The organism is Paenibacillus castaneae, from assembly GCF_002884445.1.
Taxonomy (GTDB): domain Bacteria; phylum Bacillota; class Bacilli; order Paenibacillales; family Paenibacillaceae; genus Pristimantibacillus; species Pristimantibacillus castaneae.
In genome coordinates this window covers 3,671,794-3,787,136 of record NZ_KZ614144.1, presented here as the reverse complement: position 1 = coordinate 3,787,136, position 115,343 = coordinate 3,671,794, and the positions used below count along the sequence as shown (strand labels likewise).

The 115,343-nt window shown below is 46.7% G+C and carries 121 protein-coding genes, 1 pseudogene and 1 riboswitch (2 of these 123 only partly in view); of the genes and pseudogenes, 98 read left to right on the top strand and 24 right to left on the bottom strand.

Annotated features, from left to right (window positions below):
- Positions 1–261 carry the 5' portion of a YugN family protein gene (locus tag CEF13_RS17265; protein ID WP_102712358.1) on the bottom strand. Its footprint begins 84 nt before the window's first position, so only the first 261 of its 345 coding nucleotides appear in the window; the start codon lies at positions 259–261; its stop codon lies off the left edge, out of view.
- A 290-nt stretch (positions 262–551) separates the two neighbouring features.
- On the opposite strand from CEF13_RS17265, the gene CEF13_RS17260 reads away from it, so the two are divergent.
- Positions 552–1,754 carry an amidohydrolase gene (locus CEF13_RS17260; protein ID WP_341806246.1) on the top strand — a complete coding sequence of 401 codons (1,203 nt, stop codon included), beginning with the start codon at positions 552–554 and terminating at the stop codon, positions 1,752–1,754.
- Positions 1,755–1,817: 63 nt separating this feature from the next.
- Here CEF13_RS17260 and CEF13_RS17255 read toward each other — a convergent pair whose 3' ends face one another.
- Positions 1,818–2,657, bottom strand: a complete 840-nt coding sequence (locus tag CEF13_RS17255; RefSeq protein ID WP_102712356.1) for a thermonuclease family protein — start codon at positions 2,655–2,657, stop codon at positions 1,818–1,820.
- A 181-nt stretch (positions 2,658–2,838) separates the two neighbouring features.
- Between CEF13_RS17255 and CEF13_RS17250 the strand changes: the two genes are divergently transcribed.
- From CEF13_RS17250 to CEF13_RS17215, 8 genes are all read left to right on the top strand, one after another.
- Positions 2,839–4,557, top strand: a complete 1,719-nt coding sequence (locus CEF13_RS17250; RefSeq protein WP_341806245.1) for a DNA repair helicase XPB — start codon at positions 2,839–2,841, stop codon at positions 4,555–4,557.
- Positions 4,554–6,608, top strand: coding sequence for a helicase-associated domain-containing protein (locus CEF13_RS17245; RefSeq protein ID WP_166742722.1), 2,055 nt, complete (start codon positions 4,554–4,556; stop codon positions 6,606–6,608). The genes CEF13_RS17250 and CEF13_RS17245 overlap by 4 nt, the downstream gene beginning before the upstream one ends.
- 69 nt (positions 6,609–6,677) lie before the next feature.
- Positions 6,678–7,169, top strand: a complete 492-nt coding sequence (locus CEF13_RS17240; RefSeq protein WP_102712352.1) for a YlbF/YmcA family competence regulator — start codon at positions 6,678–6,680, stop codon at positions 7,167–7,169.
- 96 nt (positions 7,170–7,265) lie between these two features.
- A complete protein-coding gene (locus CEF13_RS17235) occupies positions 7,266–7,529 on the top strand; it encodes a YlbG family protein (protein WP_102712350.1) in 264 nt (87 codons plus the stop codon).
- Positions 7,530–7,800: 271 nt separating this feature from the next.
- Positions 7,801–8,238, top strand: coding sequence for a hypothetical protein (locus tag CEF13_RS17230; RefSeq protein WP_102712348.1), 438 nt, complete (start codon positions 7,801–7,803; stop codon positions 8,236–8,238).
- Between the two features lie 130 nt (positions 8,239–8,368).
- Complete coding sequence (locus CEF13_RS17225; RefSeq protein ID WP_102712346.1) at positions 8,369–9,280, top strand: selenium metabolism-associated LysR family transcriptional regulator; 912 nt, start codon at positions 8,369–8,371, stop codon at positions 9,278–9,280.
- On the top strand, positions 9,271–10,152 hold the full coding sequence (locus CEF13_RS17220) for a PHP domain-containing protein (RefSeq protein ID WP_208414361.1): 882 nt from the start codon (positions 9,271–9,273) through the stop codon (positions 10,150–10,152). The genes CEF13_RS17225 and CEF13_RS17220 overlap by 10 nt, the downstream gene beginning before the upstream one ends.
- Positions 10,149–11,123, top strand: coding sequence for a MerR family transcriptional regulator (locus CEF13_RS17215; RefSeq protein WP_102712344.1), 975 nt, complete (start codon positions 10,149–10,151; stop codon positions 11,121–11,123). Before CEF13_RS17220 ends, CEF13_RS17215 begins: the two co-directional genes overlap by 4 nt.
- Before the next feature lie 29 nt (positions 11,124–11,152).
- Here the strand turns inward: CEF13_RS17215 and CEF13_RS17210 are convergent, their stop codons facing one another.
- Positions 11,153–12,886, bottom strand: coding sequence for an Rqc2 family fibronectin-binding protein (locus CEF13_RS17210; protein ID WP_102712342.1), 1,734 nt, complete (start codon positions 12,884–12,886; stop codon positions 11,153–11,155).
- 178 nt (positions 12,887–13,064) lie between these two features.
- Between CEF13_RS17210 and CEF13_RS17205 the strand changes: the two genes are divergently transcribed.
- The 20 genes from CEF13_RS17205 to spoVM all read left to right on the top strand — a co-directional run bounded on the left by CEF13_RS17205 (position 13,065) and on the right by spoVM (position 34,417).
- Positions 13,065–15,848 carry a calcium-translocating P-type ATPase, SERCA-type gene (locus CEF13_RS17205; RefSeq protein ID WP_102712340.1) on the top strand — a complete coding sequence of 928 codons (2,784 nt, stop codon included), beginning with the start codon at positions 13,065–13,067 and terminating at the stop codon, positions 15,846–15,848.
- 121 nt (positions 15,849–15,969) lie between these two features.
- On the top strand, positions 15,970–16,815 hold the full coding sequence (gene dapF / locus CEF13_RS17200; protein ID WP_102712338.1) for a diaminopimelate epimerase: 846 nt from the start codon (positions 15,970–15,972) through the stop codon (positions 16,813–16,815).
- A complete protein-coding gene (locus CEF13_RS17195; protein ID WP_102712336.1) occupies positions 16,812–18,704 on the top strand; it encodes a bifunctional homocysteine S-methyltransferase/methylenetetrahydrofolate reductase in 1,893 nt (630 codons plus the stop codon). The genes dapF and CEF13_RS17195 overlap by 4 nt, the downstream gene beginning before the upstream one ends.
- A gap of 430 nt (positions 18,705–19,134) precedes the next feature.
- The gene (gene remA / locus CEF13_RS17190) at positions 19,135–19,395 is read left to right on the top strand and encodes an extracellular matrix/biofilm regulator RemA (protein ID WP_005548256.1); all 261 of its coding nucleotides are present in this window, start codon (positions 19,135–19,137) and stop codon (positions 19,393–19,395) included.
- 13 nt (positions 19,396–19,408) lie between these two features.
- The gene (gene gmk, locus CEF13_RS17185) at positions 19,409–20,026 is read left to right on the top strand and encodes a guanylate kinase (RefSeq protein WP_102712334.1); all 618 of its coding nucleotides are present in this window, start codon (positions 19,409–19,411) and stop codon (positions 20,024–20,026) included.
- 16 nt (positions 20,027–20,042) lie between these two features.
- On the top strand, positions 20,043–20,252 hold the full coding sequence (gene rpoZ / locus CEF13_RS17180; RefSeq protein WP_102712332.1) for a DNA-directed RNA polymerase subunit omega: 210 nt from the start codon (positions 20,043–20,045) through the stop codon (positions 20,250–20,252).
- Positions 20,253–20,398: 146 nt separating this feature from the next.
- A complete protein-coding gene (locus tag CEF13_RS17175) occupies positions 20,399–20,932 on the top strand; it encodes an NUDIX hydrolase (protein ID WP_102712330.1) in 534 nt (177 codons plus the stop codon).
- 103 nt (positions 20,933–21,035) lie between these two features.
- The gene (locus tag CEF13_RS17170; protein ID WP_102712328.1) at positions 21,036–21,560 is read left to right on the top strand and encodes a YfiT family bacillithiol transferase; all 525 of its coding nucleotides are present in this window, start codon (positions 21,036–21,038) and stop codon (positions 21,558–21,560) included.
- Positions 21,561–21,624: 64 nt separating this feature from the next.
- Positions 21,625–22,845, top strand: coding sequence for a bifunctional phosphopantothenoylcysteine decarboxylase/phosphopantothenate--cysteine ligase CoaBC (gene coaBC, locus CEF13_RS17165; protein ID WP_102712326.1), 1,221 nt, complete (start codon positions 21,625–21,627; stop codon positions 22,843–22,845).
- The gene (priA, locus tag CEF13_RS17160; RefSeq protein WP_102712324.1) at positions 22,835–25,327 is read left to right on the top strand and encodes a primosomal protein N'; all 2,493 of its coding nucleotides are present in this window, start codon (positions 22,835–22,837) and stop codon (positions 25,325–25,327) included. Before coaBC ends, priA begins: the two co-directional genes overlap by 11 nt.
- Before the next feature lie 42 nt (positions 25,328–25,369).
- Entirely contained in the window at positions 25,370–25,855 is a 486-nt protein-coding gene (gene def, locus CEF13_RS17155; RefSeq protein WP_208414360.1) for a peptide deformylase, read from the top strand.
- A 4-nt stretch (positions 25,856–25,859) separates the two neighbouring features.
- On the top strand, positions 25,860–26,816 hold the full coding sequence (gene fmt / locus CEF13_RS17150) for a methionyl-tRNA formyltransferase (RefSeq protein WP_102712320.1): 957 nt from the start codon (positions 25,860–25,862) through the stop codon (positions 26,814–26,816).
- A complete protein-coding gene (gene rsmB, locus CEF13_RS17145) occupies positions 26,813–28,330 on the top strand; it encodes a 16S rRNA (cytosine(967)-C(5))-methyltransferase RsmB (RefSeq protein ID WP_102712319.1) in 1,518 nt (505 codons plus the stop codon). Before fmt ends, rsmB begins: the two co-directional genes overlap by 4 nt.
- Before the next feature lie 100 nt (positions 28,331–28,430).
- Positions 28,431–29,477, top strand: coding sequence for a dual-specificity RNA methyltransferase RlmN (gene rlmN / locus CEF13_RS17140; protein WP_102712317.1), 1,047 nt, complete (start codon positions 28,431–28,433; stop codon positions 29,475–29,477).
- A gap of 7 nt (positions 29,478–29,484) precedes the next feature.
- Positions 29,485–30,246, top strand: coding sequence for a Stp1/IreP family PP2C-type Ser/Thr phosphatase (locus tag CEF13_RS17135; RefSeq protein ID WP_102712315.1), 762 nt, complete (start codon positions 29,485–29,487; stop codon positions 30,244–30,246).
- A gap of 5 nt (positions 30,247–30,251) precedes the next feature.
- On the top strand, positions 30,252–32,354 hold the full coding sequence (gene pknB, locus CEF13_RS17130; protein WP_102712313.1) for a Stk1 family PASTA domain-containing Ser/Thr kinase: 2,103 nt from the start codon (positions 30,252–30,254) through the stop codon (positions 32,352–32,354).
- Positions 32,311–33,279 (top strand): ribosome small subunit-dependent GTPase A, encoded by a 969-nt coding sequence (rsgA, locus tag CEF13_RS17125; RefSeq protein ID WP_102712311.1) that lies wholly within the window; start codon positions 32,311–32,313, stop codon positions 33,277–33,279. Before pknB ends, rsgA begins: the two co-directional genes overlap by 44 nt.
- 5 nt (positions 33,280–33,284) lie before the next feature.
- Positions 33,285–33,929 carry a ribulose-phosphate 3-epimerase gene (gene rpe, locus CEF13_RS17120; protein ID WP_102712309.1) on the top strand — a complete coding sequence of 215 codons (645 nt, stop codon included), beginning with the start codon at positions 33,285–33,287 and terminating at the stop codon, positions 33,927–33,929.
- 11 nt (positions 33,930–33,940) lie between these two features.
- On the top strand, positions 33,941–34,216 hold the full coding sequence (locus tag CEF13_RS17115; protein ID WP_102712307.1) for a hypothetical protein: 276 nt from the start codon (positions 33,941–33,943) through the stop codon (positions 34,214–34,216).
- Positions 34,217–34,336: 120 nt separating this feature from the next.
- Positions 34,337–34,417 carry a stage V sporulation protein SpoVM gene (spoVM, locus tag CEF13_RS17110; RefSeq protein WP_010345573.1) on the top strand — a complete coding sequence of 27 codons (81 nt, stop codon included), beginning with the start codon at positions 34,337–34,339 and terminating at the stop codon, positions 34,415–34,417.
- A 98-nt stretch (positions 34,418–34,515) separates the two neighbouring features.
- On the opposite strand, the gene rpmB is transcribed toward spoVM, so the two are convergent.
- The gene (gene rpmB / locus CEF13_RS17105) at positions 34,516–34,704 is read right to left on the bottom strand and encodes a 50S ribosomal protein L28 (protein ID WP_102712305.1); all 189 of its coding nucleotides are present in this window, start codon (positions 34,702–34,704) and stop codon (positions 34,516–34,518) included.
- 292 nt (positions 34,705–34,996) lie between these two features.
- Between rpmB and CEF13_RS17100 the strand changes: the two genes are divergently transcribed.
- The 5 genes from CEF13_RS17100 (at position 34,997) to CEF13_RS17080 (ending at position 40,447) form a co-directional block, all read left to right on the top strand.
- Positions 34,997–35,356 (top strand): Asp23/Gls24 family envelope stress response protein, encoded by a 360-nt coding sequence (locus tag CEF13_RS17100; protein WP_102712303.1) that lies wholly within the window; start codon positions 34,997–34,999, stop codon positions 35,354–35,356.
- A 56-nt stretch (positions 35,357–35,412) separates the two neighbouring features.
- Entirely contained in the window at positions 35,413–37,146 is a 1,734-nt protein-coding gene (locus CEF13_RS17095; RefSeq protein WP_102716421.1) for a DAK2 domain-containing protein, read from the top strand.
- A gap of 34 nt (positions 37,147–37,180) precedes the next feature.
- Positions 37,181–38,035, top strand: a complete 855-nt coding sequence (locus CEF13_RS17090; protein WP_102716420.1) for a DegV family protein — start codon at positions 37,181–37,183, stop codon at positions 38,033–38,035.
- 4 nt (positions 38,036–38,039) lie between these two features.
- Positions 38,040–40,094, top strand: a complete 2,055-nt coding sequence (recG, locus tag CEF13_RS17085) for an ATP-dependent DNA helicase RecG (protein ID WP_166742721.1) — start codon at positions 38,040–38,042, stop codon at positions 40,092–40,094.
- A 65-nt stretch (positions 40,095–40,159) separates the two neighbouring features.
- Positions 40,160–40,447, top strand: a complete 288-nt coding sequence (locus CEF13_RS17080; RefSeq protein WP_102712301.1) for a stage VI sporulation protein F — start codon at positions 40,160–40,162, stop codon at positions 40,445–40,447.
- A 60-nt stretch (positions 40,448–40,507) separates the two neighbouring features.
- Here CEF13_RS17080 and CEF13_RS17075 read toward each other — a convergent pair whose 3' ends face one another.
- Entirely contained in the window at positions 40,508–41,203 is a 696-nt protein-coding gene (locus tag CEF13_RS17075) for an SOS response-associated peptidase (protein ID WP_102712299.1), read from the bottom strand.
- 171 nt (positions 41,204–41,374) lie between these two features.
- Here CEF13_RS17075 and CEF13_RS17070 point away from each other — a divergent pair, with 171 nt between their 5' ends.
- On the top strand, positions 41,375–42,679 hold the full coding sequence (locus tag CEF13_RS17070; RefSeq protein ID WP_208414358.1) for a DUF2515 domain-containing protein: 1,305 nt from the start codon (positions 41,375–41,377) through the stop codon (positions 42,677–42,679).
- 18 nt (positions 42,680–42,697) lie between these two features.
- Here the strand turns inward: CEF13_RS17070 and CEF13_RS17065 are convergent, their stop codons facing one another.
- From CEF13_RS17065 to CEF13_RS17055, 3 genes are read right to left on the bottom strand one after another with little or no spacing between them, the layout of a single operon-like run.
- Positions 42,698–43,024, bottom strand: a complete 327-nt coding sequence (locus CEF13_RS17065; RefSeq protein ID WP_102712297.1) for a YolD-like family protein — start codon at positions 43,022–43,024, stop codon at positions 42,698–42,700.
- Positions 43,021–44,286, bottom strand: a complete 1,266-nt coding sequence (locus CEF13_RS17060) for a DNA polymerase IV (RefSeq protein ID WP_102712295.1) — start codon at positions 44,284–44,286, stop codon at positions 43,021–43,023. The genes CEF13_RS17065 and CEF13_RS17060 overlap by 4 nt, the downstream gene beginning before the upstream one ends.
- Positions 44,276–44,485 carry a hypothetical protein gene (locus CEF13_RS17055; RefSeq protein ID WP_102712293.1) on the bottom strand — a complete coding sequence of 70 codons (210 nt, stop codon included), beginning with the start codon at positions 44,483–44,485 and terminating at the stop codon, positions 44,276–44,278. The genes CEF13_RS17060 and CEF13_RS17055 overlap by 11 nt, the downstream gene beginning before the upstream one ends.
- 518 nt (positions 44,486–45,003) lie before the next feature.
- Between CEF13_RS17055 and CEF13_RS17050 the strand changes: the two genes are divergently transcribed.
- The 9 genes from CEF13_RS17050 to CEF13_RS17010 all read left to right on the top strand — a co-directional run bounded on the left by CEF13_RS17050 (position 45,004) and on the right by CEF13_RS17010 (position 52,370).
- Positions 45,004–45,501, top strand: coding sequence for an 8-oxo-dGTP diphosphatase (locus tag CEF13_RS17050; RefSeq protein WP_102712291.1), 498 nt, complete (start codon positions 45,004–45,006; stop codon positions 45,499–45,501).
- A 12-nt stretch (positions 45,502–45,513) separates the two neighbouring features.
- Complete coding sequence (locus tag CEF13_RS17045; protein ID WP_102712289.1) at positions 45,514–46,125, top strand: FMN-binding negative transcriptional regulator; 612 nt, start codon at positions 45,514–45,516, stop codon at positions 46,123–46,125.
- A gap of 112 nt (positions 46,126–46,237) precedes the next feature.
- The gene (gene cysK, locus CEF13_RS17040; RefSeq protein ID WP_102712287.1) at positions 46,238–47,173 is read left to right on the top strand and encodes a cysteine synthase A; all 936 of its coding nucleotides are present in this window, start codon (positions 46,238–46,240) and stop codon (positions 47,171–47,173) included.
- Between the two features lie 70 nt (positions 47,174–47,243).
- Positions 47,244–47,356: riboswitch (TPP riboswitch) on the top strand.
- Between the two features lie 182 nt (positions 47,357–47,538).
- A complete protein-coding gene (locus CEF13_RS17035; RefSeq protein ID WP_243864343.1) occupies positions 47,539–48,576 on the top strand; it encodes an ABC transporter substrate-binding protein in 1,038 nt (345 codons plus the stop codon).
- 35 nt (positions 48,577–48,611) lie between these two features.
- Entirely contained in the window at positions 48,612–48,914 is a 303-nt protein-coding gene (locus CEF13_RS17030) for a thiamine-binding protein (protein ID WP_102712285.1), read from the top strand.
- Positions 48,904–49,683 carry an ABC transporter permease gene (locus tag CEF13_RS17025; RefSeq protein WP_102712283.1) on the top strand — a complete coding sequence of 260 codons (780 nt, stop codon included), beginning with the start codon at positions 48,904–48,906 and terminating at the stop codon, positions 49,681–49,683. Before CEF13_RS17030 ends, CEF13_RS17025 begins: the two co-directional genes overlap by 11 nt.
- A gap of 73 nt (positions 49,684–49,756) precedes the next feature.
- Positions 49,757–50,554: an ABC transporter ATP-binding protein gene (locus tag CEF13_RS17020; RefSeq protein ID WP_244917089.1), complete on the top strand. Its 798-nt coding sequence runs from the start codon at positions 49,757–49,759 to the stop codon at positions 50,552–50,554.
- Between the two features lie 4 nt (positions 50,555–50,558).
- The gene (locus CEF13_RS17015) at positions 50,559–51,368 is read left to right on the top strand and encodes a TatD family hydrolase (RefSeq protein WP_102712281.1); all 810 of its coding nucleotides are present in this window, start codon (positions 50,559–50,561) and stop codon (positions 51,366–51,368) included.
- A 222-nt stretch (positions 51,369–51,590) separates the two neighbouring features.
- A complete protein-coding gene (locus CEF13_RS17010; protein ID WP_102712279.1) occupies positions 51,591–52,370 on the top strand; it encodes a glucosaminidase domain-containing protein in 780 nt (259 codons plus the stop codon).
- A 28-nt stretch (positions 52,371–52,398) separates the two neighbouring features.
- On the opposite strand, the gene CEF13_RS17005 is transcribed toward CEF13_RS17010, so the two are convergent.
- Both CEF13_RS17005 and CEF13_RS28845 read right to left on the bottom strand, forming a co-directional pair.
- Positions 52,399–53,010: a nucleotidyltransferase family protein gene (locus CEF13_RS17005; protein WP_102712277.1), complete on the bottom strand. Its 612-nt coding sequence runs from the start codon at positions 53,008–53,010 to the stop codon at positions 52,399–52,401.
- 88 nt (positions 53,011–53,098) lie between these two features.
- On the bottom strand, positions 53,099–53,266 hold the full coding sequence (locus CEF13_RS28845) for a hypothetical protein (protein ID WP_166742705.1): 168 nt from the start codon (positions 53,264–53,266) through the stop codon (positions 53,099–53,101).
- A gap of 556 nt (positions 53,267–53,822) precedes the next feature.
- Between CEF13_RS28845 and CEF13_RS16995 the strand changes: the two genes are divergently transcribed.
- A complete protein-coding gene (locus CEF13_RS16995; RefSeq protein WP_102712273.1) occupies positions 53,823–54,731 on the top strand; it encodes an SDR family oxidoreductase in 909 nt (302 codons plus the stop codon).
- A gap of 16 nt (positions 54,732–54,747) precedes the next feature.
- On the opposite strand, the gene CEF13_RS29295 is transcribed toward CEF13_RS16995, so the two are convergent.
- Positions 54,748–54,888 (bottom strand): excalibur calcium-binding domain-containing protein, encoded by a 141-nt coding sequence (locus tag CEF13_RS29295; RefSeq protein WP_244917164.1) that lies wholly within the window; start codon positions 54,886–54,888, stop codon positions 54,748–54,750.
- A gap of 78 nt (positions 54,889–54,966) precedes the next feature.
- A pseudogene (locus CEF13_RS16990) lies at positions 54,967–55,389 on the bottom strand (NucA/NucB deoxyribonuclease domain-containing protein); the annotation flags it as partial.
- A gap of 366 nt (positions 55,390–55,755) precedes the next feature.
- Here CEF13_RS16990 and CEF13_RS16985 point away from each other — a divergent pair.
- Together CEF13_RS16985 and CEF13_RS16980 are read left to right on the top strand one after the other, a co-directional pair.
- A complete protein-coding gene (locus CEF13_RS16985) occupies positions 55,756–56,190 on the top strand; it encodes an NUDIX hydrolase (protein ID WP_102712269.1) in 435 nt (144 codons plus the stop codon).
- Between the two features lie 18 nt (positions 56,191–56,208).
- On the top strand, positions 56,209–56,721 hold the full coding sequence (locus CEF13_RS16980; protein WP_243864342.1) for a GNAT family N-acetyltransferase: 513 nt from the start codon (positions 56,209–56,211) through the stop codon (positions 56,719–56,721).
- Between the two features lie 84 nt (positions 56,722–56,805).
- Here CEF13_RS16980 and CEF13_RS16975 read toward each other — a convergent pair whose 3' ends face one another.
- Positions 56,806–57,759: an ATP-dependent DNA ligase gene (locus tag CEF13_RS16975; protein ID WP_102712267.1), complete on the bottom strand. Its 954-nt coding sequence runs from the start codon at positions 57,757–57,759 to the stop codon at positions 56,806–56,808.
- A gap of 70 nt (positions 57,760–57,829) precedes the next feature.
- Here CEF13_RS16975 and CEF13_RS16970 point away from each other — a divergent pair, with 70 nt between their 5' ends.
- The gene (locus tag CEF13_RS16970) at positions 57,830–58,723 is read left to right on the top strand and encodes a carbon-nitrogen hydrolase family protein (RefSeq protein ID WP_102712265.1); all 894 of its coding nucleotides are present in this window, start codon (positions 57,830–57,832) and stop codon (positions 58,721–58,723) included.
- Between the two features lie 119 nt (positions 58,724–58,842).
- Positions 58,843–59,676, top strand: a complete 834-nt coding sequence (locus CEF13_RS16965) for a deoxyribonuclease IV (protein ID WP_102712263.1) — start codon at positions 58,843–58,845, stop codon at positions 59,674–59,676.
- 150 nt (positions 59,677–59,826) lie between these two features.
- On the opposite strand, the gene ku is transcribed toward CEF13_RS16965, so the two are convergent.
- Both ku and CEF13_RS16955 read right to left on the bottom strand, forming a co-directional pair.
- On the bottom strand, positions 59,827–60,669 hold the full coding sequence (ku, locus tag CEF13_RS16960) for a non-homologous end joining protein Ku (protein ID WP_102712262.1): 843 nt from the start codon (positions 60,667–60,669) through the stop codon (positions 59,827–59,829).
- 89 nt (positions 60,670–60,758) lie between these two features.
- Entirely contained in the window at positions 60,759–61,937 is a 1,179-nt protein-coding gene (locus CEF13_RS16955; RefSeq protein WP_102712260.1) for an acyltransferase family protein, read from the bottom strand.
- A 210-nt stretch (positions 61,938–62,147) separates the two neighbouring features.
- Here CEF13_RS16955 and CEF13_RS29500 point away from each other — a divergent pair, with 210 nt between their 5' ends.
- The 3 genes from CEF13_RS29500 to CEF13_RS16945 are packed head-to-tail and all read left to right on the top strand — an operon-like array spanning position 62,148 to position 63,144.
- A complete protein-coding gene (locus CEF13_RS29500) occupies positions 62,148–62,276 on the top strand; it encodes a hypothetical protein (RefSeq protein ID WP_279588842.1) in 129 nt (42 codons plus the stop codon).
- The gene (locus tag CEF13_RS29495) at positions 62,222–62,380 is read left to right on the top strand and encodes a topoisomerase DNA-binding C4 zinc finger domain-containing protein (protein WP_208414356.1); all 159 of its coding nucleotides are present in this window, start codon (positions 62,222–62,224) and stop codon (positions 62,378–62,380) included. The genes CEF13_RS29500 and CEF13_RS29495 overlap by 55 nt, the downstream gene beginning before the upstream one ends.
- Before the next feature lie 41 nt (positions 62,381–62,421).
- Entirely contained in the window at positions 62,422–63,144 is a 723-nt protein-coding gene (locus CEF13_RS16945; RefSeq protein ID WP_102712256.1) for a copper amine oxidase N-terminal domain-containing protein, read from the top strand.
- A 578-nt stretch (positions 63,145–63,722) separates the two neighbouring features.
- On the opposite strand, the gene CEF13_RS16940 is transcribed toward CEF13_RS16945, so the two are convergent.
- From CEF13_RS16940 to yjcZ, 5 genes are all read right to left on the bottom strand, one after another.
- Positions 63,723–64,868, bottom strand: coding sequence for an MFS transporter (locus CEF13_RS16940; RefSeq protein ID WP_102712254.1), 1,146 nt, complete (start codon positions 64,866–64,868; stop codon positions 63,723–63,725).
- Positions 64,869–65,064: 196 nt separating this feature from the next.
- Positions 65,065–65,295, bottom strand: coding sequence for a PLDc N-terminal domain-containing protein (locus tag CEF13_RS16935; protein ID WP_102712252.1), 231 nt, complete (start codon positions 65,293–65,295; stop codon positions 65,065–65,067).
- A 182-nt stretch (positions 65,296–65,477) separates the two neighbouring features.
- Positions 65,478–65,741 (bottom strand): DUF2642 domain-containing protein, encoded by a 264-nt coding sequence (locus CEF13_RS16930; protein ID WP_243864341.1) that lies wholly within the window; start codon positions 65,739–65,741, stop codon positions 65,478–65,480.
- A gap of 206 nt (positions 65,742–65,947) precedes the next feature.
- Positions 65,948–66,064, bottom strand: a complete 117-nt coding sequence (locus tag CEF13_RS16925; protein ID WP_102712250.1) for a sporulation protein YjcZ — start codon at positions 66,062–66,064, stop codon at positions 65,948–65,950.
- A gap of 145 nt (positions 66,065–66,209) precedes the next feature.
- Positions 66,210–66,386 carry a sporulation protein YjcZ gene (gene yjcZ / locus CEF13_RS28545; protein WP_146022726.1) on the bottom strand — a complete coding sequence of 59 codons (177 nt, stop codon included), beginning with the start codon at positions 66,384–66,386 and terminating at the stop codon, positions 66,210–66,212.
- 289 nt (positions 66,387–66,675) lie between these two features.
- On the opposite strand from yjcZ, the gene CEF13_RS16920 reads away from it, so the two are divergent.
- The 3 genes from CEF13_RS16920 (at position 66,676) to coaD (ending at position 68,381) form a co-directional block, all read left to right on the top strand.
- A complete protein-coding gene (locus CEF13_RS16920; protein WP_102712248.1) occupies positions 66,676–66,951 on the top strand; it encodes a hypothetical protein in 276 nt (91 codons plus the stop codon).
- 346 nt (positions 66,952–67,297) lie between these two features.
- A complete protein-coding gene (gene rsmD / locus CEF13_RS16915; RefSeq protein WP_102712246.1) occupies positions 67,298–67,891 on the top strand; it encodes a 16S rRNA (guanine(966)-N(2))-methyltransferase RsmD in 594 nt (197 codons plus the stop codon).
- The gene (coaD, locus tag CEF13_RS16910; RefSeq protein WP_102712244.1) at positions 67,878–68,381 is read left to right on the top strand and encodes a pantetheine-phosphate adenylyltransferase; all 504 of its coding nucleotides are present in this window, start codon (positions 67,878–67,880) and stop codon (positions 68,379–68,381) included. Before rsmD ends, coaD begins: the two co-directional genes overlap by 14 nt.
- Before the next feature lie 23 nt (positions 68,382–68,404).
- Here coaD and CEF13_RS16905 read toward each other — a convergent pair whose 3' ends face one another.
- Positions 68,405–69,634 (bottom strand): nucleoside recognition domain-containing protein, encoded by a 1,230-nt coding sequence (locus CEF13_RS16905; protein WP_102712242.1) that lies wholly within the window; start codon positions 69,632–69,634, stop codon positions 68,405–68,407.
- A 137-nt stretch (positions 69,635–69,771) separates the two neighbouring features.
- On the opposite strand from CEF13_RS16905, the gene CEF13_RS16900 reads away from it, so the two are divergent.
- The gene (locus CEF13_RS16900; protein WP_102712240.1) at positions 69,772–70,821 is read left to right on the top strand and encodes a YlbL family protein; all 1,050 of its coding nucleotides are present in this window, start codon (positions 69,772–69,774) and stop codon (positions 70,819–70,821) included.
- Between the two features lie 30 nt (positions 70,822–70,851).
- On the opposite strand, the gene CEF13_RS16895 is transcribed toward CEF13_RS16900, so the two are convergent.
- Positions 70,852–72,102 (bottom strand): nucleotidyltransferase, encoded by a 1,251-nt coding sequence (locus CEF13_RS16895; protein WP_102712238.1) that lies wholly within the window; start codon positions 72,100–72,102, stop codon positions 70,852–70,854.
- Between the two features lie 160 nt (positions 72,103–72,262).
- On the opposite strand from CEF13_RS16895, the gene CEF13_RS16890 reads away from it, so the two are divergent.
- The 18 genes from CEF13_RS16890 to trmD all read left to right on the top strand — a co-directional run bounded on the left by CEF13_RS16890 (position 72,263) and on the right by trmD (position 88,647).
- Positions 72,263–72,787 carry a YceD family protein gene (locus tag CEF13_RS16890; protein ID WP_102712236.1) on the top strand — a complete coding sequence of 175 codons (525 nt, stop codon included), beginning with the start codon at positions 72,263–72,265 and terminating at the stop codon, positions 72,785–72,787.
- Between the two features lie 38 nt (positions 72,788–72,825).
- The gene (rpmF, locus tag CEF13_RS16885) at positions 72,826–72,999 is read left to right on the top strand and encodes a 50S ribosomal protein L32 (RefSeq protein ID WP_102712234.1); all 174 of its coding nucleotides are present in this window, start codon (positions 72,826–72,828) and stop codon (positions 72,997–72,999) included.
- 268 nt (positions 73,000–73,267) lie between these two features.
- Positions 73,268–73,864, top strand: a complete 597-nt coding sequence (fapR, locus tag CEF13_RS16880) for a transcription factor FapR (RefSeq protein ID WP_208414352.1) — start codon at positions 73,268–73,270, stop codon at positions 73,862–73,864.
- Complete coding sequence (gene plsX, locus CEF13_RS16875) at positions 73,848–74,837, top strand: phosphate acyltransferase PlsX (protein ID WP_102712230.1); 990 nt, start codon at positions 73,848–73,850, stop codon at positions 74,835–74,837. The genes fapR and plsX overlap by 17 nt, the downstream gene beginning before the upstream one ends.
- Positions 74,838–74,852: 15 nt before the next feature.
- Entirely contained in the window at positions 74,853–75,839 is a 987-nt protein-coding gene (locus tag CEF13_RS16870) for a beta-ketoacyl-ACP synthase III (RefSeq protein ID WP_102712228.1), read from the top strand.
- Positions 75,840–75,908: 69 nt separating this feature from the next.
- On the top strand, positions 75,909–76,847 hold the full coding sequence (gene fabD / locus CEF13_RS16865) for an ACP S-malonyltransferase (protein WP_102712226.1): 939 nt from the start codon (positions 75,909–75,911) through the stop codon (positions 76,845–76,847).
- A gap of 15 nt (positions 76,848–76,862) precedes the next feature.
- Entirely contained in the window at positions 76,863–77,612 is a 750-nt protein-coding gene (fabG, locus tag CEF13_RS16860) for a 3-oxoacyl-[acyl-carrier-protein] reductase (RefSeq protein WP_102712224.1), read from the top strand.
- 92 nt (positions 77,613–77,704) lie between these two features.
- Complete coding sequence (locus tag CEF13_RS16855) at positions 77,705–77,938, top strand: acyl carrier protein (RefSeq protein WP_102712222.1); 234 nt, start codon at positions 77,705–77,707, stop codon at positions 77,936–77,938.
- 151 nt (positions 77,939–78,089) lie between these two features.
- Entirely contained in the window at positions 78,090–79,331 is a 1,242-nt protein-coding gene (fabF, locus tag CEF13_RS16850; RefSeq protein WP_102712220.1) for a beta-ketoacyl-ACP synthase II, read from the top strand.
- Positions 79,321–80,025, top strand: coding sequence for a ribonuclease III (gene rnc, locus CEF13_RS16845; protein ID WP_102712218.1), 705 nt, complete (start codon positions 79,321–79,323; stop codon positions 80,023–80,025). The genes fabF and rnc overlap by 11 nt, the downstream gene beginning before the upstream one ends.
- A gap of 137 nt (positions 80,026–80,162) precedes the next feature.
- A complete protein-coding gene (gene smc / locus CEF13_RS16840) occupies positions 80,163–83,738 on the top strand; it encodes a chromosome segregation protein SMC (protein WP_102712216.1) in 3,576 nt (1,191 codons plus the stop codon).
- A gap of 40 nt (positions 83,739–83,778) precedes the next feature.
- On the top strand, positions 83,779–84,780 hold the full coding sequence (gene ftsY, locus CEF13_RS16835; protein ID WP_102712214.1) for a signal recognition particle-docking protein FtsY: 1,002 nt from the start codon (positions 83,779–83,781) through the stop codon (positions 84,778–84,780).
- Between the two features lie 166 nt (positions 84,781–84,946).
- On the top strand, positions 84,947–85,309 hold the full coding sequence (gene ylxM, locus CEF13_RS16830; RefSeq protein ID WP_102712212.1) for a YlxM family DNA-binding protein: 363 nt from the start codon (positions 84,947–84,949) through the stop codon (positions 85,307–85,309).
- A 22-nt stretch (positions 85,310–85,331) separates the two neighbouring features.
- On the top strand, positions 85,332–86,708 hold the full coding sequence (gene ffh / locus CEF13_RS16825; RefSeq protein ID WP_102712210.1) for a signal recognition particle protein: 1,377 nt from the start codon (positions 85,332–85,334) through the stop codon (positions 86,706–86,708).
- A gap of 33 nt (positions 86,709–86,741) precedes the next feature.
- Complete coding sequence (gene rpsP / locus CEF13_RS16820; RefSeq protein ID WP_102712208.1) at positions 86,742–87,014, top strand: 30S ribosomal protein S16; 273 nt, start codon at positions 86,742–86,744, stop codon at positions 87,012–87,014.
- Between the two features lie 25 nt (positions 87,015–87,039).
- Entirely contained in the window at positions 87,040–87,270 is a 231-nt protein-coding gene (locus tag CEF13_RS16815) for a KH domain-containing protein (protein ID WP_053375695.1), read from the top strand.
- Positions 87,271–87,363: 93 nt separating this feature from the next.
- A complete protein-coding gene (gene rimM / locus CEF13_RS16810) occupies positions 87,364–87,891 on the top strand; it encodes a ribosome maturation factor RimM (RefSeq protein WP_102716413.1) in 528 nt (175 codons plus the stop codon).
- Between the two features lie 3 nt (positions 87,892–87,894).
- Positions 87,895–88,647, top strand: a complete 753-nt coding sequence (gene trmD, locus CEF13_RS16805) for a tRNA (guanosine(37)-N1)-methyltransferase TrmD (RefSeq protein ID WP_102712206.1) — start codon at positions 87,895–87,897, stop codon at positions 88,645–88,647.
- A 68-nt stretch (positions 88,648–88,715) separates the two neighbouring features.
- Here trmD and CEF13_RS16800 read toward each other — a convergent pair whose 3' ends face one another.
- On the bottom strand, positions 88,716–90,143 hold the full coding sequence (locus tag CEF13_RS16800) for a CAP-associated domain-containing protein (RefSeq protein ID WP_102712204.1): 1,428 nt from the start codon (positions 90,141–90,143) through the stop codon (positions 88,716–88,718).
- Positions 90,144–90,336: 193 nt separating this feature from the next.
- Here CEF13_RS16800 and rplS point away from each other — a divergent pair, with 193 nt between their 5' ends.
- The 7 genes from rplS (at position 90,337) to CEF13_RS16765 (ending at position 95,815) form a co-directional block, all read left to right on the top strand.
- Positions 90,337–90,678 carry a 50S ribosomal protein L19 gene (gene rplS, locus CEF13_RS16795; protein WP_102712202.1) on the top strand — a complete coding sequence of 114 codons (342 nt, stop codon included), beginning with the start codon at positions 90,337–90,339 and terminating at the stop codon, positions 90,676–90,678.
- Between the two features lie 173 nt (positions 90,679–90,851).
- Complete coding sequence (lepB, locus tag CEF13_RS16790; protein ID WP_102716412.1) at positions 90,852–91,484, top strand: signal peptidase I; 633 nt, start codon at positions 90,852–90,854, stop codon at positions 91,482–91,484.
- Between the two features lie 9 nt (positions 91,485–91,493).
- Positions 91,494–92,360: a ribosome biogenesis GTPase YlqF gene (gene ylqF / locus CEF13_RS16785; protein ID WP_102712200.1), complete on the top strand. Its 867-nt coding sequence runs from the start codon at positions 91,494–91,496 to the stop codon at positions 92,358–92,360.
- A gap of 38 nt (positions 92,361–92,398) precedes the next feature.
- Positions 92,399–93,013 carry a ribonuclease HII gene (locus CEF13_RS16780; RefSeq protein WP_102712198.1) on the top strand — a complete coding sequence of 205 codons (615 nt, stop codon included), beginning with the start codon at positions 92,399–92,401 and terminating at the stop codon, positions 93,011–93,013.
- A gap of 249 nt (positions 93,014–93,262) precedes the next feature.
- Positions 93,263–95,113: a hypothetical protein gene (locus CEF13_RS16775; protein WP_102712196.1), complete on the top strand. Its 1,851-nt coding sequence runs from the start codon at positions 93,263–93,265 to the stop codon at positions 95,111–95,113.
- Entirely contained in the window at positions 95,110–95,418 is a 309-nt protein-coding gene (locus tag CEF13_RS16770; protein WP_102712194.1) for an EscU/YscU/HrcU family type III secretion system export apparatus switch protein, read from the top strand. Before CEF13_RS16775 ends, CEF13_RS16770 begins: the two co-directional genes overlap by 4 nt.
- A complete protein-coding gene (locus tag CEF13_RS16765) occupies positions 95,411–95,815 on the top strand; it encodes a YraN family protein (protein WP_102712192.1) in 405 nt (134 codons plus the stop codon). Before CEF13_RS16770 ends, CEF13_RS16765 begins: the two co-directional genes overlap by 8 nt.
- A 184-nt stretch (positions 95,816–95,999) precedes the next feature.
- Here the strand turns inward: CEF13_RS16765 and CEF13_RS16760 are convergent, their stop codons facing one another.
- Positions 96,000–97,571, bottom strand: coding sequence for a YifB family Mg chelatase-like AAA ATPase (locus CEF13_RS16760; RefSeq protein WP_102716411.1), 1,572 nt, complete (start codon positions 97,569–97,571; stop codon positions 96,000–96,002).
- Between the two features lie 366 nt (positions 97,572–97,937).
- On the opposite strand from CEF13_RS16760, the gene sucC reads away from it, so the two are divergent.
- The 17 genes from sucC to CEF13_RS16675 form a co-directional block, all read left to right on the top strand.
- Entirely contained in the window at positions 97,938–99,098 is a 1,161-nt protein-coding gene (gene sucC, locus CEF13_RS16755; protein WP_102712190.1) for an ADP-forming succinate--CoA ligase subunit beta, read from the top strand.
- 58 nt (positions 99,099–99,156) lie between these two features.
- Positions 99,157–100,089 (top strand): succinate--CoA ligase subunit alpha, encoded by a 933-nt coding sequence (sucD, locus tag CEF13_RS16750; protein ID WP_102712188.1) that lies wholly within the window; start codon positions 99,157–99,159, stop codon positions 100,087–100,089.
- A 174-nt stretch (positions 100,090–100,263) separates the two neighbouring features.
- Positions 100,264–101,397: a DNA-processing protein DprA gene (dprA, locus tag CEF13_RS16745; protein WP_243864339.1), complete on the top strand. Its 1,134-nt coding sequence runs from the start codon at positions 100,264–100,266 to the stop codon at positions 101,395–101,397.
- A 28-nt stretch (positions 101,398–101,425) separates the two neighbouring features.
- Positions 101,426–103,531 (top strand): type I DNA topoisomerase, encoded by a 2,106-nt coding sequence (topA, locus tag CEF13_RS16740; protein WP_102712186.1) that lies wholly within the window; start codon positions 101,426–101,428, stop codon positions 103,529–103,531.
- A 416-nt stretch (positions 103,532–103,947) separates the two neighbouring features.
- The gene (gene trmFO, locus CEF13_RS16735; protein ID WP_102712184.1) at positions 103,948–105,267 is read left to right on the top strand and encodes an FADH(2)-oxidizing methylenetetrahydrofolate--tRNA-(uracil(54)-C(5))-methyltransferase TrmFO; all 1,320 of its coding nucleotides are present in this window, start codon (positions 103,948–103,950) and stop codon (positions 105,265–105,267) included.
- Between the two features lie 59 nt (positions 105,268–105,326).
- Entirely contained in the window at positions 105,327–105,872 is a 546-nt protein-coding gene (gene hslV, locus CEF13_RS16730; protein ID WP_102712182.1) for an ATP-dependent protease subunit HslV, read from the top strand.
- A gap of 78 nt (positions 105,873–105,950) precedes the next feature.
- Entirely contained in the window at positions 105,951–107,351 is a 1,401-nt protein-coding gene (gene hslU, locus CEF13_RS16725; RefSeq protein ID WP_102712180.1) for an ATP-dependent protease ATPase subunit HslU, read from the top strand.
- 27 nt (positions 107,352–107,378) lie between these two features.
- Positions 107,379–108,149, top strand: coding sequence for a GTP-sensing pleiotropic transcriptional regulator CodY (gene codY / locus CEF13_RS16720; protein ID WP_102712178.1), 771 nt, complete (start codon positions 107,379–107,381; stop codon positions 108,147–108,149).
- 234 nt (positions 108,150–108,383) lie between these two features.
- On the top strand, positions 108,384–108,800 hold the full coding sequence (flgB, locus tag CEF13_RS16715) for a flagellar basal body rod protein FlgB (RefSeq protein WP_102712176.1): 417 nt from the start codon (positions 108,384–108,386) through the stop codon (positions 108,798–108,800).
- A 2-nt stretch (positions 108,801–108,802) separates the two neighbouring features.
- The gene (flgC, locus tag CEF13_RS16710; protein WP_102712174.1) at positions 108,803–109,252 is read left to right on the top strand and encodes a flagellar basal body rod protein FlgC; all 450 of its coding nucleotides are present in this window, start codon (positions 108,803–108,805) and stop codon (positions 109,250–109,252) included.
- A 39-nt stretch (positions 109,253–109,291) separates the two neighbouring features.
- Positions 109,292–109,597 carry a flagellar hook-basal body complex protein FliE gene (gene fliE / locus CEF13_RS16705; RefSeq protein WP_102712172.1) on the top strand — a complete coding sequence of 102 codons (306 nt, stop codon included), beginning with the start codon at positions 109,292–109,294 and terminating at the stop codon, positions 109,595–109,597.
- A 43-nt stretch (positions 109,598–109,640) separates the two neighbouring features.
- Positions 109,641–111,212 (top strand): flagellar basal-body MS-ring/collar protein FliF, encoded by a 1,572-nt coding sequence (fliF, locus tag CEF13_RS16700; RefSeq protein ID WP_102712170.1) that lies wholly within the window; start codon positions 109,641–109,643, stop codon positions 111,210–111,212.
- Between the two features lie 23 nt (positions 111,213–111,235).
- A complete protein-coding gene (fliG, locus tag CEF13_RS16695) occupies positions 111,236–112,237 on the top strand; it encodes a flagellar motor switch protein FliG (RefSeq protein WP_208414376.1) in 1,002 nt (333 codons plus the stop codon).
- Complete coding sequence (locus tag CEF13_RS16690; RefSeq protein ID WP_102712168.1) at positions 112,230–113,069, top strand: FliH/SctL family protein; 840 nt, start codon at positions 112,230–112,232, stop codon at positions 113,067–113,069. The genes fliG and CEF13_RS16690 overlap by 8 nt, the downstream gene beginning before the upstream one ends.
- Entirely contained in the window at positions 113,056–114,381 is a 1,326-nt protein-coding gene (gene fliI, locus CEF13_RS16685) for a flagellar protein export ATPase FliI (protein ID WP_102712166.1), read from the top strand. The genes CEF13_RS16690 and fliI overlap by 14 nt, the downstream gene beginning before the upstream one ends.
- Positions 114,382–114,389: 8 nt before the next feature.
- Complete coding sequence (fliJ, locus tag CEF13_RS16680) at positions 114,390–114,836, top strand: flagellar export protein FliJ (RefSeq protein ID WP_102712164.1); 447 nt, start codon at positions 114,390–114,392, stop codon at positions 114,834–114,836.
- Positions 114,837–114,873: 37 nt separating this feature from the next.
- Positions 114,874–115,343, top strand: the 5' portion of a protein-coding gene (locus tag CEF13_RS16675; protein WP_102712162.1) for a MotE family protein. 436 nt of this gene lie beyond the right edge of the window; only the first 470 of its 906 coding nucleotides appear in the window; it begins with the start codon at positions 114,874–114,876; its stop codon lies off the right edge, out of view.

Here is a 115,343-nt window from a genome sequence, read left to right as displayed (position 1 = left end):
ACCATGCGGGAAAGTAGAGCGACCGATATATACGGATTCGATTACTAGCACAGCATGAGGTGATTCAAGCTTGCCTTCGATTGCACGAGTAGCAATTCTTAAATAATAATCGGAGCCGCTAGCGCGATCCTCAAGCTTCAAATCGTATGTAGCGCGATAGTATTCCCACTGCCAGCGAACAAAGCCAACCTTTTCGGCAGATTCATCTAGATGGTCTAATTCACACTTAACACCGTTTAGTCCGGTATTTTCAATTATCATGGTAGTTCCTCCCAAAGGTTTTGTGAAGCAAAACTGACTTCGCAAGCAAATGCTTCCAATTTAAAGACAGAGTTGTACATTCTTTTCTCATGATAGTATGTTTCCCCAGCAAGCGCAACCCTTACTCTAATCCGTTAAGGCGAACAAAAGTGACATTTTAAAGAAATGTTTGCTATAGATCGAAAGGATGGCATATAAGCTTTCTTAATATGGCTTTAATCTGTTAAACTAAATGAAATGTGTGCTCTGAACAATATATGTATGACTATAATTATTAAGGGGGTTGCGTTTTGCAGACAGAGGATTTGATAAGTCCAGCGCTTCAGCAGCTCTATCCCAATATGGTTCGCTGGCGTAGGCATCTTCACCAATATCCGGAATTGTCCTTTCATGAACGTGTAACGTCCAGCTGGATCGCGGCCCAATTAACGGAAATGGGCTGCGAGGTTCAAACTAATATTGGCGGTCATGGTCTAGTGGCGGATATTAAAGGAGACAGTCCAGGACCGGTTGTGGCGCTGCGAGCGGATATGGATGCTCTGCCCATTCAAGATGAGAAGAAATGTGAATATGCTTCAAAGGTTCCTAATGTTATGCATGCGTGCGGTCACGATGCCCATACCGCGACATTGCTTGCAATAGCGGCTTATTATTGCGCGAATCGTTCAAAGGTGAATGGAGTGCGCAGACTCGTATTTCAGCCTGCCGAAGAAGTGACGCCCGGCGGCGCTATGCCTATGATTAAAGAGGGCGTGCTTAACGGAGTGGATGCCATATATGGTGTTCATCTCTGGACACCGCTCCCTTATGGTATTATCTCCTCGAAGCCAGGGCCGTTTATGTCTGCCGCTGATGAATTTGTTATTGATATTGTTGGTCAGGGCGGACACGGGGGACTGCCGCATCAAGCCGTTGATGCGATCATGATCGGCTCTGCGCTCGTTCAGGCGATACAAACGATCGTTAGTCGAAGTGTCAATCCGCTGCATCCGGCCGTTGTGTCGATCGGCTCGTTTCAAGCTGGCTCCACCAATAATATTATCGCGGAACGCTGTACGTTGAAAGGAACGGTAAGATCCTTTGACGAGAAAACAAGAATGATGATTCATGAGCGCTTGGAAAGCCTTATTACACATACATGCAATATGTATGGCGCCAAGTTCGATTACCACATGCGAATCGGTTACCCGCCTGTAGTCAACGATAAGACAGAGGCAGAACGATTCTTCAAGGTAGGTGAAAGGCTGTTTGGGGAAGCGTCTGTTATGCATTCAGAAGCGATAACGGTGGCAGAGGACTTTTCCTATTATTTAGAAAAGGTGCCCGGCTGCTTTATGTTTGTAGGAGCAGGCAATGAACAGTGCGGCGCATCCTATTCTCATCATCATCCGAAATTTGATCTCGATGAGCGTGCGATGCTGAAAGCGGCTAGGCTGCTAATTGGTATGGCGGATGATTATGCGGCCGAATTTGTAAAAAATAAACAAGAGTAGAAGCATCAGTGTTATCACAAAAAAGGCTGCATGAAGCTTAGTGCTTCAAAGCAGCCTTTCTGCTTATTCATTATCTTCCCATACAGCGACGAGCTCGTTGTATTCGTTGTAAAGCTCCGCAGGATCTGACTCTTTATTATTCCAAATATTTGTCGCCCCCCACTCCAATACGACGTAGTCCGAAGTAATGGCTTCGTCAGCGGAAGAAACAATTACTTTTTGTTGAGGGTTCAATACAAATGCATGGAACGGATAAGTCTGATTGCCGCGAACGCTTACGAGCTTCCAGCGATCCATGGAAATTTCCTCATTAGTTGTATTCGTTATCGTAACAAGCTCAGCAATTTTGTCAACCTCAATAAGTATGCCGCTGCGAGCTGCTTTCCTCACAGGAAATTCGGTATGATTGATGGCGTTGACATCGCTCCATATTCCTTGCTTCGCTTGTTTCGCTTGCTGTTCGATTTGCTTGTATACGTTTTCCCCTTGTAAATTCGGCTCAACGATAAGCACTCTCGCAAGACCTTGTTCCAGCAAAGCCTCATTTAATATCCGTCCATCCTTAAGCTCGACTACTGCTAACGTACGCCCGTATTGATCTTTGTGTTCCTTGTCAAACGTCAGACGCACTTCTTTCGACTCTGTCAACAGCTTTTCCGTATAGGCGGCTGCCTCAAGACCAAATGATTCGATAGGATTGGTCTCTGGCGTATTCACATAAAGCAGTCGAATTGTCGTCTGTTTATTCCCCGTCTTGATCTTGAATGTATCACCATCTATATAACCAGATACTTGATACCAATAGTTCGTTTGAATAAGGTTTGAGGGTAGATCGGATATACTCGAACAGCCTACAAGCAATGAGCAAATGGACATAAGGAGAATGATAATAGCTCTTTTCATAGATGCGGACCTCCTGCCCAACGAGTATTCAATATAAATTCTACTTATTATAACATAAATTTTAATTGAGAATTGTATTGCATGCAGGGTGGGTAAGCATAAAAATATGACAAACTCCTCATACTGACATCAGGAGCATTCTGTTTAATGATTTGTAGTTCTAAAGTAGGAGAAAAGGAGAATGATGATTGTGCTCAAAGATAGGCCGCTGATCGTACAGTCGGATCTAATCGTTTTGCTCGATGAAAGCAAACCCTTAGCAACGCAGGCGAGGGAGAAGCTGATTCTATTCACGGATGCTGTCAAAAGAGCGGGATCGGTACATACTTACCGCATGACGGCATTATCCTTGTGGAATGCAGCAGCGGCAGGAATAACAGCAGACGATATTATTCTCTGGCTTACGGAGCTGGGCCAGTATGAGCTGCCCTTTCAGACGGAGGCCTCCATTAGGAAGCTGATCGGACGATATGGAAAACTCCGGATTACGCTGGATGACGATAAGCTTCTATTGCAAGGCGATTCCTCCATAATGGCGGAGCTGTCACTTTATCCATCCATTATGAAATGGATAGTCAATTGCCTGGACCCGATGGTTTGGGAACTGCAAAACAGCTGCAGAGGTTTTTTTAAGCAGGAGCTTACGAGGCTTGGCTACCCCGTTATAGATTTAGCGGGTTATCATATCGGTGAAATGCTTTCTGTAAAGTTAAGGACAACATCGGCGCGGAATCGAAAATTCGAATTAAGAGATTATCAGCAGGCAGCTGTTGATTTATTTTATAAAGAAGGAACCGTACAAGGAGGGAGCGGAGTTATTGTACTGCCCTGCGGAGCAGGGAAAACCATTGTTGGCATTGCCGCGCTAACTAGGCTGAGCAGTGCAACGCTTATTTTGACTTCTAACTCGACTTCAGTTAAGCAATGGAAGGATGAGCTTCTTGATAAAACAACCCTGACAGATTCTGATGTCGGCCAATATTGCGGCGCGCTTAAGCAGGTCAGGCCGGTAACCATTGCTACCTATACGATATTGACACATCGGAAATCGAAAGAAGGCCTATTCTCGCATATGAAGCTTTTCTCTGAGCGGGATTGGGGTCTCATTATATATGATGAAGTGCATTTGCTTCCTGCTCCAGTGTTTCGGATGACAGCAGACATACAAGCAACGAGAAGGCTTGGCTTAACCGCAACGCTTGTTCGAGAAGACGGGTGTGCAGAGGATGTGTATTCCTTAATAGGACCTAAGCAATTCGATATGCAGTGGAAAGCAGCAGAAGCAGGCTTACATATTGCAGCGGTAGCTTGTACTGAAATTAGGGTGCCTCTGTTGAAAGAAAAGCAACCGCTATATAAGGAGTCGACGGCGCGGGCTAAGCTGAGGCTTGCAGCGGAGAATCCTCGAAAGATTGAAGTTGTCAAGGAGCTTCTGCGCAAGCACGCAGGAAAGCCGACGCTCATAATTGGACAATATTTGAAGCAGCTGCATGAAGTGGCTGAAGCGCTTGGGGCTCCTTTGCTGACTGGAGAAATTCCGCAGAAGGAGCGACAGCAGCTGTATGATCGTTTTATATCGGGGGATATTTCGGTGTTGATTGTGTCTAAGGTAGCTAATTTCGCTGTGGATTTGCCGGACGCCTCGGTTGCCATTCAGCTTTCAGGAAGCTTCGGCTCAAGGCAGGAGGAGGCGCAGCGCATCGGACGGCTGCTGCGACCGAAGGGAGAATCAAACTACGCTTGGTTCTATACCCTTGTAACGGATGAAACAAAGGAAACGGAATTTGCAATGAGAAGGCAGTTATTCATGCTGGAGCAGGGCTATCATTATGACCGACAGATTATCTCAGATCGTTCTATGTGTGCTGAGGAATGCGCAGAGGAGGCAGCGGCACTATGAACATACAGCAATTGACGGTCAAGCTGCCTCAAGAACGACTAGAACAATTCATGCTTGCGTCAATATGGAAATTTGCCCTTTTGAAAGGAATGTCGTGGCCGACTGCTATTTGTAATACGCAAGCTGTTCAAGAAGCAGTTCAATTGTTGACGCCCTACGCGAGTGATGTATTGAAGGCGATGCTGCGTGAATTCGCTGCTGTGCCGATTGAAGAAGATCGCCTCTTAAAAGAGGCTCGGCTGCGTACTGCCTTGTCGGGTGCCGAGTGTCAGCTCGGAATTGATGAGCTGCTTGAGGCGGGTGTTTTGTTCGCAGTTCGCAAAGTCTGGGGCGAGCAGTTATTGTTTATTCCGATTGATTGCTTTCCAGTATGGCAGCAGACTCTCTTTCCTTGTGCTGTTCGGCCCTTATCATCATCAGGCAAAGAGAGGTTAATGAGCGGTACGATCAGGCCATTCTGCCGACCGCTGGGTAGACAGCTGCTTTCTGCATTTTCGGTGTTAGCGCAAAGCGGATTAGAGCTTACTGCAAAAGGGGTACTTGCCAAAAAAACGATCGCCAAGCTTGCCCAAGCTGTTGATTGGGATGAACTCCCATTGAGCTCATTTCGATTAAAATGGTCTTCGCGCGATCATTACCCACTCACAGTAGCTTTTATATTAGAGGCAGCGACTGCATTTGGTTTGCTGCATCAAGCTGAGGGCAAATTGTTTTGGGATGAAGATGAGTTGAACAACTGGTTGAAGCTGGAGAATGGGAACCGCGAGCAGCAATTGCGGGGCTGGTGCTTAGAGCTATTGCTGCATGCGGGGAAAAGCAGCTCTCATATAGCAGCAGCGCTATGCGCGCTGCAACCTGGATTATGGTATTCGAAGCGTGAGCTCATCGAACAATTAAATGAAGCGAATTTAAATGGGGCTAACTCTCACAGTCCGGTTTCGAGCGAAGAGAGTTCTGCTCCAGACTGGTGCGGTCTATTCCACAGCCTAGGCTGGCTGGAGCTTGTCGACAGCAAGGATTCACTAGGCGTGGAGCAGTTGATCAGATGGAAGGGGATATCGCCACTTCATGAACACAATCATAATATCGTCCTGAGCAATCAAGGGGAGGGTTATATCTCTGTACAGCCTAATGGTGAAATTATTGTACAGTCGGACTGCCCATTCTCCATCAGATGGGAGCTTGAATTAATTGCGAAACGAATTTCGGATGAACAGGCTGCAGTTTATCGGTTAGAAGCAGCTTCGATTTCCCGAGCATTGGAGCATGGCAGAACAAGAGCTTTCATTCAATCCTTTCTGCAGAAGTCGGCAGGTGATAGTGCGATACCCGCTGCGGTTCAAGCTTTACTTGAGTTATGGTCGAGCAGGTCCTGCCGAACAACATTTGCTGAGGTTATGCTTCTTCGCTGTGACAATGAACAAATGGCAGCATATATTGAGAATGATTTGTCTATAGAGCCTTTGCTGATGCAAAAACTCGGATCACTCGATTTTATAGTAGAAAAGTCCCATGTACAATTAGTAAGAAGTTTATTGCAGCAGGCAGGCTATCCGCCAAGGAAGGCTGTCCAAGCAGGCTTGGATAAGGAACAAAACAGCTATCCTCTTATAGTGGAGGATGTTTTTGAACAACACCTTGTTCCACATACGTCCAAATTAAGGTATAATATGTCATCTAAACCGACATATATTTATGAGGAGCAACCTCTCCACCATTTCGAGCTAATTGCATTGCCGGATCGCAATAAGGGAATTCCTTTATCTCGGCTGGAAAGCGTACCAGCGATGTGGACTAAGCAGTTGAGAGCATATCATCATTCAACAAGAAAAGAATTGATGGAGCATGCGCTGGAGTGGCAAACTCCCGTTCAGCTTTGTATAGAGCAGAAGCTCCAATCCTTTGTTCCTGACCTAATTGAACAGCAAGGAAGCGGCTGGGCAGTTGTCGGACTGCTCCGCGATGAGCACAGTCCAAATCGGATTCGGCTCACTCCGGATATGTGGGATGAGATGCGCTTGATCATACCCGGGCATACCGAGCCAATATAATCTCTATCTATTGGATAAGTTCATATGGTATAATAGTGAAGAATGTGAGAAATGAAAAGAGGTGGATGAATGCCTGCTACTGAAGGTTTAACAGCTATTCAGTTGGAGCAACCGCAAGGCGGCGTTTCTTCGCTAGATATGGCGTCGTTGCTGCTGTGCGCCTATGAGTTAGGTGATTGGATTAATCAATCGGCAGAAGTTGCCGAATATTTATATTGGAAGTCAGCTGTGAATGAAGACGAAGACGTGAAGCAAATAACCAGACGCTTTGAGAAAGCGAAAGAGCTGTTTGACGAATGCCAACGCTTCGGAAGATTTCATCCTGATTACAACTCCGCGAAGGACAAAGTGAAGCAAATCGAAAGAGAGCTTGGCGAGATCGAAAGCGTTCGACGCTTTAAATTCGCGGAACAAGTAGTAGATGAGATGCTGTACGACGTATCACGCACGATAGCGGAGTCTGTATCCGATAATATTAAAGTGCCTGGCAATGAGAAAGCAGGCGGAGGAAGCTGCGGAAGCGGCGGCTCATGCAGCTGTGGAAGCGGCGGCTGCAGTTAGTAAGAATGATCGTGCTTACGATGTAGGTTTGCGAAGCAAACCTTGGTTTATGCTTACGATGTAGGTTTGCGAAGCAAACCTTTTAGGAGGGAATAGATGTTACCGGAACGAATGGGTTATATTATATGGGTAAGTGATTTGAAAGCGGCAAGGTCACTGGAGAGATTCGGGACGGTACATTATATGTCGCGCAAGATGCATTATGTTGTTATGTATATGAATGCGGAACGCTCTGAGGATGCTGTAAGGCAAATGGGAAAGCTTCCTTATGTGCGTAAGATAGAACGCTCCTATCGTAATGAAATTAAGACGGAATACAGCAAAGACAGTGAAGACAAAACAAGATTTTACAGCTTATAATAGAAACTGCTATTCACGCCTTGTGGCTGGATAGCTTTTTTTTGTGGTTAAAGATAGGAAAAGATTGTATTTGATTAAATAGCATATACCAATAAGAACACATTTTCAGGGAAGAAAACATGCTGAAAACGGTGTTTTTATTTTTTATAACCATAAATTAACATATATGGACTGTCTTTATTTTATTGTTGTAATATCGGACAATCATGGTAAAATGGATATAAATTCATGGTATAAAAGACCTGGTTCCTTGGAAGGAGTTGGTGGCGAAATGAAAGATAAAATGACGAGAAGATGGAATACATACGAGTCGTTTTATATTGACTTAGGCGATAAGAAAGTTGCTGACATCGTTATTACGCACCATGCCAAAAGTCGATGGTTGGATCGAGTGGAGAGCGAGAAAACCGGATTCGAGGATATAGCTGATTTCCTTTGGGAATGTTTAAAGCAAGGCCGGGTTGAGTCTTATTATCGAAATGAACAAGATGTATACTTAATTGATGATGACCTCGTTTTTGTTGCTGAATTTTCCGAATCGGAGACGGAGACGGATATTACCGGCAGCCCTTTACATAAGATGATCATCGTTACTTTTCTTGGAAGGATGTCAGAGACGATGGAGCTTAGGGATCTAAAGTCCTATTATTCATGGCTGCGTCATTCCCGGAGAATGACTTTAGTGAAGAGCAGCAGAAAACGCAAATAAGCTATTTTAATTATATTAATATCGAAGAAGCATGAGATCTGAAAAGCTCGAATGCTTTTTTTTGTTAGGTTCATACGCCTTTGTAGAAGGTTTGTAGTATAATATTAAAAGAAGAAAGGATGATTGTTAGATGGCGCTCAATTTTCATCAGCTGCACATATTTTATACGGTTGCGGAAAGGGGAAGCTTCTCAGCGGCGGCGCAGGCTTTACATATGACCCAGCCGGCCGTTACGATGCAGGTGCAGTCACTGGAAGATTATTTCGGGACGAAGCTGCTGCAGCGCTCCACCAAGCGAATTGATTTGACTGAAGCGGGAAGGGCGCTCATGCCTTATGCGCAGCGCAGCATTGATCTGATCCGGGATACGGACCAAGCGATGTCCGCATTCACTAAGCAGCTCAAGGGCAGGCTCCAGCTTGGCTCCAGCCTAACAATAGGTGAATATATACTACCGCGATTACTCGGTCCCTTCGGACAAGAGTATCCTCATATTACAATAAGCATGAAGGTAATGAATACGTCTCAAATAATGGAAGACATTCTAAATCATAACCTTAATTTTGGATTAATTGAAGCTCCAGTCAATCATCCCGATATGCATATGGAGGCTGTCATGAGTGACGAGCTCAGGTTGATCGTCTCCAAGGACCATCCTCTAGCGGACCGCGCTTCCGTTACTTTAGAAGAAGTAATGGAATATTCATTCGTATTGCGTGAGCAAGGATCGGGAACAAGGCTTGTTATGGAGGAGCAGCTGAGAAACAAACAAATTGATCCTGCTTCTATGAAAATCGTGATGGAGCTGGGAAGTACTGGAGCTGTGAAATCAGCGGTTGAGGCAGGGCTCGGCATATCTTTTGTATCCTCCTCATCGGTCAAGCATGAGGTTGCTTTGGGCTTAATTCGAATGATCAAAATTTCGGACGCCAAATTTCAACGCCAATTTTACTCCATTTACTTGAAATCGGCATTATTGCCTATATCGGCCGTTACTTTTTTAACTTTTTTGAGAGAGAGGGATTTACATCAATGGCTTTAGTGAAAGGACTAGCTGATTTGCACACGCATACGACTGCTTCTGACGGCATGCAGTCGCCTGCGCAAAACGTTCGATTGGCCAAAGAGGCCGGTTTATCAGCGATTGCGATTACGGATCATGATACGGTGGCAGGTGTTGATGAAGCCATTCTTGAAGGTAAACGTTTGAACATCACGGTAGTTCCGGGCGTTGAGGTCAGCACGGTGGCAGATGGCTGTGATATTCATATTCTCGGTTATTATACAAACAATGATGATGAGAAATGGTTGAATCGGCTTGCTAGCCTGCGAGACACGCGCAGCCGGCGCAATGAATTAATTGTAGACAAGCTCCGCGGGCTTGGCATCGCAATTACGATGAATGAGGTTCTGGCTGCTGCACATGGAGAGGGCTTAGGGGATTCGCAGAGAGCTTCCGAGGTAAGCGTCGGGCGGCCGCATATTGCGGAAGTGCTTATTCAAAAAGGAATTGTAACGGATATGAAGCAAGCTTTCGATGTTTACTTAGCTGCAGGGGCAGCGGCTTATGCCAATCCTCCAAGAGTGCATCCGTTTGAGGCTGTGGATTGGATTCGTGAGGCAGGCGGTACAAGCGTTATTGCCCACCCGGGCTTATATGGCAAAGATTCTCTTGTCGAAGACATCATTCGTTATGGAGCGCAAGGGATTGAGGTGTATCATTCCGATCATAGCCCTGATGAAGAGCATCGCTATGCGGAACTTGCTCAGAGACATCATTTAATTATGACCGGGGGTTCTGATTTTCACGGATCGCGTCATGGACAAGTCTTCCACGGCGTGGTGGGAAACCGCACAGTAGACGTTCAAGTGCTGCAGCAGCTTAAACCTCCGTCATGGGGACATACTGTATGACAGAGCGGCTCTATACAATAAAGGAAGTATCCAAACGCACGGAGTTGTCTACACAGCTCATTCGCAAGTGGGAAGAGCGATATAAGGCGGTTATGCCGCAGCGCATGGAAAATAGCTATCGGGGCTATACGAGGTCGGATATTGATACGCTGCTTTGGCTTAAGCAGCAGGTGGATGAAGGCGTTCCAATCGGAATGGCCGTCAAGGCTTGGAAGGGCGGCAATCAGGAGCAGACGGACGAAACAGTCGTTCAAGCCCATGAGGCCATGCCTATGAACGGGCTGCAGCAGGAAGAATTTTATATCCATTCAACACTAAATATGAATCAGCCGATCGAACAGCTGCTCCAGTGCTTTATTCAACTAGATCTTAGCAGGGCTCAACGCTTCTATGAGCAACTGCTGGCCATCCATCATTTAGAGCATCTGCTGCTTCATATACTAGAGCCAACGCTCGTTGAACTAGGGGAGCGGTGGGAGCGAGGCGAAATATCCGAATATCAGGAGCATTTCGGCAGTCACTTTATTAGAGACAAAATGCTTTCCATTCGAGGGTTATTTCGGCCCCATACAAATAGCCCGTTGCTTGTAACGGCATGCGGGCCAGGTGAACGACATGAAATGGGCATTTTGTTTTTCGGCTTTTTCGCTCAGCAAGAAGGCTTTCGAGTTGTTTATCTTGGGAGCTCGCCTTCCGAGAAAGGGATATTCGATTGTTTAGCAGATGTACATCCGGCCGCATTCACGTTCAGCTTCTCCATTTCGCAGCATTTGAAGGAGGCGGAAGGGTTTCTGCTTGAGCTGGATCGTCGCATTCAAGCTGAAAATTGTTCGACACATGTATTTATCGGCGGTAGAGCGGTACAGGAAGACGGGGTAATGCCGGGAACGGAACGAGTGTTTTATATAACGGGTGATGGTAAAAGCTCTATTGAAAAAATTAAATCACGGCTTCTTATTCGAAAAGAATAAGAAAGCCGTGATTTTTTATTTGTCACTTTTTATTTCAGTACACAAGCTAAAGCTTTGATGCGTTTTTCATCTGGGGTAACGAATAACGTTTTTTGGTTGTCATAGATAACGAAGCCGGGCTTGGCCCCATTAGGCTTACGAACATGCCTCACCGTCGTATAATCGACAGGGATGGAGCTGGAATCGCTAGCCTGACTATAGTGAGCAGAAAGCATGGCCGCTTCCTCCAGTGTTGCATTGCCGAAATCACTGCCCTTTATGACAACGTGCGAGCCAGGAATATCCTTAGTATGCAGCCAAGTGTCAGAAGGAGAGGCAAGCCGATTTGTTAAATACTCATTTTGCGTATTGTTTTTTCCTACGTACATAGTTACACCCTCGGATGAAGTATAGCAAAGCAGAGTAGGACGAAGCGCTTTTTTCTTCTTTGGACCATGGCGTCCCCGCTCTTTCATATAACCCTGCTCGACAAGCTCATCGCGAATTTCGCCAATATCAGCGAGCGAAGCGTTATCAAGCTGCTGGAGCAAAGCTTCGAAATATTTGATTTCCGTTTTTGCAATTTCCATTTGTTCCGCAACAACAGATAAGCTGTTTTTATGCTTGGTGTATCGACGGAAATACCGCTGCGCGTTATCAGATGGTGTAAGCTGCGGATCTAAGTCGATCTTGACCACAGCTTGCTCTTCATCATAAAAGTTGACTAGCTCTATGGAAGAGTCACCACGAGTTATTTGATGCATATACGCTGTCAGAAGCTCTCCGAGCACTCTATATTTTTCAGCATCCTTAGCCTCTGCGAGGGTATCTTCCAGCTTCTTGATTTTCGTAATGTTTTTGGCTCTTTCGTTTTGGACAAAGCGAATAAGATCGGCTACTCGCTGCTTTACCGTGTCACGTTCCGCTTTGTTTCCATAAAAGCCTTCAAGACAAGCGCTCACATCTGGGAAAATGGTTGTTTCGCCCTTAATATGAGTCAGCTCCGTTATGGAGAAAAATGATTTTCCGCTGTCCTGCTCCGTCTTGATTGCCGGTGTGTATTGATCAGCCTTCACTTCATTCATAAAGGTTGAAAAGCTGCTCCAAAGCACTGTTAGGTCTGCATCTGCTTGTGCCCGATAAACAAGCTCTTTCGCAAGCAAGGGGCTAAAGCCGCTAAGTGCATCGACCAAGCGTTTATGCAAAGGGGATGTCTCATCAGTGGCGTTTAGGACCTCTAGAAATTGCTGCTCGGTATTAATCTCGAATGGATCAACCTTTCCTTGATCGGGCGGCGAAGCGTAAGTGCTTCCAGGCATCACGATCCTGTGACTGCTAATGGCTGGTGTGACATGATGAATACCGTCATGAATGATGCCTGTTGCAGGATCCATCAAAATAATATTGCTGTGACGGCCCATTATTTCGATAATAATCGTTTTGTTCGATAGATCGCCCAGCTCATCCCGGTGCTTGACCTCGATATGAATAATACGTTCACGTCCGACTTGACGCACGGATTCAATAAGTCCGCCTTCGCAATATTTGCGAAGGAGCATACAAAACATCGGCGCTATCATGGGATTGACATAGGTTCCAGTTGTCCAATGCACGCGAGGGTAAGTAGGGTTAGCGGATAGGAGCAATTTGCCCTGAGTGCCTGCGCCGCGGATGCTGAACACGAGCTCATGATCAGTAGGCTGATGGATTTTATGTATACGAGCGCCAACACAGCGCTGTAGGTCTTGCGTGATAGCATGAGTGACTATGCCGTCTAATGCCATGGTGCTTGCACCTCTCTTTCAAGTGAGTCTTTCTCTATAATGCCATAGTTGAGACAAAAACTTAAGTCCTTGTTGGGATATTTTATAGGCTGTCCGAATACATTTAGCGTATAAAGGCTGTCCTAAGGGCTGGCGTCGTTGCCGCTTGGCTCGGCATATCACGGGAGGGAGTTATACCATGGAACAAATGAAATGGCATCAAATGGGGACAAGTGAGCTGGTTGACACATTAGTCAGCTCCCCTGATCAAGGGCTGACGCCGTCTATGGCGGCGGAGCGTCTGGAGAGAAATGGACGGAATGAATTAACGGAAGGCAAGCGTGTCTCGCCAGTTTTATTATTCCTAAATCAATTTAAAGATTTTATGGTGCTCGTGTTAATGGGCGCTACTTTAATTTCAGGGCTTCTGGGGGAATATTTGGACGCCATTACGATTGTGGCCATTATTGTTATTAATTCAGTGCTCGGATTTGTTCAAGAATTTCGTGCGGAGCGTTCATTGCGTGCTCTTAAAGAGCTATCTGCGCCACTCGCAAAAGTGATACGAGGCGGAGAGCTGTTGACCATTCCGGCGAAGGAGCTTGTCGTAGGAGATGTTGTGTATTTGGAGAGCGGTGACCGCATACCTGCTGACGTCCGCTTATTGCAAGCAAACAGCTGTTATGTGGAGGAATCTGCTTTAACGGGGGAATCCGTGCCGGTTGGCAAGCATTCAGAAGCGATTGCCGAGGAGGACCTGCCTCTGGGTGATCAGCGCAATATCGGCTTCATGGGTACAATGCTGACGAGAGGTACAGCTAGAGGAGTCGTCATTCGCACAGGCATGGCAACGGAAATGGGCAAAATTGCCGGCTTGATCCAGGAAACAGAATCAATGGAAACACCGCTTCAGCATCGTCTGGAGCAGCTTGGCAAAATATTGATCGTCGTCGCCGTAGCGTTGACCATCATGGTTGTCGTGGCAGGGATTCTGCATGGACAGCCTGCTTATGGCATGTTCCTCGCCGGGGTCAGCCTGGCGGTAGCGGCCATACCGGAAGGCTTGCCGGCCATCGTGACGATAGCGCTTGCCCTTGGCGTCCAAAGAATGATCAAAAGAAAAGCAATTGTGCGTAAGCTGCCATCTGTGGAAACACTTGGATGCGCCTCTGTTATTTGTTCAGATAAGACGGGTACGCTGACCCAAAATAAAATGACAGTTACGCATGTATGGATTGGCGGAAGAAAGCTGGAGGTCAGCGGTGAAGGCTATGAGCCAGTTGGAGCTATTCATGAAGACGGCAAAGCGCTTGATATTAAACATGACCAATCCATTAAGCGGCTGCTGCAAATTAGCGCCTTATGCAACAATGCCCAGCTGATAAAGGTAGAAGGGGAAGAGACGAAGAAACGCAAACGCAAGGATATGCCGGACGAGTGGGTCATGAAGGGTGATCCAACCGAGGGTGCGTTAACGGTTCTGTCAGCAAAGCTTGGCTCCTCCGCCCATTCGCTTGAGCAGCTCTATAAACGGGAAAAAGAGTTTCCTTTCGATTCCGAACGAAAAAGAATGTCGGTTGTTGTAGCGCATCAAGGCGGGCGTCTCATCTGCACAAAGGGTGCCCCTGATATGCTGATGGAGCACTGCACTTATGTGCTTTGGGATGGCAAGGTTGTACCTTTCACGGCCACCTTAAAGAGAAAGTGCGCAGAAGCGGGTGAGCTGATGGCGCAGTCGGCGCTGCGTGTTCTTGGACTTGCATATCGTGATTTGCGAGTGGGAGATGTGTGCGAAACAGAGAGCGATGCTGAATGTCAGCTTGTTTTCGTTGGTTTAACAGGTATGATCGATCCTCCTCGTCGCGAAGTGAAGGAAGCGATTGCTACTTGCAGACGCGCCGGCATTAAGACGGTTATGATAACGGGCGACCATCAATTGACTGCGGAAGCCATTGCAGGCCAGCTCGGTATTATGCCGCGCGGCGGCATAGCTATGAGCGGCAAACAGCTGGAAGCTATGAATGACGAGCAGCTTGACCGCCTAGTTGATAACATTTACGTCTACGCTCGTGTCTCTCCAGAGCATAAATTACGTATCGTTAAAGCATTGCAGCGCCGAGGGCATGTTGTTGCTATGACAGGGGACGGGGTTAATGATGCGCCAGCGATTAAAGCATCAGATATCGGTATCGCCATGGGAATTACGGGAACGGATGTATCGAAGGAAGCCTCAGCACTTGTGCTTAGCGACGACAATTTCTCTACAATAGTGGCTGCGATTGAAGAAGGTCGCGGTATTTATGAAAATATTCGTAAATTCATTCGTTATTTGTTAGCATCCAATGTTGGTGAAATATTAGTGATGTTTTTAGCGATGATGGCTGGGCTTCCTTTGCCGCTTGTACCTATACAAATTTTATGGGTTAACCTTGTTACGGACGGACTGCCGGCCATGGCGCTTGGCGTCGATCAGGCAGAAAAGGATCTCATGCAGCATAAGCCGCGTAATGCTAAGGAAAGTATTTTCTCCCGGAGACTCGGGTGGAAAATTATTAGCAGAGGCATTCTAATCGGCGTTTGCACGCTTGGCGCATTTTGGATCACGTTACGAAATGGTCCTGACACGGCGTCACATCTTTTGAAAGCACAAACGGTGGCGTTTACTACTCTCGTTATGGCCCAGCTGATTCATGTGTTTGATTGCAGAAGCTCCCGATCCATTTTCCATCGCAACCCTTTGCAAAATAAATATTTGGTGTTAGCTGTGCTTTCGTCCCTGCTACTCATGCTCGGCGTCGTTTATATCGAAGCGCTGCAGCCGGTTTTCAAAACAGTTCCGTTAAATTTCCGCGAATGGTGTCTTGTGTTTGTAGCAGCGGGAATCCCAACTTTCTTGATGGGAATTGGCAGCGTGCTTGGCACTTCCAAGAAAAAGAAGACAAATACGAAATGGCCGATTGGACCGCAAACGGCTGCTAGATAACGAAATAATACAAAAGTTGATACAAATTATGAATAGCCATTCTCCTTGCTTTACGCTATGCTATTAGGAATAAATATTCATTTTATCTTACTGATAGAAACGGCAAGGAGAGGGCAATTTGATGGATTTCACAAAAATGAATGGGTTGGGAAATGATTTCATTATCATAACTGGAGAGCAGCAGCTTCCCGCTGATGTGGCAGAATTGGCAATTCGGCTTTGCAACCGTTTCTTTGGAATCGGCGCAGATGGACTAGTTTATATATTGCCATCAGACATTGCTGATTTCCGCATGCGTATTATTAATTCCGATGGATCTGAAGCTGAGCAATGCGGCAATGCCATTCGCTGCGTTGCGAAATATGTATACGACAATGGATTAACGGATAAAGAAGAAATGACGATCGAAACGCTTGGTGCGGGTGCCCAGAAGGTTCAACTGACGATCCATGAAGGCGAAGTTGCTTCCGTGCGCGTCGACATGGGGCAGCCGATACTGAGTGGCCTGCAGGTACCTACGACGGTAGATGCCGAGCGTGTCATACAGCATCCGATAGAGGTTGATGGCCGCGAATTCCTTTTCACAGCTGTTTCGATGGGCAATCCGCATTGCGTTATTTATGTGGACGACGCAGCCTCATTTGATTTGGAAGCATGGGGTCCAAAGTTGGAAACACATCCGATGTTTCCGCGGAAAATAAATGTTGAATTTGTATCCGTTAATTCCCGTTCGCATACCGACATGCGGGTATGGGAGCGAGGAGCTGGCCCAACTCTAGCATGCGGCACTGGCGCATGCGCAACGGTCGTTGCTTCTGTGCTGAATGGAGTAACTGATCGGACGGCCACCGTATCGCTCAAAGGCGGCGATTTGCTAATTGAATGGAATGAAGCGGATAATCACGTATACATGACTGGACCTGCAGCGGTATCATTCCGCGGCAGCTTGCAGGAGGACGCAATATGAACGGGTTGAATCATGCTAAACCGGATTTGAGAGAAGCGCTTGAGCAGCGTATATTGACCGGTGACGGCGCAATGGGAACCTATCTATATCAGATGGGGTTCCCTGTCGGTGTTTCATATGAAGAATTTAATGTGATTCGTCCCCACGTAATTGAGAACATACACCGCCGCTATTATGATGCGGGTGCTCGTGTAATCGAGACGAATACGTTCTCAGCTAATTTCGAGAAGCTTTCGAAATACGGCTTGGAAGGCGAGATGGAAGCAATTAACCGTGCTGGCGTTCGTGCTGCACGTGCGGCAATTGGCGCAGACGCTTACGTTGTCGGAGCTGTAGGCTCTATCCGCGACGGAAAACTGAAAAATTTGCGGACAGCAAAGGTGAGCGATGCTTACAAGCGGCAAATGCATGCCCTTCTTGATGAGGGCGTTGACGGACTGCTGCTGGAAACCTTCTATGATTTGGATGAAATGATGCTGGCTCTTCGCATCGCAAAGGCAGCTTCAAGCGTTCCTGTTATTTGTCAGTTCGCAGTAGAGGATGTTGGCCGTACGCAGGATGGGAATGGTATGAAATCGGCATTCGATCAGCTGCAAGCTGCTGGAGCCGACGTAGTAGGCTTTAACTGCCGCAGCGGCCCGAACGGAATTATGCGTGCGATTGATTCCATCAACGGACCAATCGGCCTGCCTTTATCGGTCTACCCCAATGCGGGTATTCCTGACTATGTCGATGGCAAGTATACGTATTCCACGGGTCCTGAATATTTCGCTGAAATGGCAAGGCGCTTTGCAGATCGCGGTGCCCGCTTAATTGGCGGCTGCTGCGGTACTACACCTGAACATATTGCCGCGATATCAGCCGCACTTGACGGCTATGTACCTCAGGCTGTTTTGCCTAGTGCTGCCGCATCGCCGCAAGAGATCATCCATGTTCAGCCACCTGCAAAGCCTGCAGAAGCAGTTTCAACGGCGCAGCAAGAAGCAGAACGCGAGCCTTCAATTGTTGATCTTGTCCGGAAACGGCATACGGTTATCGTAGAGCTTGATCCGCCTCGTGATCTTGATATTCGCAAGTTTATGGACGGAGCGGCAGCATTGAAGGATGCAAATGCTGATGCGGTAACAATGGCGGATAATTCACTGGCTGTGACGCGGATGAGCAATATCGCGCTTGCCGCGCTTGTGCAGGAAAGGGTAGGCATTCGTCCGCTCGTTCATATCGCATGCCGCGACCGGAACTTAATCGGCACACAGTCTCATATGATGGGACTGGATGCGCTTGATATTGATCATATTCTTGCTGTTACAGGAGATCCCGCGCGGTTTGGCGATCTGCCGGATTCCAGCTCGGTATATGACCTAACTTCTTTCGAAATGATTCGAATGATCAAGCAGTTGAATGAGGGGACGGCCTTCTCAGGCAAGCCGCTCAAGCAAAAAGCAAAATTTATTGTCGGAGCTGCTTTTAATCCGAACGTTAAGCACTTGGACAAAGCGGTTCAGCGTCTTGAACGGAAAATCACTTCAGGCGCAGATTATATTATGACACAGCCCGTCTATGACCCGGTATTAATAGAACGAATTGCAGAATCGACGAAGCACTTATCCGTTCCGGTGTTCATTGGCATTATGCCTTTGGCGAGCGGGCGTAATGCCGAATATTTGCATAATGAGGTACCGGGTATTCAGTTGTCCGATGAGGTCCGGCAGCGAATGGCTGGACTCGAAGGTGAAGCGGGCCGAGCAGAAGGCGTGCAAATTGCAAAGGAGCTGCTTGACGCAGCAATGCCGCACTTTAACGGCATTTATTTAATTACACCTTTCATGTTCTATGATATGGGCGTGCAGCTTACGAACTACGTATGGCAAAAAGCGAATCGAAATTAGCTAAATACGTTAGAAAAATGGCAAAAAACCGACTTTTTTGCTAGTTTTCGCTTTTCTGCTTGTTCGATTGTGAAAAATCAATTAGAATAAATCAAGACTGTCGTTGTCGCACTCATCTAGCAGAGCAAGGACAGGCTCTTCAAATTTAGCTTTAGCGAACTAGCAGCTCTTAACGCTAAAGGTATGCCCGGCACTAATTTTGTCTACAATAGTGCAGAGACTCTGTCTTTTTTTGGCAGGATCGGAACACGAGCCTGTCACGTTTTTATTTAAATAAAAGATGCAGTCGCTTCACATTTATAATTGGCTTTATTCTCACCTCGAAGGCAAGTCGAACCGCCAGAGGACGGCGCTAGCTGTTACACATGTAGAATTGGATTCATCACAACAGTTGCACAAGGAATTACCGCAGGCGGAGGAGGAACCGGGCTTGGCTATCAAACTTATTAATATTGGATTTGGTAATATTGTTTCAGCTAATCGCATTATTTCAATTGTAAGCCCAGAATCAGCACCGATTAAACGGATCATTCAAGAAGCGCGCGACAGACACATGCTAATTGATGCAACTTACGGCCGGCGCACGCGTGCGGTTATTATTACAGATAGTGATCATGTCATCCTATCGGCTGTTCAGCCGGAAACGGTAGCGCACCGTTTGTCTACCAAGGATGACGATAACGACGAATAGTACGGGGAGTAATATGGATAAGGGATTGTTAATTGTGTTGTCCGGCCCTTCAGGGGTTGGCAAGGGAACGGTATGTTCCGTTCTTCGGAAGAGAATGCCTGATTTGATTTATTCGGTGTCGGCAACTACAAGGCTGCCGCGCGATGGCGAGATCGATGGTGTCAATTATTTTTTCAAAAGCAGAGAGCAGTTCCTGGATATGATTGAGCGAGATGCACTTCTGGAGCATGCTGAATATGTTAGTAACTACTATGGTACTCCACGTGACTTTGTCGAGCGCACTTTAGCTAGTGGCAAAGACGTTATTTTGGAGATCGAGGTGCAGGGTGCGCTTAAGGTGAAGCAGAAGTTCCCAGAAGGCATTTTTGTATTTTTGCTCCCTCCGTCTCTGGATGAGCTAAAGCAGCGGATTACCGGACGTGGTACGGAATCATTGGATACGATTAATAATCGAATGTCCGTCGCTGTAGAGGAAATGAATTTGCTCGGTCATTATGACTATGCGGTCTTGAATGATGAAATAGATAATGCTTGTGACCGCATCCGAAGCATTATCATTGCAGAGCACTGCCGCAGAGAACGATATTTGCCTTATGTATCGGGCATGGTGGCCGCAATCGAGAAAGCATGAGTGAGGAGAATGAACGATGTTATATCCGTCCATTGATGAAATGGTGAAAAAGGTTGACAGTAAATACACGCTTGTAGTAGCAGCTTCGAGACGTGCACGTATGCTTCGCAACGGCGACAAGTCAGAGCTCAAAAACCCTCGCTCCCGTAAATATGTAGGCGTTGCGCTGGAAGAAATCTATGGCGGAATCCTTCAAGTTGAGAACCTCGCTACCAAAGAGGATTAATTCGTTTTAAGAAACAAGAATGAAATCGGAGTGCTTGCAGCGATGCAGGTCACTCCTTTTTTTATGTTGAGGAAGGTGAGTGCTTATGAAATGATTTAGATACAGATTCATAAGCGGAATACATATTGAAAAGGATGATGGATCAAATGACGATTACGCTTGAGCAATTTCCGGCTTTATCGAAAGGAATTGTATGGGGCTATGTAGAGAACTGCTTCACGCTCGATTATAAGGTGGACGAAGCTTCTGTGAGCAATATTAGCATCATCCCTACTGTAGGCGATAAGTATGTCGTAATGAAAATAGATAACGGCAAATGGGAGCTTGTTGGCGGGACGCTTGAACCGAAGGAGCATCATATGGATGCACTTGCTAGAGAAGTGAAGGAAGAGCTCGGCGCCGAGCTCCTTTCGTATACGCTTTTCGGCTGCTTTAAATGCCACTCATCCGCAGATGAGCCCTATAGACCGCATATTCCCCATCCTGATTTCGTGCGTCTAGTGGGATACGGAGAGGTTAAGCTTGTCGGCGAGCCGTTAAATCCGCCAGATGGCGAGCAGGTAATAGCGGTAGAGGCGGTTCACATTGATGAGGCTGTGAGAAGATTTGAGGAAATTGGCCGTTTTGATATTGCAGAGCTTTATAGGATGACCCATTTTTTGAAAAATAATAATGAATAAACACGTGTTTAATGCTGAAGGTTTGATTAGATTTTGATGCTGCATATGTTATGATAGTATAAGTGATTGAAGTTGCAGGAATCGAGAAACAGGAGGGAACGGAATGGACAAATTACGTTATCCAATTGGAAGATACTCGTTTGAGGGAATGACCGTTAAGCATCGTGAGCAATGGATTGCTGACATGGAGAAGCTACCCTCGCAGCTCGCGGCTGCACTGTCAGATTTAGATGAGACACAGTTAGATACCCCTTATCGAAGCGGCGGGTGGACGGTGCGCCAGGTGGTTCATCATCTTGCCGATGCTTCAATCAATTCTTTCGGGCGATTTAAGCTTGCGCTCACTGAGGCCAATCCGACAATAAAGCCTTTTAATGCGGACCGCTGGGCGGAAACCGCGGATAGCTTGCAGGCATCACCTAGTACGAGCGCAGCAATTATTGAAGGCATATATGCAAGATGGGTATTGCTGCTTCGTTCGATGGAGTCTGCTGATTTTGAAAGAATGTTCTATCACCCTGAGAAGGGCAGCCAGATTGGCCTAGCTTATTTTCTTGGTTATGTATCGTGGCATGGAAGGCATCATGTTGCTCATATTACGAGCTTAAGAGAACGGAAGGATTGGTAGCTTAAGCAGTTGTTCAGCATGAGGCGTCCAGTAGAAGCAGCTTCTTTGGAATAGGAGATATACCATGTTAAAAGGAAAATCAATTATACTCGGCATTACAGGCGGAATTGCAGCCTATAAAGGCGCCGCGCTCTGCAGCAAGCTGGTGCAGGCGGGTGCTAAGGTTAATGTTATTATGACAGAATCGGCTGCTAAGTTTATTACCCCATTAACCTTACAAACACTTTCACGCAATCCGGTTCATATAGATACCTTTGACGAAAGAGACCCTGGAGTCGTATCCCATATCGATTTGGCCGACCATGCTGATTTAATTGTTATCGCTCCTGCAACTGCAAATGCGATGGCGAAGCTGGCAGGAGGGCATGCGGATGATATGCTCAGCACCACGCTGCTGGCGGCGACTTGTCCCATTCTGATTGCACCGGCTATGAACGTGCATATGTACGAGCATCCTGCTGTTGTTCATAATATGGAGCTGCTGGCTTCGCGCGGCGCTATGTTTGTAGAGCCGGGAACGGGGCAGCTTGCGTGCGGTTATGTCGCGAAGGGAAGGCTTGCAGAGCCGGAGGACATTATGGCGGCAATCGAAGCGTGGTTTGTTCGAGGGGGCATGCTTGCTGGAAAGCGGGTGCTAGTAACTGCGGGCGGTACGATGGAACGGCTTGATCCTGTCCGCTACTTAACGAATGATTCCTCCGGCAAAATGGGCTTTGCTATTGCGGAAGCGGCGCAGCTGATGGGAGCCGATGTGACGTTAGTTGCAGGCCGTACTTCTGTTGCGCCACCCGCTGGGGTTCGGCTTATCCGTGTCGAATCGGCGCAGCAAATGCTGGATGCAGTAATGGATGTTTTTGAGGAGTCCGATATTGTAGTGAAATCTGCAGCTGTTGCCGACTACAGGGCGGTAGACATTAGCGATCAGAAGCTGAAGAAGAGCGGAGAGCGGCTTGTGCTTGAACTTGAGCGGACGACGGATATTCTAGAGACGCTCGGCAAGCGCAAGAGCCGTCAGTTTCTGGTTGGGTTTGCCGCAGAAACGGAGCAGGTAGAACATTATGCGATGGACAAGCTGCAGCGCAAGAATTGCGATCTCATCGTTGCTAATGATGTGAGCAGAGAGGGCGCTGGCTTTAACGGAGATACGAATATTGTACAGGTGTTTGGCGCGGAGGGTCTTATCGTATCCTTGCCGATCCTGTCCAAGCGTGAGGTTGCGAATTGCTTGCTGGAGCTGATTGCCGGGCGGCTAGCCTCTGTGGAGGGTACGGCGCATGATAGCTAAAGTTATTGTTGACGTGCCGAGCCGCCAGACGGATCGGCCGTTTGACTATAAGGTCCCTTCCGCGATGGAGGACTGGGTTGAAGTAGGCAGCCGCGTCGGCGTTCCCTTCGGAGGCCGGGTGCTGCAGGGCTTTGTTACAGCGCTAGGGGAGACGACTGACATTGACTCCAAGCGGCTGAAGCCTATATCTGAGCTGCTGGACCATGTGCCGCCATTGCTGCCGGATTTAATTGAACTGGCAAAGTGGATGAGCGATAAGTATTGCTGTTCATGGACCACTGCCCTGCAGGCTATGATACCTGGCGCTTTGAAAGGAAAAGCGGAGAGGCTTATCGGCATTGAGGATGAAGAGGCTGCGGCAGAAGAGCTTCCTGAGCAATTATTAGAATGGATAGGCGCAAGCGGTCGGCTGGTTAAACTGGAGGCACTGCTGGAGCGGTTTCCTGAGCATGCAAAGCTCATAAAGAATGCTTTGCGTGAAGGCGTCCTGGTGGAGCATACGTCAATTCGTGACCGATTGGCGATTCGCAAAGTGTTGACGGTATTTGTTCCGCCTGATGCGGAGGCGGTGCGAGCATCTATGGAAGCCTTGTCTACGCGAGCGGCTAAGCAGCGCGAGGTGCTCGCGTATATGCTGGATCATGGCGGTCCTTTGCCTATGCAGATGCTGTTAGCAGAAACAGGCGGCTCTGCAGCCAGTGTGCGCTCGTTAGCCGATAAGGGGCTGCTGGAGCTGCGTGAGATCGAGCAGCAGCGTGATCCTTATGCAGGGCGCGAGTTTGTGCGTACAACACCATTAGCGCTGACTGAGGGGCAGGAGGATGTGTATGACCGCATTTCGAGGGCCGTTGACGCAGGCGAGCCGCAGACGATGCTCCTGCATGGCGTAACGGGCAGCGGCAAAACGGAAGTGTATTTGCAGTCGATTCAATTTTGCTTGGAGCAGGGGAAGCAAGCGATTGTGCTCGTCCCGGAAATATCGCTTACTCCGCAAATGGTGGAGCGATTTAAAGGGAGATTCGGGGATGCAGTTGCAGTGCTCCATAGCAGGCTGTCTAACGGCGAGCGATATGATGAATGGCGCAAAATTCGCAGCCGGCAGGTGCAGGTTGCCATTGGAGCGAGATCTGCCATTTTCGCCCCGTTTGAGCGTATCGGGCTTATCATAATAGACGAAGAACATGAATCCTCCTACAAACAAGAGGAAAGCCCCAAATATCATGCGCGCGATGTTGCGGTGCGAAGGGCGAAGCAGCATGGTTCGGCTGTCGTGCTTGGTTCGGCGACGCCTTCCCTAGAATCTTTTGCAGCAGCAAATCGCCCTTTAACGGCTCGTGATCAGGGCCGCGAGCCAGCTCTGCTGCCTATGCCGGACAGGGTTGGCGGAAGGCCGCTACCGCCAGTAACGGTTATTGATATGCGCGAAGAGTTGAAGGAAGGGAACCGCTCGATGTTCAGCCGTCTGCTTCACAGCTCGCTTGCAGAACGGCTGGAGCGCGGGGAGCAATCGGTCCTGCTGCTCAATCGGCGGGGCTACTCGACATTCGTCATGTGCCGCTCCTGCGGCTATACGGCCGCATGCCCTCACTGCGACATTTCGCTTACCTATCATCAGAAATCACGAGCGCTTCGCTGTCATTATTGCGGACATGCAGAGCAAGCGCCAACCACTTGTCCGTCTTGTCAAAGCGAGCATATTCGGTATTTTGGCACAGGCACACAGCGCGTTGAGGAGGAGCTGTCCAAGCTGTTTCCAGGCATTCGTGTTATTCGTATGGATGTGGATACTACTACGGAAAAAAACTCGCACGAGAAGCTGCTTAAGCAATTCGGAGACCGTAAAGCTGACGTGCTATTGGGTACTCAAATGGTTGCAAAAGGGCTGGATTTCCCATATGTTACACTAGTAGGCGTCATAGCAGCTGATACGTCGCTTAACTTGCCTGATTTCCGCGCTGCGGAGCGAACTTTTCAATTGCTTACCCAGGTTGCTGGACGCGCAGGGCGGCATCATTTGCCGGGCGAAGTTGTTGTACAAACCTATGCGCCGGAACATTACGCTGTCATAGCCGCGCAGCAGCATGATTATGCGGCATTTGTAAGTGAAGAGCTGAGGCATAGAGGCGCCATGAGCTATCCGCCGTATTGCAGGCTCATCCTGGTCACCATGTCGCATGAGCAGCTTCCGCTCTTATCATCTGTCTGTGAACAATTCGCATCGGAGCTTCGGGAGATTGCCGAGCATGAAGGCGTGCTGCTGCCGTTAAACAGCGGTTTTGGCAGAGCGCTGGAGGTGCTTGGACCGGTGTCGTCGCCGATTTCAAGAATGAAAGATCGCTACCGTTTTCAATGTGTGATAAAATATCGTGGGAACATTGATGCCTCAGCCCTTGTGCGCAAGGCGTTAGTGCCGTTTACGGACGGTCCGCCGCAGCGGCAGGTGCAGTTCAGTGTTGACGTCGACCCTCAAGTTATATTATAAATAAGGATTACTATTTTAATGATCGTAAAGGAAGGGAATACAATGAGTATCCGTATAATTGTGAAAGAGCCTGATCCGGTATTGCGGGAAGTGGCTAAGGAAGTTACGAAATTTAATTCAAATCTGCAAAAGCTGCTGAAGGATATGGCAGAAACGATGTATGATGCAGAAGGCGTCGGTCTTGCCGCGCCGCAAATCGGCATTTCCAAGCGTGTGATCGTGGTGGATGTCGGTGATGAGAACGGCTTGGTTGAAATGGTTAATCCCGTCATTGTTGAACAGGAAGGCAAGCAGCTCGGACCAGAAGGCTGCCTCAGCATTCCAAATCTGAACGGTGATGTGCTGCGCGCAGACCGCGTTGTAGTAACAGGTCAGGATAGCAGCGGTCAAACGTTTACTGTAGAAGCTAACGGTTATTTCGCGCGGGCTTTTCAACATGAAATCGATCATTTGAATGGGATATTGTTTACCGATTTGGCGGAAAGCATCTACGACATTTCGGAAAGACAGAAAAAAGGCGGCGAATAGCTTCATGCGTATCGTATTTATGGGAACGCCGGAATTTGCCGTTCCCTCTTTGAAACTGCTCTTGGAGCAGAAATACAATGTTGTTGCTGTGGTGACACAGCCGGATCGCCCGAAGGGCCGCAAAAAAACGTTGACGCCGCCGCCTGTAAAGGAAGCGGCGTTGTCGTTCGGATTGCCTGTGCTGCAGCCTGAACGCATGAGGAGCGCGGAAGCGGTTGGTGCTTTGGAGCAGCTGCAGCCGGATCTTATCGTTACGGCAGCCTATGGTCAAATTTTGCCGAAGGCGCTGCTGGACATTCCGCGTCTTGGATGCATTAATGTACACGGCTCGCTGCTTCCTAAATATCGGGGAGGCGCTCCGATTCAGCGCTCTATTATTAATGGCGAGAATAAGACAGGCGTTACGATCATGTATATGGCTGAAGGATTAGATACCGGTGATATGATTAGTGTGGTAGAACTTCCGATAACCGATGAGGATACATCGGGAACGATGTTCGAGAAGCTGAGCATAGCTGGAGCTGAGCTTCTTGGCGCAACATTGCCGTCTATTATTGCAGGCGAGGCGAAAGCCGTGCCGCAGCGTAATGAGGATGCGACATACGCCCCGAATTTGACGCGCGATGACGAACATATAGATTGGAGCAAATCAGCGCGTGCTTTATTTAATCAAGTGCGCGGTCTGTCTCCGATGGCCGGGGCGTTCACTTATTTGAATGGTGAAGTGTTCAAAATTTGGAATTGCGAAGAGCTTGGCAACGGTGCTGCGAAAGCGTCCGCGAAAGCTCCTGGCACCGTTATTGCAGCCGATAACAACGGAATTCAAGTACAGACCGGAGCAGGAATATTAGTTCTCAAAAACATTCAGCCCGCGGGCAAAAAACCGATGAACGCGGCGGAATGGCTTAAAGGCTCCAGGCTTGAAGCGGGCACGCTGCTTGGCGATGGAGGTACGGTATGACCGAGAAAAGTAAAGACAGACCAAGCGGCGGCAGCTCAGGCTCGAGTCGTAATGCTGCGCAGGCAGCCAGAAAACCAAAACAACACACCACCCGTGGAAACAGGTCTAATCAAGCGAAGCAGCCTATACAGCAAGCTTCGCGTAAAGTGAAATCACCGCGCGAGCTAGCGATGGATGCGCTGGTTAAGGTAGCTGAAACGGGAGCATACAGCAATTTGCAGCTTAATCGGACACTTCAGGATGCAAATCTTCAGCGCGCTGACGCTGGATTAGTCACAGAGCTTGTTTATGGGACGATCCAGCGGCAGGCTACACTTGATTATTGGCTCAGCCGTTTTGTTTCCAAAGGATTACATAAGCTGGATCCTTGGGTGCACCAATTGCTGCGTATGAGCGCCTATCAGCTGCTGTATCTGGATCGCATCCCGGCGCATGCCGCGGTTAATGAAGCTGTTACAATAGCGAAAAAACGCGGCCATTCCGGTATTTCGGGCATGGTAAACGGCGTTTTGCGCAGCGTTGATCGAAGCCGTTCAGAGCTTCAAGCATCTGAGATTAAGCATGCCGATCCTATTATGCAGATAGCACTCCGTCACTCCTATCCGGAATGGCTTGTGAGCAGATGGGTGAAGGCATACGGCGCAGAGATGACTGAAGCCATATGCGCAGCCGGCAATGAGCACCCGCATTCAAGCGTTCGGGTTAACAGGCTGCGCGGCAACCGCGAGGAAGTAATCGAGCTTCTGAAAGCAGCGGGCTGTGATGCTGAACCATCAGCAGTTGCTCCAGCAGGCATAGCGATTATTCGCGGCGGCAATCTCGCAGATACAGACGGATATCGCAATGGGCTATGGAGTGTACAGGATGAGAGCTCCATGCTCGTTGCCGAAGTTGTTGCACCGCAAGCCGGGATGCAGGTTCTGGATTGCTGTGCCGCACCAGGCGGAAAGAGCGCTCATCTTGCAGAGCTCATGGACGGCAAGGGGAAAGTGTGGGCTAATGATTTGCATGCTCACAAGCGTGATTTAATCGTCATGCAGACCGAACGTTTAAAGCTTCGCAATGTCGAGGCTATTACAGGGGATGCGCTTAAGCTTGCGGAGCGATTTAAGCCGAATTCTATGGATGCTGTGCTGCTTGACGCGCCATGCTCCGGATTCGGTGTGATTAGGAGAAAGCCGGAAATCAAATGGACTAAGACTGCTGGAGATGTAGCTGAAATTACAGCCTTGCAGCACCGTTTGCTTAATACCGTATGTGATTTGGTTCGTCCCGGCGGCGTGCTCGTATACAGCACATGTACGATTGAGCAGGATGAGAATGAAAAGCAGATAGCCCGTTTTCTGGAAGAGCATTCCGAATTTGAATTAGATCGCAATTGGCCTGAGGGTATCGTAGAGCAGCTGAAAGAGGCAGGCGTAATTGATGACCAATTTGATGGTCAAGCACAGCTGATGCCGCAGCATTTCGATAGCGATGGTTTCTATATAGCACGTATGAAAAAGCGTCCATAATCGGGCTTATGGTTGAACATGGACGTTTGTGGTAAAATAAATCGATGGCGGCGCGCATTAACCAGCTGACCGCCCTACTTTAAGGTACAGGTGTGATGAAATGAAACCATGTATATATGACTACACGCTCGAACAGCTTCAACAATGGATGGTGGAAAATAGCGAACCCGCATTTCGCGGAGGACAGCTGTTTGATTGGTTGTATGTGAAGCGTGTGAAGAGCTTTGAAGATATGTCCAATTTATCAAAGGCGTTGCGTGAAAAGCTCGATGAGCATTTCCAAATTATTACGCTAAATGAAATTACGCGATTTGAATCGAAGGACGGAACGGTTAAATTTCTGTTCGGCCTGCATGACGCGCATGCCATTGAGACCGTTATTATGCGTCACAATTATGGAAACAGCATTTGCGTAACGACGCAGGTTGGCTGCCGGATCGGTTGTACCTTCTGCGCCTCCACGCTTGGCGGTTTAAAGCGCAACCTTACTTCAGGGGAAATTGTCGCTCAAGTCGTTACAGCCCAGCAGATGCTTGACGCAACTAATGAACGCGTTTCGAGTATTGTTATTATGGGATCGGGAGAGCCGTTCGAGAACTATGATGCAACGATGGCGTTTCTTCGCATCATGATTCATGAGAAGGGTCTCAATATCGGACAACGTCATATCACGGTATCGACGAGCGGTATTGTACCGAGCATGTATAAATTCGCAGAAGAAAATACGCAAATCAATCTAGCGTTGTCTATTCACGCGCCAAATGATACTTTGCGCTCGAAGCTGATGCCGGTTAACCGTCGTTTCCCATTTGCTGATGTAATGGAAGCTTGTCATAACTACATTGCGAAGACCGGCCGCAGAATTACATTTGAGTATGCATTGATTGGCGGAGTGAATGACCAAGCCGAGCATGCGCAGGAACTAGCTGATGTATTGCAAGGCATGCTATGCCATGTTAACTTGATACCAGTTAACCATGTGCCTGAACGCAATTACGTTCGGACGCCTCGCGAAGATATTTTTGAATTCCAACGTGTGCTTGAGCGCAATAAAGTGAGTGTTACGATTCGCAGGGAGCAAGGGCATGACATTGCTGCAGCCTGCGGTCAGTTAAGAGCGAAACATATGGAATCCACGACGGGGTGATGATTGATTGTTAACGGCAAACCGCAGTGATATTGGACGGGTCCGACAAGTGAATGAGGACCAATCTTGGGTTAGTCAGTTGAATAATGGAATAACGCTCGCCATCGTAGCTGATGGTATGGGCGGACATCAGGCAGGCGACGTCGCAAGCCAGAAAGCAGTCGATGCTTTCCGAAGCATGCTGGAGCAGCATGCCGCCAAAGCTAATTTATCCTTGCAAGAAGGCAAGATGCTTATTCGCCAAGCGATTTCGCAAGCGAATGAAGCTGTATTTGAATTAGCTTCCCGCAATGAGAACTACCATAACATGGGTACGACGATTGTGGCTGCTTTGGTAAAGCAGGATAATGCCATAATTGGACATGTTGGAGACAGCCGAGCATATAAGATTACTGAGGGCGTCATCAAGCAATTAACAAATGACCATACGCTAGTCAATGAATTGGTTAAATCCGGGCAGCTTAGCGAAGAAGAGGCTGCTCATCATCCACGGCGCAATGTGCTTACACGAGCTGTCGGTACGGATGCCCACGTAGATATTGACGTTCAAGAGGTGGAGTGGTCTCCGCAGGATGTATTGCTTCTATGCAGTGACGGTTTATCTAACATGGTGAACGATCAGCAAATGCTGCAAACGGTCACGTCCGAAGAACTAGAATTAGATGCAAAAGCGGAATATCTCATTCAGCTGGCGCTGCATGCTGGCGGAGACGACAATATTACCGTCGTTCTGCTGCAGGAAGCTGCTGTCATGAATCGAGAGGGGTGACGAAGGTGATCGGACACGATTTAGGCGGACGCTATGAAATATTGACGCGCATCGGCGGCGGCGGAATGGCGCTTGTATATAAAGCGCATGACGTACTGCTCAACCGCAATGTCGCGGTCAAGGTGCTGCGTCAGCAATTTGTGCACGACGAGGAATTTATTCGTCGTTTTCGCCGTGAGGCACAATCCGCAGCAGCATTATCTCATCCAAATGTCGTCAGCATTTATGATGTTGGACAAGAGGATGATACGCATTATATCGTTATGGAATACGTTGAAGGCCATAATTTGAATGAGATTATACAAGAGCGTGCGCCGCTGCAAGCCGATGAAGCGGTGCGTATTGCTATGCAAATAGCGGATGCGCTTGATCATGCGCATCAAAATCATATTATCCATCGCGATATTAAGCCTCATAATATTTTAATTGGCAAAAACGGGCGAGTGAAGGTAACAGACTTTGGGATTGCGCGAGCGGTTACCTCGTCTACGATTACCCAAACCGGGTCCGTAATCGGCTCGGTTCATTATTTCTCTCCGGAGCATGCAAAAGGCATCAATACGGGAGAAAAATCCGATTTGTATTCGCTTGGCATCGTGCTTTATCAGATGCTGACCGCACAGCTTCCCTTTCTTGGAGAAAGCCCGATCAGCGTAGCATTGAAGCATTTGCAGGAGACATTCGAGGAGCCGCGCAAAGTCAATCCTCATATTCCGCAAAGCGTGGAAAATGTCATTCTTAAAGCGATGCGCAAAAATCCAATCGAGCGTTATGCCTCTGCGCATGAGATGCTGCTTGATTTGGAAGGAAGCTTGCGGCCAGAACGGCTAAATGAACCCAAAGTAACATTTACGAGTGTGAATGATTTGGAAGAAACACGGGTTATGCCAGCTATACGCGGTGATATGGCACCAGCTCTCTCGAAGGACACAAGCACTCAAGCAGCAATTGTCAGCCAAGAGGTAACGGGCTCCGAAACAGAGCTGCAGCCTAAGGCAAAGGGCTGGAAAAAGCCGCTTACGGTCGTAGGCGTTACACTGGTGATACTCGCGATTATTATTATGGGCTTTATCTGGCTGCTTGGCAAAATAGATGTTGCAGAGGTAGATGTGCCTTATGTTGTCGGCAAGCCGCTGGCCGAAGCGCGTCAGATGCTTGAAGCAGAAGGGCTTAAGGTAGAGGAGCCTGTTCTAAGAGAGCACAACAAAGAAATACCAATCGATCAGGTGCTCAGTCAGACGAAGAGCAACATGCGAGTGAAGGAAGGCTCATTCGTCCAATTAACGGTGAGTGCCGGGCCTGAGCTCCAAGAGGTCGGAAATTACGTAGGTAAAGCCTTGCAATCCATAATTGATGAGCTGGGCGCTGTCGGTATTACCGAGAATCAGATCGTTATCGACGATGAGGTTTTCGATGAGCAGGCAGCAGGAACTATTTTGCAGCAATCACCGAAACCCGGCGAGCAGTATAATCCGGAAACGGTTGAGTTTACGTTTGTCATCAGTAAAGGCCGCGAAACCGTTGAGATGCCTAATTTAATTGGTATGAAGCTTGATCAGGCCAAAAGTATGATTAAAGCGAAAGATCTGGTGTTGGCAGATGACGGTATATTGTATCAACCTAGCTTCTTGCACGATAAAGATGAAGTGATTTCGCAAGATCCTTTTACTGCCAATGATCGCGTGGTTAAGGGTACTAAGATTACAATAACAGTAAGCTCCGGTCCGCCTAAGGATGCGAGGGAGCATCAATTCAATATCGTGATATCGCCTGCTGTCGCAGGGAAAACCAGTGAAGTGCGCATCGTTTATTCCGATGCCCGCGGCGATGATATAGAGTGGGGAGTTCGCAAAATTAAAGATATGAGGACATTCCCGGTTGATGTTATCCTGTCACCTGATACAGAGGCGAGACTGACTATTACTCGTGACGGCAAGTTTATTGATACGATAACGATCACTTATGACGAAATTATTAAAGGATCAGAATCATCCACCTTGACCATTCCGGGTGAAGAGGTGCCGCCTTCTGATGTGCCGGCGCAAACGGAGGTTGAACCAGGCCATGAAGAACCAATCGAAGAACAACAGCAGGAGCAGCAGCCATAAGCTGAACGTGAATCAACTGCAAGGTGTAATCGTGAAAGCACTAAGCGGCTATTATTACGTGCGAGCCAAAGATGCTTCTGTTCTTACAGAAACAGTTCAGTGCCGTGCTAGGGGAGTTTTTAAGAATAAGGGAATTTCACCGCTTGTTGGCGATAATGTGATGTACAGCTTGACGGAGAACGGGGAAGGAACTGTTGAGGAAATTTTGCCTCGTTCTTCTGAGCTGATACGTCCACCAGTCGCTAATATTGATCTGGCGATTCTCGTGTTTTCGGTAACGGAGCCCGCTTTGAATTTGCAGCTGCTCGATAAGTTTCTCGTTCATATTGAACATGCAGGCATACCAGCTGTGCTTTGCCTAAGCAAACAGGATTTGGAGAATGACGGAATGGAAACGGAGGAGGCGCAGACTGCGGCCGCCTCCGTTAATCGTATTTACCGGGCTCTCGGCTATGAGGTGTTTGGGACTAGCTCCCGACTTGGCGAAGGGATTAAACCTTTCCAAGAACGGCTAAAGGGCCATCTTGCTGTATTTGCTGGACAATCAGGCGTAGGCAAGTCATCCTTGCTTAATGCGATCGTTCCTGGATTAACGCTGGAAACGAATGAAATCAGCAACCGATTAGGTAGAGGCAAGCATACTACGAGGCATGTGGAGCTTATTGAGATCGGAGGCGGTCTGGTAGCAGATACGCCTGGATTTAGCCAGCTTGATTTCCAGGAGCTTGGAATTGAGGATTTGGGCTATTGCTTTGTCGAAATGCGTGCATTATCACCAGATTGCAAATTTAGAGGCTGCACTCATGTTCACGAGCCTGGCTGCGCAGTACTCGCTGCACTTGCTAGAGGTGAAATCGATCAAAGCAGACATGATCATTATTTGTTGTTTTTGGCTGAATTGAAAGAGAAAAAAAGGAGGTACTAACAACTATGACTATTATCGCGCCTTCTATATTATCTGCTAATTTCGCTCGACTTGGCGAGGAGATTCAAGCGGTAGAAGCTGCTGGGGCGGATTGGATTCACGTAGATGTGATGGACGGACATTTTGTTCCGAATCTCACATTTGGTCCTCCTGTCATTGCTGTCGTGCGTTCTGCTACGGCGCTGCCGTTTGACGTACATTTGATGATAGAGCGTCCTGAGCAGTCCATTGCGGATTATATTGCTGCGGGAGCAGATCGGATTACGGTACATGCCGAGGCCTGTGTTCATTTGCATAGAACCATTCATTATATTAAAGAAAAAGGGCTTCCAGCAGGTGTTGCGATTAATCCTGCCACGCCGGTTTCTGTATTAGAGCCCATTCTGCAAGATCTTGACCTCGTGCTTATTATGACGGTTAATCCCGGCTTCGGCGGTCAGAAGTTCATTCCTTACTCGCTGGTTAAACTGCGTCAGCTGCGTGCTATGCTTAATGAGCGCGGTTTGGATGCTGTCGATGTTCAAGTTGATGGCGGTGTTAATCCAGCTACTGCGGGGCTTATACGCGAGGCTGGCGCTAACGTGCTTGTTGCAGGCAATGCTGTATTCGCTGAGTCGGACCGAGCTGCGGCAATTGCCGCGCTGCGTTAGGAGCCAATGCGATGAATGATCGGTTAAAGACGGCTCTTTGGGTAGTGGCCTACGCCTTTGTTGTAGGCCTACTTCTCACCATTTTTGCCCAGATGACTGAATTTTACAGGTATTTATTTTCGCTTTTGGCTTTATACATAGGCATACGCTACTTTCGCCGATTTGAAACGCTGGGCCTTCGCATTACCTTTTTTGCTCTAGCGATTGTATTTTATTTACTTACTACTGTTGTTATGGCAATCTTTATATATGTTCGAGAGAATCCCGCCACAATAACGGGCGTATAATGCGCTTTCTTCCCACACGTGCAATGGAATAGGACGGACTGACGACGCATAGGATGGATACATGAGCGTAGGTTCTTGTCACGGAATAATTCGATGAGCGTGTCTGAGGAGGGATGAGGCATGAAATTTTACACAATAAAACTGCCTAAATTTTTGGGCGGGTTCGTGAAGGCAATTTTGAACACCTTCCAGAAAAACTAAGTTCGATGCAGCCGGGCACCCCTACGGCCGTGATCGTGAAAAAGTAAAAGAAAAGCACCTGAGGCTCAGGTGCTTTTGTCTATGGCCGAAGCCACTCATTATACGCGGGTAACTTTACCGGATTTCAGTGCGCGAGTGCTAACATAAACGCGTTTCGGCTTACCATCAACCAAAATGCGAACCTTTTGCACGTTTACTCCCCATGAACGACGAGTTTTGTTGTTAGCGTGGGAAACGTTGTTACCTGAACCAGGTGCTTTACCTGTAAGAAAACATTTGCGGGACATGAACTACACCTCCTTTAAGTTTTGCGAAAGAAAACAGACTCCATTTGCAATGGCTTCGTTATGCGTGAGGAAAATTCATTCATAAGCGAAATAACATTTAAACACACTTGAATATCGTATCATAAACATGAGGACTGTTCAACCTAAATATGAATGAAAGTGTTTGCTGAAATGGGAGAAATGCGTGAATCTACACAGAAAACCTGGAATTAATGGGGGACTTCTATAAAGTAGCCGTTTATAGTACAATAATATATAGTCCATAATTTTTTCAGTAAGGGAGTGTATTTCCATGCCTCTGCAGTTGAGTACCGAATTAGGTTCCATATACGTAACCGATGAATGCATAGCTACTATCGCAGGCTCTGCGGCCATGGATTGTTATGGACTTGTGGGAATGGCTTCTCGAAAACAACTAAAGGACGGAATTGCCGAGTTGCTCGGAAGAGATAATTTAACCCGTGGCGTAGAGGTACGCAGGGAAAATGAAAATCTACATATTGATCTTTACATCATTGTGAGCTATGGAACAAAAATTTCCGAGGTAGCGCATAACATTCAATCCAAAGTAAAATATGTTCTGAATGACGTAATTGGTCTGCAAGTGGAAGAAGTCCACATATTTGTGCAAGATGTTAGGGTATCCAGGTAACAGGGAGGGAATTTTCGTTGGGTAAGCGTTCTATTAACGGAACTGATTTTGCGGCAATGGCACTGCTCGGCGCGGATTATTTACAGCGTAATGCGGAGCATGTTAACGCACTGAATGTGTTTCCAGTGCCAGACGGCGACACGGGAACAAATATGAATTTAACGATGACCTCTGGTGTACGCGAACTTCGCAGTAAGCCATCCGATAGTATTAGCAAAGCAGCGGAAGCGTTGTCCAAAGGGCTGCTTATGGGTGCAAGGGGGAATTCAGGCGTTATCTTATCTCAGCTGTTCCGCGGCTTCTCCAGATCGCTGGCTGGCCTAGAGGAGGCGAATGCTTCTCAAGTGGCTGCTGCCCTTCAGCATGGCGTAGATATGGCCTACAAGGCCGTAGTAAAGCCTGTTGAAGGTACAATTCTTACCGTCGCTAAAGAAGCAGCCAAGCATGCGGTGCAATACGCACGCAGAACGAATGATGTAGCTGATCTGATGCGAGAGGTGCATCAGAAGGCACATGAGGCTCTGCAGCGTACACCGGACCTGCTGCCTGTTCTGAAGCAGGTTGGCGTAGTTGATTCTGGCGGACAAGGCCTCGTCTTTATCTATGAAGGGTTTGTTCACAGCCTTTCGGAAATTGGCGGAAGCGGTCTTCATGATCAGGAGCTAATGCCTTCAGAAGCAGCGCCGCCCGAAGAGGTTGCCGTTCCAAGCGCAGCTCCTGCTGTACGTAAACAAGAGCCTGCATCGGCACAAGCGCGCTTATCGACGGAAGCTATCGAGTTTCTTTATGATATGGAATTTTTTATCAATCGCAAACTAGACGGGCATACAGGAATGTTTTTTGATGAATCCGCTTACAAAAAGGCGCTTGAGAAAGACGGCGACTCCATACTCGTCATTGCAGAAGAGGATATTATTAAGGTTCATGTTCATTCGCGCAAGCCTGGCGATGTGTTCAATTTATCTATTCCTTACGGCGAGTTAACCGACATTCATATTCTTAACATGCGGGAGCAGCATCGTGAACTGCTTGAGCATGAGCTTGAAGAGGTGAGCGCGGCAGATTACGCTTCGACTGAGCTGCTTGCTGGTCAAGCTATTCAAGGCATGCCGCCAGGGCAAGTATATGAATGGGCGCCATACGGTATTATTGCGGTGGCTTTAGGCGAAGGAATTGCAGATATTTTCTTGGAGAACGATGTAGACACGGTTCTGTCGGGCGGTCAGACGATGAACCCGAGCACCGAGGATTTCGTGAAAGCGATTGAAGCGTTGTCGGCAGAGCACATTTATATTCTTCCGAATAATGGAAATATTATCTTGGCAGCCGAGCAGGCAGCGGAGCTTAGCGAACGCAACGTGACGATTATACCGACTCGTACGATTCCGCAAGGCTTGGCGGCTGTTCTCGCTTTCAAAGAAGAGGAAACACCGGAACGCAACGCAGCTTGGATGAGGAGCGCAGCGGAACAGGTGCTTTCTGGACAAGTAACGAAGGCTGTACGGGATACAACAATTGAAGGTGTAGACATCCGCGAGGGTGATTATATCGGCATTAAGGAAAAAACGATTGTAGTATCCAAGGCCAGCTTGCTTGAAGCTTGTCAGCTGCTGATTACGAGCATGCTGGAGGGCGGCGGAGATTTATTAACCATTCTTACTGGTGAAGAAGCTGAAGAACAGGTGACAGCGTCACTTAACGAATGGGTTGCACAGCAGTATCCAGAGCTTGAGCTTGAAGTGCAGAATGGTGGACAACCGCTCTATCCGTTTGTTTTTGCATTAGAGTAATAGGCAATTGTTTGAATGTTGGAGGGGATCAATGGTGGGGAAGGTTCGAATAGTTACGGATAGCACGGCTGACATTCCGGCAGAGATCAGAGAGCGTTTGGGGATATCGATGGTACCCTTGAAAGTGCTTTTTGGAGAAGAGACGTATTTGGATGCTGTAACGATTGAGTCCAAGCAATTCTATGAGAAGCTTGCAGAGTCCTCTTCGCTTCCGACAACTTCACAGCCTTCGCCGCTGGAGTTCTCGGAAGTTTATGAGCGCTTGCTTAGTGAAGATGCTGATGCGCCGATTATATCTATTCATTTGTCAGCGGTGCTGAGTGGTACATATCAATCCGCCGTTATTGCTCATTCTATGCTTGAGCAGGAGTCAGATATTACGATTATCAACTCCAAATCTGCTTCATATGGTTTCGGGCTGCGTGTCATTAAGGCTGCTGAAATGGCAGAGGCAGGCGAATCGAAGGAACGAATTATCGAAGAAATGGAACGTTTGGCGCAAAATATGGAGCTTTATTTTCTCGTCGATACGCTTGACTTCTTGCAAAAGGGCGGCCGTATTGGAAAAGCTTCTGCACTTATCGGCTCTATATTAAATATCAAACCGATTTTGTCGCTTGATTCAGAAGGCGTTGTGCTTGCGGTGGATAAGGTGCGAGGCAGCAAAAAAGCGATGGCACGCATTATTGCTATGCTAAAGCAAACATACGGCGATGATCCTGTGGGTGTTACATTTGCATATACAGACCGTAAGGAAACGGCTGAGGAGCTGCACGAGCTTGTTAAGAGCGAGTTCAATGTGAAGACTGTCGGCTGGACTACGATCGGGGCTGTTATTGGAACGCATACCGGACCAGGCACATCAGCCGTGTTTATGTACAGGATGTGATTGTATGCTGAAATTAGATCAAATTTCTGTTCGGCAAATCAAAGGCGTGAGTGCTCCCAAGGAACAAGAGCTTCACGCCTTTGGCGTGCAAACAGTTGCAGATTTATTGGATTATTTTCCATACCGATATGAGGATTATCGTATTCGTGAGCTTACTGACGTTAAGGAAGGCGAGAAGGTGACTGTGCTTGGACATGTCCGGGGCGTGCCCGTATTGCAGCGTTATGGCCGAAGCAAGTCACGGCTTACCTGCAAGGTTGAAGTGGGGCAATGGCTGGTCACGGCCGTATGGTTCAACCGCCACTTCCTTCAGGATCAGCTTGTGCTCGGTCGCGAGATCATGCTTACAGGCAAATGGGAGCAGCAGCGTCTGCAGCTGACGATTTCAGATTCTGAATTTCCAGGAAGCGGAGGCGCGGCGAAGTCGGGAACGCTGCAGCCGGTCTATTCGGTGGGTGGAAGCATTACACAGCCGTGGATGCGGAAAACAATTCGTCAAGCTTTAACACAGTACGAATCGATGATTGAGGAAATGCTGCCGTTTGAGCTTATTGAGCAGCATGATTTAATGGCAAGAAGAGAAGCTGTACAGCGGATTCACCTTCCGGATGATACAAAAGAGGGTCAAGCCGCTCGCAAACGGCTTGTGTACGAGGAGCTATTTTTGTTTCAATTGAAGCTTCAAGCCTATCGCGCTCTTAATCGCAAGCGCACGGATGGAATCGCCCACCCGATCGGGAGCGAAACGATTCGTGAGTTTGCCGCAACTCTTCCTTTTGAGTTGACGGACGGGCAGAAGAAGGTTATTAATGAGATTTTGGTAGACATGCGCAGACCCTCTTGTATGAATCGATTGCTGCAGGGAGACGTTGGTTCGGGCAAAACGGTAGTTGCAGCTATTGCGCTTTATGGTGCTGTCCGCTCTGGTCATCAAGGGGCGCTTATGGTTCCGACTGAAATATTAGCCGATCAGCATATGCGTTCGCTTACGCGATTGTTTGCGGGTATGGGTATTGAGGTTGGCTTGTTGACTGGAAGCTTAACCGAGCGCAAACGGCGTGATTTACTAGCTGGCCTTCAGATGGGTTTGATTGATATTGTGGTTGGTACGCATGCGCTTATTCAAGAGGATGTATTCTTTCGCAGCCTCGGGCTCGTCGTGGTGGATGAGCAGCATCGATTCGGCGTCAATCAACGAAGTGTTCTGCGGCGCAAAGGAATGAATCCCGATGTGCTTACGATGACTGCAACGCCAATTCCAAGGACGATGGCCATAACGGCATTCGGAGATATGGATGTGTCAACGATTCGCGAACGGCCGCATGGACGCAAGCCTATTAAGACGTATTGGGTGAAGCATGGGATGATGGAGCGTGTGCTCGCCTTTATCCGCAAAGAGGTTAATAAAGGCCGCCAGGCTTATATTATTTGTCCGTTGATTGAGGAATCGGAGAAGCTGGATGTTCAGAATGCGATTGATCTGTATGTGCAAACGCAGCAATCCTTTCCTGATCTTCAGGTTGGCCTGCTCCATGGAAGGCTGACGTCTTCCGAGAAGGATACGGTAATGGGTGCTTTCGGAGCGAATGAAACCCAGGTGCTTGTTGCGACTACGGTTGTTGAGGTAGGGGTTGACGTACCTAATGCGACGTTAATGATCATTATGGATGCAGAGCGCTTCGGCTTGTCTCAGCTGCATCAGCTTCGCGGCCGGGTAGGCCGGGGCGAGCATCAATCGCATTGTATTCTGGTTGCCGATCCGAAATCCGAAACGGGACGCGAGCGTATGAAGGTTATGACGGATACGGATGACGGCTTTGAAGTGTCAAGGCGTGATCTTGAGATTCGGGGACCAGGTGATTTCTTCGGCACGAAGCAGAGCGGGCTTCCAGAGTTCCGGCTAGCGGATATGGTTGCTGACTATGAAGTGCTGGAGCTTGCGCGCGAGGATGCTGCGCTGCTGACAGAACGCGACGATTTCTGGACCAATGAATCCTATGCCAGAGTGCGCAGCGTGCTGCAAAGTGACCAATATTTTCAAGGAGAACAGCTGGACTAGGCAATAATTACGTCCAACCGGCATATAGTTAAGGGATGAAATTGCCGGATGGAGGTGTCTAGGCGGTGAGTTACGAAAAATACGGCATTCGGCCGCAGCTGGTCGAGCGCATCAAAATGAAATTAAAAAATCCTGTTATGAAGGATCGAATTCGTGATTTGCTTGGCAATGTGACGAAAGCTGATTTGCAGGAACGTCCAAAGGTTAGAAGGCTCGTTAAAGCGGCTGCCGTCATTTTGCAGGAGCAGCTTACAGATACGCAGGAGGACCAGATTGTCGCCTTCGTTATGGGGCAAAAAATTGATCCCAATAATACGTTTCATTTGTTGAAGCTATGGGGAATGTTTCGCTGACCGCTCTAGGTCGGCGTTTTTTTTTGCAATTGGCTATGAATCATTAGTTTGGCTTTGGAATTACCAAAGCTCAAGCTGCTCATCTGTCGTGTAGGAGTCAATTAAGGAGCAGTCGTCGTTCCGGACGCTGCCGACTGCCGGAGACACGGCATAAGCATCCAGCTCATCTGCATGATAGGGTCTTAGAAGCGGAGAGAGCGCATCTATTTCCGTGACGCTGCGATTTAGCCAAAGCTGCTCATCCTCGGGACGCAGAATGACTGGCATACGATCATGAATGGGTGCTATTAGTTCGTTTGGTGTCGTGGTCAGTATCGTGCAGCTGTTTATTTTGCTTCCTTCAGGCGATATCCAGGATTCGTATAGTCCAGCTAAACTGAACAAGGCACGGCTTTTCAGCACGATTCGCATCGGTTGCTTGCCGTTCGCTGTCGTCTTCCATTCGTAGAAGCCGTCAGCAGGGATGATGCAGCGCTTACGGCGCAGCGGATTTTGAAAAGCGGGCTTGCTTGCTGCTGTCTCAGAGCGTGCGTTGAGCATTTGAAATCCGATCTTCGGGTCATCTGCCCACGGTGGAATCAAGCCCCACTTCAGCTCGCCTAGCCGATTGCTTTGTCCATCATTAATGATGGCAAGCACCTGTTGGCTCGGTGCAACATTATATTTCGGACGGTGAAACGGTACGGTCGTCTCCTCGATCATATATCTAACCATGAGCTCCTCCAGTGTTACGGTGAGCGTATATCTTCCGCACATGGCTGCTCGCCTCCCAACCTAATTACTTGCTCTTATTATACACCTCGAAACGTTGAAACGCATATCCGTTGTACGGTATGATGAGCCGCTGAGTGGAGGATACTGGTAGTATAAGCTTAATTATTTGATAGTGCTCTGTGCATACATGACGTTTGAACAAGGGGGTTGGAAATGGGGAAAAAGGATGAACTTCGGATTCATAACCGCCGTTCATTGGGTTACTGGCTGAAGCAGCTGCTGGCACTGCCCGGAGCTGCATTTACTTACGCAGCAGGGAAATGGAGCGCCATGAGCGCATCGCATACGATGATTGGAGAGGCAGTACCGCTGCAGCTCTCTGCCTCCGCTGTAGCGAGGCTCACGCAGGCTTGGTCTAAGCCGGCTCCAGCTCCTTCTGTTGACGGTACTGAGATGAGCTGGAGCGAGGAGGAGATTGTACTCATTGAGCGGATTCGTGCGGAAACGGCCATAAGCAATCGAAATAATGTAACGCGTACCGAAGCATATCGATCCGTCTATTTCCGTACGCCCGAGCTGCACTGGGCTTTGCTCGCCCATCTCGTATCGCGCAACGGCGGTTGGAATATGACGGATCTGCAGGGGGAATGGCTGCCGTGGCTGCTTAGGCCGGAGCAGCGTGAGGCTGTATTTCAGTTTTTGGAGCATGCTAATGCCTATATATTTCACGATGCCTATCCACAGCTGCTGCTGTACGAGCGCAGTCTGCGCGAGGGCCGGAGCTTGTTTCATTTGCTCCCGGCACTCGGCGTTTCATCCTTTATGGCACCGGTTTGGAAGCAGTTCTGGCGAGAGCGCGACCCGGTGCCGCTGACGATCGCATTAATTGTGAATGAGCAGCATTACATTGAGAAGAGGATTGTACAGCAGCCTTACTTCCGCGAGAAGGTGCTTCATACGTTGTTTTTTGGATTGCAGTCTGTGCTGCAGCTGAATGGCGTTATTTTTCCTTATGAACATGGAGATGGACAAGGAAAAGGGGAGGACAGGACGGTGCTTCGACTGTCCGGGCTTATATTGGAGCGGTTCGAGCATTTGCAGGAGCGGATCGAATTCGGCAAGCAGCTGTACGCAATGCTGTTTGGCATTCCGCGTGTATATGGGGGTGCACGAAGCTTTGCAGGCGCTGTTAAGCATACCGGCTCGCGAGCGGACTATGCGCCGCATTTGTTTGCGCGCGTGCGCCAGCAGCCTCCGCAGCGCATCTATAAGGAGCGTCTGCTTGGCGGTCGGCTAAAGCCCGGAGCGGAGCCGCTGTACAGCCCGGAGCTGAGCGTGGCATGGGGCGACCAGACGCTGCCTCCTCCGGAGCATGGCGATTGGTTTATGTCAGCAGCAGATGTAACGCCTTATTTCCAGAAGCTGCCGCTGCCGCATTCTTTCGAAATTACGAATGAATACGGGCTGATGCTGAACAAGATCGAGCTGGCGGTGCTTGCGATGCAGCGTGATAAATAAAGCATAGTATGCGCAGACTCATTCTTCCATGTCGGCTCCTTCAATATCGCCAATGGCAAACCATTCGCCGTCGACCATGAAGCGGCCTTTCATCTGGTCGACGCGATCCACGATTCCGCTAACGATAAGCTCCTCGGCTGGATGAAAGAGGCGCAGTGTAACAGGCTGCCGCTGCTGTAGCGACTCGGTTACGGAACGGGACACTTGCTCCCATTCCTGCTCATCGAGCTCCACGCGCTGTCTTTGCCGCAAAGCCTTCTCATGCTCGTTAATGGCTACCTTGTGCTCAGGGAGCATCATGCGGCTGGACTCCCATAGACCGTTTCCTTCAAGCTTCTTTCTCATTTGTAATGTCCTCCAATTTTCTCAGAGCGGTGCAGCGCTTGCCCGGCTGGCGTAATCGAGACCGCTCTTAATATAATTGCATCTCCATATTTCTGCTTAATGGCATCTGTTGCTCGTTCAAGCGCCATCGTCTTATCACGATGCGGGTCAAACAAAGAAAGCTGGTATTCATCATCGCTGGAAAATTGCGAGAGGCTGACGCCAACCTTCCTGACGGGATAGCCATCCCAGTGCCGCAGCAGCAGCTCAACCGCCGCACGGTAAACCTGGTTAGTCACATTAGTGGGGTCATCCATTTTCATTTGCCGGTTAAATCCAGTTGGATGGTCATAGTCGGCTCCCATGCAGCCAACCGAAACGACGTGGCCCATATAGCCCTTGCCGCGGCAGCGCTGGCAGACGAGCTCGGTCAGCTCCAGCAGAACGACCTTGATTTCCTCCAGCTTCCCGTAGTCGCGCGGCAGCGTCATCATATGTCCGATAGCCTTGGGAGCTACGCTATGCGTGCCGGGCGTCACTGGGCTGTCATCCAGCCCATTGGCAATACGCCAGTACAGCTCGGCATTAATGTCCGAGTTTTTGCCGAATTTGCGGCGCATCAGCTGCTTAAGCTTCTCAAGCGGCGTCTCTGCGACCTTGCCGATCGTCTCCATCCCCATCGCGTTGAAATGCCGTGTCATGCGGCTGCCGACCATAAACATCTTGGCTACTGGCAATGTCCAGAGCGTCTCATGAAGCCTATCCTTAGTGAGGACAAAAATACCGGATTCGTTTTTTTTCGCAAAGTTGTCGCAGGCCGTCTTGGCCAAAATTTTGTTTTCGGCAATGCCAAAGCGCGTATATATGCCGAGTTCCGATTGAATATGGGTTTGAATATGATGCGCCAGCTCCTCTGGCGTTCCGTACAAATGCAGCGAGCCCGTCACGTCGAGAAACTGCTCATCGATGGAATAGGGCTCCACTAGGTCGGTGTACGATTGGTAAATGTTCGTAATCCGCATGGAAATGTCAATGTAGAGCTGCATCCGCGGTCTAATGATGACCAAATCGGGGCATTTCGCAAGCGAATCGCCGAGACGTTCCGCTGTCGTTACGCCAAAGGATTTGGCAATGGGACAAGCAGCAAGAATAATGCCGGAGCGGCGTTCAGGATCGCCTGCAACGACCAGCGGCCTATCGTGATATTCGGGGTGCTCCGCCTTCTCGACCGATGCATAAAACGATTGGCAGTCTGCGAGCATGATCACTCGATTAAGAGACATTGTGGCGCACCAGCTCTGCTGCTAACACATTTTCCATCAAAAAGAGGCGCTGTGCGCCCGAATCTATACAAAAAGCTCTAATATGTCCGTCTTTCACTGCTATCACCCGAATTCGGCGTTTCGTAAACTCCCCTTTTTTACTTCTGTAAATCACATCAACGACACAGCCGATCGCGCTGAACCATTTTTCCGATGTCATGATGCTCTCCTCCAATTTAAGAACGTTTGTTCTTATTATATACAGAACGCACGTTCTTATTCCATAGTTATTTTGTGGTTATTTTTTACAATGGCTGAGTGCTGTTACAAAGGAAATCGACTGCGGGTTCCAGAATATCTAAATAGATGATGGGCTGGCCTCTAATCGGTGCTCGATTCATAAGTCCATGAGAGTGCGAGAGACCTTTACAAGTTAGCGGACATAGGAGCCGTTATATGCTGCCATTCGCCCTGTTTTCGGTTGCTTGCGGACCTCAAAGCCGTTATTTGTGCGAAAAGCATCGAAAATGGTACTTGTGAGAGGGAATAGCGGAACTCATGTCCGTAACATTTCCTAATGCCATGAAAACCTGTGAATAACGAATCCAGTGTCCGTTAGCAGCGTAAAAGAGGAGATATGAGTTTTAGCTAGATACAGCTTACTGCAATCTTATTCATTAAATCAGGCACAGCTTCGAGGTAAATCCAGATTTAAAGTAGTTAAGGGGACGACATAGAATGACTAATGTGAATTATAAAATGATGACGATGTGCATGGTGCAGGACGGGGAGAAAGTATTACTTATTAATAGGCCGGACAAGCTGGGTTTTCCGGGATATATTGCGCCAGGCGGGAAGGTGGAATTTCCTGAGAGCATTGTGGATGCAGCCATCCGAGAGGTGAAGGAAGAAACAGGGCTTAAGGTAAAGGAAATCTTTTATAAAGGCTTGGATGAATTTTGTGAGCCTAATGAGGGCATCCGGTATATGGTATTCAATTATTTGGCTACCAGCTTTGAAGGAGAACTGCTGGAGAATCCGCCTGAGGGCGAGCTGTTGTGGGTGGATATAAAGGATGCGCTTCAACTGCCGATGCAGGATTGGTTTCAAAGACGATTTCCATTATTTTTTGATCCGGGAACGTTTGAAATGAGCTTTGTATGGGATGGAGAGAAGGATAAAACGTTGAAGGAAACGATAAAAACCTACAACGAAGCGATGATTATAAAGAGCTGAGGATGCGATGATATGTATATACCTAACCATTTTAAGATGGATGATCAAGCTGAGATATATAAATTCATTGAAGAAAATAGCTTCGCTATTGTTTTTTCTAATCATGAGGGAAGGCCTTTTGCGACCCATTTGCCTTTAGTATTGGACAGGCTTGAAGGATGTCTGTATGGACATTTCGCCAAACCGAACCCGCAGTGGGTGGATATCGAGTCGCAGGAGGTGCTTGCCATTTTTAAAGGCCCTCATTCTTATATATCTCCGTCCTGGTATGAGAGCGATACGGCTGTGCCAACTTGGAATTATATTGCTGTTCATGCTTACGGGATGATGGAAATAATAAAAGATTCGGACGTGCTGTACAGCACGCTGAAAGAAATGGTTCAAAAATATGAGCTTCCTGACAGCACGTATCGATTGGACGAGGTGGATCACGCATTCATTGAAGGTATGAGCAAAGGAATTGTTGGCTTCAAAATAAAAATAGCTTCGCTGGAGGGGAAATGGAAGCTGAGCCAAAATCATTCGGAAGAGCGCCGCAAACTTGTCATTCAGCAATTGGAGATTAGTCAAAAGCAGGATGCGCAGGAGCTGGCAGATCGAATGAAAAGATATATGCGCAGCTAAAAATCCACGGTTAACAACCTAAATTATATTGTATTTATTTACCATGAATGTTAAGGTAATATTATTAAACCAACTAAACGGGTTGGAATTCGTGCTGACGGAGGGGATAGCCGTGTCAAGAATTGCAAAAAACCTGACAGACCTTATAGGAAATACTCCGCTTTTGGAGCTTGCCAATTTTTCGAAAAGGAATCAAATTGAAGCTGATCTTATTGCTAAGCTGGAGTATTTCAATCCAGCAGGAAGCGTGAAGGATCGAATTGGGTATGCCATGATCAAGGATGCTGAAGAACGTGGAATCCTTAAACCCGATTCAGTGATCGTGGAGCCTACGAGCGGAAACACAGGCGTTGGTCTGGCTTTTGCCGCAGCAGCTCTTGGCTACCGGTTAATTATAACGCTGCCAGAGAGCTTTAGCGTAGAACGGCGCAAGCTTCTGCTTGCACTTGGAGCAGAGCTGGTGCTTACTCCAGCAATCGAGGGAATGGCCGGTGCCATTCGGAAGGCAGAGGAAATCGCGGCGTCTACTCCACATTCTTTTGTGCCTCAGCAGTTTAATAATCCCGCAAATCCAGACATTCATCGGAGGACGACAGCCGAGGAAATTTGGAGAGATACGGACGGCGAGATTGACTTTTTTATTGCCGGTGTAGGCACAGGCGGAACGATCACAGGGGTAGGACAGCTGCTAAAAGAAAGAAACCCCGCAGTCAAAATCATTGCGGTAGAGCCTGCTGATTCTCCCGTCCTATCCGGCGGCAGCAAAGGCATTCATAAGATTCAAGGAATTGGCGCTGGCTTCGTGCCAGGCAATTTCGACAGATCGGTTGTTGATGAGATTATTCAAATCAGAAGCGAGGATGCCTTTGATACGGCAAGGCAGCTAGCAAGAACCGAAGGTTTGCTTGTCGGAATTTCATCGGGCGCTGCCGTACACGCTGCGGTTCAGATTGCTCAAAGGGCTGAGAACAAAAATAAAAAAATAGTCATCCTATTGCCAGACACAGGGGAGCGTTACTTATCAACTGCGCTATATCCTGAGGCATGATAATGATTTTCAAAATAATACTAGCATTTTGATCGGTTTTTGCGATACAATTGATCTATTGACGAAAACCGAATATGTTCCGGGGAGCTGGTTAGGCCGGCTGAGAGGGGATTTGCTGTACAATTCCGACCCGTTAAACCTGATCTGGATAATGCCAGCGTAGGGACAGAAGCTCTGTTTAATCTGCATGTTTGATCCTCGAATGATGATCGCTCATGCTGAATGGAACAGCTGCACAGCCGAATTTATGGCGTCCTCCGAATCAGGAGGACGCTTTTTTGTTATATTGTAAGCCAGTATCCGGATACTAATGAGGAATCGTCGCCTTATACAAATAGAAGCTGTGAGAGGGGAACAAAGACATCATGAATCAGAAGAAAGCTGCAGGAATGACATGGAGAAGCATCGCTGCAATGCTTGTATTCGCGTTAGCGCTTGCAGGCTGCGGAGCGAACAATAATGAACCAAAGGCAAGCGAGCCCGGACAAGGTGCAGCAGACAAGCCGCTCCAGAAGGTGCAGGTTGTGCTCGACTGGACGCCAAACACCAATCACACCGGACTTTATGTTGCTAGAGATAAAGGTTTTTTCAAGGAGCAGGGCTTGGATGTTGAAATCATTCAACCAGGACAAAGCGGTGCTGACCAAATGGTTGCCTCAGGCAATGTGGAGTTTGGCATCAGCTATCAGGAATCGATCACGATGGCTCGTATCGCGGGCGTACCGCTTGTATCAATCGCGGCGGTCATTCAGCACAATACATCGGGCTTTGCTTCGCCGCTTGATAAAGGCATTGATTCACCGGAGAAGTTCGAAGGCAAAACGTATGGCGGCTGGGGTGCTCCTGTGGAGGAGGCCGTTATCCAATCGCTAATGCAGGAGAAAAATGCGGACGTTAGCAAAGTAAACATGATCAGTATCGGAGATAGCGATTTCTTCACAGCAGTTAAGCGTGATATTGATTTTGCTTGGATTTATTATGCATGGACTGGCGTTGAGGCTGAGCTGCGCGGCGAGAAAATAAATATGGTTTATTTGACTGATTATAGCGACAAACTGGATTACTATACGCCTGTCATTGCAACAAGCGAGAAGTTGATTGCGGAGAAGCCGGAGCTTGTTAAAGCATTTACAGCTGCAGCAGCCAAAGGCTATCAATATTGTATTGACAATCCGGAGGACGCAGCTGAAATATTGATCAAAGCAGAGCCAGATCTGAATGCAGAGCTTGTACGTGCAAGCCAAAAATGGCTTAGCCCGAAATATAAGGACGATGCGCCGCGTTGGGGTGAACAAAAGCTTGCCGTATGGGAAAATTATGCGTCATGGATGTTCGATCACAAGCTGCTTGAGAAGGAGCTTGAAGCGGAAAAGGCATTTACGAATGAGTTTTTACCAGAATAATGGAATGGTTTAGCTAAAAGAAAGAAGGGAATTATATGGCAAACGCATTAGTCAGCATTCAAATTTTACCGACAACACCGGGCGGAGAAAGCGTCCTTCCATATGTCGATCGAGCAATTGAGATCATTAAAGCAGCCGGGGTGCCTTATCGTGTGGCTCCGCTTGAGACAACGATGGAAGGCGAGCTCAGCCATTTGCTGAGTGTCGTTCAATCGATGAGTGAGGCGATGGCAGAGATGGGCTGTCCATCTGTTATTTCACAAATAAAAATATATTATAATCCGACAAACGGCGCTTCGATGGGCAGATTGCTGGAGAAATATCCCGATGGGCAATAATACAAGCTTTTGGTCAAAAGCATGGCCCCCGCTCGTTACGCTGGCTGGGGTAATTGCATGCTGGCAAGCGGCTGTTACATGGGGCGGAATCGATCAATGGATGCTGCCCTCGCCGCTTTCTATTGTGCAGGAAGCTATACGAATTTGGCCGCGGCTATTGATGCATATGAGAGCGACTGTACAGCTTACGCTGTTCGGTTTTGTGGGAGGATCGGCGGTGGGCTTTGTGCTCGCCGCTTTGCTGCATTTAATTCCCGGTATGCGCAGAGCTTTTTACCCATTGATTGTATTATCGCAAAGCATACCGATTATCGCCATTGCACCCATACTGACGATGTTCTTCGGTTATGGACTGCTGCCGAAAGTAATGCTCGTTGTAATGGTTTGTTTCTTTCCCGTTGCAATCGCCATGCTCAGCGGATTATCGAATCCCGATGCCCAGCTGCGCAACTATCTGCAAATGATCGGCATAGGCAAATGGCAGATGTTCTGGCGGCTGGAGCTTCCCCATGCTATTGTACATTTATTCTCAGGCTTGAAAATTGCAGCTTCCTACAGCGTGCTCAGCGCGATTGTAGCGGAATGGATCGGTTCAAATCGCGGGCTAGGCTACTTCATGATTTTATCCTTCAAAGGGTTCATGCCAGACCGCGTATTTGCTGCCGTTATTATAATCGTGCTGTTCAGCCTGCTATTGTTCGCGATAGTCGCTCTGGCAGAGCGTCTGATCATTCGCTGGCAGCCTGCAAGCGATCAACATACGAAGTAGGTTTGCTACGCAAACCTAAGCGAATGCTTACGAAGTAGGTTTGCTTCGCAAACCTTTTAGGAGATGAAGCAGCGTGACAATAAATAAAGACGGTAATCGCAGTGAGACGCTGCGTGTTCAGGGAATTCGGAAGGATTTTGGTAAAGGTGCTTCTCGTAAAGAGGTGCTCGGTGGAATAACGCTATCTGTGGCCGATGGTGAATTTGTTTCTATCGTTGGCCCCTCCGGAAGCGGGAAATCGACTTTATTTCAAGTCATTGGCGGCTTGCAGAAGCCATCTGAGGGCAACATTTGGATTAATGGTGAGCAAACGACAGGCGAACGCGGTCACATCTCGTATATGCCGCAGCAGTCGGCTCTGCTGCCTTGGTTAACCGTAACGGGTAATATCGAGCTATCCTTAACCATTTCGGGCGTGGACCGTCAGGAAGCCAAGCAGAAGACAAAGGAATGGCTGGAGCGTATTGGTCTAGATGAATATGGAAATGCCTTTCCCCATGTGCTATCTGGGGGCATGCTGCAGCGGGTATCCTTTCTTCGGGCGCTGCTGGCACCGCAGCGGCTGATGCTGCTTGATGAGCCGTTCGGCGCATTGGATGCTTTGACGAGGCTGCATATGCAGCAATGGTTAATGTCGATTTGGGAGCAAAACCGGAGATCAGTGCTTCTCGTTACACATAGTATTGAAGAAGCGTTGTTTTTATCTGATCGCATTATTGTATTGTCTGCCGCGCCAGCTGTTGTGTTGGATGAATTCCAAGTTCCATTCCAGCGGCCGCGCAGTGAAGCATTATGGACGGATCCGCGGTTTAATGAAATGAAGCAGCAGATTTATGAGCTGCTGAAGGTCGGTGTGAGGACAGGAGGCTGATGACATGACAACCAAGACAGCATCCTACATAGATGCTCATATTCATGTTGATTTATATGCGGAGGAGGAGCGATCTGAGCTGCTTGAGCGGGCTTTTCAAGCAGGCATTGCTGCCGTCATAGCTGTCTCGATGAATTTGCAATCCGCCATATTGAATCACGAGCTTGCGCTTCAATATGTGGGCCAGGTGCATCCAGCTTATGGCTTTCATCCGGAGCAGCCAATTCCATCCAAGGAAGAGCTGGACGAATTATTCGAGTGGATTCGTTCGCGGCATGATGCGGGTGAACCATTCGCAATTGGCGAGGTTGGGCTGCCTTATTATACACGGACGGAGGCAGAGGCAGAAGGCAGAAGCTTCGATGAGCAGCCTTATTTGGAACTGCTTGAACGATTCGCTGCGCTAGCCGCTGAGCTTGACAGGCCGATTGTGCTGCACGCCGTTTATGAGGATGCGGATAAAGCATGCAGCATTCTGGAGAAGCATCATGTTCGGAGGGCTCATTTTCATTGGTTTAAAGGCAGCGCGGATACGATACGGCGGATGGCAGCTCGTGGCTGTATGGTTTCGATCACACCAGATGTTGCTTATGAAGATGAGATTCAAAGCCTAGTAAAGCAGTATCTACTTGAGCTGCTCATGGTTGAGACAGATGGACCTTGGCCTTTCGAAGGGCCGTATACAGGTGAACGGACTAAACCCGGGATGGTTGCGGATGCAGCTGTCCATATTGCAAGAATAAAAGGGCAGCCTGCTGATGAAGTAATTGACGTGCTGCTCAATAATACACGTCGCTTTTATGGAATAGAATAGTAGAATATGTGTACTAGGAGCCGCTTTCTAAGATCAATGATCTTGTGGAAGGGCTCCTCTTTTTTAGAAGATGCGATATGGCTTGAAGTGAGCTCAGCGTTTTGGCCTATTTAGCCGCTTTTTCATACCATTTTGTCCGTTGCCGTTCAGGTTGTCTATGCATAAAGAGTAGAGAACAGCCTGCAAATAGTAGCAATTAAGGCGGCAGGAAGGAGGAAACAGATGGCAGCTTTGACGAGAGAACAATTTTTTGCGATATTGGCGCCAACGGTCATTCGAGTCACGCAAGAGGGATCAAAAATATTTCCTTCGGTGCGTTTGGCGCAAAATTTGCTGGAAACAGGCGGCGTTATTCATCCCTGGAACAATTTGGGGGGAATAAAGGTCGGCAGCGGCCAGACCAATGCGTATTGGCAGGGGGAGGCAGTTGTCAAAGGAACGTGGGAATATGTAGATGGGCGAAATGTTAGCACGACAGCAGCATTTCGAGCCTATAAGAGTGTGTACCACTACTATAAGGACTCGGATATGCTGTTTGCATCCGCTCGCTACGAACGCGTGCAAAAAGCGCTTACGCCTGAGCAGCAAGCGGAAGCTTTGCAAGCATGCGGCTATGCGACTGATCCGACGTATGCGTCTAAATTAATATCAATTATTAAACAGTACGGATTGAAAAAATATGATGACCAAAGCAGCAGGGCAATAAAGAAACCGGATAAATTTAAGGACGCCGAGCAAATTGATGTGCTTTACAATGGGCAATTCCTATCCGTTGGTTACTTGTTAAGCGGATATACTTGGGTGCCGGCAAGATTGGTAGGTGAAGCGCTTGGGGCAAAAATAGATTGGACGGGCACGAAAGTAACGGTTAACGGCAAAGAGTTGGATTCTATCAAATCCGAAGCGACGGGATATGTGCAGATTCGTGATTTAGCAGCAGAGCTGGGCCTTAAGGCAAGCTGGGATTCGTCTGCTAGAGTCGTGATATTGGATAAAGCATAGTTTACGATAAGGAGAGAAAAACCAACGATTATCGTTGGTTTTCTTGCTGTAATGATGGCTCATCGGTCACAATGATGGATGAAACCTTGATTTTGGGCCATTTAGCAATCCAGTTTTTCTTCTTTACACGTGCTTCATATACCCTCATGCGCTGTTCCGTTTCTTTGAAAATAGGAGTAGGGCATACCCGCATGCTAATCACATCGTCTATCCCGCAAGGAGCAGTGAAAATAATTTGCTGCTGCTCGTCTAGAGAAACCCCTAAAGCGGTTGCGGTTTCTGGAAACTTCGAAATGGCGTCTATGGAAGAGCTGTATGGAGCTGTATGGTCGATTAAATGCATTCTTGCTTCATTTTTGACAGACCAAGGAAGGCTGGGATTTATGCTTCTCAACTGATCTTCCAGCTTCTTTTCTACAGCTTCGTCCAGATTGCTTTCATCGAAATAGATAAAATCAATATCGGGAGTAGAAGTTCTTTGTTTATAACCGTGCAGCTCGTCCCAAATTTTGGATCGGACAAATCCGGCGCAAATCCACCAATCCGGCAGATGCAAAGTTTGTGCGGTTTTCAAAACATCCATCATCCACTCATCTGCTTGAATAAGCTGTATGATGTCTTCTTTATTTTTTATATTCAAAATGCATCTCTCCCTAGACGTAGAGTACAGAAAAACTGACATTCACACTACTTAGGTGTGAATGTCAGCATTGTCACAATTGTCGTGCTTATTTGTTTTTTCTAGATGCTGCCCAGAAAGCGAGTATGATAAGGGGAATAACAATAAACCAAGGAATCGATATCGTTCCTCCAACGATAAAGGCCAGCACCATTACGACGATGACGCCTAAAATAATGTACAAGCAGCCTCTGCCGAAAGTTTCGATGATTCTCACCTCTCCTAAAGGTTTTGCGACAGCAAAACCATCTTCGAAAGCAAACGCTTGGTTTTGCGACAGCAAAACCATCTTCGAAAGCAAACGCCGTCTTTTATGTCTATTCGTATATAACGTTTTTATCCATGAGTTGGTTCCACATATTTAAGGGGGATCTGGAAAAGGTTGTTTTTGAAAGGGAGGGAACTGAGCCAAGCATATGTACGTGCTAGTCCTCGAACTTATTCATAAACACAAACTTTTCCATAAACATGTACACTGGCTAAAAAAAATGACCCACATCGCTGTGGGTCGGTGTCCTAGCTATATAATCAACAGTGGGGTTGATGACTCTTATTATAAATAAGGAACCTTAACACTACCTTAAAAAAATTTGTCGCTTTCTTGAATAGTGACATGCGCTGCTAAGCATCTAAGAGCTAGAATTTCAGCGCCGTTATCATGGAAAGCATGCGTAGGCCAAGCTGCACTCTCTTTAAATGGTCCAAGTTACATCTCAAAAATAGGCGAATATACTATGCTTATTCATATTGATGAACGATTGGGAGGAATCGCAATGTACCCGAAGTATCCTATGTATCCATACTACGGAATGGAAACGAAATGTGAACAGGTACCAGAGACATTTCCTGCGCAGCATCAGGATCGTCAGCCAGGATTTCAGTATTTGATGTTTCCTCAGCCTATTTCAGACAACCCTTCTTATAAGGGAAGCTGCAAGCTTTTGGACAAGGTGGCCATCATTACGGGTGGTGACAGCGGAATTGGACGTGCAGTTGCAATCGCCTTCGCTAAGGAAGGTGCGGATGTTGCAATTGCCTATTTGGATGAGCATAAGGATGCTAATGATACACGGCTGTTAGTAGAGGGCCATGGTCGGAGGTGCTTATTGCTACCTGGCGATTTGCGCGACGAGCAATGGTGCTGTGAAGTGGTGGAGCAAACGATTAAGCATTATGGGAAATTAAATGTACTCGTAATCAATCAAGGCGTACAGTTTCCTCAAATGAGTATTCTTGGCATTACGCGGCAGCAGCTGGAAGATACATTTCGAACGAACATCTTTCCAAGCTTTTTTCTGACAAAAGCGGCCTTGCCATATTTAGAGCCTGGAAGCACCATTATCAGTACCGCGTCCGTCACTGCATATGCGGGTGCGCCGCTGCTCCTTGATTATTCTTCGACTAAGGGAGCTATCGTTTCTTTCACCCGCTCGTTAGCGCTTCAATTAGTTGATCAAGGGATTAGAGTAAATGCTGTCGCGCCTGGCCCGATTTGGACGCCTCTTCAGGTATCCAGCTATACCGCTGATTATATCAAAACGCTCGGTGTGAACACGCCAATGCGCCGGGCAGGTCAGCCCTTTGAATTGGCGCCCACCTATGTTTATTTGGCTTCCGATGATTCGGGCTATGTAACCGGGCAGGTACTGCATGTGAACGGCGGGACAATGACAGAGACATAGTAATTCAACGTCTTATTTATTCGCATCCAATGCCGTCCCCGTCCCGGTCAAGCTTTCTGCTGTAGCCCGGATCGCCCTTATGTATCGGAGCAGCTCCAGCTGCTCGAACTGCCGCACAATTAGCATAAACAACAGCCTCCGGCTCTTTGGTTGGCACTGCTGTAGGGGATACGGCAGCTGGAAGCTCTTCTGTCGTTATGGGATCTGAAGTGGCGACAGAAGAATGATCCTTCGCAATAATAAATAAAACCTTCGTACCATCCTCATATTTATCCAGCTTATTGCCGATCCAGGAACCAGCCCCGCGGTTGTCCTTCGGTGAAATATATGCAATATCTGCGCCCTCTCCGCCTTCCGAACACATGGCCATCGGCCACTCATCCCGATCATAGCCTGACTTCGTAGGTACGCCATGTAATGACGCAGATCGGTTGCTCTCAGCACCGGCTCTATCAATGGTGCAAATAGCAGATGCCCCTGCTTCTATTGCAGCAGCAATGTGAGCGATCGTCTCCGGGTATCGGTCTGACGGTAAAATAATAGAAGCGTCATAAGCAGTTGGTGCAGTGGATATTGTCGGATTAGTGCCTACATAGATAGTCCCACAGCCTGTGAGCAAGAGCATGAGTGTTGTTAATGTGGCTATGAATGCTTTCATTTCTATTCCCCTTTGTTTAAACTAACAAACATTTTACTATATTTATCCTTGTAATCCTATTAATTAAGAGAAAACTTAAATAGTTTTGAGTGCACCGTGCGAGTAGAGTAGGAAGAAACTTATAATTCTTACCTGGCCAACCGAAAACGGGACCAGTGGGGGACGGTAATAGCAAACTCACTTTCCAACAGTTATTGCCTGTTATCAGTATGATGTCGATGGGTCTAATGAATTTGCCGATAGCCATTATGAGATATAAAAATAACAAGAATGAAAAGGATAGGCAGGAAACAAAGGGTTGAACGGTGAAAATTCAATAGATTAACATATATAGCGATAATTGAGCCAAAGAGAGGAGGGTCTTGAATGTTTGTAGTTAACGTAGAGGGTGCCATATTCCGAGAAGATAAATGGTTGGTCGTCGAACGCGGCGCCAAAGAGACACATGCGCCAGGCGGCCTTGCTTTTGTTGGCGGTAAAGTCGAGGATGAGGGAAGTTCCGTACATATTTTAGAAAGAACGCTCAAGCGTGAAATCGATGAGGAAGTAGGCGCCAAAGTAAAAGAACAGCTTCATTATGTAAGAAGCACCTCTTTTATAGCGGATGATGGGAATAAAGTGATAGACATTGTATTTCTATGTGAGTTTGAAAGCGGCGAACCGTGGAGAAAGTGCCCAGATGAAGTGGAGGCGGTATTCTGGATGACCTGCGACGAAATAATGGCCCATCCGGAAGCACCCATTTGGTTAAGAGAAAATTTGGAATGCGCGGAATCCATTCGAAAGCAAATACGAGCCTGAAGCAGGGAGCAGATAAACATGAATTCTCATATTCAAATACGACGAATGATAAGTGAAGACGTAACAACGGTGTATCAAGCACTTCAGGATCACGATATTAGCAAGCCTGAAACCTATATCAAGCAGTGCTGGGAACAAAATAAATCCGGAGAGCGGATTACATTGGTAGCTTTCTATGGCAATGAGTTTGCGGGTTGGCTGCATCTGTTATCGAAATCGTATTATCCTTTTTTTGCAGAGGAAGGGATACCGGAGATAAACAATTTCGATGTCGTTCCGCCGCTGCGCCGGCTTGGAATCGGCAATGCCTTAATGGATGCTATTGAACAAATCGCTTTTGAGAAACACGGAACTGTCGGTATTGGTGTTGGGCTGTATAAGGATTACGGAAATGCGCAGCGCCTTTATGCGAAGAGAGGCTACATTCCTGACGGAAGAGGAATTATGTTTGAGGAAAAACCGGTGGAGCCTGGCAGTTATGTTCTTGTGGGCCATGATTTAGCTTTATATCTGACTAAAGAAAGGCCTTAACCTCTCTTGGCCGCGGTCAGGATGCTCTTACAGAACTGCTGCTGCGCATAATATGGCTAGTGTACGTAGATCAGCGATTTTATGCTACTGTCCCTTTAACTGGTCTACCGTACAACCGCTCCGATCCAATTGAACAACAGCTTGAATGCTTGGGTGACGCATTACCCCACTAGAGGTTAATTCAAGATATTCGACTTTGACTGTAAGTTCCGGCTTCACCCAGATCGCATCTTTGGACCTTTCTGGTTCATTAATGAAAGGTCTATCGGTTATTTGTATTTCTTTTATATATTCTGTTATTGAGGCCCAATCTTTTTGCGTTAATTTGCCTGTACCTGCATGGCCGATGTATATCAAATCACCTTCATTCGTGTAAATGCCGAGCAACAGCGAGTTTACAATATTATGCCTAAAAGTAACTCCGCCTACCACGGCGATTAGATCCTTCATTACCTTCATTTTTCTCCAACGCGCGTCTTTTCCATTCATACGATAAGTACTTTGAAGGTCCTTAAAAATGACACCCTCCATTTGATATTGTTTCATTAGCTCGAATAAGGCTGCTCCATCATCATAGTTTTGTAGGAGCTGAAGGTTGTTTTGCGGAATAATAATGTTCTGAAGTAAGGCCTGCCGATATTGTAATGGTCGATCTGTCACCCAATCCCCGTTATAAAATAATACGTCAAATATCATATAGGTAACTGGAATTTGAACGGAAGATTGCTTGATTTTTTGAGATTGCTTCAGGCTGTCCCTTTTCATAATCTCATGAAATGAAGGTTTATTCTGATCAAATGCAATCATTTCTCCATCAAGAATAACAGAATCGGCTTTGCAAAATGAGCTTAACCCAAGAAACTCGGGATATTGTATCGTCCGTTCATTCATTCTCCGATTAAACAGTTTCGCTTCGTTACCATCAAAATATAGTAATACCCGGACTCCATCCCATTTGATTTGTGCCACCCAGTTATGTCCTTTGGGGGGGATAGACGTACTAATAGGCTCAAATGGATAAACGGGTTTGAGTTCCATACATAACCTCCAAAATAGAATAGTTCAAGTTTGCCCATATAATGAGATGAATATAAGAGAGGTGATGCGGATGAAAACCTTTACTATTGCGACCGTTCAATACAATTGCCATTTACCTGATCAGAAACGAAATACAGAAATGGGACTGCACTATGTAAAAGAAGCTAAAAATCTCGGAGCGGATATCGTTTTATTTCCCGAATGCTGGATAACGGGATATGCCTTTCCTGATATTGTTGAATCGAATCTGCCGGCAAATGAGATAGAAAATCATCCTGATTTCAAAGTTTGGTATGAGGCGGCATTAGACGAAAGCAGTATACATATCAAATCTTTTCAGGAGATTGCGAGACAATTATCGATAGGCATTGTCATCACTTGTTTTACAAAAGGGGTAAAACGTCCACGAAATTCAGCATTTGTAATTGACCGAGACGGAGCTATTTTATTAAAGTACAGTAAAGTTCATACTTGCGATTTTGCTGCTGAACGAATGCTTGAGAGCGGAACAGAATTTAAAGTGTGCGAATTTGATGGTGTGAAGCTTGGGATTATGATTTGTTATGACAGGGAATACCCTGAGAGTGCTAGAATGCTCATGTTAAAAGGAGCAGAAATTATATTGGTTCCCAATGATTGCGGAACGATGAAGCCCAGATTACAGGCTCTTTCAACAAGAGCATATGAGAATATGGTTGGCATTGCCATGGCAAATCCACCTGGTGAAAACGCAGGATGTTCCTGCGCATATAGTCCAGTAGTTTGGGATAACGAAGGCAAATCAGTCGATAACACGATTATGTTAGCAGATGAAATGACAGAAGGTGTTTTCATTGCCGAGTTTGATTTAGATGAATTACGAAATTATCGTAGTAAAGATATGATGGGAAATACGTTTCGTAAGGTGAATGCATATAAACAATTTCTAAGTGATAAAGTAGAAGCGCCTTTTATAAGAACATAGCTTAGCGTATAAGGGTTCAACTAACGGGGAAAAATATTTCAAATCAGTATAAGAAGTATAAGATATATTTTGTGGGGAGCATTGAAATTGTTTGGAGCGGGAGCGGGAGGAAAAAGAGAATGAACCTCGGAAGCCATGTGACGATTAGGAACGGGTATCTAGCCGCGGCTCAGGAGGCAGTAAAGCTGGGGGCAAAAGCTTTTCAGTATTTTCCTAAAAACCCGCGCAGCTTGTCTGTGAAGTCCTATGACCACAAGGATACAGATAAATGTGCTCGTTTTTGCCAAGAGCATGGACTGGTTTCCATAGCCCATACACCTTATATGACTAATTTATCGATTGAAGATTCTGAGATGCAGCAAGTGACGATAAGCTCCATTTTAAACGATTTAGACATTGCTGAAGCGTGTGGATCTATTGGACTTGTTGTACATTTTGGCAAATATAAGGGACCTGAGCCTCTGCAAGGATATAAATTAATGATCGATATGCTCAATAAGGTTCTTATAAACTGGGAAGGTAAATGCCTCATATTGATCGAGAATAATGCTGGACAGGGCGTGAAAATGGGTCTGATGTTAGAGGAGCTTGTGCAAATCCGCAAATTGACGAATTATCCCGATAAAATTGGATATTGCTTCGATACATGCCATGCGTTCGCAAGTGGGTTATGGACAGGTGATAATTGGACTACAGTCATGGAGAAGGGGATTGAGCTAGGATATTTCACCCACCTTAAAGCTATACATCTTAATGATTCCGTATATCCAAGCAGTTCGTTTAGGGACCGACATGCTAATGTTGGAAAGGGATATATCGGGGAAAATAAGATAAAGGAATTTTTGCAAGCCCCCGTAATAAGGGATCTGCCAATCATCTTGGAGACACCGAGTTCTCAGCAATATTCACATAGGGATGAGATTAAGTACGTATATACACTTGCTACGAGCTGAGAAGAGAGAAATAGAAAATGACCAAGCATGGATTTATCGATACATTGCACACATAAAAGCTCATTCATATGAATGAGCTTTTATGTGCGTCTATTCATATTTCATATCGGGCGACGATCACCGCTCCATCAATACGTAGGGAAGGAATCGTCAGGAGATTTCCTTCGTCTTTTTTGGCGTGCTTTTGCGCTTAGTTCTTGGCGTCGTCGCAGGTGGCGGTGCTTGAGCAGCTTCAAGGCTGGCCTGCAAAGCCGCCATAAGATCAATGACATTGGACCTGGCAGTATCCGGTGTGGAGACGATGTCTACACTTTGACCTGCAATTTTATGTTGGATGGCGTCAAGCATTGCGATCCGATAATCATCTGTATATTTCTCAGGGTCGAACTTCTCAGATAGCTGCTCAATTAACATTTTAGCCATTTGTAGTTCTTTTTCGTTTATATTCGCTTGCTCGGGAAGATTAGGCACCTGCGTTAGGGAGCGAATCTCATCGGGGTAATGCATCGTCTCCATGCACAGGCAATTGTCTATTACTCGAATGGCTGCAAGACTGCTCTTGCTTCGAATCGATATTTTGGCGATTCCTATTTTACCGGTTTGTTTAATAGCCTCAACTAACAGGCTGTATGCTCCTGCTCCGGACATGTCTGGAGACAGATAATAAGCTTTTTGATAATACAAAGGATCGATATCTGTCAGATCGACAAAGTCGAGAATTTGTATGACTCTTGCTGATTCAGGCTTTAGCGCTTCAATTTCTTCTTCATTAAAAAGAACAAACTTACCTTTTTCGTATTCAAAGCCTTTAGCTATTTCATCAAGACCGACTTCTTTATCACAATGGATACAGGTACGCACATTTGAAATGGGGGTACCACAAGCTTTGTGTATGCTGCGGAAATGAACATCCTTATCTTCTGTAGCCGTGAACATCTTCACAGGGACATGAACAAGCCCGAAGCTGATTGCACCTTTCCAAACCGTATGCATGATTATCCCACCCTATTTTTTATAAATAGGATGTGCTTAAATGAGTGAAATATACGACTAACTTAGGGGTCAGGTTTAAAGCAAAGCAATTAGGATGGCAAGCTCGTTCCGCTGCCTGTATCAGAAATGATAGGCTTCTTCCTCCAGCTAGTGAGCCGTTTGCCCAAGCGAATGGAAGGCAGCTCTACGAAATAATAGCCCATTGCAGCCGTTGCAAAGGAAAGAATAAAGGCAAGCAAAACAATTAGCGGCGTATTTAGAAAATCATTCATTAAATGCACCAGTGTTAATAAAACGATCATATGATATAAGTACAAGCTGTATGAAATTTTCCCTAAAAAAAGGAAAGGCTCTCGCTCCAGCAGCTTTGATAATCGAGATGAAGATACGGCGGTAATAATAAAAATAGAAGCGCCAAGCGCAGTCATCCAATCTCCTCGATGAAGCGGGAACATGTCGTGGAAATCTTCGTCGTATCCAATCCATTTGAAGGTATAGCTGCATAACGCAATTACAAGAAGCAGAGCTATACCCCAGCCATTAAGGCGCGAGAAAGCCGCTTTCAATGGCGTTAGATATTTAGCAAGCAAAGCCCCGACAAGGAAGATTGATGCATAATGAAAGGAAACTACAAAATTGGTCATATATCTCGTTTCAAAGTGGTTGAGCGCCCACTCTGCACCGAAGGATAAAGCAAATGCGAACGGAAGACCAGCTTTCCAGCCGCCCTTGATAATAATAATCATCAAAAAGGGAAATAGAAGCGATATTCTCATTTCATGCACGAGTGTCCAGAGGATAGGATCATATATGGTCGTATTGTAGTTTCCGAGAAACAGCAGATGCTGAATAATGGAGATCATATCTGGGGGTCTTACCCAAAGGTTATTATAATAGCTCGTTAAATCGGAAAGCTTCGATTCAAACACGGCATCCCTAAGCACAATTGATGCGAACAAAGCGATCACGAATGGAATGTAAATGCGGCAAATCCGTTTGATCGCATATTTCGAATAGGACTGCTGCCGATTATGATAGAATGGCAGGGATAACACAAATCCGCTAAGAAGGAAAAACATAATAACCGCCTCATGTCCTCCCCATATGGCTCGAAACGGAGAATATTTCAGTATATTAAGCGGATAGTCGAGAAAGCTCAAATCTGATGTATTTTGCACGATTGGCGCGAACACCATTAAGAAATGTCCAAGCATTACGGCTAAGGCAGCTAACCCTCTAAGTGAATCTAATTGTTCATACCTTTGCAAGCGGATGCGCCCCCTGTATTTACTGTAAAAATATATTAACAAAAATGATTATATAGGATTGATTGAAGCTTGTCCTTAACTTTTTTTTAGCGAAATCCAACACATTTCTTGGTTCTATTTTACTACCTTTTTAAAACATGGGTAAAATTACCCATTACATCTGCCGATATAACTAGAAATACATTATATAGTTGATGAGGGGATGGCAAGGTGGCTAGGCGCAGCAAAAAAAATGAATTAGAGTCGGAGCAAGCATTCGCTTTATTGGTTGTAATAGGTGCTGCTTGGGAAGCACATCTCCAAAGCAAATCATTGAACAATCAGATGACGAACAATTAATTTGTAGTAGATGCGGAAGTGTCATGATCCACCGTAAAAGTGCTCGTGGACAATTTTATGGTTGCTCAACTTTTCCTAAGTGTCGTAATACAGAAGCCGTGTAATGAATCTTTTCCATGAAACTTAAACTTAAGGAGACTATTTAATGAAGCGTTTAATATTAATTCTATCGAGTGTACTCCTATTTTCTTTGGTAACGCCTGCCTTAGCTTTAGCTCATTCGGGCCGTACTGATAGTAGTGGAGGCCATAATTGTTCTGCAAAGTCGATATCGAAAGGTTTATGTACAGGCTATCACTATCATAATGGAGGATCTAGCAGTAAAGGTTCTAGCAGTAAAGGATCAAGTGCATCGAGTTCCTCTGCTACCAAAATAACGAAAGAAAAAATAATAAATAATGAATATGCTACAGCGCCTCATTGTAAAAAGATTGAAGATAAGTTCAAGTCGAGTGATACCTACTACAATTACTATGAAAGAATTTGGGACTGTAATTATTACACAGACAAGGGATCAGTATTTACATATTTAGATCTTAGCTTATACCTTGATAAAAAATATCAGAGCCTAAATAAACCATTAATTAGCATAAAGGATTCAAGCTATATTCCTGTAAGAGATTTTTCGCAATTGTTTGGATACAGCATTGATACGAATAAAGCAGGAAATATCATTTTGACAAAAGACAAAACGACAATTGAAATAAATATAGAAAATAATAAGATTTCCCTTAATGGAAAAGCAACTGCTGTTGTTGCCGTTAAAGCTGACAATTCTTACTATATTCCAGTGCGTTCCGCTGTGAAATGGGCAAATGGAAAAATAGCTTCAATTGATAAATCTAATCTTTATATTTCAACAAAATAAAATTGATGAAATTAATCATTAATAGCCGCTCATGGGAGTGGCTATTTTGTTTATATCCTATATTGTTTTTCTCAAAAGGTAAGTAGCGTTAATCCGGCGATGCCTACGATCGATACCAGTACCGTCCCGCCAGCAGAGGTAGCAGAGCAAATTAAAAGATACGTTTTGCTGAAGTGGAATGAGCGGAACACAGCTGTGGTTAATGAATAATGTAGATATATAATGGAATATATGAAAGGATTTCTATTAGAAATGTACATATATGAAAGGATTTTAGAAAAATATGAAGATTACGCAAGCGGAAGAGTATTATACAATGCACAAGGCACAATTACAAATGAAGCTTTTTTATCAAAAAAACAGCCGATCAGAGTTTCATATCTGATCAGCTGTTTTTCTTTTTTGGTTTATTATTTTCTCAGTAATTAATACTTGAAACAAACGAGTTAAATTCAAAACCTGAAACTCATAATCATAATTGACTCATCACGTGGCCTGTAGCATCAAATGTTGAAACTAACTCAAAGCCTAAGTCTGTTTTGTAACGACCAAGCACATGTTTTACACGAATCGCTGTTTTAATTAACCGTTCTCCCATACACCCGATAAAGCACTAAGCCGAACAGCATTCCAAGGAAAGACATGGCTGAGATGGTCAGGTAAAGGGTATGGCCTCCAAAGGCCTCATACAAAGCGCCGCCTAAATAGGAGGCTGCAATACCTGAAACTCCGAAGAACAGCAGTGCCAGCACGGTTTGGCCTGTAGCACGCCATTCAACCGGAACGATTCGATAAAGATATTGAATAGCGGCAGAATAGAAGACCGGAAAAGTCAGCAGCTGCAGGATTTGCAAATAAGCCAGCAGATGAGGATCGGTAATCCAAGCCGAAATAAAAAAACGAATGAAGAAGAACGAAGAGGCGAACGAAATAATAAATAATTCCTTGCCTTTTCGCAGCCACCAGAAGCTTAAGGCGAATACCAGAATTTCACTGCCTGCCGCTAAGAACCAGGTCTGGCCAACCAGTTCTGTGCTCCCTCCGAGCTCACGAATGTATACCCCAAGGAAAGTATCGTTCATCCGAGCCGGAACAGAACAAATAAAGACGAGAAGCATAAACAGAAGAGTCTCTCTATTGCTAAAAAAATGTTTAAGACTGCTTAAGGTGACGGGCTTCCCTGAAACGGGAGCATCAGGCATTAACAAGCATATAACAAAACTGATTACTCCAATGCCGGCAAATAGCAGTGCTAGACTATGCGCTCCGAAATAGGACATAACGTAGCCAGTGAGGAGCGAGACTACCGCATAGCCTAATGCGCCATAGGTTCGTATGGAGCCGTAACTGACTCCAGCGGATTCGGATATTGTGAAATTGAGACTTTCTGCCAGCGGATCGATCGGGAGCAGAAAGAAGTAAAGCAGCATAGCAAACAGGATAAGTAGAGGATAGCTGCTGGTTGCGTACAAAAAATAACCGAATACACTTGAAAGCACAAGCAGAACCATAAGTACTTTGCGTGTAGTCTTTGTTCTATCGCTTATCATCCCCCATAAAGGCTGAGCGATAATGGTAATAAAGCCTCCTGTACCGGTAATAAATCCAATTTGGCTTGGATTTAGACCCTGTTCATTCAAATAGACCGGGAGGAAAGCAACAAAAATAACCAACATAGCAAAATACAAAAAGTTAAAGCTTCGTAATAGTCTGACAGCATTCATAAAAATAATTATACCTCATGTTCTCTAGGATGGATTCATATTAGTCTTATATTCTAACATGGATTCATCATAAATATACACGTTTTTGTTGCAATTGAAGATGATTGTATGAAGAAGCGGAGAAGGAGAAGATGATAAAAAGAGGTAGCGGGACGCATGAGCATCCCACTTGCCGTACGATTTAAGCAGCAAATGATCAATATCGTCTTGAGGGTCGTCCCCCATCATTGCGAATTAATAAATAAATGATTAATCCCAAAACGGGGAAAAACAGAATAGCTAGTAACACTAGAATTGCGAATTCCGTGCTTCGTCCGTTTCTAATAGCATCACGGTAAGCCCATACGCAAGAAACGATATGCAGGATAAATAGAAATAAACCGACAAAAAGAAAAGCCAGCCCAATAAATCCAAAGCCATATGACATATAATCACTCCATATTTCATTTTATTACATTAATACGTAATCTAAGAAGAAAAGTTACGTCATAACCATTTATAGGGGGATTGCGGAAAAGGAGTGGACAGATGCTTGTTAGAGTTGATCATTACTTTAAGATAAGTAACGAATTAAAAAAGGAACTGCACGATGCAGTTCCTCGGAAAAAATTATAAAGGCATCGTCCAAACGATTTCAGCAATTCGTATACAAGCTTGTCGGGTGTGCAATTGAAGAAGAATATGATCAGGTTTGACATCAATGATGGTTCCTTCAATTGCTCCACGCGTTGTTTCAATTAATACGCAGCGTCCAATCAAGCGACAGAGAGCCTCCACTACGTAGGGATCAACAGATGACACCATTTGTATTTGACTAGGGTTTATCTGCACTGGGCTGGTTTTAGTTGGCTGCACATAATTTCGCTGATACAAATTATCCACTCCTTAGGTTGTAGTTTCGATTCATCATATTCATTTGCCTAGTACTGGGTGTGGGCGGATAAAATTATGTATGTGTTTTTAAGCTGCCGAAAACGTATACTCATTATCTGCAAGTTAAATGCTTGGTGAATATTAATAAAAAAAGACCCAAATAATGGGTCTTTCCGAATCATAATTGTTACATTCAGCGGCTTGAATTAGTAACCGCCACCGAAAAAGCCACAGCTGCAAGAGATAATGACCAACAAGATGAACAATACAAGAATAAATCCAATATTGTTATTGTGATGAACGCCACCAACGATTCCTGACATCAAACATTCACCTCCCTGTCTCTTAAGTACTCTGTAGATTATGCACTGCTTCGGCTTCGGGATTGTGTGTTTGTTCGGTAGTGATAGTTGCCTAGAATGAATAATGATGATTAAGGAGAAAATTAGTTAGAAACTAGCATTTCAATTAGCAGCCGCAGCCTCCTACATAACTTCTCTCATTACTTCTATTATTGTTTTTGTTATTGTTGCTCTCATTGCTTACTTCATTATTTCTCTCATTGCGCCCGAATACGCCGCAACTGCAAGAGATAATGACTAATAAAATGAAAAGCACGAGAATCATACTAGTATTATTAAACATTTATCAATTCACCTCCTCATTACTGACTACTCTATAAGCTATGACAGATATAAGAGTTATGATTGTGTGTTTGTTACAGAGGCAATGATTCAATGTCATCAGCCCTATGATTACGGAGAAGGATAATAGGGATTGCCAATATTAAGATGAGTTCTGCTATGCAATTAATCAGACTATAGTGTCCCGTTTGTCAAATCCATTTACGTGATATAGCATAAAAAAATGTTTTAAGAGCACTATAATGATTGGACAAAAAAGGACTAAAACAATAAATATGGGGGTTTGCTATATGTCGAATCGAAATCTACAGCAGCATGCTGCTAATCTTCAAGAAAATCAAAAATTACAGCAAGCACAGCTTGATGTTCAAACGGCGCATCAACTGCTGCAGGAAGAAAGTTTAGAATTATTAGAAGCAGAACAACAGCTGCAAACGGGGATTCAACAGGTGCTGCAAGCTCAACAGCAAGTCAAGGAAGAGCAGCATGACATTCTACTCGCACAGCAAATGCTTCAACAAGCACAAGCGGAAGCTATGAATTCTCAAAACAAACCGCTTCAATAATGGATTAAAAAAGAGCCTTCGGATTATTCCGCAGGCTCTTTTTTTGTTTACAACAAAAAATCGGAGCCCTCTTTCGAGAGCTCCTTTTCAATGGGAGAGGAGAAACCGGACGAAGAGCTTATGGGGAAACGTAAGTCTTCTCCGCGGTTGTCTACGGCATCTTGCAACGCCGATAATTTCATGATGCCCATTTCACAGGAAAATAAACATGAATAAGGATATTAATTCCCGCAATTAGAAGCAAATAGTCGGTTCATAGCTCTTTTTTATAGCAATGCTTCTGCTTTATTAATAAAGGGGTTCTATGGTACGATAAGCGGGAACGAGATAGAAAGGGGCAATTGCAGTGAGAGTCATCGCGGGCGAGGCAAAAGGCCGCATGCTCAAGGCTGTTCCCGGTATGAACACGAGGCCGACAACGGATAAGGTGAAGGAAGCCATATTTAGCATGATCGGACCTTACTTCGATGGTGGAATAGCGCTTGATTTGTTCGCAGGAACGGGCGGATTAGGCATTGAGGCATGGAGCAGAGGAGTAGAACATTCGGTCTTTATTGATCGGGAGAAACTAAGCGTCGACATCATACGTCAAAATGTTGAGACGGCGAAAATGGGCAGTGCAGCGGAAATTTATAGGAATGATGCGGAGCGCGCATTGAAAGCGCTGGCTAAGCGGGAGCAGAAGTTCCGGCTTGTTTTTCTTGATCCGCCATACAAAATGACCACTATGGATGCACTAATGGAGCAGCTGGCAGTAAATCAAATGCTGGAGCCGGAAGCTATTGTAGTTGTTGAGCATGATGCGACTCATCTCTACCCAGAGCAGCTGGAACATTTTGATCAAATAAAACACGCGAAATACGGAGATATTGCCGTATCTATATACCGGTATAGCAGCCAAGAAAATGAAGACGGGAGTGCAGTTGATGCCCACGAATAAACAAGAGCGAGTAGCCGTATACCCCGGCACCTTTGATCCCGTTACTTATGGTCATTTAGACATTATTCGCAGATCCGCAAAGCAATTTGATCGGCTGATTGTGGCCGTTCTGAACAATTCAAGCAAAAATCCGCTGTTCAGCGTAGATGAGCGCAAAGCGCTTCTAACCGAAGTTACCCGTGACATTCCTAATGTGGAGATCGACAGCTTCCGTGACTTGCTTGTACGATTTATGAAGACAAAGCAAGCAAACGTTATTATAAGAGGTATTCGTTCCGTTACCGACTTTGAATACGAGCTTCAGCTCGCTTCAACGAACCATTTGCTGGATAATGAAATCGATACGATGTTTATGATGACCAATCCCAAATATTCTTATCTAAGCTCTAGTATTGTAAAAGAAATTGCTCAGTTTCATGGCGCTGTCCATGAGCTTGTGCCTCCTCTAGTAGAGCAGCAGCTAAGGGAAAAATACAAATCTCGCATCTAGGTGAATTCAAAGCATCTGCTTGATCATATGAATTTGCCTGATTTCCGGTAGGGAAGCAGCAGGGTGGTAAGAAGAAGGAAGACCAATGCTAGCAGCATGCAGGCAGTAAGTGAATACGGCCAAAGCGCAGGCAAATCGGCTACTTGTATGACAGTGGCTATAAGCGATTCTCGCGAATCTATTGGAATAGCAGCGGTAGGCGCTGCGCCAGGTCCAATAACAATTCGTAGAAGCGAATTCACTGGTTTCCATAGCAGAAGCATGAATGCAAAAGCGTGCAGAGCATGCATTATTCGAAGCGCAATGAACGGCATCAGCTTTAAATCCGTTCCACTGATGGCATAGCCGGCCTGCAGAATACCGCTCAAGCCGCTCCATGCAAGCACGGCTGCAATCGCAGCAGCATTAATGAGCATGCTCTTTCCGGGCACCTCCCATACAGCGGCGGCATACGCACCCAAATGACCTTCGAAGAGCGCTTGAGTGAAGAAGCTGACACCTGCCTTTGAAAGCAGAGGAGCGAGAAGAGGGTCGGACAGCTTGGCAATGACAGCAGCAAAAATCATAAAGCCTCCGATCATCATCAGCTTCTGAACGCTGACGGATACGGCATCTCCAAGCACTTTGCCGAAGCTGCGTCCGTCCTGTTCTCGTCCAAGCTGCAGAGCATCAGCCGAACGCTGGAGAATACCTTGGCCACCATGGCTGTCCTTTACTTCAGACGACTCGCTTGGAACTTGCTCTTCGTCATGACGGCTTAACAGACGCGTTAACAGCATCAGCCAAAGCGCTGACAACCACACAGAACCAGCGATGATGATTCCCATAATGGGCTTATGCAGAAATCCAGCGCCGATCACGACTAGCATAAATAGAGGGTTTGGCATATGAGCCAGGGCCAGCAGCCGCTGGCCCTGTTTTTTGGTGACGATACTTTGTTTGCGAAGCGTGGCTGCTGCTTCCGCACCTGCTGGGTATCCGCCAAGCCATCCAAGGACGGCTGCCAGTGCTGCCTCACCAGGCAGCTTGAAAAGCTTGCTCATCATAGGTTGGAGCAAAGAAGCGATCGCGTGAGTTATACCGAATGCAGCAATGATCTCAAATAATACGAGAAATGGCAAAAGGCCAGGAAATATAATATTCCACCAAACGGTTAGCCCTTGCAGCGAGGCTTGAAAAGCAGGATCTGGCCTTAAGATAATGGAAACGACAAGCAGGATGGAGAGGAATGCTAATAGAACGGTTTTAGCCAATGCTATTTCAACTCCTAATTCCGCACGGGCGGCTTATGGTCATAGAGCATGATTTGATGACATGAGTATATGGACAACCGTATACGTTAAATAGTACGCATGCCTATCTTAGGATAGACCAATTACGGGGGTGAAGGATGAAAAAGCAACGAACTGACTTGCGCCGGATAGTAATAGCAGCCTTATTCACAGCTGCATTCATGTGGGTGATTCTGTATGCTCCCACGCCATATGTCCTGTATGAGCCGGGACTTGCTGTTCCAGTGAAGCCAATGGTGAAGATCGAGAAGGGCGACAGCCTTGGTCAAGGTGATTTCTTGCTGACAGCGGTTAAATTGACAGAACCGAACTTTTTGCGTGCTATACAATCAATGTGGGACTCTGAAGTCGACTTGCATCTTAAACGAGATGTTTTCCGAGGCTATTCTAAGGGGCAGTACGCGGAGCGTCTGAACGTTATTATGCAAGGCTCGCAAAATAACGCTATCGAGGCTGCTTATAAATATGCGGGCTTGTCCTATGGAATCGAGGCTCAGGGAATTGTAATAACGGATGTTAATGCGAGTGATAATATAATGACTTTTTCCTTCAAAGCAGGGGATAAATTGCTTGGCATTGTCGGAGGGGAACAGTTTGACAGCATGGAGCAGGTATTTGACATTTTACGAAGCAAGACTGAGGAAGAAAAGGTATCGATAGCATTAGAAAGAGGTGGCAACCGCGTAATCGTCAAGATCCCTCCAGTGAAGCATAATTCGTCATTATCCAATGAGCAATGGCTGAACATGCTTGGTATTGCAGGCTTGACCGAGCTCAGAAGCTTGGAGCCGGCAGATAGCCGCGACAGATTGTCGATTTCGGCAGGAGATATTGGCGGGCCTTCAGCGGGACTTGTCTTTGCCTTGCAAGCTCTGGATTTGTTGACCGCTGGCGATTTGTCTGGCGGACACCGCATAGCTGCAACAGGAACCATTTCGGTTGATGGCGGAGTTGGAGCGATTGGCGGCATTAAGCAGAAAATCGTTATTGCAAGCAAGCAGGGCGCACAGCTGTTTCTGGCGCCTGCGGATAATTATAAAGAAGCTGCTGCGAAGGCCAAATCGATTAAGTCTACCATGAAAGTGGTTAGCGTTAGCACGTTGAAGGAAGCTGTTGAACGAATAGAAGCATTCAATGCGGCAGTTTGATGATGGTCAAATTAAGCTTCCATGAGCTGATTAATCAATAGTAATCGGTCGTTCTGTGAAATCACGGAACAATGCTTCATTCGATGATTCACCGCCTGGCATTCCTAACATATACACGGCGCTTGCCTGCGTATCCAACTCTAAATAGCGATAGGGCTGAGGGGGTCTGGCGGCGCTTAATAGCACCGGCAGCTTGGCCGATTTGCGCATGCGGCGCAATAAAAGCTTGCCTTTCTCCGAAAATCCGAGTACTCTTATGTATTCGATTCCTGATGAGAGCTTAGCCGCTGTAAAGTCTTCCTTGGTGTGGCCAAGCAGAATGGCTAGAAGCGCACGCTGCAGCTTTGTGCGCGTATAACGCTTTGTTTTCAAAATATCCAGAAACTCATCGAATTGCTGGTTAGCGAGCTTCGGCAAAGCATTCCGGATTCGATGCTCTAAGCCCTCTGTAATCTCATGCAAGCTTGCAAGCTGAGTGGGAGAATGGGTTATAATGGAGTGAAGCAAAGTTTTCGTAAATGGCTCCCAACTAATTGGACATCGTCCGGCCAGCCATTCCTGTTCCAGCGTTCGGTAGGTGGAATCGGGTATGAAAGGCCGCGCTTCATTCAGTGAACGCTGCTCAAGCAACAGCTTTCGAATCGCAGTTGCGCTTGCTATCTGACTGTCGGAAACGTGGGCTTGGTTATATTGAGCCTTCTCACGCGTGATGGTGAAGGGCTCCATGCTTCCCCCAATCCGTTTCAAAGCAAGCAAATAATGCAAGGCTAATGTATGATTAGGAAGCGCGAATGGAAATTGGGCTGCGGAAGCATGACCTTGCTTTGTCAAATAGCCGGCTACTGCAGAGCTATAAGCGCTTGGATAGCTGATTCCTGTTTGGAGTAGTGCTTTGAGTATGGATTTGAAAGCCGGTGTCTCATTTGCGACGACTTCAGAAGCTTGAAGAAGCGGACCAAGCTCGCCGCTCTCCGTCCCGAAGCAGAAGCTATCGACAACGCCGGTCGCTTCCAGCAGCGAGACTGCGCCGTATGCGAACCATTCGGCAGCCTGAGTCGCATAAGCGACAGGAAGTTCAATAACGAGATCGCAGCCGGCTTCAAGCGCGGTTCTTGTTCTAGACCATTTATCAAGCAGGGCGGGCTCGCCGCGTTGGAGAAAGTGACCGCTCATGACAGCTACAACAGCTTCTGAGCTCGTTAGTTTGCGCGATTGCTGCAAATGATACAAATGTCCGTTATGAAACGGATTGTATTCAACGATAAGTCCAACTGTGCGCATTTGTTTGTTCCTCTCTTTGTTAAATGTTGGTTGTTTTACTATAGCATAGAGAGTGTTCTCGTTCACGAATTGTTGAAATGCTTATGAAAAACAACGTGAAAATGTTGACAAAACGGTAGGCTGATAGATATAATAATCTTTGTTTGTTTGGGGTGATCTGATGCAGTTTCATATTCAAGAAACGATGTCCAAAGGGTTGAAATTAACAGTTGACGAAAAGTTGGATGTTAGTGACCTGTTTAAAGGACGCCAAGATGTTTACCGTACAGGACCGCTCCATGTATCGCTTCAGGTGACTGGGCATGAAGGCTTTATCGAAGTGAATGGCAATCTTGCTATTGATTTGCAGCTTGTATGCTCGCGCTGCCTTGAACCGACACAGGATCATGCAGTCATTCCTTTCTCCGAACTATTTAAGCCTGCAGTTGCGGCTGACGCAGCTAATGATGAATACTCGGAAGAAGAGAGCGATGACTTTATTGAAGTAAATGCGGATAGACTGGACCTGAGGCCTTATGTGGAAGAAGCGCTTCAGTTGTTCATTCCATTAACTCCGCTTTGCAGCGAGGACTGTAAAGGTCTCTGTCAAAAATGTGGACAGAACTTAAATAAGCAAAAATGCAGCTGTGACACAGCAAAGATTGATGTGCGTTTTGCAGCGCTCAAGGATCTATTTAAGGAATAAGCAATTTGTTGATTGATTTTTTAAAGGAGGTGGGAAATATGGCAGTACCTCAACGTAGAACATCCAAAACTCGCCGCGACAAACGTCGTACGCATTTTAAACTTGCAGTACCGGGCTTGGTGAAATGTGAGCAATGTGGAGAGTTTAAACTAGCTCACCGCGTTTGCAAGGTTTGTGGATATTACAAAACAAAAGAAATCATTACCCAATAATGGCTTGATTTCAGAAATAGCACTTCATCACGCGATGAGGTGCTTTTTTTATGCCGTGATCGCTTTTTTTCTAAATCTATTTCTTATGAAATTCGTTTTTTTGGACGCTTCATTGCGCTCGAGCGTATTTTTTTATATACTTATTTAGTACCAGGTGATAATATCACGCTGTATTCATATAATAACCGTAATGAACAACGATAAACTTGCCATTCAATTGGAATAATTTTTCACTATACTGTCAAAGGTGGTGCCGAACATCGAACGAATGCCAAAACGGCAGCGGCATCAGCAGCTTGCCCGATTAATTGATGAGAATCCTTTTATAACAGATCGGGAGCTGACGCGTCTGCTTAAGGTTAGTATTCAGACGATTCGGCTTGACCGGATGGAGCTTGGTATCCCGGAGCTTAGAGAACGGCTGAAGCTTATGGCTGAGCGTTCTTACGATTCTGTTCGTTCCTTGCCTCTGCATGAGGTAATAGGAGATATCGTCGATCTGGAGTTAGACAAAAGCGGAATATCTGTATTTGAGATTAGTGAGGAGCATGTGTTCTCGAGAACCGGCATTGCACGAGGCCATCACGTATTTGCTCAAGCGAATTCACTCGCAGTTGCAGTTATAGACGATGAGATCGCACTTACAGTAACAGCGGATATCAGGTTTATCCGCCCGGTAAAGCTGGGTGAGAAATGTATTGCGAAAGCATATGTTCGCTCGATTTCGGGTGAACGCAGCAAGGCAAAAGTTGAACTGTTTACTTATGTAGCTGATGAAATGGTTTTTCAAGGTAATTTTGTCATCTATCGTTCCGCAAGAGACACAGATAGTGGAGGGGGAGACGAACATGCGGATCGCTATTGATGCTATGGGCGGCGACAACGCCCCTAGCTTAATTGTGCAGGGAGCTCTTGATGCGGCGGCAGAGTGGCCGGATACGGAGCTGCTGCTGGTCGGCAATACGTCTGTTATTGAACCGCTCTTAAAAGGGCATAAGCCATCCAATTTGACGATTTGTCATGCGGACGAGGTTATTGGGCCCGATGATGAGCCGGTAAAGGCGGTACGCCGCAAGAAGGGAGCATCTATGATTGTTGCAGGTCAGCTTGTCCGCGAGAACCAAGCGGATGCGATGCTGTCTGCGGGCAACACAGGTGCACTTATGGCAACGGGGCTGCTTGTTATCGGCCGTATGGATGGAATTGAAAGGCCGGCGCTTGCGCCGATGATGCCGACAATGGACGAAGTTGGTATACTAACACTCGACTTAGGCGCCAACATGGATGCCAAGCCTGAGCATTTGCTGCAATATGCAATAATGGGAAGTATATATCGTTCCAAGGTACACGGATTAGAACGACCGCGTGTCGGACTGCTTAATGTTGGTACGGAAGCCAAAAAAGGAAATGAAGTATCCAAAGCGGCTTATGAGCTTCTTCAGCATGCTCCTGTTCATTTCATAGGCAATGTTGAAGCGCGCGATGTGCTGTCTCGAAATTGCGACGTGCTTGTATGTGACGGCTTTGCCGGTAATATCATGCTGAAGGCCATGGAAGGTACGGCAGGCAATGTATTCACATCGCTTAAAGACGCTTTCGGACAATCGTTGATGACGAAGCTGGCTGGAGCGATTATGATGCCTAAGCTGCGTACGTTGAAGAAGAGGCTGGATTATAAGGAGCATGGCGGAGCGCCGCTGCTTGGCCTTAATGGACTTGTCGTGAAATGTCATGGATCGTCAGATGCTCTCGCCGTCAAGAATGCGGTGAGGCAAGCGCGTATTGCCATTCAAGGCCAATTGATTGAATCGATTGCGGCTGAAATAAACGGGAAGTGAGTGTGAGTGTGTGAAATGGGTTTACATCCTGTAGGAATAGTTGGAACAGGCAAATATGTTCCAGAACGCATTTTGTCGAACAAAGATTTAGAAGCAATGGTGGAAACAAACGACGAATGGATCGTCACTCGCACAGGCATTAAAGAACGCCGAATTGCAGCCGCGGAAGAAGCGACGTCAGATCTTGCGCTGCATGCTTCCCGTCTTGCCATTGAGGCGGCAGGTCTGACTGCAGAAGATATCGATCTTATTATTGTGGCTACAGTAACGCCAGATACTCTTTTTCCATCTACCGCATGCTTGCTTCAAGAGAAGCTGGGGGCGAAGAAGGCAGCTGCGTTTGATTTGTCAGCGGCATGCTCAGGATTTATTTATGGATTAGCAACGGGTTCAAGCATGATCTCTACGGGCATGTACAAGCATGTGCTTGTTGTAGGTGCTGAGACGCTGTCACGAATTACGGATTATACGGATCGCAATACTTGCATTCTGTTCGGCGACGGCGCTGGTGCTGTTGTTCTGGGACAGGTTGCAGAGGGGCGCGGTTTCCAGTCGTTTGAAATAGGCGCAGACGGAAGCGGCGGCGATCTCCTTAAAGTTAGCGGCGGCGGTTCACGGCTTCCGGCAACTGCGGAGAGCGTGGAGCAGAAGCAGCATTACATCCACATGGCGGGCAATGACGTATTTAAGTTTGCTGTACGCATTATGGGAAGCGCTGCTGAGGAAGCTTTGCTGAAAGCGGGCATTACGAAGGATGATATCGATCTTCTCGTTCCGCATCAAGCTAATATCCGAATCATTCAATCGGCTCTCAATCGCCTCAGCCTGTCGGAGGATAAAGCGATGATCAATTTGAACAATTACGGTAATATGTCAGCAGCATCGATTCCGGTTGCTCTGGCAGAGGCAGTGGAGCAGAACCGTGTCAAAGAAGGCGACTGCGTTCTTCTTGTAGGTTTTGGCGGCGGCTTGACTTGGGGCGCATCTGTGCTCACTTGGTAATGATTTAAGATTATTTGGTTGGAAGTTTAGAAAAATTTTTTACGTTTCAGTAACAAGGGGGGAAGCGCGTTGAGTAAGACAGCATTTGTTTTTCCAGGACAAGGAGCTCAGGCTGTTGGCATGGGCAAAGATGTCTATGAAGCATATAATCAGTCACGCACTATATTTGAACGCGCTGATGCTGCGCTAGGATTTTCTTTGAGCAGCATTATTTTTGAAGGGCCGGATGAGCTGCTGAAACAAACAGCCAATACGCAGCCAGCATTGCTGACCGTTAGCGTTGCGTTGCTTGAAGCGCTTGAAGGACGAGGCTTAAAGCCTGATTTTGTAGCAGGACACAGCTTAGGCGAATATAGCGCGCTAGTAGCGTCTGGCATGCTTTCGTTCGAGGATGCTGTCCGTACGGTACGCGCTCGCGGACAATTCATGGAGCAGGCCGTTCCAAGCGGACTAGGCGCAATGGCGGCGGTGCTAGGCGCGGAGCGCGATTCGCTGGCAGCGCTTTGCGCGGCTGTTACGGCTGAAGGTTCGGCCGTTGAACTTGCAAACGTGAACTGTCCAGGGCAAATCGTGGTGTCCGGCACGGCAGCCGGTGTTCAAGCGGTTGTTGAGCGCGGCAAGGATGAAGCGGGCGCGAAACGCGTTATTCCGCTAGAGGTTAGTGGTCCTTTCCATTCATCGCTCATGAAGCCAGCTGCCGACCAGCTCCAAGGCGTACTTGCTGAAATCGATCTGCAGGACGCTTCTGTTCCTGTTGTCGCGAACGTAACTGCCCGCGCAGTGACATTGGCAAGCGATGTGCGGAGCTTGCTCGTGGAGCAGGTGTTCTCTCCTGTGCTTTGGGAAGATAGTGTGCGTTACATGATCGAACAGGGCGTAGATACGTTTGTGGAAATCGGGTCAGGAACGGTTCTCGCCGGTCTGATTAAGAAGATTGACAAAAATGTCCGTATTATTTCGGTTAACAGCATCTCTGCGCTAGATGCGCTGCAGGTGAATGAACACTAAGATGGAGGGGATTGGATGTTTGCCAGCTTGGAAGGGAAGAAAGCACTCGTAACCGGAGCCTCGCGCGGAATTGGACGTGCGATTGCCGTTGCTCTTGCTGAAGCCGGGGCTGATGTTGCGGTAAATTATTCCGGCAGTGAGGCAGCAGCGGTTGAAACGGCGCAAGCGATAGAAGCGCTTGGACGGCGAGCAATCATTGTGAAAGCAAATGTTGGCAAAGTGGATGAATTCGATTCCATGGTCAAGGAAGTAATCGAACAATTTGGATCACTTGATATTCTGGTGAATAACGCCGGAATAACAAGAGATAATTTAATTATGCGAATGAAGGAGGACGAGTTCGACCAAGTTATTGAAACGAATCTCAAAGGCGTTTTCAATGGCATTAAAGCGGTCACTCGTTCTATGATGAAGCAGCGCAGCGGCCGGATCATTAATATATCCTCGGTCGTTGGCGTAATCGGAAATCCAGGGCAGGCTAACTATGTGGCAGCTAAAGCCGGCGTTATCGGCCTTACTAAAGCTAGTGCGCGTGAGCTTGCATCTCGCGGCATTACCGTGAACTGTGTTGCGCCAGGATTTATCCAAACCGAGATGACGGATAAGCTCCCGGAAGAGATGCGCCAAGCACTATCTGGCCAAATTCCGCTTGCCCGTCTCGGAGACCCGAGCGAAATCGCAAATGCGGTACGATTCCTGGCTTCGGATGCTTCAGCCTATATGACTGGACAAACGATTCATGTGGACGGCGGCATGTATATGTAGTAACCTAATATTTCCGTCCTTTGGATTTAAGACGGATACGTCTGGCATTTTATCTTTAATTCTCGTATAATACCAAGGAGGAGGTGAACCGGATGTCCGAAGTAGTAGATCGCGTGAAACGTATCGTCATCGACCGACTTGGCGTTGACGAAGCTGAAGTTACAATTGAAGCTTCATTTAAAGATGACCTCGGCGCTGACTCTCTTGATGTCGTTGAATTGGTCATGGAGCTAGAAGACGAGTTTGATATGGAAATCTCTGATGAAGATGCAGAGACAATCACCACTGTGGGAGAAGTAGTTAAATACATACAATCTCATACGTAAGAAGGACAGGTCCCGTTTTTGACAAACGGGACTTCTCTCCATATAAAACGTTTTCATTATTATTAATTTAAAATTTAAGTAAAGCGTTAAAGCTTTTATATAAAAGATGAGCAGCAAGCTCATCTATATTGCTGTCCTTGAGGTGAATGGAATGAAAAAAAGAGTTGTTGTTACTGGTATGGGGGTTATGACCTCGCTAGGCTCCGAATTGGAGACATTTTGGGGTAACCTGATGGAAGGGAAGTCTGGTGTCTCCGTTGTGGAAGCATACGATTTTTCTGAATATCCAACATATATTGCTGCTGAGATCAAGAACTTCAACCCAGAGGATTACGGCTTGGATCGGAAAGAAGCACGAAGAATGGACCGTTTCGTACAGTTTGCGTCAGTAGCGAGTCTATTGGCTGTGAAAGATGCTGGCTTGTCGATCGGTGAAAACGCTGACCCAGAACGCGTCGGCGTTATGGTCGGTTCAGGTATTGGCGGACTTGGCACTTGGGAGGATCAGCATAATATATTGCTGGAAAGAGGACCGAAGCGTGTCAGCCCATTCTTCATTCCGATGATGATTGCGAATATGGCATCTGGACAAGTATCGATGCTTACGGGGGCGAAAGGCCCTAACAGTACGGTAGTTACCGCATGTGCGACAGGTACCCATTCCATCGGTGATTCGTATAAATTAATTCAACGCGGTGATGCAGACGTAATGATTGCAGGCGGCGCTGAAGCTACGATCAGACCAACTGGTATGGCTGGTTTCTGTTCCATGAGAGCCATGTCTGTTCGCAATGATGAGCCTGAGAAGGCTAGCCGTCCATTCGATATCGACCGTGATGGTTTTGTTATGGGTGAAGGAGCTGGAGTGCTCGTTCTGGAATCGCTCGAGCATGCACAGGCTCGCGGAGCAAAAATTTATGCAGAGGTTATCGGCTACGGCATGAGCGGTGATGCTTACCATATGACTGAGCCGGATCCGGATGGAGCTGCTCGCAGCATGGTGAAAGCGATCAAGGATGCGGAAATTGAGCCAACCGATATCGATTACATCAATGCGCACGGCACGTCAACTCCAGTAGGTGATCGTTCAGAAACGATTGCGATTAAGAAAGTGTTCGGAGAACATGCGTACAAGCTGGCTGTCAGCTCAACGAAATCAATGACAGGCCATTTGCTTGGAGCAGCAGGCGGCGTAGAAGCAGTTATTCTAGGGCTGACGCTGAAGAACGGTGTTATCGCTCCAACCATTAACTTGGACAATCAAGATCCGGAATTAGATCTCGATTATGTGCCTAATAAGCCTCGTGAAGCAGACGTGCAGATTGCACTGTCCAACTCATTCGGGTTTGGCGGTCATAATGCGACGATTGTGATGAAAGTATATGAAGCATGATACCTTTCAAGAGCTGCAGCAACGGCTGCAGCTGAGCTTTAAGCGGACGAAGCTGCTCAAGCAGGCATTCACTCACACCTCTTACGTAAATGAACATAAACGTGGGTCTGCCCAAGATAATGAGCGTTTGGAGTTTCTGGGAGATGCGGTGCTGCAGCTGCTTGTTTCTGAATATTTGTTCTCCACTTATCCATCGCGTCCTGAGGGCGAGCTTACGCGGATGCGTGCCTCCATTGTATGCGAGCCTTCCTTGGCACAATTTGCGGAACGGCTTGAGCTTGGCTCGCATGTGCTGTTAGGGCGCGGCGAGGAGCAGCTTGGAGGACGGCAAAGGCAGGCTTTGCTAGCTGACTTGTTTGAATCCTTCCTTGGAGCTATCTTCCTCGATGCAGGCATTGAACGTACGAGAAGCTTCCTGAATGAGCATATGTTTCCATTCGTAGAATCGAATGATTACGGTTTGCTTGTTAAGGACTCGAAGTCTAAATTGCAGGAACGATCGCAGCACCATGGTCTTGGTTCGGTTGAATATCGAATTATTGAAGAGCGCGGTCCTGCACATGATCGAGAGTTCGTCGTTGAGGTTTATCTTGGCGAAGAACGATACGGTGTTGGCAGCGGCAGAACGAAGAAGGAAGCAGAGCAGCGCGCAGCTGCTGAAGCATGGCGCAGATTGTCGCAGGAGCAAGAATAAGCCAGTTGAAGAGAGTGTCCTGAAGGGTCCGTGCGGACCCGTAGGATACTCTCTTTTTTAATGTGGTTTTGGCCAGTCAAATGGTTATCAAGGCCTATGAGTTGTGATACAATGAGGGGTGAGGTGAAAACCAAGATATGTTTCTGAAACGGATTGAATTATCAGGCTTTAAGTCATTCGCCGACCGGACGGAGATGGAATTTGTTACTGGAATTACCGCGGTAGTAGGCCCTAACGGCAGCGGAAAAAGTAATATTTCAGACGGTATACGGTGGGTGCTAGGCGAACAAAGCGCCAAGAGCTTGCGCGGCGGCAAGATGGAAGACATCATTTTTGCCGGAAGTGACGCTCGGAAAGCGGTTAATTACAGCGAGGTATCGCTTACGCTTGATAATGCGGACGGTGCTTTGCCGCTTGAGTATAACGAGGTAACGGTCACGCGCCGTGTTCACCGCAGCGGTGACAGCGAGTATTTAATAAACAAGCAGCCGTGCAGATTAAAGGATATTACCGAGCTGTTTATGGATACCGGAATCGGTAAAGAAGCTTACTCCATTATCGGACAAGGACGGATAGAGGAGATATTAAGTACGCGCTCGGAGGACCGGCGCGGTATTTTTGAGGAAGCATCGGGCATAGTGAAATATAAATCCAGGAAACGTGAAGCACAGCGGAAGCTGGATGAAACAGAACAAAACTTGCTTCGCATTCATGATCTGGTAACAGAGCTTGAGGATCAAGTGGGACCACTCCGAAAGCAGTCTGAGAAGGCTATCCATTTCAAAGCGCTCAAAGAACAGCTGAAAACCAAAGAAATATCTATGTATGTACATAGCATTGAACAGATTCATGGCTCATGGTCGGAAGCAAACGGCAAGCTTGAGCGCTTGCAGCAGGAACAGCTGCAGCTTTCAACCGTAGTAAGCAAGCATGATGCGCATTTGGAGAAGGATCGTCAGCAGCTGCGCGACCTTGAGCTTGAGCTCGATCAGCTTCATGAAGCTATGCTGCAAATCAGCGAGGATTTCGAGAAATGTGAAGGCTATGGCGAGGTTCTTAAAGAGCGCAAACGCAATCTTGAGCAAAATAAACGGCAGCTGGAAGAATCGATTGCCGCGCAGGATGCGAGAATTGTAACCATGACGCGCGAGGAAGCGGAGTTCCGCAGCCGTGCGGCGCAGCTGGAGCTTCAGCTTGCCGACCTCAGATCGAAAATTTCGGAAGAGGAGTCAAGGCTGCTCGGAGTTGCTGGCGGAGCTGTAGCTGATGCTGAGGAGACCTTAAAGGGCGAGCTGCTGGAAGTTCTCAGCTCGATGGCGCAGCATCGCAATGAAATTCGTTATGCGGCACAGCAGCAGGAGACGTTGCAGCGTCGAATTGAAAGGCTTAGCGAAGACGAGACAAAGTGGCTGGAGCAGCAGAGCCGTCTTGATGAGAGACGCTCGGAGCTTGCGCAGGCGCTGGAAGCAACTCTTGCCCGTCTAGAACAAGCAAGAAGTCGATCGTTGAATGAATCGGAGCAGACGAAGACGATTTCGCAAAGTCTGGAAGAGGTTACCTTAGCGATTCGGAAATGGGAGCAGAAGCTCGACAGCCATGTGTCTAGGCGCGATACAATGAAGGAAATGCAGGATGCGCTGGACGGCTTCATGCAGGGCGTTAAGGAAGTGCTTAAAGCGTCAAGGCGCAGCAATGGCGGCATTAGCGGAGTTCATGGTGCGGTTGCTGAGCTTATTCGAGTGCCTGAACGAATTGAAATGGCGGTTGAAACCGCACTCGGCGGTGCTTTGCAGCATATCGTCATGGAGGATGAGAAATCAGCTCGTACGGCGATTGGGTTTCTTAAGCAGCGTCAGCTTGGACGAGCAACCTTCTTGCCGCTGGATGTTATACGCGGCAGGCAGGTGCCGGATCATGACAAACGAACAGCGGAAGCGGTAGACGGCTTCGTCGGCGTAGCTGCCGACTTGGTTAGCTCAGATTCACGCTATGAAGCGATTGTAAAAAGCTTATTAGGCAATGTGCTGCTCGCTGAAACGCTGGAACAAGCGAATCGAATTGCCTCTAAATGCCAATATCGATATCGTGTTGTAACGCTTGAGGGCGATATTGTCAATGCCGGCGGCTCTATGACCGGGGGCAGTCTGCAGAAGAAGGGCGCCAGCCTGCTAGGCCGTCAGCGCCAGATCGATTCACTGGATAAAGAAATTACGGACGCAGGCAAAATGGTCGAGCAGCTTCGCAATAAGCTTAGCGATTTGCGCAAGGAACAGTCGATACGCATGCATAATATCGAGGAATTGCGCGCAGAGGGCGAGAAAAGCCGGATTGAGGAGCAGCAGATCAGAGCTGAGCTGCAGCAGCTTCATAACGAATCCAAAAATTTGGCAGAGCAGCGTCAGCTTTATACCGCTGATCGCAGCACGCACTTATCCGAGCAGAAGGAAGCGCAGGCTGCTGCCGCTGCTGCCGAGCAGAGGCTGGAGCAGCTCGTTAGGGATGAAGCGAGACTTCAGGAAGCTATCCGGTTGGCTGAGGAGCGGCGCAAAGCGAGCGAATCAGCGAAGGAAGAGCTGCAAGGCCAGCTGACAGACATTAAAATTGCAGCTGCGAAGACGGATCAGGAAAAGCTGTCATTTGAGGACCAATCATCACGCGTGCGCGCCGATGTTCAGCGCGCCAAGCAGGAGCTTGACAGCTTGCGTTCCTTGTCGGCCCAGCAGGAAGAAGAGCTGGCCCGGCTTTCGAATGAATCGGTCCAGCAGATTGAGCAGCTAAACAGCCTTAGATTGAAGAAACAAGAGTGCTCGGAGCAGACAGATTTGAAACGTTCTGCACGCGCGCAGCGCATACAAGAGCTGGATCAGGGTGAAAGTGAAACGAAGGAGCAGCGCGCCCAGTTAAGAAACGTTGAGGAGCAAATGCGGCAGACGGAAATTTCAGCCAACCGGCTTGATGTGGAGCTCGACAATTTGCTGCGCAAGCTGAGCGAGGAATACGAGCTGAGCTATGAGCTGGCGAAGGAGCAATATCCTATTCCTGAGGATGTGCTTGGAACGCAGACTGAGGTGCGCGATATCAAGCGTCAAATTACATCTCTTGGTGAGGTTAACCTGGGCGCAATTGAGGAATATGATCGCGTTAAGGAACGTTTCGAATTTTTGTCAGCTCAGAAGGATGATCTGATGGAAGCCAAAACGACGCTTTATCAGGTTATTCGAGAGATGGACGATGAGATGTCGAAGCGGTTCAAAACGACATTCGAGGCGATACGCAGTCACTTCGTTATTGTATTTGCGAAGTTGTTCGGCGGAGGGCGCGCGGATCTCATACTCGTTGAGCCAGATCGCGTGCTTGATACAGGTATTGATATTGTGGCGCAGCCTCCGGGCAAGAAACTGCAAAACCTGCAGCTTCTATCAGGCGGTGAGCGTGCATTAACGGCCATTGCGTTGTTATTCGCAATATTGCAAGTGAAGCCCGTTCCGTTCTGCGTTCTTGATGAAGTAGAAGCGGCGCTGGACGAAGCCAACGTATCCCGATTTGCTCAATATTTAAGAGAATTCTCAGAGCTCACGCAGTTTATCGTCGTTACGCATCGCAAGGGAACGATGGAGGAAGCGGATGTGCTTTATGGTGTTACAATGGAAGAAGGCGGCGTTTCGAAGCTGGTTTCTGTCCGTTTGGAGGAACAAGAGTCGGTATCCGCTTAAAAAAGATTGAGCCGGTAATGTGAAATGGGGAGTTGGAACGATGAGTTTTTTTAAGAAGCTGAAAGAGAGCATCGCTACGAAGACGGAAGCGGTAACGAATATTTTTAAGGAAGGTTTATCCAAAACGCGCACAGCATTTGTGGAGAAGGTCGAAGAGCTAATCACGCGCCGCAAAAAAATTGACGAGCAGTTTTATGAGGAGCTTGAAGAGATTCTGATCGGGGCTGATGTAGGCGTTAATACGGTCATGCAGCTGATTGACGAGCTTCGCGTTGAGGTGAAGAAACGCAAAATCGAGGATGCTGCTGATTTGCAGCCGGTTCTTTCAGAGAAGCTTATCGCTCTTATGAAAGGCGATGATCAATCTGATCTAAAAATGGCCTCAAGCGGCATCACCGTTATTTTGTTCGTAGGCGTGAACGGCGTAGGCAAAACGACAACGATCGGAAAACTGGCCCATAAGTTCAAAAGCGAGGGCAAAAGTGTACTGATGGCAGCGGGAGATACGTTCCGTGCAGGCGCTATTGAACAGCTTGAGGTATGGGGGCAGCGCGTAGGTGTCGATGTTATTAAGCAGCAATCCGGGTCCGATCCCGCAGCGGTAATGTTTGATGCTGTGCAGGCAGCAAAGCAGCGCCGAGTAGATGTGCTGCTTTGCGATACAGCCGGTAGACTGCAAAACAAAACGAATCTGATGGAAGAGCTGAACAAAATATTTCGTGTAATTCAGCGCGAGCTTCCAGATGCTCCTCATGAGGTATTGCTTGTGCTGGATGCAACAACGGGACAAAACGCGCTTAGCCAAGCGAAGCTGTTCGGTGAGAAGAGCGGCGTTACGGGTCTTGTTCTTACGAAGCTGGACGGTACAGCAAAAGGCGGAATCGTTATTGCGATCCGCAACGAGCTGAGCTTGCCGGTGAAGCTTGTAGGGCTGGGCGAGAAGATGGGCGATTTGCAGCAATTTGATTCCGAGCAGTTCATCCATGCGCTATTTGCCGGATTAGTTAAAGACGTAGAAGAATCAGAAAAATCGGAAGAATAAGCAAGAAATTCATATTCGCAGCAGGCTTCAAAAAAGGTTGTTAAGGTGACAAGGAGAAAAGCTTGACAGCTGCCCACCACCTCATGTATGATAAAAGACGTTGTCAGCTGTAAAGGTGTTTTACTTGACGGAGACAAAAGATAATCAAACAGGAGGGGCTGAGGGGATGAAAGCTAATGAACCAGATGCCTTATCCAAGACGACCCGAATTAATCAATTGTTTGACTTCTACGAGCCGCTCTTGACAGAGAAGCAGCGGACGTTCCTTAAATATTATTTTCACGATGATTTCTCGCTGGGCGAGATTGCTGCGGAGGTTGGCATTAGCCGCCAAGCCGTATATGAACATATTAAGCGCGCTGAGCAGGTGCTTGAGAGCTATGAGAGCAAGCTTAGCTTGCTTGTGAGACATGAGTCGCTTCTTCAACTAACTGCTGAGCTGGTCAACAATGTGAATGAGCTTGCTATCGCAGAGCAGGAGAAGCAGGCGCTGATGAGTGTCATATCGCAATTTACAATTTCAGAATAAATAAGAATGGAGGTGACGGTACATGGCAGCATTTGAGAGTTTATCAAGTCGGCTTCAGAATGTGTTCAGCAAGCTGAGAGGCAAAGGCAAGGTGTCCGAGGAGGATGTTAGCGAAGCCATGCGCGAGGTGCGCTTGGCGCTTCTAGAAGCAGACGTTAACTTCAAGGTCGTAAAAGACTTTATCGCAAAGGTTAAGGAACGTGCTATCGGCTTAGATGTATCAAAGAGCTTTACGCCTGGCATGGTCGTCATCGATATCGTAAACAAAGAGCTTACTGAATTGATGGGCGGAACCCAAAGCAAGCTTGTTAAAGCAAACAAACCGCCGACCGTCATCATGATGGCAGGTTTGCAGGGCGCTGGTAAGACGACGACTTCCGGAAAGCTGGCTAAGCTGCTCCAGAAGGGCAACCACAAGCCGCTTCTGCTTGCATGTGATATTTATCGTCCGGCAGCGATTAAGCAGCTTCAGGTTCTCGGTGAACAAATCAATGCGCCGGTATTTTCAATGGGTGACCAGACCTCTCCTGTTGAAATCGCTCGTGCTGGGCTACAGCATGCGAAGGAAAACGGCAATGATTACGTTATTATCGATACAGCGGGCCGTTTGCATATTGACGAAGAGCTGATGGATGAGCTGAAGCAAATTCATGAGGTAACGAAACCTGATGAAGTACTGTTAGTCGTTGATGCGATGACGGGTCAGGATGCAGTAAACGTAGCACAGAGCTTCCACGAGCAGCTTGCCTTAACCGGCGTAGTACTGACGAAGCTTGATGGCGATACACGCGGCGGCGCTGCGCTTTCGGTCAAAGCTGTTACAGGCTGTCCGATTAAATTCGCGGCAATGGGGGAGAAGATCGACTCCTTGGAGCCGTTCCATCCTGAACGGATGGCATCACGAATTCTCGGCATGGGTGATATGCTGTCGCTGATTGAGAAGGCACAGCTTAATATCGATGCTGACAAAGCTAAAGAGATGGAACGCAAAATGCGCACAGCGGAATTTACGTTCGATGATTTCCTTGAGCAGATGGAGCAGGTTAGAAATTTGGGACCGCTTGATCAAATTATGGATATGCTGCCTGGCATGAACAAGATGAAGGGCATGAAGGATATGAAGGTCGATGAGAAACAAATCGGCCGTGTCGAAGCAATAGTCCGTTCCATGACCAAAGAGGAGAAACAAAAGCCAGAGCTGCTTAACCACAGTCGTCGCAAGCGTGTTGCGGCTGGCAGCGGCACTAGTGTTGTGGAAGTCAATCGTCTGATTAAGCAGTTCGATGATATGAAGAAGATGATGAAGCAATTTTCCTCGATGATGGGACCGAAGGGACCTAAGGGCGGCAAGAAGGGCCTTAAAGGTATGCTCGGCAAAAATATGAAATTTCCGTTTTAATTATCGTTTACTCTTTGAAGGAGGTGAATTTTCATGGCAGTACGTATTCGTTTGAAAAGAATTGGTGCTCACAAAGCTCCTTTCTACCGCGTAGTCGTTTCGGATTCCCGTTCACCACGTGACGGACGTTTTATCGAAGAAATCGGTACTTATAACCCGGTTGCACAACCGGCTCAAGTTAAGATTGATGAAGAAAAAGCGTTGAAATGGTTGCAAACTGGAGCGCAAGCTTCTGATACCGTTCGTGACTTGCTTTCCAAAGCAGGTGTAATGAAAAAGTTCCATGAGCTTAAGCAACAGAAATAACTGTTGAGCTGCGGAGGTCCTTGAGATGAAAGAATTGATTCTTGTCATAGCGAAGGCATTGGTTGATCATCCTGATCAGGTGCAAATCAATGTGAAGGATGATGACCGTGGCACGATATACGAGCTTTCGGTTCATCCGGAGGATATCGGTAAAATCATCGGTAAACAGGGCCGCATTGCGAAAGCAATGCGAACGGTAGTGACTTCTGCTTCCGTTAAATCGCAAAAGCGTGTCATCGTCGACATCATGTCGTGATGCACAGCATGGAAGAGAGGGTTAGGATGAAATATCCTAGCCCTCTTTTTTCATGTATAATAGGGTGATACACATATGAAAGGCTGGTTTGAAATGAGCGAAAAATGGTTGACGGTCGCGAAGGTTGTTAATACACATGGAATACGAGGAGAGCTGAAAATACTTTCACAAACCGATTTTGCTGAAACAAGGTTTGCACCTGGAAGCAAGCTGCTCATGCAGAACGAGGAGAGCGGAGCATCGCTTGAAGTGAAGGTTGTCAGCTCGCGTGCCAATAAGAATGTATACATATTGAAGCTTGAGGGCTTTACTGATATTAATGCAGTTGAGAAGTATAAGGGCTGGGTGCTTAAAGTATCCTCCGCTAATCAGGAGGAGCTGGATGAAGGCGAGTATTATTATCATGAAATTATCGGATGCCGAGTCGTTACCGAGGAGGGCGAGGAGCTTGGTACGATATCCGAAATATTGAGTCCTGGCGCCAATGACGTATGGGTTGTTGATCGTCCGAAGGGTGCGTCCAGCAAGCAGGTGTTATTGCCTGTCATTGACGAGGTTCTCATTCAAGTTGATACGAAAGAGAAGCTTGTCACGGTCCGTTTGATGGAAGGATTGATTTAAAAGATGAAAATTGATGTGCTAACGCTGTTTCCAGAAATGTTCGATGGCGTATTTGGCGCGAGTATTTTGGGAAAAGCAAAAGAAAAAGGGATTGTCTCCCTTGAGGCGATCAATTTCCGTGCCTATTCTGGCAATAAGCATAATACGGTTGATGATTATCCTTATGGAGGCGGAGGCGGCATGGTGCTGAAGCCAGATCCCGTATTTGCGGCCGTGGAGGACCTTAAGCAAGACGAGAATGCTAAACCAAGAGTCATATTGCTTTGCCCCCAAGGGGCTCAATTTACTCAACAGAAGGCTGAGGAGCTTGCGAAGGAACAGCATCTCGTGTTGATTTGCGGTCATTACGAGGGGTATGATGAACGCATTCGCGAGCATCTCGTGACGGACGAGCTGTCAATAGGCGATTATGTACTAACAGGCGGAGAAATTCCTGCTATGGTGCTCATAGATAGTGTAGTAAGATTGCTGCCCGGCGTGCTTGGCAATGAAACTTCTGCGGTTACGGATTCCTATAGCACAGGATTGCTTGAGCATCCGCATTATACACGACCGGCAGAGTTTCGCGGCTGGTCAGTTCCAGATGTCCTTATTTCAGGCCATCATGCGAATATTGAAGTATGGCGTCGTGAACAATCATTGCTGCGTACACTTGAACGTCGGCCAGATCTGTTGGAGTCAGCAGAGCTGACTGACAAGGAGCGTAAGTGGCTGGCAGCAAAGAAGAAGCAAAGGACGCCCCAGAACTACGACTAGCAGCTCTCACAAGCAAAAGCCGCAGCGGAACTCCGAGGCGGCTTTTTTATTTCTTTGGTGTTATGAGATTATGGCGTATAGAAATTTTGGGTATAATAAACATTATATTTCCCGTTAAAGGCAATCCCTGTCCCAAGACGTGTATATTTCGTGCTTAGCAGAGTCTCGCGGTGTCCTGCTTCAGAATTAATCCAGCCATAGTGGGCATAAATGCTATTGCTATAGCCTGCAGCTATGTTTTCTGCGGCTGAATGATACTTAATTCCTTCCGTCTTCATGCGGTCGAATGGCGAGTAACCGTCTGGATTCGTGTGATCAAAAAAACGACGTGTCGCCATATCATGGCTATGTGATCGCGCTGATGCCGCAGCAAGCTTGTCCCACGCTAAGGTTGGGATATTGCGAACAGCGCGCTCTGCGTTAGCTAGATCAAATGTCTGCTGCTCAAACGCTGCTTCGAGCTTGCTCGTGTAAGCTGATTTTGTTGCTGCAGAAGAGGTATTGTTCATTCGAATAATGCCGATGATTTTATTATGGTCCTGCTTGTCTATGAAGAGAGAGGTACGTACATTCCCGGCTGTGTAAGCATAATCGTTTTCGCCTGTAACTGCTTTGTTAGGCGAACTAATAAGCTTCTTGGCTTCTGCTAGCGGCTGACCGATTTGGATACCTCTAGTGCTTTTCCAGCTGCTGCCTGCATTAGAGAATTGCGCTTCGACAAGATCATTCTTCACGCCGAACATCATGAGATTCGTGTAGCTTTCGTTGTATACATACCATGAGAAGCCGTATTCGCTTTGATCAATGCGTGAAGGCTTTCCAAGCAGCTTCTCCAGCTTCTGTAAGCTGTCGTTTAGAGCGATACCTCCTAATGTGGTTTCTGCGGCAGGTATTATTTTCTTAGATGATAAGTTAGGGAAATGAAGCTTTAAATTGTAGAAGAAAGTAAGCGCTTCGGCTCTGGTTAGTTTTCCATCTGGTATGAATCCATTTATCGTCGCTGATGTGCGTCCGTTCGATATTTTCTCGTCCAACAGCCACTGTACGGCGCTCTGCTCACTGAAGCTGCTTCCGTTCGCTGCTGAAGCCATTATCAAGGCGGCTTGTCCGCGCGGGAATGAATTGGTGGCGGTTTTTAACGAGAGGACCGGCCAGCCTAGTTCATTCACATAGTCGTAATAAGGCTTTGACCAGGAACCGGTTGTTGCAGAAGAAAGCGGAACTAGATCGTAAGCTCGAAGCAGCATCGCAATAAATTCAGCTTCGCTGATAAGCCTGTTGGGCTGGAATGAACCGTCGCTGTAGCCTTGAGCTAGCTTTTGGTCTACGGCCCATTCAATATACGGCTGAGCCCAATGTCCTTTCGTATCCATAAATGTTTGCGGCTCGGCGAAAGCTTGATACGGTTGAGCGGTGAAGATGATAAGTATGAGCAGGAATAGACAGCCTTTTTTGGCGGCAGTCAGCGCAGTTAATGAATATCGAATGGGAAACACCTCTATTTGTCATTGATTGTCATAATATGTATACATGAATTATGTGTTTTAAAAACGTGTTGTAATATTGGGCTGAATGTGGTAAAATTTCTAATGTTGTTCGTAAAGTCGGACGGTCCGCTATCAGCGATGAACCGGTTCAGTGGAATTCGGTGAGCTTATAAGAACGTCTATGGTGGAAGGAGTGAATCATATGAATCTTTTGCAAACTATTGCGCAAGAAAATCTTCGTCAAGGTCTTCCGAACTTTCGTCCGGGTGACACGCTAAAAGTTCATGTAAAGGTTATCGAGGGAACTCGTGAGCGGATCCAATTGTTCGAAGGCGTTGTTATTAAACGTCGCGGCGGTGGTATCAGCGAAACTTTTACAGTGCGTAAAATTTCCTACGGTGTAGGTGTGGAAAGAACTTTCCCGCTTAACTCGCCTAAAATCGAAAAACTCGAAGTGGCTCGTCGTGGTAAAGTACGTCGTGCGAAATTGTACTACTTACGTGAACTTCGCGGTAAAGCTGCTAGAATTAAAGAAATTCGTTAAGAACAAACGACAAGAGGGGCTTGCGCAATCAAGCTCCTCTTCGTTATTTCACAAAAGCTGTTTACATATTAGCATACGGGAAGAAGGCGAATGGAGTGGACACACAGAAACGAAATGACGAGCTAAACAGCAGCAATGAGAAGGAAAACAATGAAACAAACATACATGCAGACATCCAGCAGGATTTACCGGAGCGCGCAGCTGCTCATGCTTCTGGATCAGGGAAGCGAGGCGGCGCTTACAAGGAAACTGTGGAATGGATAAAGGCGCTGGTTATCGCGGTTGTTCTCGTTTTTCTCATTCGTCAATTTTTATTTTCACCGTTTATTGTCGACGGGGCATCCATGAAGCCGAATTTTGAAACCGGAGAACGATTGATCGTAAATAAAATCGTATATACAATACGCGAGCCGAAATATGGAGAAGTTGTCGTATTCGATGTTCCAGAGCAAGGCAGAAGATTTATCAAACGAGTAATCGGCGTTCCTGGGGATACGATAAGACTTGAAGGCGACGATCTTTATATAAATGATAAGAAAATCGAGGAGCCTTATATTAAAGAGGCTTTGGAGGCTGCACACGCTGAAGGCATGCTCTATAACGGCGGCGGACCAAACTTCCCGAATGCTGAACATACGGAAGGTACCGTTCCCGAAGGGATGATCTTTGCACTGGGTGATAATCGCAGCGACAGCACAGACAGCCGCATGATCGGTTTTGTATCGGACAAAGAGGTTGTTGGACGGGCAGATGTTATTTTCTGGCCGCTCAATAAGCTGGAATTTATAAAGCACTGGACTAAATGAGGTGAGTAAATGACCATTCAATGGTTTCCGGGACATATGACCCGGGCGAAAAGGCAAATACAGGACAAACTCAAACTAATCGATCTTGCCATCGAACTATTGGATGCAAGGGTTCCGCTTTCAAGTCGGAATCCCATGATTGAGGAAATATTAAACGGCAAGCCGCGCTTGATTGTACTGAATAAATCTGATTTAGCTGATCCAAAGACAACTGAGCAGTGGATGGAATATTTCCGCAATGAAGGGCATGAGTCTATAGCTATCGATTCATCAACTGGTACAAGGGTTAATGAGGTTCCGCTCAAGGCAAAGCAAATATTGCATGAGAAAATAGCTCGTCAAATCGCAAAAGGAATCAATCCGCGCGCTATTCGTGGATTAATAGTCGGTATTCCGAATGTAGGGAAATCGACACTTATTAATAAGCTTGCTGGAAGAAACATTGCTTTAACCGGAGATCGTCCGGGTGTGACGAAGGGCCAGCAGTGGATAAAGGTCGGCACAGAAATGGAACTTCTGGATACGCCTGGTATTTTGTGGCCCAAGTTTGAGGATGAGCTTGTGGGTTATAGGCTGGCTATGACAGGAGCAATTCGAGAGCAAATTTTGAATGTTGACGACATTGCCTTTTTTGCAATGCGCGAGCTTCTAGAACGTTATTGGCCGATTATGCAGGAGCGTTATGAGCTGGACACGCCTCCTAAGGACATTACGGATTCGGATGAGATCGTTAGGGTCATGGAGGATATCGGAAGACGGAGAGGCTGCTTGATAAGCGGCGGACGCGTTGACTTGGAGAAGACGTCAGGCATTATTTTGCGTGATTTGCGCGCAGGCAAGCTTGGCCGTATTACGCTTGAAGCGCCTCCCTATTAATCGACGCATTCGTTTTCTGGGGATTGGGGGAATACAGCATGCTGCAGTATGAGAAGGAATTATGGTTAGAAGGCTATAAAGCAATTGCTGGCGTAGATGAGGTTGGAAGAGGGTGTCTATTCGGTGACGTAGTCGCTGCAGCCGTTATTCTGCCTCCCGGGCTTGTCATAGAGGGTGTTAATGATTCGAAGAAGCTTTCGGAGAAGAAGCGCGACCAGCTCTACGATATTATTGTGCAGGAGAGCCTAGCCTGGGCAGCAGCTCGTGTTGATGCGGAGACGATTGATCGGATTAATATTAAGCAAGCAGCCAGATTAGCAATGAAGCTTGCTGTACAATCTTTGCAGCTTCCATCGGATTACTTATTAATTGATGCGGAGAAGGTGGATGTATCACTTCCGCAGCAATCGATTATTAAAGGCGATGCTACGAGTCAATCCATTGCAGCAGCTTCCATCGTAGCTAAAGTTACGAGGGACAGGCTATGCAAAGAGGAATGGGAGCAGCGATACCCTGACTATGGAATAGCTATACATAAAGGCTATGCAACCAAGCTTCATAGGGAGCGCTTGCTGGAGAATGGCCCAAGTCGGCTTCACCGGAAATCTTTTCTCGGCAACTTATTTACGGAAGAGCAGCTTGTGCTCTTCTAGACGCTAATAGGCTATACAATGTGAAAATGCCCCGTTGATGGTTTGAGGTGCTTAATTGCCTTAAGCCATTAAAGGGCATTTTTTTTATCTAATCGTTTTTTGCGGGTGAAATGCTTCATGCTTAGGAAGCTTAAGCCGATATAACAGATATAGGTTTAATGGATTCGTATAAAACGATGGTCAAAATATCGAGTAGCTTTCATAAGGAAAGACGGAGTCAGGGCTGCGGCAACGGAGGCGGATGAATAAATGAATATTAGTCAAATGATGCGAAGCTTCCTTGGTGAAGCTTCCAGCCAGGATTCACGGGCACTGGAGCTTAAAGTCGGCCAGGTTGTTCGCGGTGTGATTCTGCAGGTGCTGGAAAATAATGAAGCACTTGTACAAATAAATGGCGTGCAAGTTAGAGCGAAGCTGGAGCTTCCGCTGCAAGTCGGGCAGGGAGCGCTTCTGCAGGTGCAGCCGCAATCAAACGGAGCACTTGTCATGTTAAAACAAATCGAACCAGGCGCAGTAGGCTTGCCGGATGATACATTCAAGGAGTGGGCGAAGCAGCTGAGCTTGCCTGAGCAGAAATGGGCAGTCGAGATTGTTAAAGATTTGCGCAAAGAAGGGGTTATTCTCAATCGCGAGGTGGCGCAATCCTTTCAGCAAGCAGCAGCTGCAATGCCCGCAGGCGGAGATGCGGAGCAATGGATGGGTGCATCAGCAGCCGCGTTTAAACGCGGCTTGCCTATGACAGGAACAACCGTTGGAGCCATGCAACAGGTAATGTTCGGCAAGAGCGCGCATGAGCTGCTGGATACCTTGCAGACACAGCTAGCGGCAGCTGCGGGAGGCGAAAGAGAAGGAAGCGTGAATATTAAGCCAGTCTCGCAAGAGGCAGTTCGCGTGCTGCAGCTGCTAGCAGAGGGGAGCGAGCTTCTTCGGAGCGTGGCAGCAGCAAGTGAGCAGCCTGCAGCTTCGGGGGGTAATGCAAAACAAACAGCTGCTGTGTCTGTACTTGGCGGACAAGCGATTCGCACGGACGCAGCGCTTAATATGAATATAAATTCGATGCAGGAAGCTGATGATGATGACTTAGTTACGTTGCAGCAGCAACCGGCTCGGACGGATAGTTCCAAAAATTGGATAGGTCAGATGATGAAATGGCTTGGCGTGGATCATGAGCTTCAGCTCGCGAAGTCAGCGGCTGTCGAGTCTCAGCCGCAGCAGGCAGCTCAAAAAGCCGGTCAAACAGAAGAGCACCTGCAAGGGAATTTTGCAGGACGCAGCGCCGCGGCACAGCCTGAAGGAGAAGCGCTGGCTGGGAATAATAAAGGGCAAGCAGCTTTGGCTGCGACAGGGAAGTTGAATTCGATTGAAGAGCAGCATCCGATAAGACCGCAACCGCTAGAAGCTCGCCATATTGCGGAACGTGCCGTTATGACGAATGCCAGTTCAATGATTGCAAGTGTGGATGGAGGAGATCACGGTGTGGAGCTGCCACAGTCCGCTCAGCCCGTTCAGCCTGCTCATAACACTCAGCAGGATTCGTTAAAGAGCGCGTTATTATCCCTCATCGCGGCGGATGATACACCGCCGGTAATTAAGGAAACAGCGCAGCAGCTTGTCCAGCAAATAACAGGACAGCAGCTCTTGCTGACGCCAGAGCGAAATAGTTCAATGCTAACTCATGTTACGATGTTTATTCCTTTGAACAGTCAAGATGGCAAACAAACCGCCTCTGTCCATATCCAAACAAGACGTGGCCGCAAGGGTGAACTGGATTCCTCCAACTGCCGTCTCTTGTTCAATCTATCCATGAATACAATTGGAAATACGATGGTAGATGTGAATGTAACCGACAAAATCGTAAGCTTGAACCTGTGGAATGACCATCCCGCTATAGCTGCGCTCGCAGACTCATCTAAATCTGAAATCGCTGAAAGCTTGCAGGCTGTCGGCTATCAACTGCTGTCTCTTCGGACCACTCCACTGCCAAAGTCAGGAGAGCATATGCTCGAAGAGCCTGTACCTACTGCGGCTAAGATCCAACAGCCGCCTGATTTGTCGCAGTTTACATCAACTCGCTATAGAGGAGTTGATTACCGCATATGAGTAATGAAAAAGAATGGAGTCAGCGGCCGCCCAAGTCGAAAAAAGCGGTAGCATTAAAATATGAGCCCGGTGAGCGTACGGCTCCTGTCATGGTAGCAAAAGGAAAAGGTCATATTGCAGATTTAATACTAGAGCGAGCGAAGCAGAATGGCATACCGGTTCAGGAGGATTCTTCGCTTGTTGAAGTTCTATCCAAGCTGGATATTGATCAGGAAATTCCTCCAGAGCTTTATACGCTTGTAGCAGAAATACTGAGCTTCGTATATCGTTCTGATCGTAAAGCGAGGGATATGAGGGATGATTGAAGGCGATGGCACAGGAAGTAAGCTAGTGAAAAATGATTCTAGGCCTCAAACGGGCCAATTGGGAGAGGAGGCTGCTTATCAATTGCTGCTTGATGCAGACTTCATCATCAGAGAACGGAATTGGCGCTGCAGAAGCGGTGAGATTGACATTATAGCTGAGTATGAAAGCCGATTTGTGTTTGTTGAAGTTCGCACTCGCAAGGAGGGCGGCAAATTCGGAACGGCTGTAGAATCCGTTGACCATCGGAAGCGGCAGAAGGTTCGAGATACAGCGCTGATTTATTTGCGCAGCATAGGCAAATCGAACGCCCTCATGCGATTCGATGTCATTGCGGTATCGATCAGCCGACAGGATGGTTCCATTCTGGCTTGCAAGCATTATGAGAGTGCATTCTAGAACGATGCTTGGTGCTTGGTTAAATCTAACTTCCTCCGTCAATAATCGATCAAAAAATAGGCCAACCCGTACCTACGGATTGGCCAGACATTACGACGGGTGTGCTATAGCAATTGGAATTAGTTTCAAATAATGATGTTAATGCATCGGGATCTTCACATCGTACGAGTTCATCCCATTTCCATTATACAAGCTTACTGTCCAGCCTTCGATATTGAATTGCTTCGGTAACATGCTCAGCCTCTACTCTTTCATTTGCATCAATGTCTGCTATTGTGCGAGCGAGCTTAAGCATACGATCATAGGCTCTCATACTTATTCCGAGCACTTCAAATGCGTTCTCGAGCAGTTGAAGGGCATCAGGCCTTAGATTAACGCTTCTTCGCAAGGCGGCCCCCGATAATTCTCCCCCGGATTCAGAGCCCATTTCAGCTAATCTGGCATGCTTGTAGGCTCTAGCGGCAAGCACGGTCTCACGCATTTGAGCAGAGCTTAAGGTTGGACCTGCTTTCCCGTTGTCGAATGAGATCGGACGCGGAACCTCTAGCTGCAGGTCAATACGGTCCAGCAGCGGCCCGGAAATTTTCGAACGATAGCGGCTTATAATAGAAGCGCTGCACGTACACCGTTTATCTCCATATTCGTGCCCATAATAGCCGCATGGACATGGGTTAAAGGAAGCTGCGAGCATAATGCTTGCTGGAAATTGAAATACGGCTTTAGAGCGTGAAATAGTGACTATTCGGTCTTCAAGCGGCTGCCTCATGACTTCAAGCACTTGACGAGGAAATTCAGGCAGCTCGTCTAGAAATAAGACACCGCGATGAGCAAGCGTCACCTCGCCCGGCTTCGGAATAGAGCCTCCTCCGATCAATCCGCCAGCGGAGATCGTATGATGCGGAGCACGGAAGGGAGGCGTAGTAATAAGACCGTGTGAGCTTTCAGTCAGCTTGCCTGCAACGCTGTATATTTTCGTTACCTCAAGCGCTTCCTGCTCATTCAATAAGGGCAAAATGCCAGGTAATCGACGAATCATCATCGTTTTCCCCGTTCCTGGGGGACCGTTCAGCAAAATATTATGTTTGCCTGCTGCCGCGATCAGCATCGCGCGTTTGGCTTGGTGCTGTCCAATGACATCTCCATAATCACCGATTTCGTTGTACTGCTGGGTGGAGGCTGAGGTTGCTCTATTTAATCTAGCCGCTGTATTGCCTTCAAGGCCGACATAAATATGATTCCAGTTCAATTGCTTATTGTCCTTCGCATTCAGTTCGTTGAGATGACTTAATGCGAATAACTCCATATCTGAAATCCATGCTGCTTCCTTCACGTTGTCAATTGGCAGCAATACTCGTTTAAACCCGCTTAGCTTTGCTTGCTCAATCATGGCCAGAACGCCGGATACCGGACGGACGTGGCCGCTGAGTGAAAGCTCGCCTATTAGAAGTGTATGCTGGAAGGGGACTGCTTGAATTTGCCCGCTTGCAGTTAATATGCCGGCGGCAATCGCCAAATCGAAGGAGGTTCCTTCTTTGCGTAAATCTGCAGGAGCCAAATTCACTGTAATTCGATCCATTGGAAACACAAAACCGCTGTTTTTGAGAGCGGCTCTTACTCGTTCCACCGATTCCCGGACAGCCGGGTCTGGCAGGCCAACGATATTTACTTGCGGAATTCCACTGGAAATATCTACTTCAACCGAAATATTTTTTCCATCTACTCCATACACACTTGCGCTCTGAATTAAGCTGAACACGACAAAAAGCACCCCCATGTATTGAATGAAGGTGCTTCCTTACCATTCCGATCTTCGTATGAATTTGAAGCTATCATAAATTAGGCATCTTCCATTTGTCAACCTTAAAAATAGTCAGTGTAATTAAACAGCCATATGGACATCATAAACAACGTAGTTTTGTGAAAAAAAAGGTTGGAAGCAGCCCGTCAATTGGTGGTTTTAGTCGAAAATAATCGTTTAATCTCTTTTTGAGATGAAACCCATATTAAAAAGGTCGTATTAATTATGTGTGAAAATGAGGTAACGGTTGACGAAAGATGCTACAATGATAGTTGTTTGTGTACATATGACTGATTTCAGTCTGTGAAATGGAGGATTTCAACAATGAATATCCATGAGTATCAAGGGAAAGCGGTCCTAAAACAGTATGGTGTCGTTGTGCCAGAAGGTAAAGTAGCCTTTACGGTGGACGAAGCTGTTGAAGCGGCTAAAGCTCTCGGAACACCGGTTGTTGTCGTGAAAGCACAAATTCACGCAGGCGGCCGTGGTAAAGCGGGCGGAGTTAAAGTAGCAAAAAGTATCGATGAAGTACGTGCATATGCTGGTGAAATTCTTGGCAAAGTGCTCGTTACGCATCAAACAGGTCCAGAAGGCAAAGAAGTTAAACGTCTTCTAATCGAGCAAGGCTGCGATATTAAGAAAGAATATTATATCGGCGTAGTTTTGGACCGTGGTACAGGTCGTGTCGTTATGATGGCTTCGGAAGAGGGCGGCACTGAGATTGAAGAAGTTGCTGAACACTCTCCAGAGAAAATTTTCAAAGAAATCGTTGATCCTGCTGTAGGTCTGCAAGCTTTCCAAGCTCGCAAGCTGGCGTATGCAATCAACATTCCTAATGAGCTTGTCAACAAAACGGTTAAGTTCATGATTTCACTCTACACAGCATTTGTAGAAAAAGATGCTTCAATTGCAGAAATCAATCCACTCGTTGTTACAGGCGACGGACAAGTTATTGCTCTCGATGCGAAGTTGAATTTTGATTCCAATGCGCTATACCGTCACAAAGATATCGTTGAGCTTCGCGACCTTGAAGAAGAAGATGCGAAAGAAATTGAAGCATCCAAATTCGACCTTAGCTATATTGCGCTTGATGGCAACATCGGATGCTTGGTTAACGGTGCTGGTCTAGCGATGGCGACAATGGATATTATCAAATATTACGGCGGCGACCCTGCTAACTTCCTGGACGTAGGGGGCGGTGCGACTGCTGAGAAGGTAACGGAAGCGTTCAAAATCATTTTGTCTGATGAGAAGGTTAAAGGGATTTTTGTTAACATTTTCGGCGGCATTATGCGTTGCGACGTTATTGCTAACGGTGTTGTTGAAGCTGCGAAGCAAGTTGGACTTGACCGTCCGCTTGTTGTACGTCTAGAAGGTACAAACGTAGACCTCGGCAAAACTATTTTGAAAGAATCGGGATTGAACATCGTGGCAGCGGATTCCATGGCGGACGGCGCACAGAAGATTGTCGCTCTCGTGAAGTAAGATATCTTGCTATGCGGCGCGTCCGCATACGAATTCATTCAGGGGATGTGAGTTAAGAGTGAGCATTTTGGTCAATAAAGATACAAAAGTTATTACCCAAGGTATTACAGGCGCTACTGGCTTGTTCCATACAAAGGGCGGACTGGAATACGGTACGCAAATGGTTGGCGGCGTTACCCCTGGCAAAGGCGGTACGAACGTTGACATAACACTTGATAACGGAACGCTCGTTTCTCTACCTGTATTTAATACGGTTGCTCAAGCTGTAGCTGCTACTGGCGCTAACGCTTCAGTTATTTATGTACCGCCGGCATTTGCTGCTGACGCGATCATGGAAGCTGTCGATGCTGAGCTTGATCTTGTTATTTGTATTACAGAAGGTATTCCCGTGCTTGACATGGTAAAAGTTAAACGTTATATGGACGGAAGCAAAACGGTTCTAATTGGACCTAACTGTCCAGGCGTTATTACACCTGATGAGTGCAAAATCGGTATTATGCCGGGTTACATTCATACAAAAGGCCATGTAGGCGTTATTTCTCGCTCTGGTACATTGACTTATGAAGCGGTTCATCAATTGACGACTCGTGGAATTGGCCAATCGTCTGCTGTAGGTATTGGCGGCGACCCAGTTAAAGGCTCGGAGTTTATCGACATCCTTAATCTCTTCAATGAAGATCCAGACACTTACGCGGTTATCATGATTGGCGAAATCGGCGGTACAGCAGAGGAAGAAGCTGCTGAGTGGATTAAAGCTAATATGAAAAAACCGGTTGTCGGCTTCATCGGCGGCGCTACAGCGCCTCCGGGCAAACGCATGGGACATGCTGGCGCTATTATTTCTGGCGGTAAAGGTACAGCAGCTGAAAAGATCGCTACGCTTGAAGCTTGCGGCATTAAAGTTGCTCCGACACCGTCTGAAATGGGTTCTACGCTTGTAAGTGTTCTTGAAGAGCAAGGCTTGCTCGAGAAATGCATTACTCGCAAATAATTAAATAGAAGACCTAAGGTAAGCAACCTTTCAACGACCCGATAGCGGGAGTTGGAGGGTTGCTTTTTTTGTTTCTGTAGTTATTATTTTATGGGTTGACTTGCATTCTTTTCTCTTGTAACGCACAATAGATAGGAATGCAAGCCAGCCCTATCAAAGAAAGGGTTGGACAAATTGGACAATAACAAAGATATTCGCAGACAAATGATCATTGCTTTTCATGAAATTCCAGGCATCGGATGGCACGCGATCCAGAAGGCCGTCAAGCATCAATTCTGGAATAAACGATATTGGAGCATGGAGGATTTGCTTGAGATCGGGCTCAATCGAAGCCAAGCGAAATCTGCAGCTGAGCGTTATGAGGAGAGGCCGTGGATATTGTCTGATGATCCGTCAGAAGCTGTAGCCCGCGCTAACGCGGTTACTCTGACGCCATTCGATTCAAACTATCCGTCAGTGCTCAGGGAGATTGCACAGCCTCCTTGGGTCTTATATGCAAGGGGCAGATTGGAGCTTTTGCAGCGTCCAGCTATTGCGATTGTTGGGACGAGAGTGCCTACTGCTTATGGCAGACAAACAGCAATGAAGCTCGCTCAAGAGTTATCTGCGGCAGATTTAACCGTCGTAAGCGGTTTTGCAAGAGGCATCGATAGTAAAGCTCATGAAGCAGCCATGTACGAAGCGGGCAGCACCATTGCCGTTTTGCCGACTCCGATCGACACATGCTATCCGCCGGAAAATTTATCTCTATTTCATCAAATAGCTGAACGAGGCTTATTAGTATCAGAAACGCCTATAGGCACACCGCTTCATCCGGGTCAATTTCATCAGCGGAATAGGGTCATTGCCGCGTTGACTGTAGGAACCGTTGTAATTGAAGGAGCAACAAAGAGCGGCTCACTCATTACAGCTAAGCACGCACTTGAAATGTCGCGAGAAATATTCGCTATTCCCGGTCCGATTTCATCGCCGAAGAGCGAAGGGCCGAATGAACTCATAAAGCGCGGAGAAGCGAAGCTGATCAGTAATGTGAATGATATTATTGAAGAATTAAATTGGCTGCCAGATGCCTTGAAGGCTGTTCAAGCCAGCAAAGGCAATATGGATTCCAAGCGGGCTGTGGAAGGTGCGCAGCTAACTCCGGAAGAGCATAAAATAATCGGATATTTACAGGATCAGCCTTTGTCCATTAATGAATTACACGAGCTATCAGCCATTCCGTTTGGACATTTGAACGCACTTCTGCTAAATTTATGTATAAAACGGAAAATCGAACTGCAGCCCGGGTCCATATATATTGCTTTATAGTTTGTATTAGAGAGAGGAGGCGCCCCACATGGCAGATTCATTAGTCATCGTCGAATCCCCAGCCAAAGCCAAAACGATTGGTAAGTACTTGGGAAGTAAATATATCGTTAAAGCTTCAATGGGACATATTCGCGATTTGCCCAAAAGCCAGATCGGCGTCGAGGTTGAAAATGATTTTAATCCAAAATATATAACGATACGCGGTAAAGGCAGCGTGCTCAAGGAATTGAAGGACGCCAGCAAAAAAGTGAAAAACGTCTTTCTCGCAGCCGATCCGGATCGCGAAGGAGAAGCGATTGCGTGGCACTTGGCACATTATCTGGAGCTTGATGAAACAGATACTTGCCGCGTCGTATTTAATGAAATAACGAAGCAAGCGGTGAAGGATGCTTTCAAAACACCGCGCAAAATCAATATGGACTTAGTGAATGCTCAACAGGCAAGACGCATATTGGATCGCTTGGTTGGTTATAAGATCAGTCCCTTGCTTTGGAAGAAAGTAAAGAAGGGACTATCCGCTGGACGCGTACAATCCGTAGCGGTTAAGCTTATCATCGATCGCGACAATGAAATCGATGCGTTTGAGCCGGAAGAATACTGGTCTATCGTCGCAAAACTAAATCATTCTGGCATTCCATTCGATGCGAAATATTACTCCATTAACGGAGATAAGCGCGAGCTGGGCAAGGAAGACGAAGTACAGGAAGTGCTTCGCGCGATGGATGGCAGTCAATTCATTGTATCTGACGTTAGAGAGAAAGAACGTTTACGCAATCCTGCGCCCCCGTTCATTACGAGTTCACTTCAACAGGAAGCGGCTCGAAAGCTTGGTTTCCGTGCATCCAAGACCATGTCAATTGCACAGCAACTGTATGAGGGTGTTGAGCTCGGCAAAGAAGGAACAGTCGGTTTAATTACGTATATGAGAACGGATTCCACCAGAATTTCTCCTATAGCGCAAGAGGAAACAAAGGAGTACATTACGGAAAAGTACGGTGCAGACTTTGTTCCCGAGCAGCCGCGAGTGTACACCAAAAAGAACAGCAATGCGCAAGATGCGCATGAAGCGATACGACCAACTTCTATTCTGCGAGATCCGGATTCGATGAAGCCATTTCTAAGCCGTGATCAAATTCGATTATATAAGCTGGTGTGGGAACGGTTCATATCCAGTCAGATGCAATCTGCAGTTCTAGACACGATGACGGTTGATCTGAAATCGGGTGAAACGGTATTTAGAGCAAATGGATCTAAGGTGAAGTTTGCTGGATTTATGAAAGTGTATGTAGAAGGCAATGATGACGGAACGGTTGAAGAGCATAAGTTCCTGCCTCCGCTTGCAGCAGGAGATGTCATCAGCTCCGAATTAATCGAGCCGAAGCAGCATTTCACACAGCCTCCTCCGCGTTTCACGGAAGCAAGGCTTGTGAAGACGTTAGAGGAGCTTGGAATAGGACGTCCCAGCACATACGCTCCTACACTGGAAACGATTCAGAAGCGCGGATACGTGGCCATGGAAGAGAAAAAGTTCATGCCAACTGAGCTCGGCGATCTCGTTATCCAACTGATGGAGGAATTTTTCCCTGAAATTCTGGATGCTGAATTTACGGCTAACATGGAAGGAAATCTTGACCATGTTGAGGAAGGCACAGAAAATTGGGTAAAGGTGCTTGCCACGTTCTACGAATCCTTCGAGAAGCGTCTTGAAGTAGCGGAAGAAGAAATGAAAGAAATCGAGATTCAAGATGAAGTGTCGGATGAGATTTGCGAGAAATGCGGACGTCATTTGGTATTCAAAATGGGTCGTTTTGGTAAATTCCTTGCATGCTCTGGTTTCCCAGACTGTCGGAACACCAAGCCGATCATTAAAGACATCGGCGTCACATGCCCGAAATGCGCGGAAGGCAAAATTATTGAGCGCCGCAGCAAGAAAGGCCGGATCTTCTATGGCTGTGATCAATATCCAGGCTGTGATTATGTTTCCTGGGATAAACCTACGAACAAGCCATGTCCGGAGTGCAGCTCTAAGCTTGTAGAGAAACGCAATCGAACCGGATTGAAGCTCAAGTGTCCAACCTGTGACTACTCGGAAGAAGTACTGGACGAGGATGATCAAGATGTTGAGAATAGCTAATTTCAAAGCAGCATTCAGGCAAGGCAGTGATGCCTTCTTGACTGTGCCTTGATTAGCCTTAGCATCAAATTTAGCTGCAACAGCCCGTCCTCCCTGCAAACAGGGAGGACACCGTTATTATACGGGCATCTTCATCCAGCCTAGCTTCGCTAACCCTCCCCGTCCGGGAGGGTTTAACCATCAATAAGCACAAATCGTTGAATAAGAGACCTGTCTGACAGGGGCAAGAAAATGGTCCCATTCAACCCATACATATAAATGTCTCATTATTACTCCTATTGTAGGGATAAAACCATTTCGTTTAAGATATAGTTAGAAAGATGTTAGAGCATATGCAAGAGAGACTAGAAACAATGAGCAGTGTGTGAGTGTTTTATAAGTTAGCTGAAATTTATTTTTGAAAGGATTGACTTAGTTTGTCGCAACCGCAAAAAGTAACCGTAATCGGAGCAGGTCTTGCAGGCAGTGAGGCAGCATGGCAAATCGCATCGCAAGGAGTTCCTGTCGTTCTATATGAGATGCGTCCTGTGACGAAGACACCGGCTCATCATACGAATCAATTTGCTGAGCTGGTATGCAGCAATAGCTTGCGTGCTAACGGCTTAACAAACGCGGTAGGAGTCTTGAAAGAAGAGATGCGTCAGCTGAGCTCTCTTATTCTGAGCTGTGCTGATCAGCATGCGGTGCCAGCAGGGGGGGCGCTCGCGGTTGACCGTGACGGTTTTTCCGGTGAAGTTACCCGCAGGCTGCATGAGCATCCGCTAGTAGAGGTGCGCAATGAGGAAGTTACAGAAATTCCTCAGGATGGCATCGTAGTTATTGCTACAGGTCCTCTCACAGCACCAGGTTTGTCCGACCAGATACGTCAGCTGCTTGGTGAAGAATATTTTTATTTCTTTGATGCAGCCGCACCTATTGTAGAGAAAGATTCCATAGACATGAACAAAGTTTACTTAGCTTCGAGATACGATAAAGGCGAGGCTGCTTATCTGAACTGTCCAATGACAGAAGAGGAGTTCGAAATTTTCCATGAGGCTCTTACTACTGCAGAAACAGCAGAAGTAAAGGATTTCGAGAAGGAAGTATATTTCGAAGGCTGTATGCCGATAGAAATAATGGCAAGCAGAGGAAAGCAAACGGTTTTGTTTGGACCTATGAAGCCTGTCGGCTTAATTAATCCACATACGGGCACGCTTCCACATGCCGTTATACAGCTTCGCCAGGACAACGCTGCAGGAACGCTGTACAACCTTGTCGGTTTCCAGACTCATCTCAAATGGGGAGAGCAGAAGCGCGTCTTCTCGCTGATCCCAGGACTCGAGAACGCTGAATTTGTTCGATACGGTGTTATGCACCGCAATACGTTCATTAATTCGCCGCGTCTGCTTAAGCCAACTTATCAGCTCAACACTCGTGAAAATTTATTTTTTGCAGGTCAAATGACGGGCGTAGAGGGCTATGTAGAATCAGCAGCGTCGGGCTTGATCGCCGGTATCAATGCTGCTAGACTAGCGCGTGGCTTAGAGCCGCTTATTTTGCCCGAGCACACAACGTTAGGAAGCATGGCTAATTATATAACGACAGCTGATTTCAAACATTTTCAACCGATGAACGCCAATTTCGGCCTGTTCCCGCCGCTAGGGAAGAAGGTTCGCAGCAAGAAAGAAAAGAATGAAATGATCGCAAATCGTGCCTTAGAAGGAATCGAGCAATTTAAACGGGAACATTTGCAATAGTATTTCGTAATGAGAGCATACCATGTCTATTCAATTACCGATTTAGAGGAGGCAAAGCAATGGAAATGCAATTTCATGCAACAACCATTTGCGCGGTTCGCCATGAAGGCAAAGGCGCAATTGCAGGCGATGGGCAGGTAACTTTCGGGAACAGTATGGTGATGAAGCATCAAGCGAAAAAAGTTAGAAGACTATACCGTGGTCAAGTCATAGCTGGATTTGCAGGATCAGTTGCTGACGCCATTACATTATTCGAAAAATTTGAAGGAAAACTTGAAGAGCATCATGGGAATTTGCAGCGCTCTGCTGTTGAGCTTGCAAAGGATTGGCGCTCTGACCGCGTGCTTCGTCGACTCGAGGCTATGATGCTGGTTATGGATCAAAGCGGACTGCTGCTTATATCTGGAAATGGAGAGATTATTGAGCCGGATGACGGGATTTTGGCAATCGGTTCTGGTGGAAGCTTTGCGTTATCGGCAGCAAGAGCGCTTAAGCGCCATGCACCGCAAATGGATGCCAAGGACATTGCGCGCTCGTCATTAGAAATTGCATCTGAGATTTGCGTATTCACCAATAATAATATTATTGTCGAAGAAATTGGATAGATTGAGTATCGCTCTTTATATGATACGAACACGCATCGGAATGCCATTTGGACAAAAAGATATCGGAGGGATTTTATAATGGGAAATGATGCACTTACGCCGCGTCAGATCGTAGCGGAGCTTGATAAATATATTGTTGGTCAGAAATCAGCGAAGCGTTCCGTAGCAATAGCACTCCGCAATCGTTACCGCAGAAGTTTGCTTGATGATACACTTCGCGATGAAATCGTTCCGAAAAATATTTTGATGATTGGACCAACCGGTGTAGGCAAGACCGAGATAGCCCGTCGTTTGGCAAAGCTTGTGAAAGCGCCTTTCGTAAAGCTTGAAGCAACGAAATTCACCGAAGTAGGTTATGTCGGACGCGATGTTGAATCGATGGTGAGAGATTTGATTGAAACAGCCATTCGCATGGTGAAAACAGAAAAAACCGAAAAAGTAAAAGATCGGGCTGAGAAGCTGGCGAATGATCGAATTGTATCGCTGCTTGCGCCTTCGGCAGTGAAAGCAAAATCGACTAAAAATCCGTTTGAGATGCTATTTGGCAATCAACAGCAATCGGAAGAAACTGACGAAGCGGCGGAAGTGGATCAAGCCAATGTTCAGAAGCGCTCGCAAATAAAAGAGCAGCTGGCTGCAGGCAAGCTCGAGAATGAATTGATTGAAATCGAGGTTGAAGACACATCGCCGAATATGATGGATATGCTTTCTGGCCAGGGGCCCGAAGGGATGGGCATGAATATGCAGGAGCTCTTCGGCCAGCTCATGCCGAAGAAACCAAAGAAACGCAAGCTGCCTGTAAAAGAAGCACGTAAAGTGTTGACCTTGGAGGAAGCGAACAAACTAATAGATATGGATGATGTGATTTCAGAATCTATTATTCGCGCGGAGCAATCAGGCATTATTTTCATCGATGAAATTGATAAAATTGCAAGCCCATCAAGAGGCACAGGCCCTGATGTGTCAAGAGAAGGCGTTCAACGTGACATTTTGCCAATCGTTGAAGGCTCAACTGTTATGACGAAATACGGACCTGTGAAAACGGACTATGTTCTGTTTATTGCCGCAGGAGCTTTTCACGTTGCCAAACCATCCGACTTAATTCCAGAGCTTCAAGGTCGTTTCCCAATTCGTGTAGAGCTGACAAGTCTCACATTGGATGACTTTGTAAGCATATTAAAGGAGCCCAAAAATGCGTTGACGAAGCAATACTCGGCATTGCTGGGAACGGAAGGCATTCAGATTGAGTTCTCGGATGAGGCCATTCGGGAATTAGCATCGATTGCTGCAGATGTTAATCGCAATACAGAAAATATTGGCGCTCGCAGACTTCATACGATTCTGGAGAAGCTGCTTGAGGATCTGTCATTCGAAGCTCCTGAGTTGTCCCTTGAGAAAATGGTCATTACGCCTGAATACGTAAGAGAAAAACTAAGCACCATTGCACAAAATCGTGATTTGAGTCAATATATACTGTAGTTGTTATGAGTTTTGGGAGGCAATTAAATGACTTTATTAACAAAAACGAGAACGCTGAATCGGCTGCTTCAGCGAGCTGCCGGTAAGGCTCTCAGTTTCAGAGAAATGGCAGAGGTGCTTTGTACGACGATTCAAACAAACGCTTTTGTCGTAAGTCGGAGAGGGAAAATACTCGGCTGCGCTGCGGTTGATGCTTACGATCATGATTTTATTCGTTCGCTATCAGTTGATGAGCTGCGTTTCCCGCAGGAAAGCAATACTAGGTTTCTTGATATGCAAGAATCGATGACTAATGTAAAGCCCGATTCGGGAATTTACGAGACGTTCCCGAGACTTGGCGATCAAGAAATTATGACGGTGGTGCCGATTATTGGTGGTGGAGACCGGTTGGGTACATTGGTCCTCACTCGACTGTCAGGCACGTTTGACGATGATGATCTCATTCTTGCAGAGTATGGTTCTACAATAGTCGGAATGGAAATTTTGCGTGAGCGCACAGAAGAAATTGAACAAGAAGTACGGAGCAGAGCGGTTGTCTCCGTTGCGGTTGGTTCTTTATCATTCAGTGAGCTGGAAGCAGTGGAGCACATATTCGAAGAGCTTGACGGCAAGGAAGGATTGCTTGTTGCATCCAAAATTGCAGATCGAGTAGGTATTACCCGTTCCGTTATTGTAAATGCGCTTCGTAAATTAGAAAGTGCTGGCGTAATTGAAACGAGATCGTTAGGGATGAAAGGAACTTACATTAAAATCCTTAACCACCAGCTCCTGCAGGAACTTGAAAAAAACAAATCATGAATACAGGACTTTAGTCCTTGTTAGCCCTATCTTTTACAAAAGATAGGGCTTTTTTCTCATTGTAATAAATTAGGAAATTGTTGAATATTATCATGTCGGCAAAAAACGACAGATACTCTCATTTTTTTAATTTTTACTGTCGAACGAAGCAGGAATGAGCGATAATCTGTTGAATACGTATTGATGAACGAATATGAAAATGGACGATTCCCTATGTGAAAGTGGTGAAACTACGTGAATTTGTTGAATAGCGCCGCATTTGGAAGAATGGAAGGCGCGCTTCAGGCTGCAGAAATGCGCCAACGGGTCATTTCTAACAATATAGCTAACGGTGATACGCCGCATTTCAAACGGTCAGAGGTACTATTCGAGGAGTTATTGGAGCAATCAATGGGTAATGCTCAGAGCGGGAAAGTAATTGGAAAGAGAACCAATCAAAAGCATATTGCAATCGGAGGCAGTACTTCCCCATTACCGATACCCAAACTTGTAACGTCTGAAACAACTTCGATGAATAATAATGAAAATAATGTTGATATCGACCGCGAGATGTCGTTGTTGGCCAAAAACCAGTTAAGCTATAACCTTTATGTCCAACAAATTAATCATGATGTAAAGATGATGCGTACAGCAATTGAAGGGAGAAGCTAAAGATGAAATTATCAACGGGATTTGATATCAGCGCTTCTGCTTTAACTGCGCAACGGTTAAGAATGGATGTTATATCATCCAATATAGCAAACGCTGAAACAACTCGCGGCAGCTTCGTAAACGGACAATTTCAGCCATATAAGAGGAAAATGGTCGTTGTGGAGCCTTTGCAGCAGTCGTTTTCAAGTGTACTTTCGAAACAGCTGGGAAGCCAATCTCCTGCACAAGGAGTTAAAGTAACGAAAATTAAAGAAGATCAATCACCAAATAAGCTTGTATATAATCCTACACATCCCGATGCTGATTCAAATGGATATGTGAATATGCCCAATGTGGATGTAATGAAGGAAATGGTTGATATGATCGCGGCAACGCGTTCATATGAAGCTAACGTAACCGCTCTAAATGCAACGAAATCAATGTTTGTTAAAGCACTGGAAATCGGAAAATAAATAACAAATTGTTATTTTACAAGTATTGGAGGGTAAATAATGATACAATCGATCTCGCTCGGTCAGATTGGTCAGACCAAGCTGATGGAATCGAAGCAAGTTCAACAGGCGACTCCGGCAGAACTTACACAATCATTTGGTCAATACTTACAAACAGCTATTGAGAACGTAAGTGCTCAAGAGCAAAATGTTCACAAGCTGAACGATAAATATTTAGTAGGACAAGTTGATGTTACTAAGGTACTAATTGCCTCAGAACAAGCACAGCTGAGTTTGCAGCTTACCTCACAAGTCCGCAACAAAATGGTAGAAGCTTATCAAGAAATTATGCGGATGCAAATTTAATCCAACGTTTGAACTAGCATAAGTATTTGGGTGAGGTGACAATGTGAACGAGAGAATCGCCCAATATCAAGAAAGGCTCAAGCAGTTTTGGGGCCAGATGGGCAGAAAACAAAAAATATGGCTGGGGGCATCAATTAGTGGTCTGTTGTTAACGATTATTCTTCTAACGATCGTATTTACGAGAACAGAATACGAAATTGCTTTTCAAAATTTGGATTCAACCGATGCTGCAGCCATAATGACCTATTTGGATAGCAGTGGAATTCCTTATGAACTCAGCAAAAACGGGAAAATCATTTCAGTTCCTAGTAAAGATGCATCACGAATAAAAGTAGACGTTGGCTCTCAAGGGCTAGTGCAAAATGGGTCGATAGGCTTTGAAGCCTTCAACTCGGGCTCAGCCTCTTTCGGCACGACTGAGAATGAGTTCAATGTTAAATATTTGAATGCATTGAACGGTGAAATACAGCAATTATTGAACGCGATGCAAGGGGTAGAGCGTTCAAAGGTGCTAGTAAGTCTGCCTGAGAAAAGCGTGTTCCTCTCAGCTGAGGATGCGGAGCAGGCATCTGCTTCCATCATGCTGGAGTTCAAAGCAGGGTATCGTCCAAGCCAAAAGGAAATAGATGGATATTATAATTTAGTGAAAACTGCCGTACCTAAATTAGCTCTAAAAGATATTACCATTTCTAGTCCTCAAGAAGTGCTTGCTTATTCAGAAGCAAATGGCGGTATAGCGGGCAATACAGATGCTGTTGAGTCGCAATTCCAAATTCAACGCAAGTATGAAGCGGAATTAAAGAAAAATATTCAGCAATTTCTAGGACCGATTGTCGGTGCTGATAAGCTCGTTATTCAAATCTCCAGCAGCATGAACTTCGATAAGAAGCAATCTCAAGAAATGCTGGTTAAGCCTTTAGATAACAATAATAATAACGGAATTATTATAAGCGAAGAAAATAACAGCAGTACATCGACAGGCAGTACTGGAGCCGTAGGCGGCATTGCAGGCACAGGTGAAACCGATGTCCCTGGATACGAAGCAGCTTCTACAGATGGCAATTCATCTGAAACAAGCTCTCAGATTCGGAACTATGAGGTAAGCCGGATCAATAACAATATTATTTCAGGTCCATACGTACTGAAGGATCTCTCTATTAGTATCGGAATAGAGCAGTCAGAAATGAATGATGATGCGAGCAAAGCAATGATTATGAGTTATTTAACAACACTTGTAAGAGCTCAGCTTGCAGATTCTGGTCAAGATGTAAATGATGACGTGCTAATGAGCAAAAAGGTTTCACTTATTGCAAGACCATTCTCAAGCCATGCATCAACAAGCCAAACTGCAGGACTTTCTATGCCATGGATCATCGGTATTGGCATTGCAGCGCTTGCACTAATCGGCGGACTTATCGTAATGCTCGTTCGCAGACGCAAAAAAGTCGAAGAGGAAGAGATTGAACTTGCGGCACCCGCAAATGTCGAATATCCAACGCTTGATTTGGAAAGTGTCAATAATGACAGTCAAGCCCGTAAAAATCTTGAAACACTCGCCAAGCGCAAACCAGATGAGTTCGTTAATCTTCTTCGCACATGGCTTGTGGATGAATAGAGGTGGTTCAATTGTCAAAATCAATGCAAGGTTTGTCAGGACGGCAGAAAGCGGCTATATTGCTTATCACGCTTGGACCTGAAGTATCAGCACAAATTTTCAAACATTTACGCGAGGAAGAGATTGAACAATTGACATTGGAAATTGCCAATGTTCGAAAAGTTGATAGTCTAGACCGCGAAACGATATTGAGTGAATTCCATCAAATTTGCATGGCACAGGAGTATATTACGCAAGGCGGTATCTCTTATGCGAAAGACATTTTGGAGAAAGCGCTGGGTGAACAAAAAGCGCTTGAGGTCATTAATCGTTTAACTGCGACTTTGCAGGTCAGACCTTTCGACTTTGCTAGAAAAGCAGAGCCGACACAAATTTTGAACTTTATCCAGAACGAGAATTCACAAACAATCGCGTTGGTACTGTCTTATTTGCAATCCGAGCAATCCTCGCATATCCTATCCTCGCTTCCACAAGAGAAGCAGGCGGATGTAGCAAGAAGAATAGCTTTGATGGATAGTACGTCTCCTGAAGTCATTTCTCAGGTAGAACGCATACTTGAGCAGAAGTTGTCTGCAACCGTTACACAGGATTACACAAATGCCGGCGGTATTGATTCCATCGTACAAATTCTTAATGGGGTCGATCGTGGTACAGAACGTACAATTCTGGACGCGCTCGAAATTCAGGATCCAGAACTTGCAGAGGAAATCAAAAAACGGATGTTCGTATTCGAGGATATTGTCAATATCGACAATCGTTCTATACAGCGTATTATTCGCGATATTGATAATGCTGATCTTCAGCTTGCTCTCAAAGTTGCAAGCGAAGAGGTTCGAGAAGCTATTTTCCGCAATATGTCGAAGCGTATGGCCGACACATTCAAGGAAGAAATGGAGTTTATGGGTCCTGTGCGGCTTCGCGATGTAGAAGAAGCTCAAACGCGCATTGTTGCTACTATTCGCCGATTAGAAGAGTCTGGCGAAATCATCATCGCGCGCGGCGGAGGAGACGATATCATTGTCTAATTTGATAAAATCTTCGAGTGTGATTTCTATTGATCAGCTCAAACAATTGCAATGGCTGCATCAGCACAATTCTCAATTTATGGAAGAGTCAAACGAGCATGAGGAAGTTGAAGAAACTCCTGATGAAGAGACCCTCTCATTGCGCGACCAAATTTTGAATGATGCACAGCTTCTTGCAGAAGAACAAATTCGCGAAGCAGCCGATGAGCGCGAACAGCTTCTAACCGAAGCGCAGCAGCAGATTGATGTATGGTGGCTGCAGAAACGAACGGAGGACGAAACTGCCGCAGAGCTCTCTAGACAAGAAGGCTATGAACTTGGCTATTCAGAAGGTGCTGCTCAATCGGAGAAAGAATTGAGAGAGCTTTGGGAGCAAAAGCTGTCGGAAGCTTCAGAAGTTCTGAATACAGCTTACCAAATGCGAGAACAAATTATTAAAGAAGCCGAACCTTTTCTGGTCGAACTAAGCTGTGCAATAGCAGAAAAAATTATCGGACAGCAGCTTACATTAGCACCAGAAATGTCCATCGAGCTGATTCGGAAGTCATTAGCAAGAAGAAGAGAGCAAGGGGTCATCACCCTTTGTGTTGCACCTGGTCAGCTAGCATTTGTACAAGCGGCTAGAGAAGAACTTCACTTTGCAATTGACTCACAGGCCGAGCTGCAAATTTTACCGGATTCTACCGTTAAAGATAACGGTTGTGTTATCCGTTCATCATTTGGCAGTATCGATGCTCGAATTGACACACAGCTAGCGGAGATTAAACGAGAATTAATTCATCTAGCTCATCACAGCGGTGAAGAGCGGGGACAAGCCGATGCTGCTGAATAATTTGGATGTGCTGAAATATATTGAGCATTTGCAGCCACTTGATCCTGTGCGAGTCAACGGCAAGGTGACACAGGTTATTGGACTTACCGTTGAATCCGAAGGTCCAGATGCCAGTATCGGTGACGTATGCTTCATCTATCCATCGAAAGGCGCCAAGCCGATTAAAGCCGAAGTTGTAGGATTCCGAGACAACAAAGTTATTTTGATGCCATTAGGCGATCTTCATGCTATAAGCCCTGGCTGCGATGTGGTAGGTACAGGCAAACCGTTAACTGTACAAGTTGGATCTGAACTTTTAGGCAAAGTGCTAGATGGCCTGGGCAACCCTTTAGATGGTTCATTCCTGCCAACTAGGATGCCGCATTACTCTACACATAATGAACCTAGTAATCCCTTAAAACGGCCAAGAGTCGTTGAGCCTCTTGGAATAGGGGTAAGAGCGATAGACGGACTACTTACGGTTGGCCGCGGTCAACGTGTTGGTATATTTGCTGGTTCCGGTGTAGGCAAAAGCACACTGCTCGGTATGATTGCCCGAAATACTTCCGCTGATGTCAATGTAATTGCTCTAATCGGCGAACGCGGACGGGAAGTGCTTGAATTCATTGAGAAGGATCTTGGACCAGAAGGACTAGCAAGGTCTGTTGTTATCGTTGCTACCTCTGACCAGCCGGCCCTCATTCGTATGAAAGGCGCACTGATTGCTACATCGATAGCGGAATACTTTCGAGACCGCGGCTTGAACGTAATGCTTATGATGGATTCCGTTACGCGTTATGCAATGGCTTTGCGAGAAGTTGGGCTTGCTATTGGCGAACCTCCTGCAACCCGCGGGTATACGCCTTCTGTATTCGCAGCTTTGCCGAAACTTCTGGAACGTGCAGGAACAGGGCCAACAGGCTCCATAACTGCTTTTTATACGGTGCTGGTAGATGGCGATGATATGAATGAGCCCATTGCCGATGCTGTCCGCGGCATTCTGGATGGACATATTGTGCTTAGCAGGCAGTTAGCGCATAAAGGTCATTTTCCTGCAATTGATGTGCTAGCCTCGGTTAGCCGCGTCATGAAAGAAATTGTAACCGAGGAGCAGCAGGATGCCGCTAATGAATTAAAAAAATTGCTCGCTGTTTATAAAGATTCGGAAGACTTGATTAATATTGGGGCGTACCAAAGAGGTTCTAATGAAGAAATTGATATGGCGCTTCAATTTATTGAGCCTATTCAGAGCTACACGAAGCAAAAGACAAATGAAAAGGTCAGTTTAGAAGAAGCGCAAGAACGTTTAATTACCAATTTCTACAGGAGTTGAACCGATAAATGGCCGCATTTCGATATTCCTTTCAGAAGGTTGTTGATTTAAAGTCTAGTGAAAAGACGCAAGCAGAATGGATGCTTTCATCAGCTATCGGTGCGCTTGCTGCGGAGGAGCTATCGCTTGAGGAGCTGCGATCGAAACAGCAAGAGTGGGAAGAGAAGCTTCATATGTCATCTCAGACTGCTGTTTCCCTCTCTGAACTTCAAGTTATCCAGCAGTACTTGGATTATATTGAAACCTGTATTACAAGGAAATTGAATGATGTGTTGCATGCTCAAAAGGCGGTTGAGAAAGGCAGGCTTATTCTCTCTGGAAAGATGAAGGATGAGAAAGTTTGGCTTAAAGCAAAAGATCATGCGCGCGAACGGTTCCAATATGCCCAGCAAATTAAAGAGCAGAATGAATTGGATGAATTGGCAAGCGTTCGTTACATGATGTCAACCCCATAAACTGACGTGTAATGCCGGCTAGAAGGAGTGAGTGGAATTGGCGAGTTCAGACAATGAAAAGCAAAGCTACAGCACATTGGAACGTTTGATGTTTATGATGACGCCGATTCTATTTGCAATTGTATTGCTTGGTGTGCTGTATACCCTGGTTGATAATGACTTTCGCAACAAGATGCTTGAAGCTGGAAACTCAGTTCCTTTTTTGAAGAACGTGCTTCCCGCACCTAAGCTGGATAGCGGCACGCTTAATGATAGTGATTTGAAAACAACAAATATGTCGGCTAAAATTGCAGATCTTCAAGCAAAGCTTTCTTCTATTGAAAGTGAGCTCGCAGCAGCCAACCAAACGAAGACAGCACTTGAGCGAGAAGTTAAAGATTTGCAGGGTGATAATTCACAGCTTAAATCGATGAATGAAGAGGCTTTGCTTGAGGACGAGCAATATCAAGCGAAAATTGGGGAGCTTTCCAGTATGTTTGCCAAAATAACGCCAAGTAAAGCGGCTCC

What these genes read in the sequence shown, in the direction of transcription:
- fliI (WP_102712166.1), top strand. Translation starts at nt 113,056, where the DNA reads ATGCTGCTGAATAATTTGGATGTGCTGAAATATATTGAGCATTTGCAG.
- ftsY (WP_102712214.1), top strand. Translation starts at nt 83,779, where the DNA reads ATGAGTTTTTTTAAGAAGCTGAAAGAGAGCATCGCTACGAAGACGGAA.
- CEF13_RS17175 (WP_102712330.1), top strand. Translation starts at nt 20,399, where the DNA reads ATGACGATTACGCTTGAGCAATTTCCGGCTTTATCGAAAGGAATTGTA.
- rpsP (WP_102712208.1), top strand. Translation starts at nt 86,742, where the DNA reads ATGGCAGTACGTATTCGTTTGAAAAGAATTGGTGCTCACAAAGCTCCT.
- CEF13_RS16815 (WP_053375695.1), top strand. Translation starts at nt 87,040, where the DNA reads ATGAAAGAATTGATTCTTGTCATAGCGAAGGCATTGGTTGATCATCCT.
- flgC (WP_102712174.1), top strand. Translation starts at nt 108,803, where the DNA reads ATGAAATTATCAACGGGATTTGATATCAGCGCTTCTGCTTTAACTGCG.
- CEF13_RS16890 (WP_102712236.1), top strand. Translation starts at nt 72,263, where the DNA reads ATGCAGTTTCATATTCAAGAAACGATGTCCAAAGGGTTGAAATTAACA.
- rimM (WP_102716413.1), top strand. Translation starts at nt 87,364, where the DNA reads ATGAGCGAAAAATGGTTGACGGTCGCGAAGGTTGTTAATACACATGGA.
- CEF13_RS16965 (WP_102712263.1), top strand. Translation starts at nt 58,843, where the DNA reads ATGAACCTCGGAAGCCATGTGACGATTAGGAACGGGTATCTAGCCGCG.
- CEF13_RS17075 (WP_102712299.1), bottom strand. Translation starts at nt 41,203, where the DNA reads ATGTGCGGAAGATATACGCTCACCGTAACACTGGAGGAGCTCATGGTT.
- CEF13_RS16985 (WP_102712269.1), top strand. Translation starts at nt 55,756, where the DNA reads ATGTTTGTAGTTAACGTAGAGGGTGCCATATTCCGAGAAGATAAATGG.
- rpmF (WP_102712234.1), top strand. Translation starts at nt 72,826, where the DNA reads ATGGCAGTACCTCAACGTAGAACATCCAAAACTCGCCGCGACAAACGT.
- CEF13_RS16975 (WP_102712267.1), bottom strand. Translation starts at nt 57,759, where the DNA reads ATGGAACTCAAACCCGTTTATCCATTTGAGCCTATTAGTACGTCTATC.
- rlmN (WP_102712317.1), top strand. Translation starts at nt 28,431, where the DNA reads ATGAAACCATGTATATATGACTACACGCTCGAACAGCTTCAACAATGG.
- CEF13_RS17115 (WP_102712307.1), top strand. Translation starts at nt 33,941, where the DNA reads ATGAATGATCGGTTAAAGACGGCTCTTTGGGTAGTGGCCTACGCCTTT.
- CEF13_RS16940 (WP_102712254.1), bottom strand. Translation starts at nt 64,868, where the DNA reads ATGAATGCTGTCAGACTATTACGAAGCTTTAACTTTTTGTATTTTGCT.
- rsmB (WP_102712319.1), top strand. Translation starts at nt 26,813, where the DNA reads ATGACCGAGAAAAGTAAAGACAGACCAAGCGGCGGCAGCTCAGGCTCG.
- CEF13_RS17025 (WP_102712283.1), top strand. Translation starts at nt 48,904, where the DNA reads ATGGGCAATAATACAAGCTTTTGGTCAAAAGCATGGCCCCCGCTCGTT.
- sucC (WP_102712190.1), top strand. Translation starts at nt 97,938, where the DNA reads ATGAATATCCATGAGTATCAAGGGAAAGCGGTCCTAAAACAGTATGGT.
- CEF13_RS17230 (WP_102712348.1), top strand. Translation starts at nt 7,801, where the DNA reads ATGAAAGATAAAATGACGAGAAGATGGAATACATACGAGTCGTTTTAT.
- CEF13_RS17210 (WP_102712342.1), bottom strand. Translation starts at nt 12,886, where the DNA reads ATGGCATTAGACGGCATAGTCACTCATGCTATCACGCAAGACCTACAG.
- CEF13_RS17195 (WP_102712336.1), top strand. Translation starts at nt 16,812, where the DNA reads ATGAACGGGTTGAATCATGCTAAACCGGATTTGAGAGAAGCGCTTGAG.
- CEF13_RS17100 (WP_102712303.1), top strand. Translation starts at nt 34,997, where the DNA reads ATGCCTCTGCAGTTGAGTACCGAATTAGGTTCCATATACGTAACCGAT.
- CEF13_RS17205 (WP_102712340.1), top strand. Translation starts at nt 13,065, where the DNA reads ATGGAACAAATGAAATGGCATCAAATGGGGACAAGTGAGCTGGTTGAC.
- CEF13_RS16780 (WP_102712198.1), top strand. Translation starts at nt 92,399, where the DNA reads ATGCTGCAGTATGAGAAGGAATTATGGTTAGAAGGCTATAAAGCAATT.
- trmD (WP_102712206.1), top strand. Translation starts at nt 87,895, where the DNA reads ATGAAAATTGATGTGCTAACGCTGTTTCCAGAAATGTTCGATGGCGTA.
- recG (WP_166742721.1), top strand. Translation starts at nt 38,040, where the DNA reads ATGCTGAAATTAGATCAAATTTCTGTTCGGCAAATCAAAGGCGTGAGT.
- CEF13_RS17010 (WP_102712279.1), top strand. Translation starts at nt 51,591, where the DNA reads ATGGCAGCTTTGACGAGAGAACAATTTTTTGCGATATTGGCGCCAACG.
- CEF13_RS17030 (WP_102712285.1), top strand. Translation starts at nt 48,612, where the DNA reads ATGGCAAACGCATTAGTCAGCATTCAAATTTTACCGACAACACCGGGC.
- fapR (WP_208414352.1), top strand. Translation starts at nt 73,268, where the DNA reads ATGCCAAAACGGCAGCGGCATCAGCAGCTTGCCCGATTAATTGATGAG.
- def (WP_208414360.1), top strand. Translation starts at nt 25,370, where the DNA reads ATGAGTATCCGTATAATTGTGAAAGAGCCTGATCCGGTATTGCGGGAA.
- rpe (WP_102712309.1), top strand. Translation starts at nt 33,285, where the DNA reads ATGACTATTATCGCGCCTTCTATATTATCTGCTAATTTCGCTCGACTT.
- CEF13_RS17255 (WP_102712356.1), bottom strand. Translation starts at nt 2,657, where the DNA reads ATGAAAAGAGCTATTATCATTCTCCTTATGTCCATTTGCTCATTGCTT.
- fliG (WP_208414376.1), top strand. Translation starts at nt 111,236, where the DNA reads ATGCAAGGTTTGTCAGGACGGCAGAAAGCGGCTATATTGCTTATCACG.
- CEF13_RS16925 (WP_102712250.1), bottom strand. Translation starts at nt 66,064, where the DNA reads ATGTCAGGAATCGTTGGTGGCGTTCATCACAATAACAATATTGGATTT.
- CEF13_RS16775 (WP_102712196.1), top strand. Translation starts at nt 93,263, where the DNA reads ATGAATATTAGTCAAATGATGCGAAGCTTCCTTGGTGAAGCTTCCAGC.
- hslV (WP_102712182.1), top strand. Translation starts at nt 105,327, where the DNA reads ATGGAAATGCAATTTCATGCAACAACCATTTGCGCGGTTCGCCATGAA.
- CEF13_RS16970 (WP_102712265.1), top strand. Translation starts at nt 57,830, where the DNA reads ATGAAAACCTTTACTATTGCGACCGTTCAATACAATTGCCATTTACCT.
- CEF13_RS16765 (WP_102712192.1), top strand. Translation starts at nt 95,411, where the DNA reads ATGATTGAAGGCGATGGCACAGGAAGTAAGCTAGTGAAAAATGATTCT.
- coaD (WP_102712244.1), top strand. Translation starts at nt 67,878, where the DNA reads ATGCCCACGAATAAACAAGAGCGAGTAGCCGTATACCCCGGCACCTTT.
- ylxM (WP_102712212.1), top strand. Translation starts at nt 84,947, where the DNA reads ATGAAAGCTAATGAACCAGATGCCTTATCCAAGACGACCCGAATTAAT.
- fabG (WP_102712224.1), top strand. Translation starts at nt 76,863, where the DNA reads ATGTTTGCCAGCTTGGAAGGGAAGAAAGCACTCGTAACCGGAGCCTCG.
- CEF13_RS16980 (WP_243864342.1), top strand. Translation starts at nt 56,209, where the DNA reads ATGAATTCTCATATTCAAATACGACGAATGATAAGTGAAGACGTAACA.
- CEF13_RS17250 (WP_341806245.1), top strand. Translation starts at nt 2,839, where the DNA reads ATGATGATTGTGCTCAAAGATAGGCCGCTGATCGTACAGTCGGATCTA.
- fmt (WP_102712320.1), top strand. Translation starts at nt 25,860, where the DNA reads ATGCGTATCGTATTTATGGGAACGCCGGAATTTGCCGTTCCCTCTTTG.
- CEF13_RS17235 (WP_102712350.1), top strand. Translation starts at nt 7,266, where the DNA reads ATGTTACCGGAACGAATGGGTTATATTATATGGGTAAGTGATTTGAAA.
- CEF13_RS17055 (WP_102712293.1), bottom strand. Translation starts at nt 44,485, where the DNA reads ATGACATCGGAAAAATGGTTCAGCGCGATCGGCTGTGTCGTTGATGTG.
- yjcZ (WP_146022726.1), bottom strand. Translation starts at nt 66,386, where the DNA reads ATGTTTAATAATACTAGTATGATTCTCGTGCTTTTCATTTTATTAGTC.
- rsgA (WP_102712311.1), top strand. Translation starts at nt 32,311, where the DNA reads ATGAAGAACCAATCGAAGAACAACAGCAGGAGCAGCAGCCATAAGCTG.
- CEF13_RS17050 (WP_102712291.1), top strand. Translation starts at nt 45,004, where the DNA reads ATGACTAATGTGAATTATAAAATGATGACGATGTGCATGGTGCAGGAC.
- plsX (WP_102712230.1), top strand. Translation starts at nt 73,848, where the DNA reads ATGCGGATCGCTATTGATGCTATGGGCGGCGACAACGCCCCTAGCTTA.
- CEF13_RS16900 (WP_102712240.1), top strand. Translation starts at nt 69,772, where the DNA reads ATGAAAAAGCAACGAACTGACTTGCGCCGGATAGTAATAGCAGCCTTA.
- spoVM (WP_010345573.1), top strand. Translation starts at nt 34,337, where the DNA reads ATGAAATTTTACACAATAAAACTGCCTAAATTTTTGGGCGGGTTCGTG.
- CEF13_RS16920 (WP_102712248.1), top strand. Translation starts at nt 66,676, where the DNA reads ATGTCGAATCGAAATCTACAGCAGCATGCTGCTAATCTTCAAGAAAAT.
- coaBC (WP_102712326.1), top strand. Translation starts at nt 21,625, where the DNA reads ATGTTAAAAGGAAAATCAATTATACTCGGCATTACAGGCGGAATTGCA.
- CEF13_RS17060 (WP_102712295.1), bottom strand. Translation starts at nt 44,286, where the DNA reads ATGTCTCTTAATCGAGTGATCATGCTCGCAGACTGCCAATCGTTTTAT.
- CEF13_RS16935 (WP_102712252.1), bottom strand. Translation starts at nt 65,295, where the DNA reads ATGTCATATGGCTTTGGATTTATTGGGCTGGCTTTTCTTTTTGTCGGT.
- ku (WP_102712262.1), bottom strand. Translation starts at nt 60,669, where the DNA reads ATGCATACGGTTTGGAAAGGTGCAATCAGCTTCGGGCTTGTTCATGTC.
- CEF13_RS17220 (WP_208414361.1), top strand. Translation starts at nt 9,271, where the DNA reads ATGGCTTTAGTGAAAGGACTAGCTGATTTGCACACGCATACGACTGCT.
- rpoZ (WP_102712332.1), top strand. Translation starts at nt 20,043, where the DNA reads ATGTTATATCCGTCCATTGATGAAATGGTGAAAAAGGTTGACAGTAAA.
- CEF13_RS17095 (WP_102716421.1), top strand. Translation starts at nt 35,413, where the DNA reads ATGGCACTGCTCGGCGCGGATTATTTACAGCGTAATGCGGAGCATGTT.
- CEF13_RS17065 (WP_102712297.1), bottom strand. Translation starts at nt 43,024, where the DNA reads ATGAGAAAGAAGCTTGAAGGAAACGGTCTATGGGAGTCCAGCCGCATG.
- CEF13_RS16895 (WP_102712238.1), bottom strand. Translation starts at nt 72,102, where the DNA reads ATGCGCACAGTTGGACTTATCGTTGAATACAATCCGTTTCATAACGGA.
- dapF (WP_102712338.1), top strand. Translation starts at nt 15,970, where the DNA reads ATGGATTTCACAAAAATGAATGGGTTGGGAAATGATTTCATTATCATA.
- rplS (WP_102712202.1), top strand. Translation starts at nt 90,337, where the DNA reads ATGAATCTTTTGCAAACTATTGCGCAAGAAAATCTTCGTCAAGGTCTT.
- ffh (WP_102712210.1), top strand. Translation starts at nt 85,332, where the DNA reads ATGGCAGCATTTGAGAGTTTATCAAGTCGGCTTCAGAATGTGTTCAGC.
- rnc (WP_102712218.1), top strand. Translation starts at nt 79,321, where the DNA reads ATGAAGCATGATACCTTTCAAGAGCTGCAGCAACGGCTGCAGCTGAGC.
- topA (WP_102712186.1), top strand. Translation starts at nt 101,426, where the DNA reads ATGGCAGATTCATTAGTCATCGTCGAATCCCCAGCCAAAGCCAAAACG.
- CEF13_RS17225 (WP_102712346.1), top strand. Translation starts at nt 8,369, where the DNA reads ATGGCGCTCAATTTTCATCAGCTGCACATATTTTATACGGTTGCGGAA.
- fliE (WP_102712172.1), top strand. Translation starts at nt 109,292, where the DNA reads ATGATACAATCGATCTCGCTCGGTCAGATTGGTCAGACCAAGCTGATG.
- smc (WP_102712216.1), top strand. Translation starts at nt 80,163, where the DNA reads ATGTTTCTGAAACGGATTGAATTATCAGGCTTTAAGTCATTCGCCGAC.
- hslU (WP_102712180.1), top strand. Translation starts at nt 105,951, where the DNA reads ATGGGAAATGATGCACTTACGCCGCGTCAGATCGTAGCGGAGCTTGAT.
- fabF (WP_102712220.1), top strand. Translation starts at nt 78,090, where the DNA reads ATGAAAAAAAGAGTTGTTGTTACTGGTATGGGGGTTATGACCTCGCTA.
- rpmB (WP_102712305.1), bottom strand. Translation starts at nt 34,704, where the DNA reads ATGTCCCGCAAATGTTTTCTTACAGGTAAAGCACCTGGTTCAGGTAAC.
- CEF13_RS16945 (WP_102712256.1), top strand. Translation starts at nt 62,422, where the DNA reads ATGAAGCGTTTAATATTAATTCTATCGAGTGTACTCCTATTTTCTTTG.
- CEF13_RS17215 (WP_102712344.1), top strand. Translation starts at nt 10,149, where the DNA reads ATGACAGAGCGGCTCTATACAATAAAGGAAGTATCCAAACGCACGGAG.
- CEF13_RS17245 (WP_166742722.1), top strand. Translation starts at nt 4,554, where the DNA reads ATGAACATACAGCAATTGACGGTCAAGCTGCCTCAAGAACGACTAGAA.
- codY (WP_102712178.1), top strand. Translation starts at nt 107,379, where the DNA reads ATGACTTTATTAACAAAAACGAGAACGCTGAATCGGCTGCTTCAGCGA.
- CEF13_RS17070 (WP_208414358.1), top strand. Translation starts at nt 41,375, where the DNA reads ATGGGGAAAAAGGATGAACTTCGGATTCATAACCGCCGTTCATTGGGT.
- ylqF (WP_102712200.1), top strand. Translation starts at nt 91,494, where the DNA reads ATGACCATTCAATGGTTTCCGGGACATATGACCCGGGCGAAAAGGCAA.
- CEF13_RS17170 (WP_102712328.1), top strand. Translation starts at nt 21,036, where the DNA reads ATGGACAAATTACGTTATCCAATTGGAAGATACTCGTTTGAGGGAATG.
- CEF13_RS16870 (WP_102712228.1), top strand. Translation starts at nt 74,853, where the DNA reads ATGGGTTTACATCCTGTAGGAATAGTTGGAACAGGCAAATATGTTCCA.
- priA (WP_102712324.1), top strand. Translation starts at nt 22,835, where the DNA reads ATGATAGCTAAAGTTATTGTTGACGTGCCGAGCCGCCAGACGGATCGG.
- CEF13_RS17035 (WP_243864343.1), top strand. Translation starts at nt 47,539, where the DNA reads ATGAATCAGAAGAAAGCTGCAGGAATGACATGGAGAAGCATCGCTGCA.
- CEF13_RS16855 (WP_102712222.1), top strand. Translation starts at nt 77,705, where the DNA reads ATGTCCGAAGTAGTAGATCGCGTGAAACGTATCGTCATCGACCGACTT.
- CEF13_RS16995 (WP_102712273.1), top strand. Translation starts at nt 53,823, where the DNA reads ATGTACCCGAAGTATCCTATGTATCCATACTACGGAATGGAAACGAAA.
- CEF13_RS16770 (WP_102712194.1), top strand. Translation starts at nt 95,110, where the DNA reads ATGAGTAATGAAAAAGAATGGAGTCAGCGGCCGCCCAAGTCGAAAAAA.
- CEF13_RS17240 (WP_102712352.1), top strand. Translation starts at nt 6,678, where the DNA reads ATGCCTGCTACTGAAGGTTTAACAGCTATTCAGTTGGAGCAACCGCAA.
- CEF13_RS17015 (WP_102712281.1), top strand. Translation starts at nt 50,559, where the DNA reads ATGACAACCAAGACAGCATCCTACATAGATGCTCATATTCATGTTGAT.
- CEF13_RS17045 (WP_102712289.1), top strand. Translation starts at nt 45,514, where the DNA reads ATGTATATACCTAACCATTTTAAGATGGATGATCAAGCTGAGATATAT.
- fliJ (WP_102712164.1), top strand. Translation starts at nt 114,390, where the DNA reads ATGGCCGCATTTCGATATTCCTTTCAGAAGGTTGTTGATTTAAAGTCT.
- gmk (WP_102712334.1), top strand. Translation starts at nt 19,409, where the DNA reads ATGGATAAGGGATTGTTAATTGTGTTGTCCGGCCCTTCAGGGGTTGGC.